The organism is Streptomyces sp. NPDC051322 (assembly GCF_040689485.1).
GTDB lineage: Bacteria > Actinomycetota > Actinomycetes > Streptomycetales > Streptomycetaceae > Streptomyces.
In genome coordinates, this window is sequence record NZ_JBFBAK010000008.1 from 288188 (window position 1) to 403530 (window position 115343).

Below are 115343 nucleotides of genomic sequence, written 5' to 3' on the forward strand. Positions count from 1 at the left end.
GCGGAGCAGCGCCGCGCCCGGCTGCGCCGCGAAGCGTGGGTCGCCGCGGCGATCGCGGACGGCGCCCGGCAGTTGCTCGCCCATGTCGAGGTCTCACTGGTGCGCGCCGACGCGGAACGCGTCGCGGCCGAGGCCGTGAAGGCCGAACGCGAGCAGCAGTTGGTGACCGAGCGGGACCAGTCCCGTGATCTCAAGGGAGAGCTCGACAAACTCACGGATTCAGTTCACCGCGGTGAGGTACTCGGTGCCGAAAAGCGGCTGCGGATCGAGCAGCTCGAGGTCCGGGCGCTGGAGGAACTGGGCGTGGAACCCGCAGGTCTGATTGCCGATTACGGACCGGACCAACCGGTGCCGCCGTCTGCGCCGACCGGCGGAGACGCAGCGGACCCGAGCGGCACGGCCGTCCCGGCCGACGACCCGGAGCACCCGGGGAACCAGCCGGTGCCCTTCGTCAGGTCCGAACAGGAGAAGCGGCTCCGATCGGCCGAACGGGCGTATCAGCAACTCGGGAAGGTGAATCCGCTCGCTCTTGAGGAGTTCTCGGCGCTGGAGGAGCGGCACAAGTTCCTCTCCGAGCAGCTCGAAGACCTGAAGAAGACCAGGACGGACCTCCTGCAGGTGGTGAAGGAGGTCGATGAGCGGGTCGAGCAGGTCTTCACCGAGGCGTACCGGGACACCGCCCGAGAATTCGAAGGGGTCTTCTCACGACTGTTCCCGGGCGGTGAGGGCAGGTTGATCCTGACGGACCCCGACAACATGTTGGCCTCCGGTGTGGAGGTGGAGGCCAGACCGCCCGGCAAGAAGGTCAAGCGGCTCTCGCTGCTCTCCGGCGGGGAGCGGTCGCTGACCGCTGTGGCCCTGCTGGTGTCGATCTTCAAGGCCAGGCCCAGTCCGTTCTACGTGATGGACGAGGTCGAGGCCGCGCTCGACGACACCAACCTGCAGCGGCTGATCAGGATCATGGAGGAGCTCCAGGAGAGTTCCCAGCTGATCGTGATCACTCATCAGAAACGGACCATGGAGGTGGCCGATGCTCTGTATGGCGTGTCCATGCAGGGCGACGGTGTGTCCAAGGTCATCAGTCAGCGGCTCCGCTGAAAAATCTTCAATATTTGAACACAACACATGCACGCTCCCCCAGGGTCTTGGTGACTGTCGGGGTATTGACTTCGAAACTTGAAGGAATAGTCTCTGCAACGTTGTCTTTACCTTCAAGTGGTGGCTGGCAAGAAGCTGTGCCCCACTGGAAGGGCTCGCCCCCCATGCCCGTCCCATGCGGCGGGTCCCAGGAGTTCACGTGACCAGCACAGCGCAGGCACCGTCACCCGGAAGCAGCTCAGGTGCTCCGGAGCATCTCGCTCATGTCATCTTCATCACGGCGGCGGCCGCGATGGGCGGCTTCCTCTTCGGCTATGACAGCTCCGTGATCAACGGCGCGGTCGAGGCCATCCGGGACCGGTACGACGTCGGCTCTGCCGTGCTCGCCCAGGTCATCGCCGTCGCACTGATCGGCTGCGCGATCGGCGCCGCCACCGCCGGCCGCATCGCCGACCGCATCGGCCGTATCCGGTGCATGCAGATCGCCGCTGTGCTCTTCACCATCAGCGCGGTGGGATCCGCGCTGCCGTTCGCCCTGTGGGACCTGGCCTTCTGGCGGATCATCGGCGGCTTCGCCATCGGTATGGCCTCGGTCATCGGCCCCGCCTACATCGCCGAGGTGTCCCCGCCCGCTTACCGCGGCCGGCTCGGATCCTTTCAGCAAGCGGCGATCGTCGTCGGTATCGCGGTCTCACAGCTCGTCAACTACGGCATCCTGCAGACCGCGGACGGCAATCAGCGCGGCCACGTTCTGGGCGTCGAAGCCTGGCAGCTCATGCTCGGCGTCATGGTGATCCCGGCTGTCATCTACGGCCTTCTCTCCTTCGCGATCCCCGAGTCGCCGCGTTACCTGATCCACGCGGGCAAGGAGGAGAAGGCCAAGGAAGTGCTGGCCGACGTCGAGGGCAAGAACATCGATCTGGACGCCCGCGTCGCCGAGATCGAGCACGCCATGCGGAGCGAACACAAGTCGACCTTCAAGGACCTGCTCGGTGGCGGCTTCTTCTTCAAGAAGATCGTCTGGGTCGGTATCGGGCTCTCCGCCTTCCAGCAGCTCGTCGGCATCAACGTGGCCTTCTACTACTCGTCGACGCTCTGGCAGTCGGTCGGCATCGACCCGGCGAAGTCGTTCCTCTACTCGTTCACCACGTCGATCATCAACATCATCGGCACCGTGGTCGCGATGATCTTCGTCGACCGGATCGGCCGCAGGCCGCTGGCGCTGATCGGTTCCACGGGCATGGTCATCGGACTCGCCCTGGAGGCGTGGGCCTTCTCGTACCCCCTGGTCGGCGGCAAGCTGCCGGCCGCCCAGGGCTGGGTCGCACTCATCGCCGCCCACTGGTTCGTGTTCTTCTTCGCGATGTCCTGGGGTGTCGTCGTCTGGGTCTTCCTCGGTGAGATGTTCCCGAACCGGATCCGCGCTGCCGCGCTGGGCGTAGCGGCGTCGGCGCAGTGGATCGCCAACTGGGCGATCACGGCCAGCTTCCCGAGCCTGGCCGACTGGAACCTCTCCGCGACCTACGTGATCTACACCCTCTTCGCCGCCCTCTCGATCCCGTTCGTGCTCAAGTTCGTCAAGGAGACCAAGGGCAAGGCGCTGGAGGAAATGGGCTGACGCCGGCTGCCGCGCTGTCTGCCGGGTGCCGGTCCGTCGGGTGCGGTCCCGTCGGCGCGGTTGTCGGGCGCGGTCAGTCACAGGGGCAGGGCTCCGGGTGTGCGGTCCGCTCGGAGCTCTCGGCCCCGCTCCGGGCCACCGGCTTCGGGAGTACGGCGTAGAGCGCGCCGGCCAGCAGCACGGTGACCGCCCAGCCGAGCCCGTTGCGGCCCAGCCAGGTATCGGCGAACGGCCCGCTGAACCACGACGATGCGGCGGTGCCCGCCCTGGTGAGGAGCAGACCGGCGATGAGCGCGACCGACCAGGCGGCCATCGCGGCGGGGTTGAAGCCGCCGCGGTACCAGTAGGTGCTGGTACGTGTGGTGTCCATCACCGCGGCCGTGTCATAGGCGCGGCCCAGCAGCATGTCCGCGCCGAAGACGCCGATCCACGCGGAGAAGGCCACCGCGAGCAGCGAGAGGAAGGCCACGAAGGAGCCGAGGAAGCTCGTCGCGGCCAGCATCAGGATGAGCCCGAGAACCACACTGATCACCGCGTTGACCGAGACCGCCCAGGTCCGGGGGATCTTCAGGCCCAGGGTCAGGGCCGTGAATCCCGCCGAATACATCGACATCGCGTTGATCAGCAGGGTGCCGACCACGCAGATCAGCAAATAGGGGACCGCGAGCCACATCGGCAGGATCTCGCCGAGGAAGGACACCGGGTCCGCCGCTGCCGCCAGATCAGGTGTGGAGACCGCCATCACCGCGCCCATCAGCACCATCGGTACGATGACGACGCCCGCGCCGCCGACCGAGCCGGCCACCATGCTCCGGCCGGCCGCTCCACGGGGTAGATAGCGCGCGAAATCGGGCGCTGCGGGCGCCCAGCTGAGACCACCCGCAGCGATCAGGCCGATGCCTGCGATCAGCGATGCGGTGGAGCCCGCCGGCGCGGCGAACACCGCCGACCAGTCCGTGGTGGTGATCAGGTGGATCAGCACCAGGACCGAGAAGACGGCGAAGAGGTAGGCAGCCCACTTGTTGCAGAGCTGGACTGCCTTGATGCCGAGCCCGGAGATGGCAAAGGTGCCCGCCACGAAGAGCAGTAGCGTGACCGCGATCAGCGGGGTGCTGCTCCGGATGCCGAAGCAGATGTTCAACACGGTCAGCAGGGCGTACGCGCCGGTGACGGCGTTGATGGTTTCCCAGCCCCAGCGCGCGATCCAGATGAGCGCGCCCGGAAACAGGTTGCCGCGCTGGCCGAAGACCGCACGGGACAATGCCATGCCGGGGGCGCCGCCGCGTTTGCCCGCGATGCTGATGAAGCCGACGAGGCCGAAGCCGATGACCGGTGCGACCACGGCGGCGATCAGTGCCTGCCAGAAGTTCAGCCCGTCGGCGACCACCAGACCGGCGCCCAGCGTGAGCAGAAGCACACTGATGTTCGCCGCGACCCAGGTGGGGAAGAGGTCGCGAACGCGCCCTGTGCGTTCACTGTCGGGTACAGGTTCGAGACCGCGGGTCTCCAGCGCGCCTTCAGTGACGTCGGAGGCGTGGGGCATGAGGGGGCTCCGTGCGGGCGGTGGGGGAATGACGGCTCGGGCCGTCCGAAGCGCCATCATCGTATGGTCGCCCCATAAAAACCAAATAGTTCTCTTCACGCCTTATGTGATCCATTGACAAGGCTCGTCCGACCGAGCCGTGACTGATACTGGGTGGGTTATGGAAATCGTGATCCTTGCTGTAGTCATCGCCCTGGTCGCTGTCGGCGCGATCAGCGGGCTCGTGGTCAGCAGCCACAAGAAGAAGAAACTGCCCACGGCACCGCCGAGTACGCCGACCATCACAGCCCCTCCCGCCGAACCCCAGGTCGGCGAGGAGGCCGCCCCGCCGCGCGAGGAACCGCGCCGCACCATCGACGACGTGGACCTCCCGCCGGCCGACACGGCCGTAGGGGCGCCCACCGCCGTCGAGGACCCGGTCGTCGCGGAGCCGCTGGTTCCCGAGATCGAGATCCCCGAACCGACCGAGGGCCGTCTCGTACGGCTGCGCGCCCGGCTCGCCCGTTCGCAGAACTCGCTCGGCAAGGGCCTGCTCACCCTCTTGTCCCGGGACAACCTCGACGACGACACCTGGGAGGAGATCGAGGACACGCTGCTCACCGCGGACGTCGGCGTCGCACCCACCCAGGAACTGGTCGAGCGGCTGCGCGAGCGGGTCCGGGTGCTCGGCACCCGGACCCCGCAGGAACTGCGCGCCCTGCTGCGCGAGGAACTGGTGAGCCTGATCGGTGCGGACGCCGACCGCGCGGTCAGGACCGAGAGCGGAGTGGACACCCCGGCCGTCGTCCTGGTCGTCGGCGTCAACGGCACCGGCAAGACCACCACCACCGGCAAACTCGCCCGCGTGCTGGTGGCTGACGGCCGCAGCGTCGTGCTGGGCGCCGCGGACACCTTCCGCGCCGCCGCCGCCGACCAGCTGCAGACCTGGGGCGAGCGCGTCGGCGCCCGCACGGTGCGCGGTCCCGAGGGCGGCGACCCTGCCTCGGTGGCGTTCGACGCCGTCAAGGAGGGCATCAACGAGAGCGCCGATGTCGTCCTCATCGACACCGCCGGACGGTTGCACACCAAGACCGGCCTCATGGATGAGCTCGGCAAGGTCAAGCGGGTAGTGGAGAAGCACGGTCCGCTGGACGAGGTGTTGCTCGTCCTCGATGCGACGACCGGGCAGAACGGCCTGGTGCAAGCACGGGTGTTCGCGGAGGTCGTGGCGATCACCGGCATCGTGCTGACCAAGCTGGACGGTACCGCCAAGGGCGGCATCGTGATCGCGGTCCAGCGCGAGCTGGGCGTGCCGGTGAAGCTGGTGGGCCTCGGCGAGGGCGCGGACGACCTGGCCCCCTTCGTTCCGGAGGCATTCGTGGACGCGCTGATCGGCGACTAGAGCCGGAGCGGCGCCGGGGCCGGGAGCGGCGCCGGCGGCAGCAGAAGGGCTCCACCACACGGTGCAGGTGTGGTGGAGCCCTTCGTTTCGGGGCCGGTGCGCCCGGGCCGTGCCGGTCACATACCCGGTGGCTGCGGGTCAGGGTGCGGACAGGCTGCGGTGGCAGATGTACGCCAGCGTGCCGATCAGCAGCCTGGCCTGAGGGAGGTCGTTCGCCGTCTCCAGGGAAGGCGGACGCAACCAGCGTGCCGGGCCCAGGCCGGCGTGGTTCGACGGTGGAGCGGTGATGTACTCGCCCGGCCCCGGACAGCGCAGATCGAGCTCCGCATCGTCCCAGCCCATGCGATAGAGCAACTCGGGAAGCTGCGAGGCCGCTCCCGGGGCGACGAAGAACTGGGCGCGGCCGTCCGGCGTGGCACTCACCGGGCCCAATGGAAGGCCCATCCGTTCCATCCTGAGCAGAGCCCGGTGCCCGGCGGCCTCCGCGATGTCCAGGACGTCGAAGGAGCGACCCACCGGGAGCAGCACCGCGGCGCCGGGCGTCAGCGACCACGCCTTGGCCGCCTCGTCGAGGGTGGCGCCGGCCGGGACCGCTTCGGCGAACCCGAGGGGGTGGGCGCCGGGTGCCGGGCATGCCGAATCGCCGCATGAGCACCGGCCGGCCGCGGCCCGTGCGCCGGGGACCACGTCCCAGCCCCACAACCCGGTGAACTCGGCGACCGCCGTGCACTCCGGCGTCCGGCCGCGACGCCGGGTGCCGGAGCGGATGTCCCGGATGCCAGCGATAGTGAAGCCCATGCCCCCTCCAACGGGTCGAACGCGCCGGTGGTTACGACCTGGAGCCTGTCCGTCACTCTACGTCGCAAACGCCCTGGTCCCGGCGGCGCGGAGTGACGTTGGGGGGCGTGCGACGAGTGCCACACGCTCCGGCGTACATCGCTCCGCCTGTCTCTGATCGTCGCCTGTCAAGTGAATCGCGCCTGAAGCCGGGCGGGTTCCTTCGAAGGGGTGGCGAATGGTGGCGTTTCTGGAACCGCCCTCGCCGGACGGGTGACCGAAGGGTTACGTTCAGTGCATGAACCTTCGGATCGAGCGTTCGCGTGGGTATGCCGGAGGCAAGTCGGTTTTCTGTTCGACGGGTGGTAGGCCCCCGGACGGCGAACATCAACTCCCGTCGTTCTGATATGAGTTGGCGTCATCGGGCTTCAGAGTGAGCAGGCTTAGCGGAATGGGGGCGTTCCAGTGGGCGGCAATGGCGACGGCGGCACGAGCGCCGAGAAGCGCCCGAACGAGCAGCTGAGCTCGTGGTTCGTGCGCAGCGGCTGGTCAAAGGGCGAGCTGGCCCGCCAGGTGAACCGCCGGGCGCGCCAGATGGGGGCCCACCACATCAGCACCGACACCTCACGGGTGCGGCGCTGGCTGGACGGTGAGCAGCCGCGTGAGCCGATTCCGCGCATCCTGTCCGAGCTGTTCTCCGAACGCTTCGGCAGCGTGGTCGCCATCGAGGACCTGGGTCTGCGCTCGGCCCATCAGTCGCCCTCGGTGTCCGGGATCGACATGCCGTGGGCAGGACCGCAGACGGTTTCCCTGCTCAGCGAGTTCTCGCGCAGTGACCTGATGCTCGCCAGGCGCGGCTTTCTCGGCACGTCACTGGCGCTGGCCGCGGGCCCTTCGCTCATCGAGCCGATGCAGCGCTGGCTGGTGCCCACCCCGGCCGGTGAGCCCTCGGCCGAGGAACCAGTGGGCCATTCCCGGCGCCCTTCCAAGCTCTCCGGGCCGGAGTTGGAGTTGCTGGAGTCCACCACGGCGATGTTCCGCCAGTGGGACGCCCAGTGCGGTGGCGGTCTGCGCCGCAAGGCGGTGGTCGGGCAGCTCCACGAGGTCACCGATCTGCTGCAGGAACCCCAGCCGGGAGCCACCGCCAAGCGGCTTTTCCGCTGCGCTGCCGAACTGGCCGAGCTGGCCGGCTGGATGAGTTACGACGTGGGACTCCAGCCCACCGCGCAGAAGTACTTCGTGCTCGCTCTGCACGCCGCCAAGGAAGCCGGGGACAAGCCCCTCGGCTCCTACATCCTCTCGTCCATGAGTCGCCAGATGATCCACCTGGGCCGCCCCGACGACGCATTGGAGCTCATCCACCTCGCGCAGTACGGCAGCCGCGAATGTGCCACCCCGCGCACCCAGGCGATGCTGTATGCGATGGAGGCACGCGCCTACGCCAACATGGGCCAGCCGAGCAAGTGCAAACGGGCCGTCCGGATGGCCGAGGACACCTTCGCCGATGCGGCCCTCGACGGCGAGCCGGAGCCCGACTGGATCCGCTTCTTCTCCGAAGCCGAGCTGAACGGCGAGAACGGCCACTCGTTCCGCGATCTCGCCTACGTGGCAGGACGCAGCCCCACCTACGCCTCGCTCGCCGAGCCGGTGATGGCACAAGCCGTCACGCTCTTCGGAAAGGACGACGAGCACCAGCGTTCGTACGCCCTGAACCTCGTCGGCATGGCCACCGTCCATCTGCTGAAGCGGCAACCCGAAGAGTCCGCGCTGCTCGCGACCCAGGCGCTGACCATCGCCAAGCGGGTGCGCTCCGAACGCGTCAACACCAGGCTTCGCAAGACCGTCGACACCGCGGTCCGGGACTTCGGTGACGTCCCCTCGGTGATCGACCTCACCGACCGTCTTGCCGAGCAACTGCCGGAGACCCTCGAAGCGGTCTGAGCGGCATACAGAACCCCGGCCACGACAGCACACCCCGTGATGCCCGACTCGGCTCCCCCGCGCCAGGTCAACAGGGTGAGCGTCGTGGCCGGTTTGTGATGTGTGCGGGGCACCACCAGCGGCCGGTCCGACCCCGCAATTCATCCGGGCGTAACACACCCGGCTCCATCGTCACGGCGGCGAAACATCGTGCGGCATCGGCGGAAACCGCGCGGGGCCAATCTCAAGGCGCATAACCGGCCCGCACTTCTTCGCAGCTCCCCACAGCTCCCGCCCGCACGCGGCCGCCCGACGACGAGGAGACGCCGATGCCCCAAGGCATCATGACGACCCTTGCTGCAGACGCCCCGAGGCTGTCTTCCGCAAACACCGGGTTCATGCTCATCTGCTCCGCCCTGGTGATGGTCATGACACCGGGTCTGGCCTTCTTCTACGGAGGCATGGTCCGCGTCAAGTCCACCCTGAACATGCTGATGATGAGCTTCGTCAGCCTCGGGATCATCACGATCCTGTGGGTGCTCTACGGGTTCAGCGTCAGCTTCGGCGCTGCCAACGGATTCTTCGGCTGGTCCAAGGACTACCTCGGACTGAGCGGCATCGGCCTGACCGAGCTGTGGCCCGGCTACACCATCCCGATCTACGTCTTCGCGGTCTTCCAGCTGATGTTCGCGATCATCACACCCGCACTGATCAGCGGTGCGCTCGCCGACCGGGTGAAGTTCACCGCCTGGGCGCTGTTCATCGCCCTGTGGGCCACCGTCGTCTACTTCCCGGTCGCGCACTGGGTCTGGGCCTCCGACGGCTGGCTCTTCAAGAAGGGCGTCATCGACTTCGCCGGCGGCACCGCGGTCCACATCAACGCCGGTGCCGCGGCCCTCGGCGTGATTCTGGTCATCGGCAAGCGCGTCGGCTTCAAGAAGGACCCGATGCGCCCGCACAGCCTCCCGCTGGTCATGCTCGGCGCCGCGCTTCTCTGGTTCGGCTGGTTCGGTTTCAACGCCGGGTCCTGGCTCGGTAACGACGACGGCGTCGGCGCGGTGATGTTCGTCAACACCCAGGTGGCCACCGCGGCGGCGATGCTCGCCTGGCTCGGCTACGAGAAGCTCCGCCACGGTTCCTTCACCACACTCGGAGCCGCCTCCGGCGCCGTCGCCGGCCTGGTCGCCATCACCCCGTCCGGTGGCGCCGTCAGCCCGCTCGGCGCCATCGCCATCGGAGCCATCGCCGGAGTCCTCTGCGCCATGGCGGTGGGCCTCAAGTACCGCTTCGGATTCGACGACTCCCTCGATGTCGTCGGGGTCCACATGGTCGGCGGTATCGCCGGCTCGCTGCTCATCGGCTTCTTCGCCACCGGCGGCGTGCAGTCCGACGTGGCCGGGGTCTTCTACGGCGGAGGCTTCCACCAGCTGGGCATCCAGGCCATCGGGGTCTTCTCGGTTCTCGGTTACTCGCTGGTCGCGTCCGCGGCGCTGGCCTTCCTGATCGACAAGGCCATGGGCATGCGGGTCACCGAGGACGTCGAAGTCGCAGGCATCGACCAGGACGAGCACGCCGAGACGGCCTACGACTTCAGCGGTACGGGCGGTGGCTCCCGTACCACGACCGGGCCCGTGTCCGGCACCCCGGCGGGAACCCAGAACAAGAAGGTGGACGCATGAAGCTCATCACCGCGGTAGTGAAGCCGCACCGGCTCGACGAGATCAAGGAGGCGCTGCAGGCCTTCGGGGTCCAGGGGCTCACCGTCACGGAGGCGAGCGGCTACGGACGCCAGCGCGGCCACACCGAGGTCTACCGTGGAGCCGAATACACCGTGGACCTGGTGCCGAAGATCCGTATCGAGGTTCTGGTCGACGACGCCGACTCCGAAGACCTTCTCGATGTGGTGGTGAAGGCCGCCAGGACCGGCAAGATCGGTGACGGCAAGGTGTGGAGCCTTCCGGTCGAAACGGCGATCCGGGTCAGGACCGGCGAACGCGGTCCCGACGCACTCTGAACGACCGAGACAGGAGCTGCCGGGTGACGAGCGCCGACAGGACCAACGACCGGACCGACGACTCGGGACCCAGCGGTTACGCGGCGGCCCGGCTGCGCCTCCTCCAGGAGAAGGCGCAGCCCGGGGCGCCGCGCCGTTCCGCACTCGCGGGACTCACGGACGAGTGGATCGGTGCACTCTTCACCTCGGCGGCCGAGGCGGCAGGGGTGCGCGGCGCGGCGCTGGTGGCGGTCGGCGGATACGGGCGGGGCGAGCTGTCACCGCGCAGCGACCTGGACCTGCTGCTGCTGCACGACGGCACATCGGACGCGAGCGCCGTCGCCGCGCTCGCCGACCGTGTCTGGTATCCGGTGTGGGACCTGGGGATCGCACTGGACCATTCGGTACGGACCCCGGGCGAGGCGCGCAGGACCGCGGCCGACGACCTGAAGGTGCACCTCGGGCTGCTCGACGCACGTCATGTCGCCGGGGACCTGACACTCTCGTCCGGCCTGCGCACCGCGGTGCTCGCCGACTGGCGCAACCAGGCCCCCAAGCGGCTGCCCGAGCTGTACGAGTTGTGCCGGGAACGAGCCGAGCGGCAGGGCGAGCTGCAGTTCCTGCTGGAACCCGATCTCAAGGAAGCCAGGGGAGGACTCCGGGACGCCACCGCCCTGCGTGCCGTCGCCGCCTCCTGGCTGGCCGACGCCCCGCGGGCGGGGCTCGACGAGGCACGCCGCCGGCTCCTCGATGCCCGGGACGCGCTGCATCTGGTGACCGGCAGGGCCACCGACCGGCTCGCCCTCCAGGAGCAGGACCAGGTGGCCGCAGAGCTGGGTCTGCTCGACGCCGATGTGCTGCTGCGCGAGGTGTACGAGGCGGCCAGGACCGTCTCGTACGCGAGCGACGTCACCTGGCGGGAGGTCAACCGGGTGCTGCGCTCGCGCGCCGCCCGCCCCCGGCTGCGCAGCCTGCTGGGCGGCAAAGCCCCGGTGGCCGAGCGGACGCCGCTCGCCGAAGGCGTCGTCGAGCTGGAGGGTGAGGTGGTGCTCGCCCGGACGGCCAGGCCGGAGCGAGATCCGGTTCTTCCGCTGCGGGCCGCTGCGGCGGCAGCCCAGGCGGGGCTGCCGATCTCCCTGCACGCGGTGCGGCGGCTGGCCGCCGGCGCGCGACCGCTGCCGGTGCCCTGGCCGGCCGAGGCACGTGAGCAGCTGGTGACGCTGCTCGGCGCGGGGGAGTCCACCGTGCCGGTGTGGGAGGCATTGGAGGCCGAGGGGCTGATCACCCGGTTGCTGCCCGACTGGGAGCGGGTGCGCTGCAGGCCGCAGCGCAATCCCGTGCACACCTGGACGGTGGACCGGCATCTCGTCGAGACGGCGGTCCGGGCCTCCGCACTGACCCGCCGGGTGGGCCGCCCCGACCTGCTGCTCGTCGCTGCGCTGCTGCACGACATCGGCAAGGGCTGGCCGGGCGACCACTCGACGGCCGGTGAGGTCATCACCCGGGATGTCGCCGGCCGGATCGGATTCGACGCCACGGACATCGGGGTGCTCGCCGCGCTGGTCCGTCACCACCTGCTGCTGATCGATACCGCGACCCGGCGTGACCTGGACGACCCGGCCACCGTCCGCTCGGTGGCGGACGCGGTGCGGTCGGTTTCCACCCTGGAGCTGCTGCACGCGCTGACCGAAGCCGACGCACTGGCCACCGGACCGGCGGCCTGGTCGGCCTGGCGGGGCTCGCTGGTGGCCGACCTGGTCAAGCGGGTGGCCGCGGTCCTGGCCGGGGACGCCCCGGACGAGCCCGTACCCGCGGCGCCCAGCGCGGAGCACGAACGGCTGGCGATCGAAGCGCTGCGCACCCGCGAACCGGTGCTGGCGCTGCATGCCCGGCCGGAGGCTCCGCACGAGGACCACAGCCCGGAGCCGGTGGGCGTGGAACTGCTCATCGCCCTGCCCGAGCAACCCGGCGTCCTGCCGGCCGCGGCCGGCGTGCTGGCACTGCACCGCCTCACCGTCCGGGCCGCCGATCTGCGCGCGCTGGAACTGCCGACCGAGCTCGGTCAACAGGCGGCCGTGCTGCTGCTGAGCTGGCGGGTGGCGGCGGAGTACGGCTCACTGCCGCAGGCGGCGAGACTGCGCGCGGACCTCATCAGAGCGCTGGACGGCTCGCTGGACATCCGGGCCAGACTGGCCGAACGGGAAGCGGCCTATCCCCGCCGTCGCGGCACCACGGCCCCGCCGCCGACGGTCCGGGTCGCTCCCGCCGGCTCGCGGCTGGCCACGGTGATCGAGGTCAGGGCACAGGATGCGCCGGGGCTGCTGCACCGGATCGGGCGGGCCCTGGAGGTACCGCGGATCCGGGTGCGCAGCGCCCACATCTCCACGCTCGGGGCGAACGCGGTCGATACGGTCTACGTGACGGGGCCGGAGGGGGAGCCGCTCCCGCCGGACGCGGCAGTGGAGCTGGCCCGCGGGCTGGAGGCGGCGCTGCGGGGATAAGGCCGCCGCCGGGGGCCTGCCCGCGGGGGCAGATCCGACGCCCGGAAACCGGCGCGGAGCCCGCCCGGGCTTGCCCCCGGCGCGGAGAAAAGCCCCGCCGCAGGCTTGCTGTCCGCGCCGGGCGGATACCCTGGGGGACAACCGTCCCCCTTCCCCCGACCCGAGGATCCGCGACCGCCGTGTTCGACACCCTCTCCGACCGCCTCGCAGCGACGTTCAAGAACCTCCGGGGCAAAGGGCGCCTCAGCGAGGCGGACATCGACGCCACAGCCCGCGAGATCCGTATCGCCCTGCTCGAAGCGGACGTCGCGCTGCCCGTCGTCCGGGCCTTCATCAAGCAGGTCAAGGAGCGCGCGGCCGGCGCCGAGGTCTCTCAGGCACTGAACCCCGCGCAGCAGGTCATCAAGATCGTCAACGAGGAGCTCATCGGCATCCTCGGTGGCGAGACCCGCCGCCTCCGCTTCGCCAAGCAGCCGCCGACCGTGATCATGCTCGCGGGTCTGCAGGGTGCGGGCAAGACGACCCTGGCGGGGAAGCTGGGTCTGTGGCTGAAGGGCCAGGGCCACACACCCCTGCTCGTGGCCTGCGACCTGCAGCGCCCGAACGCCGTCAACCAGCTGAGCGTCGTCGCCGAGCGGGCGGGCGTCGCCGTGTACGCCCCGGAGCCGGGCAACGGCGTCGGCGACCCGGTCAGGGTCGCCCAGGACTCCATCGAGTTCGCCAAGTCCAAGCAGTACGACGTGGTCGTGGTGGACACCGCCGGCCGCCTCGGCATCGACCAGGAGCTGATGCAGCAGGCCGCGGACATCCGCGACGCCGTCAGCCCCGACGAGGTGCTGTTCGTCGTCGACGCGATGATCGGCCAGGACGCCGTCAACACCGCGGAGGCCTTCCGCGACGGTGTCGGTTTCGACGGCGTCGTGCTCTCGAAGCTCGACGGTGACGCCCGCGGCGGCGCCGCGCTCTCGATCTCCCATGTCACCGGTCGCCAGATCATGTTCGCGTCCAACGGCGAGAAGCTGGACGAGTTCGACACGTTCCACCCCGACCGGATGGCATCCCGCATCCTCGGCATGGGCGACATGCTCAGCCTGATCGAGAAGGCCGAGCAGACCTTCAGCCAGGCCGAGGCCGAGAAGATGGCCTCCAAGCTGGCGAGCAGCAAGGGCAAGGACTTCACGCTCGACGACTTCCTGGCGCAGATGGAGCAGGTCAGGAAGATGGGCAGCATCTCCAAGCTGCTCGGCATGCTGCCCGGAATGGGGCAGATGAAGGAACAGATCAACAGCATCGACGACCGGGATGTGGACCGCATCGCCGCGATGATCAAGTCGATGACCCCGGCCGAGCGCCAGGACCCGACGATCATCAACGGTTCCCGCCGGGCCCGGGTGGCCAAGGGCTCGGGCGTCGAGGTCAGCGCCGTGAAGGGCCTGGTGGAGCGGTTCTTCGAGGCCCGCAAGATGATGTCCCGGATGGCCCAGGGCGGTGGCATGCCCGGAATGCCGGGGATGCCCGGGATGGGTGGCGGTCCCGGTCGGCAGAAGAAGCAGCAGAAGCAGGCCAAGGGCAAGCGCAAGAGCGGCAACCCGATGAAGCGCAAGGCCGAGGAGCAGGCCGCAGCACTGCGCCGGGAGCAGGGCGGCACACCCGGACTGCCGGCCGCCGAGGACAACCAGAACTTCGAGCTCCCCGACGAGTTCAAGAAGTTCATGGGCTGACCCGGCGATACCGGAGCCGGCGAAGCCACGGAGTCATCGAAGGAGAACGGCCCGCATCCCTCGGGGTGCGGGCCGTTCTCCGTACCCCTTCACGGGGTGCGCGCGACCACGTAGCGGAAGATGTTCGGCATCCAGACGGTGCCGTCGCGACGCAGATGGGGATGGAGCGCCTCGGCGACCTCCTTTTCGACCTGCGCGCGGTCCGTTGCTTGTATCGCCGCGTCGAACAGCCCGGTGGAGAGCAGGCCGCGCACCGCGCTCCTGATGTCCGCGTAACCGAACGGGCAGGCCACCCGGCCCGAGCCGTCGAGCCGCAGCCCGGCCTGTGCCGCGACCTCTTCCAGTTCGTCCCTGAGCGGCTGACGCGGCCCGTCGGCCAGTCGGGTGGCGACCCGCAGGACCGCCGAGGTGGCACAGCGCTCGGGCGGGCCCCAGCCGGTGAGCACCACGGCACTGCCGCGCTCGGTGAGCGGCAGGGCGTCCACGATCGCGGGCCGCAGCCCGTCCGAGTCGCCCGCCACGCAGCCGATCGGCTCGAAGGCGGTGAGCAGGTTGTAGGCCGGCAGGGTGGCATCGGAGACATCGGCCGGACCGCCGTGCACCAGGCGGGGCGCACCCCTTCCGGTGCGCGCCGGGGACTGTTCCTTCGCCCCGTCCGGGAGCAGCCGCTCGCGGGCCAGCGCGACCCGCTCGGCGTGCGTGTCCACACCGGTGACGGCGGCCCCGCGGGCGGCCGCGATCAGCAGTGCGAGGCCTGAGCCGCAGCCGATGCCCAGCAGCCGCGTACCGCTGCCGGCGTCCAGCCGCTTGTAGACCGCTTCGTACAGCGGGACGAGCATCCGTTCCTGGATCTCGGCCCAGTCGCGGGCCCGTGCAATCGCTTCCGCAGAAGGAGCCACTGCCGCGTGCCGCTGGTTACGGACGAGCGTTGATGCCATCGAAAGCGCCCCAATTCGCCGAGAGATCAGTTGTGCTCTGAATTGCCGGCCCCCGTGCAGCTGTGCGCGCACTCTCCTCGTATGCCGGAGAACTGCTCGTATGCCAGAGAACTGCGCATCCGCGCTCAAGTCCAGGGGTGGTGAGGCAATGCTTGTGCGAGCCGTTCATGCGCCCTGGTCATGCGCCTCCGGGCGATTAAATGCTCACGGTCCCGGCGGCACCCGCCGTACGATTCGCGCCATGGCAAAGGCTCCCGTTCTCACGCCCCGAGCGGACGATTTCCCCCGCTGGTACCAGGACCTGATCAATAAGGCCGAACTGGCGGACAACGGCCCGGTGCGCGGCACCATGGTCATCCGCCCGTACGGCTACGGGCTGTGGGAGCGGATGCAGCAGGAGCTGGACGCCCGCATCAAGCAGGCGGGTGTTCAGAACGCCTACTTCCCGCTCTTCATCCCCCAGTCTTACCTGAGTCGCGAAGCTGAGCACGTCGAGGGCTTCGCACCCGAGCTGGCGGTGGTCACGCAGGCGGGCGGTAAGGAGCTGGAGGAGCCGGTCGTCGTGCGGCCCACCTCCGAGACGATCGTCAATGAATACTTCTCGAAGTGGGTGCAGAGCTATCGGGACCTGCCGTTGATGATCAATCAGTGGGCCAATGTGGTCCGTTGGGAGATGCGGCCGAGGGTGTTCCTCCGAACGACTGAATTCCTGTGGCAGGAGGGACACACGGCCCACGCCGACCGAACGCAGGCCCGGGACTTCGCCGCGCACATCCACCGGAACGTCTACGCCGACTTCATGACGCAGGTGCTCGGAATCGACGTGGTGCTGGGTCGCAAGACCGCCAGGGAACGGTTCGCCGGAGCCATCAACACGCTCACCCTCGAAGGGATGATGGGGGACGGGAAGGCCTTGCAGATGGGAACGAGCCATGAGCTCGGCACCAACTTCGCCCAGGCGTTCCACACCCGCTACCTGTCGAAGGACGGCCGTCAGGAGCTGGTCTGGCAGACCTCCTGGGGTGCTTCGACCCGGATGGTCGGCGGACTGATCATGTCGCACGGTGACGACAGCGGTCTGCGGGTGCCGCCCCGACTGGCAGCCGTCCAGGTCGTGGTGGTCGCCATCAAGGGCGACGAGGCGGTGGCGAAGGCCCGCACGATCGGTGACGTCCTCCGGGCCGTGGGAATCCGTGTCCAGGTCGACGACCGCACCGACACCCCGTTCGGCCGCCGGAGCGTCGACTGGGAGCTCAAGGGCGTGCCGGTACGGATCGAGGTCGGCCCGCGCGATCTCGCGGCCGGCACCGTGACGCTGGTGCGGCGGGTGGTGCAGCCCGATGGCCGGGGCGCCAAGGAGTCCGTGCCGATCGATGGCCTGGCCGCGCTGCTGCCCACGGTTCTGGAGGAGGCACAGACCCGGCTGCTGCGGGAATCCCGCGAGCGCCGGGAATCCCGCACCAGCGACGTCGCCACGGCCGGGGAGGCTGCCGAGGTCGCGGCGGCCGGCGGCTGGGCGCGTATCCGGTGGGCCGATCTGGGTCCGGCGGGTGAGGCGGGACTCGCCGAACAGGCGGTGTCCGTACGGTGCCTGGTCGCCGAGGACGGGTCGGTGCCGGAGACGGACGACGAGCCCGGTACGGTCGCTCTGGTGGCCCGCGCGTACTGACTCTCGCGGAGATCGGCCCGCGCGCGGTCGGCCCGGGGCCGCAAGCCGGCCGGAATGCTCCTTGCGCGGCGGCCGACAGGTTTCGTACCGGCGTGGGAGGCCGTCCTGCGCGCCGGGGCGTACGCAACCCTACGTACCACCTTGGTGTGAGCTGTGAGGCTTCTCCGCAGATCAGCGCACCCGCCCTCGTCCGGACGCATCAATGGCAACTGACGGGTACGTGCAAATTATTTGGGATGCCCCGGAATAGGAACACAGCGGCGCTCCGGCTCGTTGGGTAGACGTGAGCACGACACCAACTGTCCTCGCCGCAGAGCTGGCGCAGGCGTGGGCCGATATTCAGCGGTACCACCCCGAGCTGCCGGATCTAGCCGCGCCCGAGTCCCTGATCGGCGAGTCCTCGTCCGCATGTGGCGCAGAACTCTCCTTCGAGCGACTGCTCCATGAGGCAGTCCACGGCATCGCCGCTGCGCGAGGTGTCCGCGACACCTCCCGAGCCGGCCGCTACCACAACCGCCGATTCCTGGCGATCGCAGAGGAGATGGGCCTGGACCATCCCGAGGAGCCGCACCCCAGCAGCGGTTTCTCGCTGGTCTCGCTCAATCCGGAGGCGAAGCGCAGATACCGCCCGACCATCGAGCGGCTGCAGCGCGCCCTGAAGGCGCACACCGTCGCCACGGCGGCGGACACCAAGCGCTCGTTCCGCGGACCGGCGGCCCGGCACGGTTCCTCCGGTGGCGGCGTCCGGGTGAAGGCGGTCTGCGACTGCGGACGCAACGTCCGGGTGGTTCCCTCCGTGCTGGCCCAGGCACCCATTGTCTGCGGTGGCTGCGGGAACGCCTTCCGGATCCCGGAGGCGGTGGCTGCCGCCGGCTGACCTCAGTGGTCCGGGGCACCACTTCCGGGGCCGGGAGCGCCGGCCGACGGTGGGGGTCACCGCGCGTGCGGACGTATGGCACAATGAACAGCTGTACTCGACAGCCGCACAGGAACCCTCTCGTCCTCCGGCTGACGCGTCCATCGGGCACCCGAGTGCCGCAACCCCACGTGGCATCCCGTTGTGCCCAACCACGTCAAGACCAGGAGACACCACTCCCGTGGCAGTCAAGATCAAGCTGAAGCGTCTGGGCAAGATCCGTTCGCCTCACTACCGCATCGTCGTCGCCGACTCCCGTACCCGCCGTGACGGCCGGGCCATCGAGGAGATCGGCCTGTACCACCCGGTGCAGAACCCCTCGCGCATCGAGGTCAACTCGGAGCGCGCGCAGTACTGGCTGTCCGTCGGCGCCCAGCCGACCGAGCCGGTCCTGGCGATCCTCAAGCTCACCGGTGACTGGCAGGCGCACAAGGGTCTTCCGGCCCCCAAGCCGCTGCTCCAGCCGGAGCCCAAGGCCGACAAGCGCGCCGCGTTCGAGGCGTTCGCCAAGTCCATCGAGGACGGCGAGCCGAAGGGGGAGGCAATCACCCCCAAGGCGAAGAAGGCCGACAAGAAGGCGGACGAGGCGGCTCCGGCCGCTGACTCCACCGAGTCGACCGAGGCCTGAGCATGCTCGAGGAGGCTCTCGAGCACCTCGTGAAGGGCATCGTCGACAATCCCGACGATGTTCAGGTCGCCTCGCGCAACCTGCGTCGCGGGCAGGTGCTGGAGGTCCGGGTGCACCCCGAAGACCTCGGTAAGGTGATCGGCCGCAACGGCCGCACCGCACGCGCCCTGCGCACGGTCGTGGGCGCCATCGGCGGCCGTGGCATCCGCGTCGACCTCGTCGACGTGGACCAGGTCCGCTGAGCAAGAGTTGAACACCGGCTCGGGCCGGGGAGGGCTTACGAGCCGTCCCCGGCCCGTCGTCGTACGACAGGAGTGACGCAGGTGCAGTTGGTAGTCGCGCGGATCGGCCGTGCCCACGGCATCAAGGGCGAAGTCACCGTCGAGGTACGCACGGACGAGCCCGAACTGCGGCTCGGACCCGGCGCCGTACTCGCCACCGACCCGGCACCGGCCGGCCCGCTGACCATCGAGACGGGCCGGGTGCACAGCGGCAGGCTGCTGCTGCGTTTCGAGGGCGTCAACGATCGAACGGCCGCCGAAGCCCTCCGCAATACGCTGTTGATCGCGGAGATCGACCCGGAACAACTGCCCGAGGACCCGGACGAGTACTACGACCATCAGCTGATGGACCTCGACGTGGTGTTCGCCGACGGCACGGAGATCGGCCGGATCACCGAGATCAGCCATCTGCCCTCGCAGGACCTCTTCATCGTGGAACGGCCGGACGGCAGTGAGGTCATGATCCCCTTCGTCGAGGAGATCGTCACCTCGATCGACCTGGGAAAGCAGCAGGCCGTCATCGACCCGCCGCCCGGCCTCATCGACGACAGCGAGGCCGAGACGGCCTCGAGCAGGGATGAGGACTGATGCGGCTCGACGTCGTCACGATCTTCCCCGAATATCTGGAGCCGCTGAACGTCTCGCTGGTCGGGAAGGCACGCGCCCGTGGCCGGCTGGACGTACAGGTGCACGACCTGCGCGACTGGACGCACGACCGGCACAACACGGTCGACGACACCCCTTACGGTGGCGGCCCCGGCATGGTCATGAAGACCGAGCCGTGGGGCGATGCGCTGGACGAGGTGCTGGCCGCTGGATACGAGGCAGGTGCCGGTGCGCCGGTGCTGGTCGTTCCCACGCCCAGCGGGCGCCCCTTCACTCAGCAGGTGGCGGTCGAACTCTCCGAGCGTCCCTGGCTGATCTTCACACCGGCGAGGTACGAGGGCATCGACCGCCGGGTCGTCGACGAGTATGCGACCCGGATGCCGGTGTACGAGATCTCCATCGGGGATTACGTGCTGGCCGGCGGCGAGGCTGCCGTACTGGTGATCACGGAAGCGGTGGCCCGGTTGCTGCCCGGTGTGCTCGGCAACGCCGAGTCGCATCGCGACGACTCCTTCGCCGCGGGCGCGATGGCCGACCTCCTCGAGGGTCCCGTCTACACCAAACCCCCCGAGTGGCGCGGCCGTGGCATCCCGGACGTGCTGCTCAGCGGCCACCACGGCAGGATCGCCCGCTGGCGACGGGACGAGGCGTTCCGTCGTACGGACCTCAACAGGCCGGATCTGCTGGAGCGCAGCGACCCCGCCTCCTTCGACAAGAAGGACCGCGAGATGCTCTCCATCCTCGGCTGGAAGCAGGGGCCCGGAGGACGATTTGGGCGAGAGCCCCGAGCCGTGGAAGAATAGGCCGCTGCTGTACGTCCGGCGTGCGCCCCTGCCACAGGGGGAACGACGACCGTCCGACGCGATCAGCTCCCGAACTCATCACGATGATTCCGTCGATGACCTGTGGCATCGGCGAAGAAAGCAGAAGATCATGTCCAGCCTGCTCAACGACGTCAACGCCGCATCCCTGCGGAGCGACCTTCCGGCCTTCCGTCCCGGTGACACCGTCAACGTTCACGTCCGCGTGATCGAGGGCAACCGCTCGCGTATCCAGCAGTTCAAGGGTGTCGTCATCCGCCGCCAGGGTGCGGGCGTCAGCGAGACCTTCACGGTCCGCAAGGTCTCCTTCTCCGTCGGCGTCGAGCGCACCTTCCCGGTGAACAGCCCCATCTTCGAGAAGATCGAGCTGGTCTCCCGCGGTGACGTCCGCCGCGCGAAGCTCTACTACCTCCGTGAGCTGCGCGGCAAGGCTGCGAAGATCAAGGAGAAGCGCGACAACTGAGTCCACAGCGCGGCCGGATAAGCTCTGGCCCCGATGGACACCGAAGCACAGCACATGGAGCGTGACCTCTCTCCCGGCCCGGATGCGTCCGGCGCGGGACAGAGGTCGCGCTCCATGCGTTTCTCCAGGTACTCCGGGTATGCCGAAGGACCGTGGCGCAGGGCCGGGTTGCTGGCCCTGGTCTGCGCCGTCTTCCTGCTGCTCCTGAGCCACTTCGTGATGCAGCCGTTTCTGATCCCCAGCGGCTCGATGGAGCCCACGCTCCAGGTGGGTGACCGGGTCCTGGTGAACAAGCTGGCATACCGCTTCGGCTCCGTGCCGCACCGCGGGGACGTGGTCGTGTTCGACGGCACCGGGTCCTTCGTGCAGGAGGCGCCGTCGCAGAATCCGGTCGCCCGGATACTGCACGGAGCGGCCGCCGCGCTGGGGCTGGCCGAGCCCGCCGATACCGACTACATCAAGCGGGTGGTGGGTGTGGGCGGAGATCACGTGGTCTGCTGTGACAAGCGGAGGAGGCTCGAAGTGAACGGGCGGCCGGTGGACGAGCGGTATCTGTATCCGGGCAATCCTCCGTCGAAGGTGCCCTTCGACATCGTCGTGCCCGACGGGAGACTCTGGGTCATGGGCGACCACAGGTCTCGCTCCAGTGACTCCCGCGACCACCTCGGTGAGCCCGGCGGCGGCACGGTCCCCGTCGACAAGGTCATCGGCCGGGCCGGCTGGATCGGCTGGCCCTTCGGTCGCTGGTCCTCGCTGACCCGGACCGGGGCCTTCGCGCACGTCCCCGCGGCCGGCGGCGCACATGGGTAACCGGGGGCGGGTCCGCCCGGACCGGGAGGACGACGAGCGGCTGCCCACGGGGAGCCGGCCGACCGGCGAGAGGTCGTTGCCGACCCGTGCCGAGCGGCGGAAACTCGCCCGCAAGGTCAAGCGGCGGCGGCGCCGCTCGGCGGTGAAGGAGGTCCCCCTTCTGATCGTCGTCGCGGTGCTGATCGCGCTGGTGCTCAAGACGTTTCTGGTGCAGGCCTTCGTCATCCCTTCGGGTTCGATGGAAGAAACGATCCGAATCGGCGACCGGGTACTGGTCAACAAGTTCACCCCGTGGTTCGGCTGGCAGCCGCACCGCGGGGATGTCGTCGTCTTCCGGGATCCCGGCCACTGGCTGCCGCCCGAGGAGCAGCAGGCGAACAACGATCCGGTGGGCGTCAAACAGGTCAAGGAGGGGCTCACCTTCATCGGTCTGCTGCCATCGAACGACGAACAGGATCTGATCAAGCGGGTCATCGGGGTCGGCGGCGACACCGTGAAGTGCTGCGACGCAAACGGCAAGGTCACCGTCAACGGGATCCCGCTGGACGAGCCCTACCTGCACCCGGGGAATCCGCCGTCGACGCTGAAATTCCAGGTGAAGGTTCCGGTGGGCAGGATCTTCGTGATGGGCGACCACCGGTCGAACTCGGCGGATTCGCGTTTCCATCTCAATGAGGCCTTCCAGGGGACGGTCTCGGTGGACGGGGTGATCGGACGGGCCGAGGTCATCGCGTGGCCGTTCGGACACTGGACCCGCCTGAGTGAGCCGAAGACGTTCTCCTCGGTGGCAGCCGGAGCGACCGGATCGTCGGCTGCGCCCGGCGCGTCGAATAGTCTGGGTTTCCAGGATCGGCACCGAATGGCCCGGCCCCCGACTCCTGTGGAACTCCCGCTCGTTATGGGAGTGGTGGGCCTGCGCCTTCTTCGGGACAGGCGACGACACGGAGTGAGGAGTGGATGTGGGGGACGTGGCGGTCGGCGCACGATCCGGACACGACGAGCCGGAGGACCGGCCCGGGTCGCCCGTCGGTGGCGCAGAGAACGAAGATTCTGACGCCGGCGTGCACAGCGGGCCCGGCGGGCGGGACGGATCCGGCGGGCCGGGCGGATCCGACGGACCGGACCGGGACGGTGGTCCGAACAGGGGTGACCGGGCTGCCAGGAATCAGCGTTCCTTCTGGAAGGAGCTGCCGATCCTCATCGGTATCGCGCTGGTTCTCGCCCTGTTGATCAAGACTTTCCTGGTGCAGGCGTTCTCCATCCCGTCGGAGTCGATGCAGAACACCCTCCTGGTGGGGGACCGCGTGCTGGTGGACAAGCTCACTCCGTGGTTCGGTTCGGAGCCCGAGCGCGGCGAGGTGGTCGTCTTCCACGACCCGGGCGGCTGGCTCGAGGGAGAACCGACGCCGAACCCGAACGTGGCGCAGAAGTTCCTCAGTTTCATCGGTCTGATGCCATCGGCGAACGAGAAAGACCTGATCAAGCGGGTCATCGCGGTCGGCGGCGACACCGTGGAGTGCAAGAAGGGAGGGCCGGTCATGGTCAATGGCAAGGCGCTCTCCGAGAAGTCGTACATCTACCCGGGAAACACGCCCTGCGACGATCAGCCGTTCGGGCCGATCAACGTGCCCAAGGGCCGGATCTGGGTGATGGGTGATCACCGACAGGACTCGCTGGACTCCCGCTACCACCAGAATCTGAAGGGCGGTGGCACGGTTTCCGTGGACCAGGTCGTCGGTCGGGCCTTCACCGTGGTCTGGCCGGTCACCCGCTGGTCGTGGCTGGGCGTCCCCGGCACATTCGACCAGCCGGGTATCAACGCCGCTGCTGCGCTGGGTCCGGGAGCGCTGGGATTCGCCGGCGCCCTGCCGATCGTGCTGCGTCGTCGGCGGAAGGTGTCCCGCAGGCGTACTGCCGGGTAAGGTGCCCTCCCAGATGTCGATCTCCAATGTGTGGGTGAACGCTGGGATGAGCGGAACAGTTCGTACGAGCGGCGATCGCGGCCGGCTCGGCAACGCGTTGTCGGGGCTGGCCGTGGCCGTCGGTTGTGTGCTCTTTCTCGGCGGGTTCGCCTGGGGAGCTGTGGAGTACAAGCCGTACACCGTGCCGACCGATTCGATGACCCCGACCGTCAAGGTGGGGGACCGGGTACTGGCGCAGCGAATAGACGGCAGCGAGGTCCGCCGAGGCGATGTGGTGATCTTCCAGGACCCGGCCTGGGGCGACATGCCCATGGTGAAGCGGGTGGTCGGCGTGGGCGGCGACAAGGTCGCCTGCTGCGACTCCAGGGGCCGGCTGACGGTGAACGGCAAGGGGATCGCAGAACCGTATCTGCAGAAGAATCCGCTGACCAAGGGCCGGGCATCGGCGACCGATTTCACTGCGAAGGTGCCCGAGGGACAGCTGTTCGTGCTCGGCGACGAGCGCACCAACTCGATGGACTCCCGGGTCCACCTGCAGGACGCCGAACACGGTTCGGTGCCGCTGTCCACGGTGTCCGCACGGGTGGACGCCATTGCCTGGCCACTGGGCGGCGGGGCGCTGGAGCGCCCGAAGGCCTTCGCGGCGCTGCCGGGCGGGGTCTCCCAGCTCGGACCGGTGAAGCTGGTACTCGGATCGGTGCTGCTCGGCCTGGTGCTGATCCTGGGCGGCTCGGCCTACGGGCCGCTGGCGCGGCGGCTCGGGCGGAAGAAGGCCGTGGCCGGTGTCCGCTGAACAGCCCGGCGAACTCCCCGGAGAGCTGCGCAAGGTCGCGCGGGTGATCCTGCTCGATCCCGACGACCGCGTTCTGCTGCTGCACGGCTTCGAGCCGGCCGGCCCGGAGCGCACCTGGTGGTTCACCCCGGGAGGCGGTGTCGAGGCGGGGGAGAGCCGGGAGGAGGCGGCGCTGCGCGAGGTGCAGGAGGAGACCGGGCTGGTCGGTGTCGAGCTCGGTCCGCTGCTCTGGACCCGGCTGTGCTCGTTCCCTTTCGACGGTCGGCGCTGGAACCAGGACGAATGGTACTTTCTTGCGCGAACCACTCGCACTGAGACCTCCCTGGACGGGTTGACGAGCCTGGAGCAGCGCAGTGTCGCGGGGTTGAGGTGGTGGACCTCCGCCGAACTGTCCGCAGCGCGTGAGACGGTGTACCCGACCAGGCTCGCCGAGCTGCTGCGCACGCTGCTCGACGAGGGTCCCCCGGCTGCACCGGTGGTCCTTGCCCCGGAAATCGTCTAGCGGTGCCAGGAACCGGCGCACAATGGGGGGACGCACGGCTGAAGGGGAACATGCCATGAGCGCCGAGGACCTCGAGAAGTACGAGACCGAGATGGAGCTGAAGCTCTACCGGGAGTACCGCGACGTCGTCGGTCTGTTCAAATACGTGATCGAGACCGAACGGCGCTTCTATCTCACCAATGACTACGAGATGCAGGTGCACTCGGTGCAGGGTGAGGTCTTCTTCGAGGTCTCGATGGCGGACGCGTGGGTCTGGGACATGTACCGGCCGGCCAGGTTCGTCAAACAGGTGCGCGTACTCACCTTCAAGGACGTGAACATCGAGGAGCTCAACAAGAGCGATCTCGAACTTCCGGGTGGCTGAGTTGTCCACAACCGCCGAGTAATCCACCGAGATCCACACGGTGGGCGCGCCGGCCTCACAGTCGGTACCGGAGGTGGTGCCGACATGAACGCACGGGGGGCACTCGGGCGGTATGGCGAGGACCTGGCGGCAAGGACGCTGGCCGAGGCCGGAATGACCATCGTCGAGCGCAACTGGCGATGCAGGGCGGGCGAGATCGACATCGTCGCGCGGGACGGCGACGCGTTGGTCGTCTGCGAGGTCAAGACCCGCAGGGACGGACGCTTCGAACACCCGATGGCGGCCGTCACACTGGTCAAGGCGGAGCGACTCAGACACCTGGCTGAACGCTGGCTGGACGGCCATGGCGGGGCGCCGCCGGGCGGAGTCCGTATCGACCTGGTCGGTGTCCTGCTGCCGACCCGGGGCGCCCCGCAGGTCGAGCATGCGCGGGGGGTGGCCTGATGGGCTTCGCCCGGGCGTGCTCGGTGGCTCTGGTGGGCGTCGAGGGTGTGGTGGTGGAGGTGCAGGCGGACCTCGAGCCCGGGGTCGCCGCCTTCACGCTCGTCGGGCTGCCCGACAAGAGCCTGGTGGAGAGCCGGGACCGGGTCAGGGCCGCAGTGGTGAATTCCGGCGCCGAATGGCCGCAGAAGAAACTCACCGTCGGGCTGAGCCCCGCGTCCGTGCCCAAGGGCGGCAGCGGCTTCGACCTGGCAGTGGCCTGCGCCGTGCTGAGCGCCGCCGAGCGGATCGACCCCAAGGAGATCGCCGATCTGGTCCTGGTCGGGGAGCTCGGGCTCGACGGCCGGGTCAGGCCGGTACGCGGAATCCTCCCCGCCGTACTGGCGGCGGCGGAGGCCGGCTACCGCCAGGTCGTGGTACCGGAACAGACCGCGGGTGAGGCGTCCCTGGTGCCAGGCATCTCGGTCCTCGGGGTGCGGAGCCTGCGGCAGCTCATCGCGGTGCTGACCGGAGAGCCGGTCCCGGACGAATCGGCTCCGGCGGCAGGCCGGCCCGACCCCATGCTGGCCGGGCTGATGGTGCCGGGCGCCGGGGCGGGCACCGGGCTGGCCTCGGCCGCACCGCACGGCAGCGGTAGTGACCTGGCAGATGTGGCCGGGCAGCAGGCGGCGCGCAAAGCACTGGAGGTGGCCGCCACCGGAGCACACCATCTGCTGCTGCACGGCCCACCCGGAGCGGGCAAGACCATACTGGCCGAGCGGTTGTCGGCCATCCTGCCGCCGTTGACCCGGCACGAGTCGCTCGAGGTGACAGCCGTGCACTCGGTGGCGGGGATTCTCCCGCCGGGGGAGCCGTTGGTCAGGACAGCGCCCTATTGCGCCCCGCACCATTCGGCGACCATGCAGTCCCTGGTCGGCGGCGGCAACGGACTGCCCAGACCGGGAGCGGTCTCCCTGGCACATCGGGGTGTGCTCTTTCTGGACGAGGCGCCGGAGTTCTCCGGGCGGGCCCTGGACGCGCTGCGCCAGCCGCTGGAATCGGGGCATGTGGTCGTCGCCCGCAGCGCCGGGGTGGTGCGGCTGCCCGCGCGGTTTCTGATGGTGCTGGCCGCGAATCCCTGTCCGTGCGGCAGACACGGCCTGCGCGGCGCTGTGTGCGAGTGCCCTCCATCGGCGGTCCGCCGCTATCAGGCGCGGCTCTCCGGACCGCTTCTCGACCGGGTGGATCTCCGGGTCGGCGTGGAGCCCGTGGACCGGTCGGACCTGCTGGGGCAGGAAACCACCCAGGAATCGACGGCGGTCGTCGCCGCCCGGGTGCGGGAAGGCAGGGAACGGGCTGCCGCCCGGCTGCAGGGCACGCCGTGGAGCACCAACAGCGAGGTGCCCGGCCACGAACTGCGGACCCGCTGGACGGCCGCTCCGGGGGCGCTGCTGGGCGCCGAGCGCGATATGGAACGCGGGCTGCTCACTGCCCGTGGCCTCGACCGGGTGCTGCGGGTGGCCTGGACCGTGGCCGACCTGGCAGGCCGTGACCGTCCGGACGAGACCGATGTGGCGCTCGCCCTGCAGTTGCGTACCGGGGTCGACCGGGGGGCACTGACGGCTGCGGGCGGTGGTCCCCGGTGACCAGTGACGTGTGCGACGAGGAACGACTGGCACGAGCCGCCCTCACCCGGATTGTCGAACCGGGTGACCAGCACGGCGGCCGGTGGCTGCGGGAGTGCGGGGCGGTGGAACTCTGGCAGCGGCTCCGCTCGCCGGGGCACGACGGGGCCGCACTGCCCGGGGCGAGTGCGCGGCGGATCGGGGGATACCGGCTGCGGGCCGCTGCGGCCGATCCCGACCGGGACCTCGCGGCGGCGGGGGTGGCCGGTAGCCGGTTCGTCTGTCCCGGTGACCAGGAGTGGCCCAGCCAACTGGATGACCTGGGGGACGCACGGCCGATCGGGCTCTGGGTCCGGGGCGGTTCCCATCTGCGGATATGGGCGCTGCGCTCGGTCGCCGTGGTCGGTGCCCGCGCCTGCACCGCCTACGGCGCCCACATGGCGGCCTCGCTGGGCTCAGGTCTCGCCGAGCGGGGCTGGGTCGTGGTGTCGGGAGCTGCTTTCGGCATCGACGGCGCCGCTCACCGCGGAGCGCTGGCTGCCGGCGGGGCCACGATCGCGGTGCTGGCCTGCGGCGTCGATACGGTCTATCCGCGCGGTCACGCGGAGCTGATCGGTCGCATCGCCGAACAGGGGCTCCTGGTAGGGGAGTTGCCGCCGGGCGACCATCCCACGCCGAGCCGGTTCATCCTCAGGAACCGGGTTATCGCCGCGCTCACCAGGGGGACCGTCGTGGTGGAGGCGGAGTACCGCAGCGGCTCGCTCGCCACCGCCCGCAGTGCGCAGAAGCTCGGTCGCTTCGTCATGGGAGTGCCGGGTCCGGTCACCAGCGGGCTGTCCTCGGGGGTGCACGAACTGCTGCGCGGCGAGGGGGTGCTGGTGACCGATGCCGCGGAAGTCACCGAACTGGTCGGCGACATGGGGGAGCTCGCACCGGCGAGGACCGGCCCGCTGCTGCCCAGGGACCTGTTGGATCCCATCGCGGCGCGCGTGTTGGAGGCGCTGCCGGGGCGGGGCGCGGCCGGAAGCCGTGACATCGCCCGCGAAGCAGGCACCACAGCCGATGAAGCGCTCGCCAGGTTGTACGAACTCCACTCGTTGGGGTTCGTTGAACGGCAAACGGAAGGCTGGCAGTTGGTATCGGACAGGACACAGACCGTCGACGCGCGGCGAGGCGGTGCTTGACCAGGGGCAATCGGGTGAAAAGGTGATGTCGCGGACTCCGGCGGACCCCCCGGCATCACCTCCTCGGCACCTCCTGGGTGGCGTCGAAGAGGCGTCGGAGAGACGTCGGCGTGCAGGTGCGATGACCTGACGATCGCGCCCCGCGATGGTCCAGTCACGCTACGCTCACCAGGATTCGGCTCAGAGATCGGCGCAGAATCACATCCCACGCAGTCCCAGCAGAACGGCTCAAGGCAACGAATGCCACAGCACACGTCCGGGTCTGACCGCGCGGCAGCACCACCCGCTGCCCGTGGCCATATGCGGCCCTCAGCGCCTTCGACGCTCGATGAGCTGTGGCGGTCGTACAAAGCCACGGGCGACAAACGGCTGCGCGAGCAGCTCATCCTGCACTACTCCCCACTGGTGAAGTATGTGGCGGGCCGGGTCAGCGTGGGGCTGCCGCCCAATGTCGAGCAGGCGGACTTCGTCTCCTCGGGCGTCTTCGGACTGATTGACGCCATCGAGAAGTTCGACATCGAGCGGGCCATCAAGTTCGAGACCTATGCGATCACCCGCATCCGCGGCGCGATGATCGACGAGCTGCGGGCCCTCGACTGGATTCCACGCTCGGTCCGGCAGAAGGCGCGCGCCGTCGAACGCGCCTACGCCACCCTGGAGGCCAAATTCCGGCGCACCCCTTCGGAGTGTGAGGTCGCTGCCGAGATGGGCATCGCGGTCGAGGAACTGCACGCCGTATTCAGCCAGTTGTCGCTGGCCAACGTGGTGGCGCTCGACGAGTTGCTGCATGTCGGCGGGGAGGGCGGCGACCGGCTGAGCCTGATGGACACGCTGGAGGACACCGCAGCGGACAACCCGGTCGAACTGGCCGAAGGCCGTGAGCTGCGCCGACTGCTGGCCCGCGCCATCAACACCCTCCCCGAGCGCGAGAAGACCGTCGTCACCCTCTACTACTACGAGGGGCTGACGCTGGCCGAGATCGGCCATGTGCTCGGCGTGACGGAGAGCCGAGTGAGCCAGATCCACACCAAGTCGGTTCTGCAGCTCCGGGCCAAGCTGGCCGACGTCGGCCGGTGATAGAAGCTGAATCGTCCCTGCCCGTGGTGGTGCGGCCGAGGCGGTTCCGTAAAGTGGCACCGTGCCAAGGATTCGAGCGGCCTCGGTGGCCGAGCACCGGACCATGCAGCGCAGCGCCCTGCTGGACGCGGCCCGCACTCTGCTGTCCGAGGGCGGTACGGAGGCACTGACCTTTCCGGCCCTCGCCGAGCGCACCGGCCTGGCGCGTTCCTCCGTCTATGAGTACTTCCGCTCGCGGGCGGCTGTGGTGGAAGAGCTGTGCACCGTCGACTTCCCGGTCTGGGCGGCCGAGATCGAGACCGCGATGGAACAGACCGCCGCTCCGGAGGGCAAGGTCGAGGCGTATGTGCGCCGGCAGCTCGCGCTTGTCGGTGATCAGCGGCACCGGGCCGTGGTTGCCATCTCCGCGAGTGAGCTCGACGCGGGCGCCCGCGAGAAGATCCGGGCCGCGCACGGCGGACTGATCGCCATGATCGTAGAGGCGCTCGAGGCGCTCGGGCATGAGCAGCCCCGGCTGGCGGCCATGCTGCTGCAGGGCCTGGTGGATGCGGCGGTACGCCGCATCGAACTGGGGGTGGCGGAGGATCCCCGCGCCATCGCCGACGCGGCCGTCGAGATGGTGCTGCGGGGCGTCCGGGGCTGAACCGGCCGCGACAGGCCCGGTGTGTCCAGATCGCTGCCGCGGTCAGCAGTACGGCGCCGACCGCGTCCGGCACCCCGGGGGGCGATGACCCGACAGGTACTGTCCGGGGTCCCGGAAGGACCGCGCTGCCGTCTCCCGGTCCGCTGACCGCCGGGGAGGCGCCCGCTGCTTCGGTCAACCGCACGGCTCCGGGCGCAGGGATCCCGGGCAGCGGAACGCCGAGCACCGGGAGCAGCCGGGACGGGCCGAGACGCAGCATCTCCGGCGGCAGCAACGACAGCGGGTCGAGATAGGTGTCCCCGCGCAGCAGACCCCAGTGCAGACATCCGGACGCACAGTGGAACGGCCCGTCCCCGAGCACCGCGACCACCTGGCCGGCGGCGACCCGGTCCCCCTTCTCGACCAGCGCCCGCACCGGCTGATAGGTCGTACGCAGCGGGGCGCCGGCCACGGAGATCGCGAGCACCCCGTGCCGCGCCACCTGTCCCGCGAACATGACCGTCCCCGGGGCGGCGGCCCTGACCGGTGCCCCCGGTGGTGCACTCAGATCGACGCCGCGGTGACCCGGTCCGTACGGTGAGGCGGGGGGAGCCCAGCCGTGCACGATCCGGGGGCGGCCGCCGATGGGCCAGCTGCGGTCGGCGGCGGGCACAGCTGCTGCCGGGGCGGCAGCGGACAGCACCGTGGTGAGCAGGGTGGCCAGCACCATCAGGTTCAGACGCATGGCAGAAACCGTCCCGCAGTGAACCGATCCGCGGGGATCATGGCCGGTATCTGTGGATGGCTCGTCGGTTGTGGACATCGCCGTCACCCTGCGCCCACCCGGTCCCGTACACTTCAGGTGGCGATCCGGGTCACCGGGTCGACTTCGCACGCCCCCCATCACCCCGTCTGCGGTCGGTGGACGCGCCACTCGGTCCCTTGTGGCACGGCGCGTAGGGGCGTCAGGCGCGGCGGCAACCCTGCAGTCGCGACAACCGAGCACCTCAAGGAGTACGGCCATGGCCGTCGTCACGATGCGGGAGCTGCTGGAAAGCGGCGTCCACTTCGGTCACCAGACCCGCCGTTGGAACCCGAAGATGAAGCGTTTCATCTTCACGGAGCGCAACGGCATCTACATCATCGACCTGCTCCAGTCGCTGTCGTACATCGACCGCGCCTACGAGTTCGTCAAGGAGACCGTCGCCCACGGCGGCTCCATCATGTTCGTCGGTACCAAGAAGCAGGCCCAGGAAGCCATCGCCGAACAGGCGACGCGGGTCGGCATGCCGTACGTCAACCAGCGCTGGCTGGGTGGCATGCTGACCAACTTCTCCACCGTCTACAAGCGTCTGCAGCGCCTCAAGGAGCTCGAGCAGATCGACTTCGAGGACGTGGCGGCTTCCGGCCTCACCAAGAAGGAGCTCCTGGTCCTCTCGCGTGAGAAGGCCAAGCTGGAGAAGACCCTCGGTGGTATCCGCGAGATGCAGAAGGTGCCCAGCGCCGTCTGGATCGTCGACACCAAGAAGGAGCACATCGCCGTCGGTGAGGCGCGCAAGCTCCACATCCCGGTCGTCGCGATCCTCGACACCAACTGCGACCCCGACGAGGTCGACTACAAGATCCCGGGCAACGACGATGCGATCCGTTCCGTCACCCTGCTCACCCGCGTGATCGCGGACGCAGTCGCCGAGGGCCTCATCGCCCGCTCCGGCGCTGCGGCCGGCGACCAGAAGCCGGGCGAGAAGGCTGCCTCCGAGCCGCTCGCCGAGTGGGAGCGAGACCTGCTCGACGGCGAGAAGAAGGCCGACGAGGCCGCTCCGGCCGCCGCCGAGGGCGAGAAGGCCGCCGAGGCCCCCGCCGCCGAGGCCGACAAGCCGGCCGAGGCCGCTGCCGAGGCCCCCGCTGCCGAGGCGCCCGCCGCCGAAGCCGCCCCGGCCACGGACGCCGAGCAGGCCTGACGCAGGCCCGACCTTTACCGGGCTTCACCGGTTCGGTAGTTGACGGCGGGGGCCCCAGGGCCCCCGCCGTTCACCCGTAAGATCTTTCAGACTTCGAGAGAGAAATTCACGATCATGGCGAACTACACCGCCGCTGACGTCAAGAAGCTCCGCGAGCTCACCGGCGCCGGCATGATGGACTGCAAGAAGGCGCTCGACGAGGCCGAGGGCAGTGTCGACAAGGCCGTCGAGGCGCTTCGCATCAAGGGCCAGAAGGGCGTCGCCAAGCGCGAGGGCCGCTCCGCCGAGAACGGCGCCGTCGTCTCCCTCATCGCCGACGACAACACCTCCGGTGTCCTCGTCGAGCTGAAGTGTGAGACGGACTTCGTCGCCAAGGGCGAGAAGTTCCAGGCCGTCGCCAACGCGCTCGCCGCCCACGTCGCAGCGACCTCGCCCGCCGACATCGCCGCGCTGCTGGCGTCCGAGATCGAGGCCGGCAAAACCGTCCAGGCGTTCGTGGACGAGGCCAACGCCAACCTCGGTGAGAAGATCGTTCTGGACCGCTTCGCCCAGTTCAGCGGCGCCTACGTGACCTCTTACATGCACCGCACCATGCCCGACCTGCCCCCGCAGATCGGTGTCCTGGTCGAGCTGGACAAGGCCGACGCCGAGCTCGCCCGCGGTCTCGCCCAGCACATCGCCGCCTTCGCGCCGAAGTACCTGGACCGCGATGACGTCCCGGCCGAGGTCGTCGAGGCCGAGCGTCGCGTCGCCGAGGAGACCACCCGCGCGGAGGGCAAGCCCGAGGCCGCCCTGCCGAAAATCGTCGAAGGCCGGGTCAACGGTTTCTTCAAGGAGGCCACCCTCCTCGGTCAGCCGTATGCGCTGGACAACAAGAAGTCCGTCCAGAAGGTTCTGGACGAGGCCGGTGTCACCCTGAAGCGTTTCGCGCGCATCAAGGTCGGCATCTGAGTCTGTACGCGATTCATCAAAGACCCCGATAGGGTCTGACGCAGTCGTTCGCGTCCGCGCCGGACGGCCGCAGATCTGACGAGGAGGCCATTGCCGCATAGGGAACCGCAAGGATCCACGGCAATGGCCTTCTTCGTATGTGCACGAGGAGACCCCATGGAACAGGCCGACAAAGGCGACAAGGCCGGGAAAGCCGATCGGAGTGACGGCGGCAAGAAGAACGGCCGCTTCATGCTGAAGCTGTCCGGTGAGGCGTTCGCCGGCGGCGGCGCTCTCGGCGTCGATCCCGATGTCGTACACGCCATAGCCCGCGAGATCGCCGCAGTCGTCCGGGACGGCGCGGAGATCGCGGTCGTCATCGGTGGCGGCAACTTCTTCCGCGGTGCCGAGCTGCAGCAGCGCGGCATGGATCGGGCACGCTCCGACTACATGGGCATGCTCGGAACGGTGATGAACTGCCTCGCCCTCCAGGACTTCCTGGAGAAGGAAGGCATCGACTCCCGGGTCCAGACCGCCATCACCATGGGACAGGTCGCCGAGCCGTACATCCCGCTGCGTGCCGTACGCCACCTGGAGAAGGGCCGCGTCGTCATCTTCGGCGCGGGCATGGGCATGCCGTATTTCTCCACCGACACCACCGCCGCTCAGCGCGCCCTGGAGATCGATGCCGAGGCGCTGCTCATGGGGAAGAACGGCGTGGACGGGGTCTACGACTCCGACCCGAAGAAGAATCCCGATGCGGTGAAGTTCGATGCGCTGGAGTACAGCGAGGTGCTCTCCAGGGACCTCAAGGTCGCCGACGCCACCGCCATCACTCTCTGCCGTGACAACAGTCTGCCCATCCTCGTCTTCGAGCTGCTCGCCACCGGCAATATCGCGCGTGCCGTCAAGGGTGAGAAGATCGGGACTCTCGTCAACGACCAGGGCACCCGGGCCTGAACACCGGGGGCGGGGCCGCCCGGAGGTGGACAAGAACCTGCCGGTCGGACACCGTGCAGGGCAACACGCGGATTTACTCCCGGGCCTTGAGTACGCAGGGCCCACTCAAGACATGCAGGAGCAAGTGGTGATCGAAGAGACCCTCCTCGAGGCCGAGGAGAAGATGGAGAAGGCCGTCGTGGTCGCCAAGGAGGACTTCGCCGCGATCCGCACCGGCCGTGCGCACCCGGCGATGTTCAACAAGATCGTGGCGGAGTACTACGGCGCACTGACCCCGATCAACCAGCTGGCCTCGTTCTCGGTTCCCGAGGCGCGGATGGCCGTGGTGACCCCGTTCGACAAGAGCGCGCTGCGGAACATCGAGCAGGCCATCAGGGACTCGGACCTCGGCGTCAATCCCAGCAACGACGGCAATATCATCCGGGTGACGTTCCCCGAGCTCACCGGCGAGCGCCGCAAGGAGTACACCAAGGTCGCACGGACCAAGGCCGAGGACTCCAAGATCTCGATCCGCTCCATCCGCCGCAAGGCCAAGGAGACGATCGACAAGTTCATCAAGGATGGTGAGGTCGGCGAGGACGAGGGCCGCCGCGCCGAGAAGGAGCTCGACGACACCACCGCGAAGTACGTCGCACAGGTGGACGAGCTGCTCAAGCACAAGGAAGCCGAGCTGCTCGAGGTCTGATGAACGACTCTTCCTGGAGTGTCCCGCCGAGCGGCAACTACGTCGGGGAATGGCGACAGGCCCCCGACCAGGGGCCTCTCCCGGCGGGTCCCGCGTACGGCGAGCGTGAAGCCGAGCAGACTCGGCCCATGCCCATCGTGCCCGACGCAGGCAGAGACGCCGAAGACCACGACCGTAACGATCGCGATCGGGGGGCTGCCGGGCCGAGTGGCCCCCCGTTCCGCGCCGAGATGCCGCAGGAGCCCATGTCCGCCCCGTCGCCGCCACCGGACAGTCCGGACAGGCCGGAGCGGCCCGAGAAGAAGAAGGCCGGCCGTGATCTGCGGTCCGCGATAGGGGTCGGTGTCGGACTCGGCGCGGTGGTGATCGCCTCCCTCTTCATCTGGAAGGCCGCCTTCGCCGGTGTGGTCGTGGTCGCGGTGGTGGTCGGCCTCTGGGAGCTCACCTCCCGCCTCGACGAACGCAAAGGCATCAAGGCGCCCCTGGTTCCCCTCGCGGTGGGTGGTGCGGCGATGGTCATCGCCGGATACGCCCGCGGCGCCGAGGGCGCCTGGATCGTCATGGCACTCACCGCGCTCGCCGTCCTGGTCTGGCGGATGACCGAGCCGCCCGAGGGATATCTCAGGGACGTCACAGCGGGGGTCTTCGCCGCCTTCTACGTGCCGTTCCTAGCCACCTTCGTGGCCCTGCTGCTCGCGGCGGACGACGGGCCGTGGCGGGTGCTCACCTTCCTGCTGCTCACCGTTGTCAGTGACACCGGGGCTTATGCGGTCGGCTGGCGTTTCGGCTCGCACAAGCTTGCGCCGCGCATCAGCCCGGGAAAGACCCGGGAGGGGCTGTTCGGCGCCATCGGCTTCGCGATGGTGGCGGGCGCGCTCTGCATGCAGTTCCTTATCGACGACGGTCAGTGGTGGCAGGGCCTGCTGCTCGGCTTCGCCGTCGCCGCCAGCGCCACGCTGGGAGATCTGGGCGAGTCCATGATCAAGAGGGATCTCGGGATCAAGGACATGGGTACGTTGCTGCCGGGCCACGGCGGAATCATGGACCGGCTCGACTCCCTGCTGCCCACCGCCCCGGTCGTCTGGCTGCTGCTCGCCCTGTTCGTCGGTTCCTGACACCGCCGCTGACCTGCCTGTTTCCTGTACGGGCAGCCGATGCACGCTTACCGAGGTCCCGCTGTCCACCGGACGGCGGGACCTCCGTCGCGTGTCTGCGACACTGGATGAACCATGCCTAAGCCCGGAGAACTCACTTTCGTCGCGCCCCGCGGGGCCAAGAAGCCCCCGCTCCACCTCGCCGACCTCTCGCCCGCCGAGCGTAAGGACGCCGTGGCCGAGACCGGCGAGAAGCCCTTTCGCGCCAAGCAGCTGTCGCAGCACTACTTCGCCCGGTACGCCCACGACCCGGCCGAGTGGACCGACATTCCGGCCGCGTCGCGCGAGAAGCTGCGGGCCGCACTGCTTCCCGAGCTGATGAGCGTGGTGCGGCACATCAGCTGCGACGACGACGCGACCCGTAAGACGTTGTGGAAGCTGCACGACGGCACGCTCGTCGAGTCGGTCCTGATGCGCTACCCGGACCGGGTGACGATGTGCATCTCCTCGCAGGCCGGCTGCGGTATGAACTGCCCCTTCTGCGCCACCGGACAGGCCGGCCTGGACCGCAATCTGTCGACCGCCGAGATCGTGCACCAGATCGTCGACGGGATGCGGGCGCTGCGGGACGGCGAGGTGCCGGGCGGGCCGGCCAGGCTCTCCAACATCGTCTTCATGGGGATGGGGGAGCCACTCGCCAACTACAAGCGGGTCGTCGGCTCCATCCGCCGGCTCACCGATCCGGAGCCCGACGGTCTCGGGCTCTCGCAGCGCGGGATCACCGTCTCGACCGTCGGCCTGGTCCCGGCGATGCTGCGGTTCGCCGACGAGGGCTTCAAGTGCCGCCTGGCGGTCTCGCTGCACGCGCCCGACGACGAGCTGCGGGACACGCTCGTCCCGGTGAACACCCGCTGGAAGGTCCGCGAGGTGCTGGACGCGGCCTGGGAGTACGCCGCGAAGTCGGGCCGCCGGGTCTCCATCGAGTACGCCCTCATCCGCGACATCAACGACCAGGCGTGGCGGGGCGACCGGCTCGGCCGCCTGCTCAAGGGCAAGCCGGTCCACGTCAATCTGATCCCGCTGAATCCGACTCCGGGGTCCAAGTGGACCGCCTCCCGCCCGGAGGACGAGAAGGCTTTCGTCGCGGCGATCGCCGCTCATGGCGTGCCGGTGACCGTACGGGACACCCGTGGCCAGGAGATCGACGGGGCGTGCGGGCAGCTGGCGGCGTCGGAGCGGTAGGGCCCGTGTAACGTGAGCCGTACATTTTCATATTCCGACAGGGGAGCGCCACAGCGCTGAGAGTGCGGCAGTCGTCGGGCCGCAGACCCTTTGAACCTTGCCCTCGGGTCCCGGGACGTTCCCGGTGTCCTGGATCCCGGGTAGGAAGTTCGGTCATTACTCAAGCTGTTGCGCCCTGCCCGTGTTCTGCGGGCAGGGCCGCGTCTCTTCCTGGATGCATCCCAGGAGGAAGTTCAGTGAGCACCACCAAGAAGCTGACGGTCACCGCGCTGGCCGCTGCGCTGGGCGTTTCGACGCTCGCCGCCTGCGGCAGCTCGGGCGGATCGGGCTCCTCGGCCGAGAAGTCGAAGACCGTGACCCTGGTCAGTCATGACTCCTTCGTCGCCTCTCCCTCAGTGCTGAAGGAGTTCACCAAGGAGACCGGCTACACCGTCCATGTCCTCAAGAGCGGGGACGCGGGCGCGGCGCTCAATCAGGAGATCCTCACCAAGGGCTCGCCGCGCGGCGATGTCTTCTTCGGCGTCGACAACACGCTGCTCTCCCGGGCGCTCGATCACGACCTGTTCACGCCCTACCGGGCCAAGGGCCTCGGACAGGTGCCCGCCGATGTGCAGCTCGACGCCAAGAAGCACCGGGTCACCCCCATCGACACCGGTGACATCTGCGTCAACTACGACAAGAAGTACTTCGCCGACCACAAGCTCGCTGTGCCGCAGAGCTTCGACGACCTGGTCAAGCCGGCGTACAAGAACCTCCTGGTCACCGAGAACGTGGCGACCTCATCGCCCGGTCTGGGCTTCATGCTCGGCACGGTGGCGAAGTACGGCGATGGGGGCTGGCAGGGCTACTGGAAGAAGCTCAAGGCCAACGGCGTGAAGGTGGTCGACGGCTGGGAGCAGGCGTACAACCAGGAGTTCTCGGGTTCGGCGGGAGGCAGGAAGGCCAACGGCGACCGTCCGCTGGTGGTCTCGTACGCGTCGAGCCCGCCGGCCGAGGTGGTCTACGCGAAGCCGCAGCCGAAGACGGCCCCGACGGGCGTCGCCACTTCCACCTGCTTCCGGCAGATCGAGTTCGCCGGTCTGCTGGACGGGGCGAAGAACCCGGCCGGCGGCAAAGCGCTGCTCGACTTTCTGATCAGCAGGAAGTTCCAGGAGGACATGCCGCTCAACATGTTCGTGGACCCGGTGACCAAGGGGGCCGCGCTGCCCGCCGCGTTCAAGAAGTTCGGGGCCCGGATCCCCGCTCCGCAGACGGTCGCGCCCGACACGATCGCCAAGAATCGTGACCAGTGGGTCAAGACGTGGTCCTCGATCGTCCTGTAGCGACCGCCGAACCCGGTAACGCGGAGGAGGCGCCGACGGGCAGCGGCTGGGCGAGGCTCGGCCTGATGGCCCTGCCCGTCGCGTTCTTCGCCCTCTTCTTCGCCTATCCGGTCGTGGCGATCGTCGGCCGTGGGCTCAAGGTCGGCGGGGCCTGGCAGTTCGGGCAGGTCGGTGAGGTGCTGGGCCGTGCCGACATCCTGCAGGTGCTGTGGTTCACCACCTGGCAGGCGGTGGCTTCGACCGCGCTCACCGTGCTGATCGCGCTGCCCGGTGCTTACGTGTTCGCCCGCTTCGAGTTCCCGGGCAAGCAGTTGCTGCGGGCGGTGGTGACGGTGCCCTTCGTGCTGCCCACCGTGGTGGTCGGTACGGCCTTCCTCGCCCTGCTGGGGCGCGGCGGGCTGCTGGACCAGATGTGGGGGGTCCGCCTGGACACCACGGTCTGGGCCATTCTGCTGGCCCACGTCTTCTTCAACTACGCGGTGGTCGTCCGCACCGTGGGCGGTCTCTGGTCGCAGCTGGATCCCCGCCAGGAGGAAGCCGCCCGGGTTCTCGGCCTGTCCCGGTTCGACGCGTGGCGGAAGGTGACGCTGCCCGCGCTCGCCCCTGCCGTGGCCGCGGCCGCGCTGATGGTGTTTCTCTTCACCTTCACCTCCTTCGGTGTGGTGCAGATCCTCGGCGGGCCGACCTTCTCCACGCTGGAGGTGGAGATCTACCGGGAGACCGCCGAGCTGCTCGACCTGCCGACCGCCGCCGTGCTGACGCTGGTGCAGTTCGTCGCGGTCGGTGCGATCCTCACCCTGCACGGGTGGATGGTACGGCGCGGCGAGAGCACGTTGGCCCTGGTGGATCCCGCGCAGACCGCCCGCCGACCGCGCGGTGCGGGGCAGTGGGGACTGCTCGCCGGGGTGCTCGCGGTGGTGCTCGTCCTGATACTGCTGCCGCTCGGCGTCCTGGTCGAGCGGTCGCTGGATGCCCCGGGCGGATACGGCTTCGCCTTCTACCGGGCGCTGCAGTCGCAGGGCGCGGGCGGCGGTACGTTCCTGGTGCCGCCGGCCGACGCGATCTGGAATTCGGTGCAGTACGCGCTGGCGGCGACCGCCATCGCGCTGGTCATCGGCGGCTTCGCGGCCACCGCGCTCACCCGCCCCCCGTCTCGGCTCCGCCCGACCGGAAAAACGTCCGTCGTCGGCCGGCTGGTGCGGGGGTTCGACGCGCTGCTGATGCTGCCGCTCGGCGTGTCGGCGGTAACCGTCGGCTTCGGCTTTCTGATCACCCTCGACAAACCGCCGCTGGATCTTCGCTCGTCCTGGATCCTGGTGCCGCTGGCCCAGGCGCTGGTGGGCGTGCCGTTCGTGGTGCGGACCATGCTGCCCGTACTGCGCGCGGTCGACGGGCGGCTCCGGGAAGCCGCCGCGGTGCTCGGGGCCTCGCCGTTGCGTGCCTGGCGTGAGGTGGATCTGCCGCTGGTACGGCGGGCACTGCTGGTCGCAGCGGGGTTCGCTTTCGCCGTGTCGCTGGGGGAGTTCGGGGCGACCGTCTTCATCGCCAGGCCGGACAAGCCGACCCTGCCGGTGGCGGTGGCCCGGCTGCTCGGAAGGGCCGGGGAGCTCAACTACGGACAGGCGATGGCACTGTCCACGATTCTGATGCTGGTGTGCGCCGTGTCGCTCCTGGTACTGGAACGTCTGCGCACCAACCGTTCGGGAGAGTTCTGATGCTGCAACTGGACGGTGTGACGGTGCGCTTCGGTGACCGGGTCGCACTCGACGCGGTGGACCTTGTGGTGGCCGAGCACGAGACCGTCTGTGTGCTGGGACCCAGTGGCAGCGGCAAGTCCACCCTGCTGCGGGTGGTGGCGGGGCTGCAGCATGCATCGTCGGGGCGAGTACTGCTGGGCGGCGCCGACCAGTCGGGGGTGCCGGTGCACCGTCGCGGCGTGGGCCTGATGTTTCAGGACCACCAGCTCTTCCCGCAGCGGGACGTCGGCGCCAATGTCGCCTTCGGGTTGCGGATGCGTTCGGTGTCCCGGGCCGAACAGGCCGCCCGCGCCGATGAGTTGCTGGAGCTCGTCGGGCTGCCCGGAGCTCAGCGGCGGGCCGTTGCGGCGCTCTCGGGTGGTGAGCAGCAGCGCGTCGCGCTGGCCCGCGCGCTCGCGCCGAGGCCCAGGCTGCTGATGCTCGACGAGCCGCTGGGGCAGCTCGACCGCAGTCTGCGGGAGCGGCTGGTCGTCGAGTTGCGGCAGCTGTTCGGCCGGCTGGGCACGACGGTGCTCGCCGTCACCCACGACCAGGGTGAGGCCTTCGCGCTGGCCGACCGGGTGGTGGTCATGCGCGACGGCCGGATCGCCCAGGTCGGCACACCGCTGGAGGTCTGGCAGCGGCCCGCTTCGGAGTTCGTCGCCCGCTTCCTCGGTTTCGACAATGTGGTGGTCGCGACGGTCACCGGGGAGGCGGCGGACACCCCGTGGGGCAAACTCCCGGTGCCCGAGGGCTCGCCGCAGGGGGAGCAGCGGCTGCTGGTGCGGCCGGCGGGCGTACGGTTCGTACCGGCCGACGAGGGCCTGCGCTGTGCGGTGCTGTCGAGGACTTTCCGGGGCAGCCATGTCGCCGTGCGACTGCGGCCGGAGCAGGGTCCGCCGCTGGAGGCCGAGTGTCCGCTGTTCCTGGCGCCGGACGCGGACGGGACGGTCGGGGTCGCCTTCGATGCCGGCGAAGTGGTGCTGCTGCCCGCCCGCTGAAGCGCGGCGATCATGGCCGATTATCGCCCTGGGGCGCCTGTCGCCGGTTGGTGCCGCACGGGGGCCTTTCTCCGTATGGAACGGCCCTAGCAGATGAACGATGCCGCATGTCAGATAGATCAAAGACGGCCTCATTAGGACAGTTTTGGTCGTTAACTGGTCAACAGGAAGCGGTATGTGACTGACTGTGTTCTCCTTGACTGGTTCTCGTGACCCATTGGCCGAATAACCGTGCAGGGGGGCCTGTCATGGACAACCGACTCGCATTACGCGCGACCGCGATGGAGGAACCCGGTTTCGATGTGGACCAGGTTCCGCTCTACTACTCCGCCAAGACGGCGGCGATCGTCCACAAGTACGGGCCCGGACCGCGCATTCACTTCCATGTCGGTCTCTTCGACCCGGGGCAGCCCCCCAACACCACAGTCGCCCAGCAGGTGATCCGGCGGCGGCTCGTCGCCTCGCAGGAGGCCATGGTGGCCCGGGCCGGCCAGCTGTGGGACGTGGCGGGCGAGCGGCCCGACGAGCTGCTGGACGTGGGCTGCGGACTCGGCGGCGGCTCGATCCACTGGGCTCAGCACCACGGTGCTTCGGTCACCGCGCTGACCATCGCCGGGGACCATGCTCCGCTGATAGCCGATTTCGCCCGGCAGGCCGGCGTCGGCGCGCTGGTCACCCCGCTGGTCGGCGATGTGCACGAGCTCGCCGCGGCCCGCCGGTACGACGCCGCGGTCGCCTTCGAGAGCTCCGGATACATGGACCGCGAACGGTTGTTCCAGGTGATGGCCCGGGCGCTCAAGCCCGGCGGCTGGTTCGGGGTCCAGGAGCACTTCCTGCGCCGCCCGGAGTGGACCGAGTTCATCGACGGGTATTACCACACCCGGCTCGGCACCCTGACCGAGTACATCTCGGCCGCCCGGTCGGCCGGCTTCGACCTGGAGCAGGACGAGGACGTCACCGACCAGGTCGCGGAGTTCTGGGTGCAGAGCATGGCGTGGTCGACCCTGGAGCTGGACCGGACCGCGGGTGCCGACGCGGCCCCCGTGCCACGGGAGCGGCTGACCGAATCCGCGCTGACCCACGGCAAGTTCTTCCGGGTCTGGCGGGACCGCAGCATCGAGACCCGCATTCTGCTGTTCCGGCTGCGGGGGGCCTGAGTTGGGCACCCGCGCTCCCGCCATAGGCTGGCGGCTCCCACCGTTCTACTGCCCCATCCAGCCGGCCGTTCACCCGGCCGCTGCGCGGCTGGAACCGCGCGCGCTGGCCTGGGCCGACGCTTTCGGCCTCTACCCCGACGAGGTCGAACGCGCCTGGGGCGCCGCCACCCACAGCACCGACTTCAGCTGCCGCGTCATCCCCGGTGGCGACGAGGAGCGGCTGCTGCTGTTCATCCACTGGAACCACTGGGCGTTCGCGCTGGACGACGTGGTCCACGACACCGGCGCGTCCACCACCACGGCGGCCTCGGTGGCCGAGTTCAACTCCCGGGTGGCCCGGGGCCTGGAGACCCCGGGCGCGGGCGGGCTCGGCCCGGGCCCGCTGTCGGCGGCCTTCGACGATCTGGTGCGGCGCACCCGTGCGGCGGCCGGCCCGTTCTTCTTCCACCTGATCTGCGAGGGCCTGCGGGACTGGCTGTTCGGCGCCACCTGGCAGGCGGCCAACACCGAACGCGGCCTGATGCCGAGCCTGGACGACTACGTCTCCATGCGGCCGTCGATCAACGGTACCCGCTTCTCCCTGGCCTGGAGCATGCTCGCGCAGGACATCGAGCTGCCGCCGCAGGACCTGTACGACGACCGGGTGCAGGCGCTCACCGACATCGCCGGTTACGTGGTGAGCTGCGACAACGACCTCTTCTCGTACGCGAAGGAGGACGATCAGGAGCAGCTGGAGCAGAACCTGGTGAACGTACTGGCGCAGGCCGGGCGTTGCACCCCCGCCGAGGCGCTCGCCGAGGCGGTCGGGCTGCGGGACCGGGCGATGACCCTGTTCCTGCGGTTACGCGAACAGACCGCCAGGGGAGCGGGAAGCGAGCTGCGCCGTTACCTGGAAGCACTCGGTCACTACATCGTCGGCTGTGTGCTGTGGATGAACGAGGCCCCTCGCTATGCGAGTCCGCGCAACCGTAACCCGCTGCCGGTGGCCGGCGCCGCCTGGGGCATCGAGCTCACCGACCGGCCCAGCGACCCGCGCACCGAACCGCCGCCGGTGCCTTCGGCGGCCTGGTGGTGGGCCCAGCTGGACCGGAACTGAACGTCCGGCCGCGCGACCGGTACCGCGGCCGCGCGGCCTTCGGAGGACAACGTCAGAAGGACATGGCGGCCAGCGCCTCCGGCACCTCGTCCACCGTGTCGACCAGGGCGATCCTGGACTCCATCGCGCGCCCCTCGGCCAGTGACACGAGCAGCGGCCAGGCCGGCAGTTCCTCGGTCCAGTGCCTGCGGTCGACCAGGACCATCGGGGCCGGCTCGCCGCGCGAACCGTAGTAGTTCGGGGTCGCGTTGTCGAAGATCTCCTGGACCGTACCGGCCGCGCCCGGCAGGAAGATCACACCCGCCGTGGAGCGCGCCAGCAGACCGTCCTCGCGGGTCGCGTTGGCGAAGTACTTGGCGATGTGGCCGGCGAAGGGGTTGGGCGGTTCGTGGCCGTAGAACCAGGTGGGAATGCCGATCGAGTCACCGCCGTCAGGCCAGCGGGAGCGCACCTCGAAGGCGGCTCGTGCCCAGTCGGAGACCGACGGGGTGAACGACGGTGTCTTGCCGAGGAGCTCGAGCGCCTCGTCCAGCATGCCGTCCCGGAAAGGCGCCGCGTAGGCGCCGAGGTTGGCGGCCTCCATGGCGCCGGGACCGCCACCGGTGGCGACCGTCAGGCCGGTGCGCGCGAGGCTGCGCCCCAGGCGGGCCGCTCCGGCGTACGGTGCGGTACCGCGGGCCATCGCGTGGCCGCCCATCACGCCCACCACCCGTGCGCTGTCGAGGTGTTCGTCGAGGGCGTCCGAGATCGCGTCGTCGTGGATCGAGCGGAGCATCGAGGCGAATATCTCGCCGTTGGCACTGGTCCGCTGGAACCAGGCGTAGGCCAGCGCGTCCGGAGTGGCCGGGTAGCCGCCGTCGGAAAGCCCCTCGAAGAGCTCGTCGGCGGAGTAGAGCAGACCGCGGTACGGCGCGAAGGGCAGGCCGGGAACGGGCGGAAAGACGAGCGCCCCGTCCGCACGGACCTTGGCCTCGGCCTCGGGGCGCATGGGGCAGCCGAGGAAGACGGCGTTCGCGCTGTCCGTCGACAGCAGGGCGTCCGTACGGCCCGTCAGGTCGACGGCCTGGACGCGGTAGCCGCCGAGCGGTCCGTGGGCGACGACCCGGTCGAACTCGTCGGGGGTCTCGATCTCGCGATCATGCTCAGCGGTGGTGGCCATCGGGCCATCGTAAGGGGGTAGCCGCTTCACCCCGAGAGGGGTACGGCAGCCAGCGCCGAGACGAGCGAAGTGACGGCGGCGACAAGAGCGAACAGAGCCGCCGCGCGGACCGTGGCCGCCGTCCGGAGCACCCCCGCGGCGGCGCACCCCCGCAGCAGCGCCGCCGTCTCATCGGCTCGGTCCTGCTTGGCCTCCAGGACAGCGGTGAGGAGCGAGGCCACTGTGCAGGTCACCACCACCCCGGCGCCGAGCGCGGTCACCGGGCCGAACAGGCGCGGGCCGTCGCCGCTGAGCGACGCCGCGGCGACGATTCCCGAGAGCACCGCGCACAGGATGCCCAGTGGGCGGCCGATCCGGCGGGCCTCGGTCTGCAGGACCCGTCCGGCGAGAAGTCGCACGCCGCCCGGGCGCACCGACTGCAGGACGCGGCCGCACAGGTGCGTCAGACCGGGCCCCGCCAGCGCGAGCCCCAGCGCGGTCAGTGTCCAGCCGGCCAGCACGCCGGCCGGACTCCCGTCGAAACGACCGGGGACCGGCAGCGGCGTTCCGCCGGGGTGCCGGCCGCTGTAGGTCTCGATCGCCAGGCCCACCGCGACCAGGGCGACACCCCAGGGCAGTCCGGTCGGCGCCGCGGCCGGCGGGGACCCGGCAGCCCGTGCGGGGTCGTCCGGCGCCGCGGTGCGCGGGCGGAGGATCCAGGAGCTGATCGCCGTCGCGGCGAGCGGGACCACGGCGAGCAGCGTGATCACGGCGGCCCACGGGAGCGGGGCGCCGGCGCCCAGCAGACGGGGGGCCGCACCGTCGAAGGGCAGCCCGCTGAGGTCGCCCCGCAGATGCAGGAAGACCAGCAGCGCGACCACACTGCCCAGCGTGCAGGAGAGCGCCGTGGAGGCGGCCGAGAGCGCGGCGATTCCGAAGGGGCCGAGCCCGGCCGCCGTCATGCCCGCGCGCGGCCGGGCGCTGGGGTCCGTGCGGGCCACCGAGACGGCCAGATACACCGCTGCCGTCAGCGGGACCAGGCACCAGAGCAGATGCAGTTGGGCTCCCGACGAGCGCGTCGGGTGTCCCGCCGCGTACCCGAGCGAGGCCAGCAGCAGGAATCCGGCTCCCGCCGATGCCGCGGCGACCGTCAGACGCCGCAGCAGCACCAGCGGCTCGGCGCCGCGGACTAGACGGAGAGCGAGCACTCGGCGCGGCCTCCCCTGTCGGCTTCGTCGGAAGCCCCGAGCGCGGTGACACGGCGACCGTCCTGCAGCCCGATCGTCCGGTCGGCGTGCGCCGCCACCTCGGCGTCCTGGGTGGCGACGACGACGGTGATGCGGTGGGTGCGTGCGGCGGTGGTGAGCGTACGCAGCACCTGGGCGCCCTCCGCGCGGTGCAGCGCGGCGGTGGGTTCGTCGGCGAAGAGCACCGACGGCATGGCGACCAGCGCCCGCGCCACCGCGACCCGCTGCCGCTGTGCCTGGAGCAGGGCGTGCGGACGCTTGCGGGCGAGCATCCCGACGTCGAGACGCTCCAGCCACTCGGCGGCGGCGTGTTTGGCCGCGCGGTGCGATGTGCCCTTCAGCAGCAGCGGCAGGGCGGCGTTCTCCCAGACGGTCAGTTCCGGTACCAGCCGGGGCTCCGGGTCGATCCAGCTGAAACGGTCCAGCCGCAGCCGCTCGCGGGCCATCGGTCGCAGGGTGTGCACCGGGCTGCTGTTGAACCACACCTCGCCCTGCTGCGGTACGAGCTGCCCCGACAGACACCGCAGCAGCGTCGTCTTGCCACTGCCCCGCGGTCCGAGGACGGCGACGATCTCTCCCTCGCCCACCCCGAGCGAGACATTGGTGAGCGCGGGCGAGCCGCGGTGGGAGTAGTGCGCGTTACGCGCCCAGAGCACGTCGTTGTCCGGCGGGGCCACCATGGCGGAACACCTCGGTTCAGATCTGATATCCGGGCCCCGTTCGGGGCCCGGAAACGGAGCCGATCGGTCACTGGGCACCGTAGGTACTCGGAACCGGGGTGGCGGACAGCGCGCGGCCCGGCCGCCCCCGTATCCACTCGTACGGGTGCAGCCGGGCCGTGTGTTCAGCTGATCAGAGCTTCGCCCAGGCGTCGGAGAGGACCACCCGCAGGATCGACTCGATCTCGTCGAACGTCGACTGGTCGGCGATCAGCGGCGGGGCGAGCTGCACGACCGGGTCGCCGCGGTCGTCGGCCCTGCAGTACAGACCGTTCTCGAAGAGGCCCTTGGAGACGGCGTTGTAGAGGATCCGCTCGGTCTCCTCCTCGTTGAAGGTCTCCTTGGTGGCCTTGTCCTTCACGAGTTCGATCCCGTAGAAGAAGCCGTTGCCCCGGACGTCGCCGACGATCGGCAGGTCGTGCAGCTTCTGCAGCGTCGACAGGAAGGCGCCTTCGTTGTCGAGGACGTGCTGGTTCAGCCCCTCGCGCTCGAAGATGTCCAGGTTGGCCAGGCCGACGGCGGCGGAGACCGGGTGCCCGCCGAAGGTGTAGCCGTGCAGGAAGGTGGCGCCGCCCTGCCGGTAGAACGGCTCGGCCAGCCGGTCCGAGACGATGCAGGCGCCGATCGGGGAGTAGCCCGATGTCATGCCCTTGGCGCAGGTGATCATGTCGGGTATGTAGTCGAACTTGTCGCAGGCGAACATCGTGCCCAGGCGGCCGAAGGCACAGATGACCTCGTCCGAGACGAGCAGCACGTTGTACTTGTCGCAGATCTCGCGCACCCGCTGGAAGTAGCCGGGCGGAGGCGGGAAGCAGCCGCCCGCGTTCTGCACCGGCTCCAGAAAGACGGCGGCGACGGTGTCGGCGCCCTCGAAGAGGATCTCCTGTTCGATCTGGTCGGCGGCCCAGCGGCCGAAGGCCTCCGGGTCGTCGCCGTGGATCGGGGCCCGGTAGATGTTCGTGTTGGGGACCTTGTGCGCACCGGGGACCAGCGGCTCGAAGGGTGCCTTGAGACCCGGCAGGCCGGTGATCGACAGGGCCCCGGCCGGGGTCCCGTGGTAGGCGACCGCACGGGAGATGACCTTGTACTTGGTGTGGTTGCCGGTGAGCTTGTGGTACTGCTTCGCCAGCTTCCAGGCGGTCTCCACCGCCTCGCCGCCGCCGGTGGTGAAGAAGACCTTGTTGAGGTCGCCGGGTGCGTGCTGGGCCAGCCGCTCGGCCAGCTCCACGGCCTTCGGGTGGGCGTAGGACCAGATCGGGAAGAAGGCCAGCTCCTGGGCCTGCTTGTACGCGGTCTCGGCGAGCTCGTGCCGGCCGTGTCCGGCGTTGACCACGAACAGGCCCGCCAGGCCGTCGAGGTAGCGCTTGCCCTTGTCGTCGTAGATGTAGGTGCCCTCGCCACGCACGATGGTGGGAACGGGCGCGTTCTCGTACGACGACATGTCGGTGAAATGCATCCACAGGTGGTCGTACGCGGTCTGGCTGAGGTCCTTGCTCATGACTATCGGGTGCCCCACTGGTAGGTCTGCTTCTTCAGCTTGAGATAGACGAAACTCTCGGTGGCGCGCACTCCGGGGAGCGCGCGGATCCGCTTGTTGATCAGTTCGAGCAGATGGTCGTCGTCCTCGCAGACGACCTCCACCATGAGGTCGAAGGAACCCGCGGTCATCACCACGTAATCGACCTCGTTCATCGTGGCCAGCTCATCGGCGACCGGATCGAGATCGCCCTCGACCGTGATGCCGACCATGGCCTGACGCCGGAAACCCACGGTGAGCGGGTCGGTGACGGCGACGATCTGCATGACACCTTGGTCCTGCAGCTTCTGGACGCGCTGGCGCACGGCCGCCTCGGAGAGGCCGACGGCCTTGCCGATCGCGGCGTACGGACGCCTGCCGTCCTGCTGGAGCTGTTCGATGATTGCCAGGGAGACGGCGTCGATCGGAGAAGTGCCGTTCCCGTTCCTGGGTTCTGCGCTACGACTGGCCACGCCCACACTCTGCATGAGACCTCGCCCGTCACGCAAGCCCAAAGCGATGAAATTCGTTGTCTGACGGCTCTTGGAGAACTGAATCCGAAGTTGACAGCGGCCGGGTATGTCGAAAGCGTCACCTCTGCGACTAGGGTGGAAGTCTCACCCACTGGACATCTGAGAGGGAGGGGTGGCTGTGACCACCGAGCTGCGCCGGCTGCGTAACTACATCGACGGAGACTTCCGGGACGCCGCTGACGGGCGGACCATTGACGTGGTCAATCCGGCGACCGGCGAGGCGTACGCGACGTCGCCGCTCTCCGGCCAGGCGGACGTCGACGCCGCCATGGACGCCGCCGCCGCGGCGTTCCCGGCCTGGCGCGACGCCACGCCCGCGGAGCGTCAGCGGGTCCTGCTGAAGATCGCCGACGCCTTCGAGGAGCGGGCCGAGGATCTGATCGCCGCCGAGAGCGAGAACACCGGGAAGCCGATCGGGCTGACCCGGACCGAGGAAATCCCGCCGATGGTGGACCAGATCCGCTTCTTCGCGGGCGCCGCACGGCTGTTGGAAGGCCGTTCGGCGGGGGAGTACATGGAGGGCATGACCTCCATCGTCCGCCGTGAGCCGGTCGGCGTCTGTGCGCAGGTGGCGCCCTGGAACTACCCGATGATGATGGCCGTGTGGAAGTTCGCCCCGGCGTTGGCCGCGGGCAACACCGTGGTGCTCAAGCCGTCCGACACCACTCCGGCCTCCACCGTGCTGATGGCCGAGATCATCGGCGCCATCGCCCCCAAGGGCGTCTTCAACGTCGTCTGCGGAGACCGGGACACCGGTCGCGCGATGGTCGAGCACAAGGTGCCCGCGATGGCTTCCATCACCGGTTCGGTCCGTGCCGGGATGCAGGTGGCGGAGTCCGCGGCGAAGGACGTCAAGCGGGTTCATCTGGAACTGGGCGGCAAGGCACCCGTCGTGGTCTTCGAGGACGCCGACATCGCGAAGGCCGTGGAGGACATCTCGGTCGCGGGCTTCTTCAACGCGGGCCAGGACTGCACGGCGGCCACCCGGGTGCTGGTGCACGAGTCCATCCACGACCAGTTCGTGACGGAGCTGGCGAAGGCGGCGGCCGGCACCAAGACCGGGCACCCGGACGACGAGGACGTGCTGTTCGGCCCGCTGAACAACGCCAACCAGCTGAAGCAGGTCAGCGGGTTCATCGACCGGCTCCCCGCGCACGCCAAGGTGGAAGCGGGCGGCGAGCGGGTGGGCGACAAGGGTTACTTCTACGCCCCGACCGTGGTCTCCGGGCTCCGCCAGGACGACGAGATCATCCAGCAGGAGGTGTTCGGCCCGGTCATCACCGTGCAGTCGTTCCGCGACGAGGAGCAGGCGCTCGGTTATGCCAACGGCGTGGAGTACGCGCTGGCTTCGTCGGTGTGGACCAAGGACCACGCCCGGGCCATGCGGATGTCCAAGAACCTGGACTTCGGCTGCGTCTGGATCAACACCCACATCCCGCTCGTCGCCGAGATGCCGCACGGCGGATTCAAGAAGTCCGGCTACGGCAAGGACCTGTCGGCGTACGGCTTCGAGGACTACACCCGCATCAAGCACGTGATGACGTCCCTGGACGGCTGAGCGGGCGGACCCTTACCGCCCAGAATCAGCGCCGGCGCATCAGTGCCCGCCGGTCCGTTCGGGTGGATCTTCCGTCCTGGGGCGGGCGCGTACGTGTGCGCGCTCGCCCTGGGCGCCGAAGAGGCTGAGGAATTCGACCGGTTCGGCATCGGCGGCCCGGAACCAGTGCGGCACACGGGTGTCGAACTCGGCCGCTTCTCCCGGTGAGAGCGTGAGATCCCGCTCGCCGAGGACGATCCGCAGCCGCCCGTTGAGGACATAGAGCCACTCATAGCCCTCATGGGTCTGGGGATCGGGTTCCCTACGGCGGCTGCCGGACGGGATCACCAGTTTGTATGCCTGGATGCCGCCTGCTCGCCGGGTCAGCGGCACCATCGTCATGCCGTGGCGGATGACCGGGCGCAGATGGATGCGCGGGTCGCCGGTCGGCGGCGCTCCGACGAGTTCGTCGAGCGTGACGCCGTGTGCCCTGGCCAGTGGGAGCAGGAGTTCCAGGCTCGGCCGACGGGTGCCGGACTCCAGCCGGGACAGCGTGCTCACCGAGATGCCGGTCGTAGCGGACAGGTCGGCCAGCGTGATGTCGCGCTGCCGGCGCAGCGCGCGCAGCCGCGGGCCGACCACGTTCAGCGCTTGGTCCAGGTCATCGTTCATGACCATCAGTTTGCCAGACCGGCAACGAAGCTTGCGGTATTGGCGCGGTCCTCGCATGGTCGTCGTGGAGGTGGTCACGGTGACCGATCGGCTGATGGACGGCTATGACGTAGTGGTGCTCGGTGGCGGCGCCGCCGGGCTGAGCGGGGCGCTGATGCTGGCGCGGGCCCGGCGGTCGGTGGTGGTGATCGACGCCGGAGCCCCGCGCAACGCCCCGGCCACGGGCGTGCACGGGCTGCTGGCCCGGGAAGGAATACGGCCGGCCGAGTTGCTGGAGCGGGGCCGGACGGAAGTCCGGGGCTACGGCGGCCACGTGGTGTCCGGGGAGGTCGCCGCCGTGACACGTGAGGGCACGGAACCGTTCGAAGTGACGCTGGCCGACGGCAGGTCCGTGCGGGCCCGTCGCCTGTTGGTGGCTACCGGACTGGTCGACGAGTTGCCGGACGTGCCGGGGCTGCGCGAGCGGTGGGGCCGGGACGTGCTGCATTGCCCCTACTGCCACGGCTGGGAGGTCCGGGACCAGGCCATCGGGGTGCTGGCCAGTGGTCCGATGTCGGTGCACCAGGCGTTGCTGTTCCGCCAGTGGAGCGAGGATGTCACGTTCTTCTCCCACACCATGCCGCTGCCGACCGGCGAGGAGAGGGAGCAGTTGACCGCACGCGGGATCCGCGTGGTGCACGGTGAGGTGGCGTCCCTGGAGATCGCCGGCGATCGTCTGGTGGGCGTACGGCTGAGTGACGGCACGGTGGTGAGCCGCGAGGCACTGGCGGTCGCACCACGGATGGTGGCGCGGACCGGTTTCCTCCGCGCGCTCGGGTTGACAGCGCGGGAACACCCGTCGGGCGTCGGTGAGTTCGTCTCCTCCGATGCGACCGGCCGTACGGACGCCAGCGGGGTGTGGGTGGCGGGCAACGTCACCGACCCCGCCGCCCAGGTCGGAACGGCTGCCGCGGCGGGCGCTGCCGCAGCAGCCCAGATCAACGCCGACCTGGTCGCCGAGGAGACCCGCCAGGCGGTGGCCGACCGGGCCGCCTCCGAAGAATTCGGAAAGGCCTTCTGGGAAGAGCGTTACCGCGGCCAGCACGCCCCGGCCGACGGCAGGCAGCCCAATCCGCAGTTGGTGACGGAGACCGGAGAGCTGGCCCCCGGCACCGCACTGGACGCGGGCTGCGGCGAGGGAGCCGACGCCATCTGGCTCGCCTCGCACGGCTGGCGGGTCACGGCCGTGGACATCGCCGACGCCGCGCTGCGGCACGCTCGGAAGCACGCCGAAACCCTCGGCGGCGACATCACGAGCCGGATCGACTGGGTACAGGCCGATCTGACCGGTTGGGTGCCCCCGGAGGAACACTTCGATCTGGTCTCCACCCACTACGTGCATGTGGCTGCGGACCGTGCGGCACTGTTCCGCCGGCTGGCCGCATCGGTCGCGCCGGGCGGCACGCTGCTCATCGTCGGCCACCAGTCAGGTGATGCCGAGACCGCCGCCCCGCACGCATCCTCGGCGGTGCACTTCACCGCCGAGGAGATCGCGGCCGACCTCGACCCCGAGCGGTGGGACATCGCCGTCACCGAGGCCAGAACCCGGTCGGCCCCCACCCATGACGGCCACGAGGTCACCCTCCGCGACGCCGTCGTCCGGGCCCGAAGGCGTCCATGACCGCGGGCCGGGCGGCGTCAGGGTTTGCGGGCGACCGCTCCGAACTGGGCGACGTCCGGCCCGTCCGCCACCCTCCCGCTGCGCCACCGGGCGCACGACACGATGCCCGGATCCAGGAGTTGCAGGCCTTCGAAGAAGGTGGCGAACTCCGCGCGGCTGCGGGCCGTGATCGGCGGAGTGGCGTTCTCGTTCCAGAAGCGCATGGCGTCCTCGTTGCCCTCGCCGCCCAGTTCCAGTGTGGGGTGGGTGATCACCAGGTGACTGCCGGACGGCACGGCAGCCATCAACGCCTGTACGGATCGCCGGGCCTCGGCGGTGTCCAGGACAAAATTCAGGACGCCCAGGAGTATCACCGCCACCGGCTGCCCCAGGTCCAGCGGCGGCTGCGCCGACCGGAGGATCTTCTCCGGGTGCCGGACATCCGCTTCGACGTAGTCGGTGACCCCTTCCAGGCTGCTGGTCAGCAGTGCCCGGGCATGGGCCAGCACGCTGGGGTCGTTGTCCACGTACACCACCCGCGCCTCGGGTGACACCCGCTGGGCGACCTGGTGGGTGTTGTCCGCCGTCGGCAGGCCGGTGCCGATGTCCAGGAACTGGCGCAGTCCCACCTCGCGCGTCAGATGTTCCACCACCCGGCCGAGGAAGGCCCGGTCGGCGCGGGCCACCTCCCCGATGCTCGGGAACATGCCCGCGACCTGGTCGCCCACGGCCCGGTCCACCGGGTAGTTGTCCTTGCCGCCCAACCAGTAGTTCCACACCCGGGCGTTGTGCGCGATGTCGGTCCTGATCCTGTCGGGCATTTGCTGCTGCACTCCTTCGCCAGTGGTCCACGTCATTGTGTCCCACGCACTCGGCGGGCAGGCGGGCGGACAGGCGGACCGGAGGATCCCGCGGTGCGGCGGGCCGGCCTCAGTCGGACGACGGGGTGCCGAAGGTGGCGACCACGATCTTCATGGCGGTCGGGTTCATTTCCTCGCCCTTCGCGTCCGTCCCGTTCACGCTGTAGACGAGGGTTCTGGAGAGATCACGGGTGGCCGCGAGCACTGTGTCGTATCCCCATCGTGCACCCGTTTTCGCCCATACCCGGCGTCCGCCGAGAGTCACCGTGGAAAGCCCCGAGCTGTACTCCGCTTCGCCCTTCTCCAGATGAGGCAGCGTGAACATCTCCTCCAACTGAGGTTCGGGTACGACGTGTCCGCGGAACAAGGCGCGGGTGAAACGCTCCAGGTCGGCGGTGGTGGAGATGAGGTCTCCGGACGCCGGGGTGTCCGTAGCGCCCCATACGCTGACGTCGCGCAGTTCGGACGTACCGTCGGGGCGCTGATAAACCTGATAGCCGTGGTTGTGCGGGCCGTGAATACGCGGGTCGGCGCCCGGGAACGACGTGCCGCGCAGGCCCAGCGGCCGCAGAATGCGCCGGGTGACCTCGTTCGCATAGGAGTCGTGGGTGATCCGCTCGATCAGCACCCCGGCAACGGTGTAGCCGATGTTGTCGTACTTCTGCTGCGTGCCCGGGGCGAACAGCGGTTTCCTGGCCACCGAGGAGGCCACCAGCTCCTGCGGGGTGTGCAGGTCGAATCGGTGCTGATACCACTCCTCCTCGGTGTCTCCCGGCAAGTCCGAGGACGGCAGCCCGCTGGTGTGGTTCAGCAGCTGACGCACGGTCACGTGCCGGTACGCCGCCGGTATCAGGTCGGGCAGATAGTGCCGAACGCTTCGGTCGAGATCCACCCGGTGCTCGGAGGCCAACTGCAGGACGACGGCGGCCGTGAAGACCTTGGTCACCGAACCGGCCCGGAACCGGGCATCGGGGTCGGCCGCACGGCCGGACGCCAGGTCATGCACGCCGGCGCTGCCCCGCAGGCTGCCGCGCGTGCCTCCCACCCTGACGAGTGCGGCCGTGGTGTCTCCGTTCGGCAGATCGGAGAGCGCGTCGCAGAGGGCCCCGGTGCTCCGGCACCGGGGTGCCGGGGCAGAGGTGGGCGATCCGGCGAAAGCGGGGACGGCGGTGCCGGCCGTGAGCCCCAGGGCGAGGGTGGCGGCCAGCACGGCCGCGGCACGGGCGGGCCGCCCGGCCCGGCCGGCCCGTGCGGTGCCGGAGGGGGTGCTGGTACGGCAGGTGCGGACGCGGGTACGCGGGCTCATCGGGGCTCCGGGGCTTGATGGCTGTCGTCCTGACCCGCACCATCCTGATGATGACCCGTGCCCGCCGGATCCTCTTCCCGGGCGACTCCACCCGGACCCACCCAGGACATCGAACCCCGTGCGTGTCAGGGGAGTTGCTGGGGACTCCCCCCTAGGGGTGCGGCGGTCCGCAGCAGATCGGCCAGCACGTCGATGCGGTTGGTCGTGATCGAGTCGACGCCCCGCCGGATCAGCCGCCGCATGGTGCGTCCGGTGTCGGCGGTCCACGCGGAGACCAGCAGCCCGTCCCGGTGAGCACGGTCGCACAGCTCCGGACTCACCAGCCCGAAACGGTAGTTGAGCCAACGCGGTCTCACCGCTTCGAGGAGCACCGGACGCGGTGGGGCGAGCGACGTCCACGTCATGGCGATCTCGGCGGCCGGATCGGTCCGGCGCACCGCGAGCATCGCGTCCGCGCCGGCGCAGTAATACACGCGGTCGGCGGCGCCGCACTCATGGACGACGCCGACGACCTTCCGGGCGTCGGCATCCGAGGCGTTCGGCAGGTCGATCATGACGCGGTGGTCGCCGACTGCCGACAGCACCGCGCGGAGCGACGGCACGCCCTCCGCGGTCAGCCTCCGCAACTCGTCGGCGGAGACCATGACGAGCGGACGGGCATGACCCCAGAGCCGCTCCAGCGTCGGATCGTGCAGAAGTACCGCTTCTCCGTCCGCGGTGAGTCGTACGTCGACCTCCACAGCGTCCGCACCCCGCTCCAGCGCCGAGCGGATGGAGGGCAGGGTGTTCTCGCGGACACGGTAGGGGTCGCCCCGGTGGGCCACAGCGGTGACGGTGCGCATGCCGTCATCTTCGCGGGCACGACGGGGCGCGGCTACTTCGGCAGCCAGGTCGCGGTGTACGCGTCGATCTCGGCGGTGAGCTGCGCTTTGCCCGTCTCGTCCAGGAACGACGCCTGTACAGCGTTCTTCGCGAGGGCGGCGGTGCCCTGCTCGTCCAGGTCCAGGAGGCGCGCGGCGATCAGGTACTCGTTGTTGAGATCGGTACCGAACATGGGCGGGTCGTCACTGTTGACGGTGACCAGGACGCCCGCGTCCACCATCTCCTTGATCGGGTGCTGGTCGAGCGTGGCGACGGCGCGGGTGGCGATGTTGGAGGTCGGACAGACCTCGAGCGCGATGCGGTGCTCGGCGAGGTAGGCGAGCAGCTCGGGGTCCTGGACGGCGCTGGTGCCGTGACCGATGCGCTCGGCGCCCAGCTGGTGCAGAGCGTCCCAGATGGTCTGCGGTCCCGTCGTCTCGCCGGCGTGCGGCACCGAGTGCAGGCCGGCCGCGATCGTCCGGTCGAAGAACGGTTTGAACTGCGGTCGGCCGACCCCGATCTCCGGTCCGCCGAGGCCGAACGAGACCAGACCTTCGGGGCGCAGGTCCAGCGCGAGCCGGGCGGTCTCGACCGCCGATTCGAGACCGGCCTCACCGGGGATGTCGAAGCACCAGCGAAGTATGGTGCCGAGCTCCGCCTCGGCTGCCTTGCGGGCGTCCTCGATCGCCTCCATGAAGGCCTGCTCGGGGATCCCCCGGCGGACGGAGGAGTACGGGGTGATGGTGAGCTCCGCGTACCGGATGTTCTGCCGTGCCATGTCGCGTGCGACCTCGTAGGTCAGCAACCGGACGTCCTCCGGCGTGCGGATGAGATCCACCACCGACAAGTACACCTCGATGAAGTGACCGAAGTCGGTGAAGGTGAAGTAGTCGGCGAGCGCCTCCGGGTCGGAGGGGACCACGGAGTCGGGGTGGCGAGCGGCGAGTTCGGCGACGATGCGGGGGGAAGCGGATCCGACGTGGTGCACGTGCAGCTCGGCCTTGGGTAGCCCCGCAATGAACGGGTGCAGATCGGTCATCAGGGTCCTCCGGTGTGCGGTGCGCTCTGTCGGTTCGCCGATCATCGTATGCGGGGTGCGCGGGGCTGCGACCGCACGCTCTAGCATGACGAGCCAAGGATGGGGGAGGCCCAATGCCAGACAATGCACAGCGCCCTTCAGGGGATCAGGGGCCGAAGGACCCATGGGCTCCGCCGGAGCACAAGGTGCCGTTGGAGAAGTCGCAGTCATCGCCGGCCACCCCGGCGCACGACCAGCCGACGGTCTCGGGCGCGGGGAACCAGGGGGCGCCGGCGGACGCGGTGCCCGGACAGCCGGTACACGGACAGCCGGTCCCGGGGCAGCCGGCGCCCGGATATCCGGGCGCTCCGCCCGCACCGCCGGGGTTCATACCGCCGCCGCCGATCGCACCGAACGGTCCGGGCCAGAATCCGCCCGGCGCCTATGGCTACCCGTCGTACCCGGGTGCCGTGGCGGGCGGGCAGCCGCCTGGTTACCCCGGCTACCCCGGTTATCCGGGCTACGGCCCGCAGGGTGGCTGGAACACCATGCAGCAGGGGCCGGCGAACGGCTTCGGCGTGGCCGCGCTGGTGCTCGGCATCGTCGGTGTGGTCATCTTCTGCGCCTGGGGGCTGGGCATCATCGTCGGTTCCCTCGCCCTGATCTTCGGCATCCTCGGCCGGAAGCGCGCTCGGCGCGGCGAGGCGAACAACGGCGGTATGGCGCTCGCCGGGATCATCCTCGGTTCCATCGGGATCGTCGTCAGCGCGGTTGTCCTCGGCTTCATCATCTGGGCCCTCCAGCACGACGACAACAACAACTCCGACCCGTACGACTACGGCGACGACACGTATTCCAGCGTGCTGGTCATCGGGACGGGCCGGTAGCACCCCGCAGCCGTGCCCTGGCGTCCATGAGGGCGAACCCCAGCAGATTGAGACCGCGCCAGCGGTCCGGCTGCTGGGCCCGCTCGTCGTCCGCGGGCTGGGCCCCGCTCGTCGTCCGCGGCCGGCCCGATGCCCGGGACCCGGTCCAGCGGGCCGGCCTCGACCGGCACTCGGTCCCCGGTGGCCGGCAGAAAGTCGCGCACCAGCCGTCCGGCTCTCTCGGCCGGCGCCGGGTTCGCCGCGCCAACGGCCAAGCGCTCCGCTTCGCTGTCGCCGAAGAGCAGGGCCTTGCCGGCCATCATCCAGTGCTCCGCTGTCGCGTACCGCACGCCGTCGACCGTGCAGGGCGACTCCCACCACTTGCTGAGGCAACTCGCCCCGATCCTGCCGTCCCGCCGGGGCGCGTGCCCCCAGAAGCTCAGAAACACGGGAGTCCGGCAGCCGCCACGGACAATCCGTCGTGGATTTGCCTGTCGAGACGACAGATGGTCGACCGATTCCGTCGCGTAACCAAAAGGAAACAACGGAATCACTTGTTGCTAAGTCATTGCTCTGCCAGGATCGGCACTCAATTCGAGCTTGGGCTACGGACTGTGTGAGGGTGGACGGAGCGTGACGGTGAACGGCTTCCAGGTGCACGACCGGTTCGCGGCCGGTGCGCAGTACATCGGCGGGCGGTTGCGGCCCGGTACCTCGGGGGACGTCCAGGACGTCGTTGACCCCGCGACCGGCGGGACGGTCTTCAGTTACCGGCTCGCCGGGGCCGCCGATGTCGATGCCGCGGTGGCGGCGGCGAGCGCCGCCTTCCCCGGCTGGGCCGCCGCCACCCCGGGCGAGCGCTCCGACGCGCTGCACCGCTTCGCGGGCGTACTGGCCGACCGGGCCGAGGAGTTCGCGTATGCCGAGTCGCTCCAGTGCGGCAAACCGATCAAGCTCAGCCGGGAGTTCGACGTTCCCGGCACCGTGGACAACGCCTCCTTCTTCGCGGGGGCGGCGCGTCACCTCCAGGGCCAGTCGGCAGGCGAGTACAGCAGCGACCACACCTCGTACGTACGCCGTGAGCCGATCGGCGTCGTCGGATCCATCGCGCCCTGGAACTACCCGCTCCAGATGGCCGCCTGGAAAGTCCTTCCGGCCGTCGCGGCAGGCAACACCATCGTGCTCAAACCCGCCGAGATCACCCCGCTCACCTCACTGATGTTCGCGCAGGCCGCGACCGAGGCGGGCATCCCGGACGGTGTGATCAACATCGTCAACGGCGTCGGGAAGGTGGCGGGCGAACACCTGGTCGGCCATCCGGATGTGGTCATGACGTCGTTCACCGGGTCCACGACGGTCGGCCGGCGGGTCGCCGAGATCGCCACGGCCACCGTCAAGCGCCTGCACCTGGAGCTGGGCGGCAAAGCGCCCTTCGTGGTCTTCGACGACGCCGACCTGGACGCCGCGGTGCACGGCGCCGTCGCGGGTTCGCTGATCAACACCGGCCAGGACTGCACGGCGGCCACCCGCGCCTACGTCCAGCGGCCGCTGTACGACGCGTTCGTCCGGGGCGTCGCCGACCTGATGAACACCGTCAGGCTCGGCGATCCCTTCGACGCGTCGACCGACCTCGGCCCGCTCATCAGCCACGCCCAGCGCGACCGGGTCGCCGCCGTCGTCGACCGCGCGCGTGCCTCCGCGCGGGTGGTCACCGGCGGCAAGGCGCCGGCCGGCGACGGCGCGTACTATCTCCCCACCCTGATCGCCGACGCGCCCCAGAGCAGCGAGATCGTCCAGTCCGAGATTTTCGGCCCGGTGCTCGTCGTGCTGCCCTTCGACTCCGACGACGAGGGCATCGCCCTCGCCAACGACACCCCCTACGGGCTGGCTTCATCGGCCTGGACCCGTGATGTCTTCCGGGCGAACCGGGCGACCCGGGACATCAAGGCGGGCTGCGTCTGGATCAACGACCACATTCCGATCATCAGCGAGATGCCGCACGGCGGATACAAGGCCAGCGGCTTCGGCAAGGACATGTCCTCGTACTCGTTCGAGGAGTACACACAGGTCAAGCATGTGATGTACGACAACACCGCGGTAGCCCGCAAGGACTGGCACCGCGCGATCTTCGGGGACCGATAACGGCGTCGGGACCGATCAGGACGTCGGACACCGACAGAGAAAGGGCACCGAGCCCATGGAGCAGTACGAGCCAGACCGTCTCTCCGCGGCCCAACTGGCCGCCATGCGCCGCAGCCTGACCAACGGCAGGGGCGCCCTCACCCGCCGTTCGCTGCTGCGCGCCACCGGTGCGGGCGCGCTCGCGGTGGGCGGCCTCAGCACGCTGAGCGCCTGCGGCATCCCGGCCGCGAAACGCGCGGGCGGGGCCCAGGCATCCGACGACCACTCGGCCGAGGAGAAGGAGGTCAACTTCTCCAACTGGACCGAGTACATGGACGTCAGCGACGACGAGAAGCACCATCCCACGCTGGACGCCTTCACCGGGCGCACCGGAATCAAGGTCAAGTACACCGAGGACATCAACGACAACGACGAGTTCTTCGGGAAGATCAAACCGCAGCTCGCCGCCGGTCAGGACACCGGGCGCGACCTCATCATCCTCACCGACTGGCTGGCTGCCCGGCTGATCCGTTTCGGCTGGGTGGAGAAGCTGGACGCCAGCCGGTTGCCCCACGCGTACGCCAACCTGTCCGGACAGTTCCGCAGCCCCGACTGGGACCCGGGCCGTGCCTACTCCTACCCCTGGGCCGGTATCCCCACGGTCATCGCCTACAACACCAAGGCCACCGGAGGACGCAAGGTCGACTCGGTCACCCAGTTGCTGGACGACCCGAAGCTCAAGGGACGCGTCGGTTTCCTCTCCGAGATGCGGGACTCCGTCGGCATGACCCTGCTCGACATGGGCAAGGACCCGGAGAAGGTCACCGAGGCCGACTACGACGCCGCGATCGGCCGGCTGCAGAAGGGCGTCGACAAGAAGCAGATACGGCGCTTCACCGGCAACGACTACATCAGCGACCTGGCCAAGGGCGACATCGCGGCCTGCGTCGCCTGGGGCGGCGACATCACCCAGCTGCAGGGCGACAATCCGGACGTCCAGTACGCGATTCCGGCCAGCGGCTACATGACCTCCACCGACAACATGATGGTCCCGGCCAAGGCCCGCCACCAGGCCAACGCGGAACGGCTGATGGACTACTACTACGAGCCGCCGGTCGCCGCGAAACTCGCCGCGTACATCAACTACGTCTGCCCCGTCGACGGCGTCCGCGCCGAACTGACGAAGATCGACCCGAAGCTCGCGGCGAACACTCTGATCCTCCCGGACCAGGAGATGGCGGCGAAGTCGCACGCCTTCCGCGCGCTGTCCAGCAAGGAAGAAACGGCGTACGAAGCGAAGTTCGCCAAGCTCATCGGCGCCTGACCGCCGCCGCCCACTTCTCCTCATCGAACCTGGGACCGCACCCATGACGACCGCACCCAAGACGCAGACGAACGAAGGCGGCGACGTCCGTCTCACCGGGATCAGCAAGACCTATGGCTCCTTCACCGCCGTCCACCCGCTGGACCTGACCGTCCCGCGCGGCACCTTCTTCGCCCTCCTCGGTGCGTCGGGCTGTGGCAAGACCACCACCCTGCGGATGATCGCCGGTCTGGAGGACCCGACCACCGGAACCGTCGCGCTCGGCGACCAGGACGTCACCGATCTGCCGCCGTACAGGCGCCCGGTCAACACCGTCTTCCAGTCGTACGCGCTCTTCCCGCACCTCGACGTCACCGAGAACATCGCCTTCGGGCTGCGCAGGCGGGGCATCAAGTCGGTACGCAAGCAGGTCGGCGACATGCTCGACCTCGTCCAGCTCGGTGAATTCGCCCACCGCAAGCCGCATCAGCTCTCCGGTGGACAGCAGCAGCGCGTCGCCGTCGCCCGCGCTCTCATCAACCACCCGCAGGTGCTGCTCCTCGACGAGCCGCTCGGCGCCCTCGACCTGAAGCTGCGCCGCCAGATGCAGCTCGAACTCAAGCGCATCCAGACAGAGGTCGGCATCACCTTCGTCCATGTCACCCATGACCAGGAGGAGGCCATGACGATGGCCGACACGGTCGCGGTGATGAACGGCGGCCGTGTCGAGCAACTGGGCGCACCCGCTGAGCTGTACGAGAATCCGCGGACCACCTTCGTCGCGAACTTCCTCGGCACCTCCAACCTCATCGAGGCCGAGGTCGTCGAGGCCGCTTCCGAGATCACCGTGCTGGCTTCCGGCGCCAGACTTCGGCTGCCGGCGGGCCGGTGCCCGGCCGCCACCGCGGGCGGCGGCAGGCTGCTCGTCGGGGTGCGCCCGGAGAAGATCTCCCTGGTGCACACGGACGACGCCGCGGAGATTCCGGAGGGGCGCAACCGGATCACCGGACGGATAGCCGACTCCAGCTTCATCGGTGTCTCCACCCAGTACCTCATCGACAGCCCGGTCTGCCCCGCACTCGAGGTCTACGTACAGAACGTCGAACGGGACACCCGCCTGGTGCCCGGCGCCGATGTCATCCTGCACTGGAACCCGGAGCACTCCTTCGGCCTCGACGCGGACCAGGCCGTCGACGCGGGCAAGATGGGCGACACCGGCGTCGGGGAGGCGGCGTGAGCCTCACCGAAACCCCGCCGGCCCCCGTCCCCGAGGCGGTCGCCCCGGAAACCCGCAGGCGTCCGGTCCGCAAGCGGCTCGTGCCGTACTGGCTGCTGATCCCCGGCATCATCTGGCTGCTGGTCTTCTTCGCGCTGCCGATGATCTACCAGGCGTCCACGTCCGTACAGACCGGCTCCCTGGAGGACGGCTTCCAGGTCACCTGGCACTTCCAGACCTACTGGGACGCGCTGCGGGAGTACTACCCGCAGTTCATCCGCTCCCTGCTCTACGCGGGCACCGCGACGGTGCTCTGCCTGCTGCTCGGCTATCCGCTCTCCTACCTCATCGCCTTCAAGGCAGGCCGCTGGCGCAATCTGGTGCTGATTCTGGTGATCGCGCCGTTCTTCACCAGCTTCCTGATCCGCACCCTCGCCTGGAAGACGATCCTGGCCGACGGCGGCCCTGTGGTCGGCGCGCTCAACACGCTGCACATCCTGGACGTCACCAACTGGCTCGGCTGGACCGAGGGCAGCCGGGTGCTGGCCACCCCGATGGCGGTGGTCTGCGGACTCACCTACAACTTCCTGCCGTTCATGATCCTGCCGCTCTACACCTCGCTCGAACGGATCGACGGACGGCTGCACGAAGCGGCGGGCGACCTCTACGCCACCCCGGCCACCACCTTCCGCAAGGTGACCTTCCCGCTGTCCATGCCGGGGGTCGTCTCCGGCACCCTGCTCACCTTCATCCCGGCGGCGGGCGACTACGTCAACGCCGAACTGCTCGGCTCGACCGACACCAAGATGGTCGGCAGCGTCATCCAGTCACAGTTCCTGCGCGTCCTCGACTACCCGACGGCGGCCGCGCTGTCCTTCATCCTGATGGCGGTCGTACTGATCATGGTCACCGTCTACATCCGCCGAGCCGGCACGGAGGACCTGGTCTGATGCTGAGGCACCTCGGGCGCCGGCTGCGGCGCCATCTCGTCACCATCGCGGGACTGATCACACTCGCCTATCTGATCCTGCCCAATGTCGTCGTGATGCTGTTCTCCTTCAACAAGCCTCGCGGCCGCTTCAACCTCACCTGGCAGAAGTTCTCGCTGGACGCCTGGCAGGACCCCTGCGGGGTGGCGGGCCTCTGCGGCTCGCTGAATCTCTCGCTGCAGATCGCCGTCTGGGCGACGCTCGGCTCCACCGTGCTCGGCACGATGATCGCCTTCGCGCTGGTCCGTTACCGCTTCCGGGCCCGCGGCGCGATCAACTCGCTGATCTTCCTGCCGATGGCGATGCCCGAGGTCGTGATGGCCGCCTCGCTGCTGACGCTCTTCCTCAACATGGGCGCCCAGCTGGGTTTCTGGACCATCCTGATCGCGCATATCATGTTCTGCCTCAGCTTCGTGGTCACCGCGGTCAAGGCGCGCGTCATGTCCATGGACCCGCGCCTCGAGGAGGCGGCCCGCGACCTCTACGCCGGGCCCCTGCAGACCTTCCTGCGGGTCACCCTGCCGATCGCCGCTCCCGGCATCGCGGCGGGCGCGCTGCTCGCCTTCGCGCTCTCCTTCGACGACTTCATCATCACCAACTTCAACGCGGGCTCGACCGTGACCTTCCCGATGTACGTCTGGGGGTCGGCGCAGCGCGGCACGCCCGTGCAGATCAACGTCATCGGCACGGCGATGTTCGTCATCGCCGTTCTGGTGGTCCTCGGCGGCCAGCTGATCAGCAGCCGCCGGAAGAACAGCCCCGCCACCGAGTAGGCCCGCAAGCCCAGCAGTACCCCGAAGGAGTGGAACCCATGGCCCCAGCCGCCATGACCCGTGCCGTTGCCGCATCGCTCGCCGACGCCCGCCCGGTGTCGTTCTGGCTGGAGGACCCCGGTAAGCCCGCCGTTCTCCCCGCGCTGACCGGGGACCACAGCTGCGACCTTCTGGTGGTCGGCGGCGGCTACAGTGGGCTGTGGACCGCGCTGCGTGCCAAGGAGCGCGAGCCGGGTCGTGACGTCGTACTGGTCGAGGGCCACGAAGTGGGCTGGGCCGCCTCCGGCCGCAACGGCGGATTCTGCGCGGCCTCCCTCACCCACGGTCTGCCCAACGGGATCGAGCGCTGGCCCGACGAGATCCAGCAACTGGAAGCGCTGGGGCAGCGCAACCTCGACGCCATCGAGGCGAGCGTCGCTCGCTACGGGATCGACTGCGAGTTCGAGCGCACCGGTGAGATCGATGTGGCCACCCGGCCGCACCAGCTCGACGAACTCCGCGCCTGGCACCGGGAACTGACCGACCGCGGCTTCGACGGTATCGAACTCATCGACCGGGACGCACTGCGCGCCGAGGTCGACTCACCCACTTTCCTGGGCGGCCTGCACGACCGGCGGGGCGTCGCGATGGTGCACCCGGCGAAGCTGGCCTGGGGTCTCAAGCGCGCCTGTCTCGGTCTCGGCGTGCGGATCCATGAGCGGACCCGCGCCCTGGACCTGGTGCGCTCGGGCCCCGGAATGGCGGTGCGCACGCCGTACGGCAGGGTCTTCGCCCGCCAGGTCGCGCTGGGCACCAATGTGTTCCCCTCGCTGGTCAAGCGGGCCCGTCCGTTCACCGTGCCGGTCTACGACTACGCGCTGACCACCGAACGGCTCACCGACGAGCAGCTGGCGTCCGTCGGCTGGCGCAACCGGCAGGGGCTCGGTGACAGCGCCAACCAGTTCCACTACTTCCGGCTGACCGCCGACCGCCGCATCCTGTGGGGCGGTTACGACGCGATCTATCCCTACGGAGGCCGGCTGAGCGCCGAACTCGATCACCGGCCCGACACCTACCTCACCCTCGCCGAGCACTTCTTCCGCTGCTTCCCGCAGCTCGAAGGGGTCCGCTTCAGCCATGCCTGGGGCGGCGCGATCGACACCTGTTCACGGTTCTCGGCCTTCTTCGGTACGGCGCACGGCGGCCGAGTCGCGTACGCGGCCGGCTACACCGGCTTGGGCGTCGGCGCCACCCGCTTCGGCGGTGATGTGATGCTCGACCTGCTGTCGGGCGCCCGGACCGAGCGCACCGCGCTCGCCATGGTCCGCAGCAAGCCGCTGCCCTTCCCGCCCGAACCGTTCGCCTGGGCGGGGATCGGCCTGACCAAGTGGTCGCTGGCCCGGGCCGACGAGCGGGGCGGGCGGCGCAACCTCTGGCTGAAGTCGATGGACCGGCTGGGCCTCGGCTTCGATTCCTGATTCCTGAGGCCTGAGGCTTGAGGCCTGAGGCTTGAGGCCTGAGGCCTGAGCCGTGGGCGCCGCGTGCGCCGGGGGCGCACTTCTGCGGTGCGGCTGTGACCCACTTCACCACCGACGGGTGGCCGAACCCGCGTAACGGAACGGCGTCCACCCGCTCTCTCCTCGTGAACGCATCACCACGCGTACACGAAGGGAGGCCGGGCCATGACTGGTTTCCGGTCAACGGCGGCGGTGGAGTGGCTGGCATCGGTGGCGCCGGATCCGGACGCCTGCCATGCGGAATGGGAGCGCAATCCGCGGGGGATCGCGCTCCTTCCGGCCGGCCGGCGCTGGGACGTACTGATCATCCCGGGGACGCTCGGCTATCCCACCCTGGACGTACTGACCCGTCTGGTCGACCGTCCCGGTCCGGTGCTGACGGACTTCGGCGACGCCCGCATGGGCTTTTTCGTGCCACCGGGCACGGTCGGACGCTGGCTCGGCACCGGCGTGCGCGGCGCGGGCTACGGCACCTGGATCGTGGTGCCCTACCCCGAACCGGGCCGGGTGTCCGGCGGCACACGCTGGCTGATCCCACCGGACGGCTCGGGGACGCTCACCGATCCGCTGCTGCTGGAGATGGCGATGCACGAGGCGGCGGCGCTCCTGGCGGGTGACATGGGCGACGGATTGGTCTGAACCGCCCTCGGAAGCCGGCCAAAGCCTTGACAGCAGTATTGGTCTGGACCATGTTGGGCGCGCTTCACCACACCGATTCCCCCATGTCCGGAGGCAGTTGTGGATCGCCCAAGATTTCTGGCCGTGCTCGCCACGGTCGCACTCGCCGCAGGCGGACTGGTCGCGACGGCGCAGGTCTCCCAGGCGGCCGACTCGGATCTCGCCCGCAACGGCGGATTCGAGTCCGGCCTGGACGGCTGGGCCTGTACGGCGGGCAGCGGCGCCGCCGTCAGCTCGCCCGTGCACGGCGGGACCGCCGCCCTCAAGGCCACCCCTGCGGGCAGCGACAACGCGCAATGCGCGCAGACGGTGCCCGTCCGGCCCGGCTCGACCTACACCCTCAGCGCCTGGGTACAGGGCAGTTACGTCTATCTCGGCGCGTCCGGCACCGGTACCACCGACGTCTCCACCTGGACCCAGTCGGCGGCCGGCTGGCAGCAGCTGAGGACCACCTTCACGACCGGCGCGTCCACCACCTCGGTGCAGGTCTACCTCCACGGCTGGTACGGCACTCCGGCCTACTACGCCGACGACCTCAGCCTCCTGGGCCCCGGCGGGGACCCCGTACCGCTGCCGACCGCACCCGGTGGGCTGGTGGCGGGCACCGCGACCGCCACCAGTGTTCCGCTCTCCTGGAACGCGGTGACCGGTGCGACCGGCTACACGGTTTACCGCAACGGCGCCAAGGCCCTCACGGCGAGCGGCACTTCGGCGACCGTGACCGGGCTCTCCGCCGCCACCTCCTACAGCTTCCAGGTCGCCGCGAGCAATGCGGCGGGTGAGTCGGCGAAGTCCGCCGCCGTCACCGCCACCACCGCGGCGAGCCCGGGTGGCGGTGATGGTGACGGCGGCTCGGGTGCGTTGCCGGCCCACGCACTCGTCGGCTACCTCCACGCCAGCTTCGCCAACGGCTCCGGCTACACCAAAATGGCCGACGTTCCCGACTCCTGGGACGTCATCGACCTCGCCTTCGGCGAACCGACGTCGCCCACATCCGGCGACATCCGTTTCAGCCTGTGCTCCATCGCGGAGTGTCCCGGAGTCGAGTCCGTGGCCGACTTCAAGGCCGCCATCAAGGCCAGACAGGCGGCCGGCAAAAAGGTGCTGATCTCGATCGGCGGGCAGAACGGGCAGGTGCAGCTGACCACGACGGCGGCCCGCGACACCTTCGTCTCCTCCGTCTCGAAGATCATCGACGACTACGGTCTCGACGGTCTGGACATCGACTTCGAAGGCCACTCCCTCTCGCTCAACACCGGTGACACCGATTTCCGGAACCCGACCACACCGGTGGTGGTCAATCTGATCTCGGCGCTCAAGACGCTCAAGGCGAAGTACGGCGAGAAGTTCGTGCTCACCATGGCGCCCGAGACGTTCTTCGTCCAGCTCGGATACCAGTACTACGGATCGGGCCCCTGGGGCGGCCAGGACCCCCGGGCCGGGGCCTATCTGCCGGTGATCAACGCACTGCGCGACGATCTGACCCTGCTGCACGTCCAGGACTACAACTCGGGCTCGATCATGGGACTCGACAACCAGTACCACTCGATGGGCGGCGCCGACTTCCACATCGCGATGACCGACATGCTGCTCACCGGCTTCCCGGTGGCCGGCGACCAGAGCAGGATCTTCGCCCCCCTGCGTCCCGACCAGGTGGCCATCGGCCTCCCCGCCTCGACGAACGCGGGCAACGGCTACACCTCGACGGCCGACGTGGACAAGGCGCTCAACTGCCTGACCAAAAAAACCGACTGCGGTACGTACGCCACCCATGGCAGCTGGCCGGCTCTGCGCGGTCTGATGACCTGGTCCATCAACTGGGACCGGTTCAACAATCAGGAGTTCTCGAAGAACTTCGACGCCTATTTCGGTGGCTGACGCACAGCGAGGCGATCAGCAGCAGACATCCGCACAGGCACCAACTGGCCAGCACATCCAGGGGCCAGTGATACCCGTGCAGGACAAGGCCGGTGCCCGTCGCCACCGTCAGGATTACGGCGACGGGCACCGGCCGGCTCCGTGTGGTGTACGGCGTGAGCAGCAGGGCCGCTCCGCCGTACGCCACCATCGCGGTGGCCGAGTGACCCGAAGGGAAGTAACCCGTCGACGGGTCGAGCGGTCCGGGCCTGGCCGTCCAGTCCTTGAGCGGGATCACCAGTGCGGGGACCGCGGCCATCGCCACGGCGGTGACCCCGACGTCGAAACGGCTGCCGCGCCACAGGGCGTAGCCCATCGCCAGTGCGAGCACCGGCAGCGCGACCTGCATATTGCCCAGATCGGAGAAAGCCTGGTTCAGCCAGCTGGGGCCGTGGTGCACGAGGTGCCGGTCGATCCGCTCGTCCAGCCGCAGCAGCGGGCCTTCCGTCCTGACCTGCCAGGTGATCAGCGCGAAGAGGAGCGCGCAGCCGAGTGCGGAGAAGACCGGAAGCCGCTCGGCGGGGAAAATAGCCGGCCGCCCGGGAACAGGGGGGGTAGTTCCTGGGCGGCCGCCTGGACCGGTGTGCCGCGCGCCCCGGGGGGTGTGGGGCGGGCGGCCATCCGATCGGTGAGGAGACCCGGAGCCTGAAGCTCCGGTGGTGTGCGCGAAGGCACGACCAGGCTTGAGCTGGGGAGGCCCTTGCCTGGAATCGCCCACGGTCACCCGTGAGCGAGGTGTTTCTCTCATCTGTAGAGACCGTACGGCAGAGGACCGGGGGGCCGACAGCCGGAAACGCATCCCGCCATCGGCCCCGCACACCTTCTTCACACGCTCTGACCCCTGCGGGCGATCAGACGCCCGCGAAGGCCTGCTCCAGCAGGTCGAGTCCCTCGTTCAGCAGGTCCTCGCCGATGACCAGCGGCGGCAGGAAACGCAGCACGTTTCCGTAGGTGCCACAGGTCAGGACCAGCAGACCCGCCGCATGGCACGCCTTGGCGAGAGCCGCGGTGGCCTCCGGATTGGGGTCCTTGGTGCCGGACTTGACCAGCTCGACCGCGATCATGGCGCCACGGCCGCGGACGTCGCCGACGATGTCGTACTTCTCCTGCACCGCCGCCAGGCGCCCCTTCATGACCTCCTCGATGCGCTTGGCCTTCGCGTTGAGGTCGAGCTCCTTCATCGTCTCGATGGCGCCGAGCGCGGCGGCGCAGGCCACCGGATTGCCGCCGTAGGTGCCGCCGAGGCCGCCGGAGTGCGCGGCATCCATTATCTCGGCGCGGCCGGTCACCGCCGAGAGCGGCAGGCCGCCCGCGATGCCCTTGGCCGTGGTGATCAGGTCCGGGACGATGCCCTCGTCCTCGGAGGCGAACCACTGACCGGTTCGGCAGAAGCCGGACTGGATCTCGTCGGCGACGAAGACGATGCCGTTGTCCTTGGCGAATTGCGCGATGGCGGGCAGGAAGCCCTTGGCCGGCTCGATGAAGCCGCCTTCGCCGAGCACCGGCTCGATGATCACTGCGGCGACGTTCTCCGCGCCGATCTGCTTGTTGATCATGTCGATGGCCTGCGCGGACGCCTCGGCGCCCGCGTTCTCCGGGCCGGTGGGCCAGCGATAGCCGTAGGCCACCGGCACCCGGTAGACCTCCGGGGCGAACGGACCGAAGCCCTGCTTGTACGGCATGTTCTTGGCGGTCAGCGCCATCGTGAGGTTGGTGCGGCCGTGGTAACCGTGGTCGAAGACCACGACGGCCTGGCGCTTGGTGTAGGCACGGGCGATCTTCACGGCGTTCTCGACGGCCTCGGCGCCCGAGTTGAAGAGCGCCGACTTCTTGGCGTGGTCACCGGGGGTCAGCTGGGCGAGCTGCTCGCAGACCTCGACGTACCCTTCGTACGGCGTGACCATGAAACAGGTGTGGGTGAAGTCGGCGAGCTGCGCCGACGCGCGGCGCACCACGGCCTCGGCGGAGGAGCCCACTGAGGTCACCGCGATGCCGGAGCCGAAGTCGATGAGCCGGTTGCCGTCGACGTCCTCGATGATGCCGCCGTTCGCGCGGGTTGCGAAGACCGGCAGCACCGAGCCGACACCGGCGGCGACCGAGGCCAGGCGCCGGGTCTGCAGTTCCTGCGACTTCGGGCCGGGGATGGCGGTGACGACGCGGCGCTCCTGCGGGAGAGCGGTCATGGGGGGCTCCTGTGGGACGAAATCGGACGGTTCCTCTCTGTGCAGGCTAGGGGCGGCCCGGACGGCAGGGCATGCTCCGTTCGGTACGGGTCGCGATGTGTCGTTGTCCGCCACGGACATAGGCGCGTGATGACACCCGGTAACGGGAACGTGGCACTAGATTGAGGCCTCATCAGCGCAAGACCGTGCGAAGAGACGGCAACGGCGCAGCACACGCACAGGGCACACCTGGCTGGTCAGGGGGCACGGGCATGGACACCGAAGGCACGTACGACGCACGCGGTACCAGGGGCGCCGGCCCCGTACCGCGTCCCGCCGGGCCGCCGGCCATCCCGCCCCCGCCCGCGCACGCGCCGGGCACCGGTCCGGCACTGACCGAATGGCTGCGGGCGCCGCGTCACCAGGCGGGCCCCGGCGTCTGGGCGTACGGCCATGTGGAGCGCCCCGCGGAGTCGGAGCAGGTGCCCGGACGCACCGTGCTGAGCGGTGCGGTGATCTCCCTGCTGGCGTGCGTGCTGGTCTGGTCGCTCTGGCGCAACGGCTACATCCCGTACTGGCGGGTCCCGCTGGAGCTCTTCACCCCCGGCGACTGGTGGACCGCACGCCGGCTGGGCGAACCGGTGCCGCAGGCGGCCGACAACGCTCTGGAGATCTACCAGTTCCTGATCGCCGGGGCCCTCCTCTACGGCTTCGGCCGGCTGGGCAACTGGCGCGGAGCCTTCGAGCGGGCCGTGCAGGACCGGAGCACGCGGGGACGTGCGGGGATTGCGCTGATCAGCGGGTTCCTTGTCTGGCTCCTGGTCTGGTCGGGCACCCTGCCGGGGCTCGACATGGTCTTCATGCTGATGCCGCAGTCCTGGCTGAACGGCGGCGGCGACCGCATCACCGCTGCCTTCGTGGCCTACACGGTGTACGGGCTGATCACCCTGGCGATCTTCTGGCCGTTCGCCCGCCTCGGCCGGTGGGGCGACCTGCTGCGTCCGGGCCCTGCGCCGCGGCGGAGCGCCGAGCCCCCGCATCCCGGTACCGCCGCCCCGGCCCAGGACCCGGCCGCGCCGCAGGCCGAGGACTGGCCGGAGCTGCGAGCCCAGGGGCTCGTCGAGCTCGCCGACCGGCTCTCCGACGAGGTGCGGTCCGGCCGGATGAACGACGTCGACTACACCCGGGTCCGCCGCGCCTGGCGCTCCGTCCAGGCCGATCCCTCGCGGCTGGCGCCGTTCAGCGAGGCGGTGCGGCAGCAGGCGTCCGCCGCCTGTGTGCATCCTTCCGGCGACCGCGACCTGCCGGTGCGTTCCGCCCGCCACGATCTGTTCGTCAGTCAGGTGCGGCTCGGCACCGTCGACGACAGCGAGCGCAACCCCTATCCGCGGCGCGGGAGCGGACTCGCGCTCGACCCCGGCCTGCTGGGCACCTCACTGCTGGCCGTCGGCCCGCCCGGCGCCGGCAAGACCCGCCGGCTGGTGCGGCCGGTGGTGGAATCCCTCGCCCTCCAGGCCCTCACCGGCCAGGCCGCGGTGATCGCCGTCGCCGCGGCGGGCACCCCGTTGGGGCCGGACGAGATGTACGACGTCATCATCAAGCCGGGCGATCCGGCCTCGGTGCACGACCTGGACCTCTACGGCGGCACCGCCGACCCGGACGAGGCCGCAGCCGTGCTGGCCGAGGCGCTGACCGGTGACCTCCCCGAGGTGGACAGCCGCCGCGCCGCGACCGCGCTGGCCCAACTGCTCGGCCCCTACCACGTGGCGCACGGCCACTTCCCCCCCGTACCCGACCTGCGTGAACTCCTCGACGGAGTGCCGACGGTGCTGGCCGCGCTGCGCGAGGCGCTCGACGCGGGCGGTCACTTCGGCCTCCAGCGGGAACTCGACGCACGCGCCCGGCAGGCCGGCTCCCCTGGCGACCCGGGGGTCGCGCTGGCCGACCGGGTCGCGGTCCTCGACCGGCCGGCCTTCGCCGGCTTCTTCCAGGTGGTCGGCGCCGAAACGGGCGCCGAAACGGGCGCCGGCACGGGCAGCGGTTCCGGCGGTGGCACCGGCCGAAAGGTCCGGCCGTTCTCGCTGCGCGCCCTGGAACACCCCGTCCGGGTCCGTATCGATCTGCCCGAGCGGGCCCACGCCGAGGCGTCGCGGGTCCTGGCGCGGCTGATCCTGGCCCAGTTCACCGCGAGCGCCGCGGCCCGCGCCGACCGTTCCCTCTTCGCCTGCCTCGTCCTCGACGACGCGACCCGCACCATCACCGCCGACTCGCTCCGGTCCGTCCAGCGGCTGCGCTCCGCGCACGCCGGAGCGGTCCTCACCCTGCGTGGCCTCAGCGACGTGCCGGAAGAGTTGCAGACCGCGCTGCTCGGGGCGGTCGGCTGCCGGATGGCGTTCTCCGGTGTCACCACCTGGGAGGGCAGGTCCTTCGCCGAGGCGTGGGGCACCGAATGGGTCGAGACCAGGGACGTCACCCAGCGCACGGTCTTCGCCGATCAGCCGCTCACCCGGGCCATCCACTCCTTCCGCAAGCTGGTCACCGGGAAGGCCGTGACGACGGACGCGGTGACCGTGCGGAAGGTCGAGCGGGAGCGCTGGTCGGCCTCCGACCTGGCGCACTCCGTGCCGGCCGGCCATGCGGTGCTGTCGCTGACCTCGGTACGCGGTGACCACGCGCCGCCCCTGCTGGTCGACCTCCGCGGCTGACCGGGGTGCGGAACCCGTACATGCTGGCAGAATCGAAAGAGCCGTTCATACGGGGCGGCGTATTTCTCACCCATTCTTCCGCTGAAAGTCCTACGGTCCCCTCATGCCGCCCACCCTTGCCTCACTGGTTCATCACTCCACGCTCAAGCTGACCGTGCGTGCGGGGGAGGGGCGCCTGGACGCCCCGGTGCGCTGGGCCCATGTCAGCGAACTCGCCGATCCGGTGCCCTACATGGAGGGCGGCGAGCTTCTTCTCATCACCGCGACGACGCTGGACACCGACGATCCCGAAGCGATGCGCCGTTACGTACGCAGACTCGCCAAGGCGGGGGTCGTCGGGCTCGGTTTCGCCGTCGGCGTCAACTACGACGACATCCCGCCGACGCTCGTCGCGGCAGCCGAGGAAGAGGGACTGCCGCTGCTCGAGGTGCCGCGCCGTACGCCCTTCCTGGCCATCAGCAAGGCGGTCTCGGCGGCCATCGCCGCCGATCAGTACCGCTCGGTGACCGCCGGTTTCGAGGCCCAGCGCGAGCTGACCAGGGCGGCGCTGACCGGAGACGGCGCCGGCGATCTGCTGGCCCGGCTCGCGGCCCACGTGGACGGCTGGGCGGCGCTGTACGACGCCTCGGGCGCGGTGGTCGCTGCGGCCCCCGAGTGGGCGGCCCGGCGAGCCGCCCGGCTCACCCCCGACGTGGAACGGCTGCGCGAGCGGCCGGCCCCGGCGAGCGCGGTGGTCGGCGGCTCGGAGGACCGGGTCGAGCTGCACTCGCTGGGCACCGGACGCCGGCCGCACGGTGCGCTGGCCGTCGGCACCGCAGCGCCGCTCGGTACCGCGGAAAGGTACGCGCTGCACTCGGCGATCGCCCTGCTCACCCTGACCACGGAACGCTCCCGGTCCCTGCAGGCCGCCGAACAGCGCCTGGGCGCCGCGGTACTGAGGATGCTGCTGGCCGGCGAGCCCGACCATGCCCGGGCGGTTGCCGGGGACCTCTACAACGGCCTGCTCGACGCCCCATACCGGCTGCTCATCGCCGAGGGCGCGGCCGCCGCCCTGCAGGAACTGGCGGAGGCCCTGGAGTCCGGGGCCTCCCGCGCCGGCGAAATGGTCCTGGTGGTTCCCGAGGGTGAGCGGCTCGTGGTGCTCGCCCGGGACGGCGGGGCAGCCGTGGCCGCCTGCACCGCGCACGCGGAACAACTGGAGACCCGCCGCACCGCCGCGTCCGCCGCTCCCGCGACCGCCGGGGAGGACGACGACCTGGTCATCGGCCAGTCGGCGCCGGCCGGCCCGATCGCGGCGGCTTCCGCGTACAAACAGGCCGAACAGGTCCTCTCGGTGGCCCGCCGACGGGGCCGGATCCTGGTCGAGCACGAGGAACTGGCGGCCGGCTCGGTGGTGCCGCTGCTCGCCGACGACGCGGTGCGGGCGTTCGCGGACGGCATGCTGAGGCCGCTGCACGAGCACGACGCGACGGGGCGCGGGGACCTGGTGGCCTCGCTGCGCGCCTGGCTCGCCCATCACGGGCAGTGGGACGCCGCAGCGGCGGACCTCGGGGTGCACCGGCACACGCTGCGGTACCGGATGCGGCGGGTGGAGGAGATTCTGGGGCGGTCGCTGGACGATCCGGATGTGCGGATGGAGCTCTGGCTGGCGCTCAAGGCCGGGAGCATGTCGTAACCCCTGGGGCTGGGCCCCGCGCAGCGGAAGCCCACCGCACGACATTCCGGCGCGCCGGGCCACCCCGACCACTCCATGCCGTCCAAACCGAAGAACACCGCGGCACCCCTACCGTGGGGACACCAATCCACCACGCGAAGGGCCGGAACCCCATGACCTCCCCCCATGCCTTCTGGCTGGCCGGCCGCCAGGCCACCGGCAAGGACACCCTCGACGTCACGTCGCCCTGGGACGGCCGCCTGGTCGGCGTCGCGTCGGTGCCCACCGATGCCCAGGTCGAGGAGGCGGTGGCCGCCGCGCACGCCGTGCGGGACGAATTCGCCGCGACCCCCGCGCACATACGGGCCGCCGCCCTGGACCACGTCTCCCGTCGCCTCGCCGAGCGCACCGAGGAGATCGCCCAGCTGATCACCGCCGAGAACGGCAAGCCCATCAAGTGGGCCCGCGGTGAAGTGGGCCGCGCCGTATCGGTGTTCCGGTTCGCCGCCGAGGAGGCCCGCCGTTACAACGGCGGCGACGCGCAGCGCCTCGACACGGACGCCGGTGGGGTCGGCCGCCTCGCCCTGACCCGCCGTTTCCCCCGGGGCACCGTCCTCGGTATCGCGCCGTTCAACTTCCCGCTCAACCTCTGCGCCCACAAGATCGCCCCGGCGATCGCGGTCGGCGCGCCGATCATCCTCAAGCCCGCACCGGCGACGCCTCTCTCCGGGCTCATCCTCGGCGAGCTGCTCGCCGAGACCGAGCTGCCCGCGGGCTCCTGGTCGATCCTTCCGGTGGGCAACGACCGGATGCCCGCACTGGTCCAGGACGAACGCCTGCCGGTGATCTCCTTCACCGGCTCCGACAAGGTCGGCTTCGCGATCATGGACTCGGTGCCGCGCAAGCACATCACCCTGGAGCTCGGCGGCAACGGTGCGGCCGTGGTCCTCGCCGACTACGCCTCCGAGGAGGACCTCGACCGGGCCGCGTCCCGGATCGCGACCTTCTCGAACTACCAGGGCGGCCAGTCGTGCATCTCCGTGCAGCGGGTGATCGCGGACGCCTCGGTGTACGAGCGACTCGTCCCCAAGGTTGTGGCGGCCGTCGCCCAGCAGGGCACCGGCGATCCGGCCGACGACTCGACCGACGTCGGACCGCTGGTCAGCGAGGATGCCGCCAAGCGGGTCGAGGCCTGGGTCGACGAGGCCGTGAAGGCCGGCGCGCAGCTGCTCACCGGCGGCACCCGGGACGGCGCCGCCTACGCACCGACCGTGCTCGCGGACGTGCCCGCGGACACCACCCTCGCGTGCGAGGAGGTCTTCGGGCCGGTGCTCTCGCTGACGAAGGTCGACGGCGAGGCGGCGGCGTTCGCCGCCGTCAACGACTCGAAGTACGGCCTCCAGGCCGGTGTGTTCACCCACGACGTGCAGACCGCGTTCCGCGCCCACAGCGCCCTCGAGGTCGGCGGCGTGATCATCGGTGATGTGCCGTCGTACCGCGCCGACCAGATGCCGTACGGCGGCGCCAAGCAGTCCGGCGTCGGCCGCGAGGGTGTGCGCTTCGCGATGGAGGACTACACCTACGAGAGGGTCATGGTCTTCACCGGCGTCTCACTCTGACCCGATCGGGCACCTTCTGCCCCATCGACCACTCCTCCGGCATACGCGGGGTGGTCGATGGGGCGGGAATGGGGTACATACGGACGAGTAGCACCGCTCGGTAGCGGGTAGGTGCGTCCACCCGATCCTCGCGGTGAGGAGTGCCCCTCATGACCGCACCACTGAACAAGACCCAGTCGCCGGGCCAGCCGGAATCGAACAAGCACGGTGAACCGGGCAAGCCCAAGGTCACCGAGCAAGAAGCGCGCCAGGTGGCCGAGGCGGCTCGTGAACAGGACTGGCGCAAGCCCAGCTTCGCCAAGGAACTGTTCCTCGGCCGCTTCCGGCTCGACCTGATCCATCCGCATCCCCTGCCGGACGCCGAAGCAGCCCGGCGCGGTGAGGAATTCCTGTCCAGGCTGCACGACTTCTGCGAGACCCGGATCGACGGCGCGCTGATCGAGCGCGAGGCCCGGATCCCCGACGAGACGATCAACGGGCTCAAGGAGCTCGGCGCGCTCGGCATGAAGATCGACGTCAAGTACGGCGGCCTCGGCCTCACACAGGTGTACTACAACAAGGCGCTGGCCCTCGTCGGCTCGGCCAGCCCGGCCGTCGGCGCACTGCTCTCCGCCCACCAGTCGATCGGCGTACCGCAGCCGCTCAAACTGTTCGGCACCCAGGAGCAGAAGGACACCTTCCTGCCGCGGTTGGCCCGTACGGACATCTCGGCGTTCCTCCTCACCGAGCCCGATGTCGGCTCCGACCCGGCGCGTCTCGCGACCTCCGCGGTGCCGGACGGCGACTCGTACATCCTCGACGGCGTGAAGCTCTGGACGACCAATGGCGTCGTCGCCGACCTCCTGGTGGTGATGGCCCGCGTCCCCAGGACGGACGAGCGCAAGGGCGGCATCACCGCCTTCGTCGTGGAGGCCGACTCGCCCGGCATCACAGTCGAGAACCGCAACGCCTTCATGGGACTGCGCGGTCTGGAGAACGGTGTCACCCGCTTCCACCAGGTCCGGGTCCCGGCGGCGAACCGGATCGGTCCGGAGGGCGCCGGCCTCAAGATCGCCCTCACCACCCTCAACACCGGCCGCCTCTCGCTGCCCGCGATGTGCGTGGGGGCCGGCAAATGGTGCTTGAAGATCGCGCGCGAGTGGTCCGGCGAGCGGGAGCAGTGGGGCAGGCCGGTCGCCAAGCACGAAGCGGTCGGCGCCAAGATCTCCTTCATCGCGGCGACGACCTTCGCGCTCGAAGCGGTGGTCGACCTCTCCTCCCAGATGGCCGACGAGGACCGCAACGACATCCGTATCGAAGCCGCCCTGGCCAAGCTGTACGGGTCCGAGATGGGCTGGCTGATGGCCGACGAACTGGTTCAGATCCGCGGCGGCCGCGGCTTCGAGACGGCCGACTCGCTCGCGGCCCGCGGCGAACGGCCGGTGCCCGCCGAGCAGATGCTCCGCGACATGCGGATCAACCGGATCTTCGAGGGCTCCACGGAGATCATGCATCTGCTGATCGCCCGGGAGGCGGTCGACGCCCATCTCTCGGTGGCCGGTGACCTGATCGACCCGGAGAAGTCCCTGTCGGACAAGGCGAAGGCAGGAGCCCAGGCCACTGCCTTCTATGCCCGCTGGCTGCCGAAGCTGGTCGCGGGTCCCGGCGGACTGCCGGGTACCTACGCCGCCTTCCACCCGGACGGTCACCCGGATCTCGCCACGCATCTGCGCTATGTCGAGCGCTCCGCCAGGAAGCTGGCCCGGTCGACCTTCTACGCCATGTCGCGCTGGCAGGGGAAGATGGAGACCAAACAGGGCTTCCTCGGCCGCATCGTCGACATCGGCGCGGAACTCTTCGCCATGAGCGCGGCCTGTGTCCGTGCCGAACTGCTGCGCTCCACCGGGGCCAACGGCCGTGAGGCGTACCAACTGGCCGATGCGTTCTGCCGCCAGTCCCGCGTCCGGGTCGAGGAACTCTTCGGCCGGCTCTGGAACAACACCGACGACCTGGACCGCAAGGTCGTCTCCGGTGTGCTCTCGGGCACCTACACCTGGCTGGAGCAGGGCATCATCGACCCCTCGGGGGAGGGCGCCTGGATCGCGGACGCGACGCCGGGGCCTTCCGGCAAGGACAACCTCCGCCGCCCGATCCGCTGAGCCCGATGCCGGGGCGGTCCACGGTCCGGACCGCCCCGGCGCGCGGCGTACCGGCACGGCAGAATGTCCGTCCGTGACCGTGATCGAAATCCCCGGCTCCAAGTCCGTGACCGCCCGCGCGCTGTTCCTGGCCGCAGCGGCGGAGGGCACCACCACCCTGCAACGCCCGCTGGTGTCCGACGACACCGAGGGGTTCGCCGAGGGTCTGGTCCGACTCGGCTACCGGGTCGAGCGCGGCCCCGGCTCCTGGCGCATCGAGGGCAGGCCCGCCGGACCCGGCGTCGCCGACGCCGACGTCTTCTGCCGGGACGGCGCCACCACCGCCCGCTTCCTGCCCGCCCTGGCCGCGGTCGGACACGGCACCTTCCGCTTCGACGCGTCGGCCCAGATGCGCCGCCGCCCGCTGGCCCCGCTCACCCGGGCACTTCAGGAGCTGGGCGTCGACCTCGTCCATGAGGAAGCCGAGGGGCACCACCCGCTGCGGATCGTTGCGTCCGGCATCAAGGGCGGCGAACTCACCCTCGACGCCGGCCAGTCCTCGCAGTACCTCACCGCGCTGCTGATGCTCGGCCCGCTGACGGCGGAGGGTCTTCGTATCACCGTCACCGACCTGGTCTCCGCCCCGTACATCGAGATCACGCTGGCGATGATGCGCAGCTTCGGCGTGGAAGTGGCGCGCGAGGGCCCGGTCTTCACCGTGCCACCGGGCGGCTACCGGTCAACGGCGTACCCGATCGAACCGGACGCCTCCACGGCCAGTTACTTCTTCGCGGCGGCCGCGGTCACCGGACGGGAGGTCACCGTCCCGGGGCTCGGCACCGGCGCGCTCCAGGGCGACCTGCGCTTCGTCGAGGTGCTCCGGCGGATGGGCGCAGTGGTGCGCAGCACCCCCTCGGGCACCACGGTCGCCGGCCCGGACCGCCTGCAAGGTCTCACCGTCAACATGCGCGACATCTCCGACACGATGCCCACCCTCGCCGCCATCGCCCCCTACGCCGCCGGCCCGGTCCGTATCGAGGACGTCGCCAACACCCGGGTGAAGGAGTGCGATCGCCTCGAGGCGTGCGCGCAGAATCTCCGGGCGCTCGGCATCGACGTCGCGACCGGACCGGACTGGATCGAGATCCGGCCGGGCACCCCGCGACCCACCCCGGTCGCCACGCACGGCGACCACCGCATCGTCATGTCCTTCGCCGTCACCGGCCTGCGCGCACCGGGCATCAGCTTCGACGACCCCGGCTGCGTGCGGAAGACGTTCCCGGACTTCCACCGCGTGTTCGAGGCGCTGCAGCGCAGCTGGCGAGGCGACGGACACCGTACGGGTTGACCGATCCGGCAGACCCCGGCCCACCGGTGCCGGAGAATGACCGGCACCGGGATCGGACCGTGGGGGCGGGGATGTACCAGACGGAGGCACGGCAGTGGTGCCGGGCGGCGGCCGCCGCACTCGTCACTGTGCTCTGCGCCGGCGCGGTGGCCTGCGGCAGCAGCGGGGGTCACCAGAACGACAGACCCGCCGCGCAGGCCGACGGGGTGCCGGGCCCGCTCAGCAAGGCACGGCTCACGGCGGCATCCTTCACCGACGGCGAGAAGGTCGGTGCCTTCATCGCGAGCGAGTACGACCTGGACAGCCCGTTCGGCGACGAGTACTCCGCCCGCCCCGCCGACTGCCTGCCGTTCGTCAGCCTCAAGAAGGGCACCCGGCGGTACGGCGCGCCCGTCGCCGAGGTGAACCGCGAGGTCTACCGGCCCGACGAACCACTGCAGGAGAACACCGCCGTACAGCTGCGTTCCTACGCGCACGGGGACGCGGCCCGGGTGATGAAGGCGCTCGGCCGGGCGGCGACCGCCTGCAGGGACGGCTTCACCGAGGACCGGTCCGTCGCCGAGGCCCACTACCTCGACGCCCGGGCGCTCACCGCGCCGAGGACCGGTGACGAGGCGGCGGCGTTCCGCTTCACCGTCCGGGACGCCGGCGGAGAACAGAAGCACTACGAATACCTGACCGTCGTACGGTCCGGGTCCACCACGCTCTCCTTCCGTACCGAAATCGACTCACCCGAGGACGTGGGCGGGGTACCCGGGAGCGTGATCGAAGACCAGTGGAAGAAGTTCCGCGCGGCCACGAAGTGAGCCCCGATCCACGGCATGCCGCCCCGGATCCGGGGCGCACTGTCCTGACGGACAGCCGATGCGGCCACAATGGGGTCATGAGCGACAGCCCCGCCCCCCTCGCCGACCCGCATATCGCCTTCGATCCGACCGAAGGACGCCGGGACCTCGTCGTCCTCGGCTCGACCGGGTCCATCGGTACCCAGGCCATCGACCTGGTACTGCGCAACCCCGACCGCTTTCGTGTGACGGCGCTCTCCGCCGCAGGCGGACGCGTCGCACTCCTCGCCGAGCAGGCGCGCAGGCTGCGCGTCCGGCAGGTCGCGGTCGCCCGCGAGGAAGCGGTGCCGGCGTTGCGTGAAGCGCTGAAGGACCAGTTCGGCTCCGAGCCGCTGCCGGAGATCCTGGCCGGACCCGACGCGGCCACCGAACTCGCGGCCTCCGAGTGCCACACCGTGCTGAACGGCATCACCGGCTCGATCGGGCTCGCTCCCACGCTGGCCGCCCTGCAGGCGGGCCGCACGCTGGCGCTCGCCAACAAGGAGTCGCTGATCGTCGGCGGCCCCCTGGTGAAGGCGCTGGCCCGCCCCGGCCAGATCATCCCCGTCGACTCCGAGCACGCCGCGCTCTTCCAGGCGCTGGCGGCAGGCAAGCGAGCGGACGTACGCAAGCTCGTCGTCACCGCGTCCGGCGGGCCCTTCCGCGGCCGCACGAGGGCGGAGCTGGCGGACGTCACCCCCGAGGCGGCGCTGGCCCACCCGACCTGGGCGATGGGCCCGGTGATCACCGTGAACTCCGCGACGCTGGTCAACAAGGGACTGGAGGTCATCGAGGCGCACCTCCTCTACGACATCTCCTTCGACCGCATCGACGTCGTCGTCCACCCCCAGTCGTACGTCCATTCCATGGTGGAGTTCACCGACGGCTCGACGCTGGCCCAGGCCACGCCGCCCGACATGAGCGGACCGATCGCCATCGGTCTCGGCTGGCCGCACCGCGTGCCGGACGCGGCGCCCGCCTTCGACTGGACCAGGGCGTCCAGCTGGGAGTTCTTCCCGCTGGACACCGAGGTCTTCCCGTCGGTCGGTCTCGCCCGGCGGGTCGGCGCCGCCGGAGGCACCGCTCCGGCCGTGTTCAACGCGGCGAACGAGGAGTGCGTCGACGCCTTCCTCGCCGGAAAGCTGCCCTTCAACGGGATTATGGATACGGTCACCGCAGTGGTGAACGAGCATGGCGAGCCCGGCACGGGAACTTCCCTCACGGTCGCGGACGTCCTGCAAGCGGAGACCTGGGCGCGTGCCCGGGCCCGTGAACTCGCCCAGAAGGCCACAGCGGAGGCTCGCGCATGACCACGATTCTGTTGACGGTCCTCGGCATCATCATTTTTGCCTTCGGGCTGCTCTTCTCGATCGCCTGGCACGAACTGGGCCATCTCTCGACGGCCAAGCTCTTCGGGATCCGGGTACCGCAGTACATGGTCGGTTTCGGCCCGACGATCTGGTCGCGGAAGAAGGGCGACACGGAGTACGGGTTCAAGGCGATCCCGGCCGGTGGCTACATCCGCATGATCGGGATGTTCCCGCCGGGACCGGACGGGAAGATCGAGGCCCGTTCGACCTCACCCTGGCGCAGCATGGTGGAGGATGCGCGGTCGGCTGCCTTCGAGGAGCTGGAGGACGGCGACGAACAGCGGCTCTTCTACACGCGCAAGCCGTGGAAGCGCGTCATCGTGATGTTCGCCGGCCCGTTCATGAACCTGATCCTCGCGGTGGTGATCTTCCTCGGCGTCGCGATGTCCTTCGGCTTCCAGACGCAGACCACCGAGGTGGCGGGCGTCCAGAAGTGCGTCATCTCGCAGAGCGAGAAGCGGCAGACCTGCCAGAAGGGCGACCCGGTCTCTCCCGCGCAGGCGGCCGGCCTGAAGAAGGGCGACAAGATCGTCGCCTTCGACGGGCACCGGGTCTCCGACTGGGCCACCCTGTCGGACGACATCCGCGACACCATCGGCCCGGCCACCCTCACGGTGGTGCGCGACGGACACCAGCAGACGCTGCACGCCACCCTGGCCAAGAACATGGTGGCCAAGAAGGACTCGAACGGTGACGTCGTCCCGGACAAGTTCATCGCCGCCGGATACCTCGGCTTCGCGGCGCAGACCGAGATCAAACCGCTCTCCTTCGGCGCATCCGTGAACCGGATGGGCGACATGATCCAGAACGGTGTCGACTCCATCGTCGCGATGCCGTCCAAGATCCCGGACCTCTGGAACGCCGCCTTCGACGGCGGTGAGCGCAAGGCCGACTCCCCGGTCGGTGTGGTGGGCGCGGCCCGTATCGGCGGCGAGGTGATGACGCTGCACGTACCGGCGCAGAACCAGATCGCGATGATGCTGTTCCTGCTGGCCGGCTTCAACCTGTCGCTGTTCCTCTTCAACATGCTGCCGCTGCTGCCGCTGGACGGCGGACACATCGCCGGAGCGCTCTGGGAGGCGCTGCGGCGCAACCTCGCCAAGGTCTTCAAGCGCCCGGACCCGGGCCCGTTCGACGTGGCGAAGCTGATGCCGGTCGCCTACGTGGTGGCGGGCGTCTTCATCTGCTTCACTCTGCTCGTTCTGGTGGCCGACATCGTCAACCCGGTCAAAATCACCTGAGAACGAACAGCCGGTGGCGACCGTGCACCCGATGTGTGCGGTCGCTCACCAACGGGTGGTTTGGATGACCGTTATGGGCGCGGGTGTTCGCCCCGTCCCGGCGGTGCCGTAATCTCGAAGGCCGAAGCCCGTTGATTTCGGGACCTCGATCGACACCTTGGGGATGCACTGCGCATGACTGCGATTTCTCTCGGAATGCCGGACGTTCCGATCAAGCTCGCCGACCGCAGGGTCAGCCGGAAGATCCAGGTCGGGTCGGTGGCGGTCGGCGGAGATGCGCCGGTGTCGGTGCAGTCGATGACGACGACGCGGACGTCCGACATCGGTGCGACGCTGCAGCAGATCGCAGAGTTGACCGCTTCGGGTTGTCAGATCGTGCGGGTGGCGTGCCCGACGCAGGACGACGCGGACGCGTTGGCGACGATCGCGAGCAAGTCGCAGATCCCGGTGATCGCGGATATTCACTTCCAGCCGAAGTACGTGTTCGCGGCGATCGATGCCGGGTGCGCCGCGGTGCGGGTGAATCCCGGCAACATCAAGCAGTTCGATGACAAGGTCAAGGAGATCGCGAAGGCGGCGTCGGATGCGGGCACGCCGATTCGTATCGGGGTGAACGCGGGTTCGCTGGACGCGCGGTTGCTGCAGAAGTACGGGAGGGCGACTCCTGAGGCCTTGGTGGAGTCGGCGTTGTGGGAGGCGTCGCTCTTCGAGGAGCACGGATTCCGTGACATCAAGATCTCGGTGAAGCACAACGACCCGGTGATCATGGTGAATGCGTACCGGCAGCTCGCGGCGCAGTCGGACTACCCGTTGCACCTCGGTGTGACGGAGGCGGGCCCGGCGTTCCAGGGCACCATCAAGTCGGCGGTGGCGTTCGGGGCGCTGCTCAGCGAAGGCATCGGTGACACCATCCGGGTCTCGCTGTCGGCTCCGCCGGCCGAGGAGGTCAAGGTCGGAATTCAGATCCTGGAGTCGTTGAATCTGCGGCAGCGGCGCCTGGAGATCGTTTCCTGCCCCTCGTGCGGGCGGGCGCAGGTCGACGTCTACAAGCTGGCCGATCAGGTGTCCGCGGGCCTGGAGGGCATGGAAGTGCCGTTGCGCGTCGCGGTGATGGGCTGTGTGGTGAACGGCCCGGGCGAGGCACGGGAGGCCGATCTCGGTGTGGCGTCGGGCAATGGCAAGGGTCAGATCTTTGTGAAGGGCGAAGTCATCAAGACCGTCCCGGAGTCGAAGATCGTGGAGACCCTCATCGAGGAAGCCATGAAGATCGCCGAGCAGATGGAGAAGGACGGCGTGATGAGCGGTGAGCCCGAGGTCTCCATCAGCTGACCTGCGGTTTCTGACAAGAGGCCGGAGCCCGCCCCTGACCGGGGGCGGGCTCCGGCCTCTTGTGTGTGCGGTGCTCCACAACTTCTCCGGGTACAGTGCGGAGACCGGCGGACCGTCCGACTGCGCCCCGAGGGGGCTCCTCGCACGACGCGACGGTCGAGCCACGACCCGCTTCCACAGGGGTAGGCGATAACGCTAGCAAGACGTGCGACGCCCTGTCGTTGCCCGTGAGGAGTGATGGAGCGGCTTTCGTGTTGACGCAGACCACGACCCGGGTTCTCGAACCGGGCGACCTCGACGCGGCACTCGCCCTTCTGCACAGCGAGCCCGTCGTCAACGCCTTCGTCACGTCCCGGGTCCAGGTCGCCGGTCTCGACCCCTGGCGGCTCGGCGGCGAGATGTGGGGCTGGTACGCCGGCGGACGGCTCCGCTCGCTCTGTTATTCCGGCGCCAACCTGGTCCCCATCTGCGCCGGCCCGGAGGCCGTTCGTGCCTTCGCCGACCGCGCCCGGCGGGCCGGCCGGCGCTGCTCCTCCATCGTCGGCCCCGCCGAGCCCACCGCCCTGCTCTGGAAGCTGCTCGAACCGAGTTGGGGTCCGGCCAGGGAGGTCCGGGCCAGCCAGCCGCTGATGGTGACCGAGCAGCCGTCGCCCGATGTCCCGCCGGACCCGCTGGTCCGCCGGATCCGTAGGGACGAGGTGGACCTGATCATGCCGGCCTGTGTGGCCATGTTCACCGAGGAGGTCGGCGTATCGCCGACGGCGGGGGACGGCGGACTGCTCTACCAGGCCCGGGTGGCCGAACTGGTCGGAACCGGCCGCTCGTTCGCCCGGATCGAGGACGGCAATGTGGTCTTCAAGGCGGAGATCGGCGCCGCGACTCCACGGGCCTGTCAGATCCAGGGCGTCTGGGTCGCCCCCGAGTACCGCGGCCAGGGTCTCTCCGAGACGGGCATGGCGGCGGTCCTGCGCTATGCGCTCACCGATGTCGCCCCCGTCGTCAGCCTGTACGTCAACGACTTCAACACCGCGGCCCGTGCGTCCTATCGCCGGGTCGGCTTCCGTGAGGTCGGCGCCTTCATGAGTGTGCTGTTCTAGCGCGGCGGCGGGCTGTTCAGGGTCCGGGGTGGTGACGTTAGGGTGCCGACCATGGATGACGTAGTGGTCGGGCCGGTCGATCTCACCGCGCGGGTCGACGAGGCACTGGCCGTGCAGGCTCTCGCGTTCGGGCTCACTGAGGACGAGGTCGGGGTGCGCCGCTACATCGTGCTGCGTCATCTGCAGAACCCGGGTGCCCGAGCCCTCGGCGCGACCACCGCCGACGGCCGGCTGGTCGCCTTCGTCTACGGGATGCCCAACGACCGGCGTCACTGGTGGTCGACGGTCGTGGAGCCCTATCTGCGCCGCACCGGTACCGAGGGCTGGCTCAACGACTCCTTCGTGATCACCGAGCTGCACGTGCACCCCGACTTCCAGGGCCGGGGCATCGGTCGCACGCTGATCACCACCCTCACCGACGGCTCCCGCCTGCCGCGCTCGATCCTGTCCGCGATCGACACCGAAAGCCCGGCCCGGGGCCTCTACCGGGCCCTCGGCTACATCGACCTCGCCCGACAGGTCCACTTCCCGAGCGCCGGCCTGCCGTACGCCGTGATGGGTGCCCCGCTCCCGCTGCTGCGCCCTCTGCGTCCGGACGTTCACTAACCGATTTCCGCCCGCCCGCCGGGCCCGGTTAACCTCCTGACATCACTTACGGGGGTCCGGCGGATTGCCCTCCGGAAAACACAGCCAAGCAGGAGAGTCACCATGGCCCAGGTCCAGCGCATGTCCCGGTTGATGGTCAAGACCTTGCGCGACGACCCGGCGGACGCGGAGACGCTCAGCCACAAGCTGCTGGTCCGCGCCGGTTACGTACGCCGCAACGCGGCCGGCATCTGGACCTGGCTGCCGCTCGGCAAGAAGGTCCTGGACAACATCTCCCGCGTGGTCCGCGAGGAGATGGACGCCATCGGCGCCCAGGAAGTCCTGCTCCCCGCGCTGCTGCCGAAGGATGCCTACGAGGCGTCCGGCCGCTGGGAGGAGTACGGCGACCTGCTCTTCCGCCTGAAGGACCGCAAGGGCGGCGACTACCTTCTCGGGCCCACCCACGAGGAGATCTTCACCCAGACCGTCAAGGACCAGTGCACGTCCTACAAGGACCTGCCGGTCATGCTGTACCAGATCCAGACCAAGTACCGGGACGAGGCGCGTCCCCGCTCCGGTGTGCTGCGCGGCCGTGAGTTCCAGATGAAGGACTCGTACTCCTTCGACACCACCGACGAGGGGCTCGCCGAGTCGTACCGGCTGCACCGCGAGGCGTACATCAAGATCTTCCAGCGGCTGGGGCTCGACCACCGCATCGTCTCCGCCGTTTCGGGAGCGATGGGCGGTTCGGCGTCGGAGGAGTTCCTGGCCCCGGCCGCGGCCGGCGAGGACACCTTCGTGGACTGCCCGAACTGCGACTACGCGGCCAACACCGAGGCCGTGACCTTCAAGGCGACGCAGCCCGCGGCCGCCGAACACGGTCTCCTCGAGGAGCTGGACACCCCCGACACTCCCACCATCGAGTCCCTGGCCGAGCTGCTGGGCGTCCCGGCGTCCGCCACGCTCAAGAACCTGCTGGTGAAGGTGGACGGCGAGATCGTGGCCGTCGGAGTCCCCGGAGACCGCGAGGTGGACCTCGGCAAGCTGGGCGAGCACCTCGCCCCCGCGGTCGTCGAGCTGGTCACCGCCGAGGACTTCGAGGGCCGCCCCGACCTGGTGCGCGGCTATGTCGGCCCGCAGGGTCTGGAAAAGGTCCGTTACATCGCGGACCCGCGGATCGCGGCCGGCACGGCATGGGTGACCGGCGCCAACAAGCCCGACACCCACGCCCGTAACGTGGTCGCCGGGCGGGACTTCGAGGTCGACGACTACCTCGACGTCGTCGTCGTGGAGGCGGGCGACCCCTGCCCGTCCTGCGGTGCGGGCCTCCAGCTGGACCGGGCGATCGAGATCGGCCACATCTTCCAGCTGGGCCGCAAGTACGCCGACACCTTCCAGCTCGACGTCCTCGGCCAGCAGGGCAAGCCGGTGCGGGTCACCATGGGTTCGTACGGCATCGGGGTCTCCCGCGCCGTCGCCGCCCTCGCCGAGCAGTCGGCGGACGACAAGGGCCTGTGCTGGCCCGCCGAGGTGGCGCCCGCCGACGTGCATGTCGTCGCCGCCGGCAAGGCGCTGCAGACGGAGCTGGCGCTCGACGTGGCGGAGCGGCTGGGTGCGGCCGGCGTGCGGGTACTGGTGGACGACCGTCCCGGGATCTCGCCCGGGGTGAAGTTCACCGACTCCGAGCTGATCGGTGTTCCGCGGATTCTGGTCGCCGGGCGGCGGTCGTCCGAGGGCGTACTCGAGCTCAAGGACCGGCGGACGGGCGAGCGCGAGGAGCTCACGGTGGACGAGGCGATCGCGCGGCTCGCCGGCTGAGGGACCTCCGGGCCGGGCCGGTCCGGGGGCTCCGCCCCCGGACCGCTACAGCCAGCCCGCGAACTCCAGCAGCAGTTCCCCGTCCTGCCGCCGCCCGGCGGCCAGCGCCCGCACCCCCGACTCCACCGCCCGGAACAGCGTCCATCCCCGCACCCGGTCGGCATCCACCTCGAGTGAGTCCGCGAGGCGGTTCACCCGGCGCCGTACCGTCGAGGAGCCGACCGCGGCAGCGACCAGATCGTCCACCCGGTCGCGCACCAACCGGGCCAGATCGTAGGCACGCTCCCCGACGAGCGGATCGGGACCCACCGCCAGCCACGGAGCGCGTTCGCCGGCGAGGACCTTGCTCTGGCGGAAGTTGCCGTGCAGCAGCACCTGCTCGGCGGGGGCGGCGGTCAGTTCGTCGCGGGCGGCCAGCGCAGCGTCCACCAGCGGGGCCACCAGAGGCTCGGCCGCGGCGCGCATCGCGGCGGCCTGGCGCGCGCTCCGCTCGGACACCGTTTCGAAGGGGTGGCCGGCCGGCGGCTCGATCCACAGTTTCCGTACCGTGCCCGCTGCCTCGAGCAGCGCTTTGGCCTCCGGCAGCGAGTGCAGCGAGACCTCGGGATGCAGCCGTTCGATCAGCAGCGCGGTGTCATCGGCCGGACCTTCGAGCAGTCGCACCGCGCCCCAGCCGTTCCAGTGCGCCAGCGCCGCCCATTCCAGATCGGGCCGGGCGAACGCAGGTGCCACTTTGAGCACGGCGGGGTCACCGCCGGTCTGCCGCACCAGAACGACCAGGCAGCTGCGGCCGCCCGGAGCCTGCACCCGCTCGGCCGTCAACTCCCGTACGTCGAGTGCCGCTTGCGTGGCGGTCGAAATTCGGCCCAGCCAGTCGTCGGCGGCGGCTTCCCCGTATGTCTCGCCGAGCGCCCTGACAAGCCGCTGCGGCGGTTCGAAAGTCATACGTGCGTGGTTCCCTTTCCGGCACTGGGGGCGGCCCGCTCGACGAGCCCCGGAAAGGCTACGCTGCCGCCGCCCCGCCAGCGCACCGCCCGCACCGCCGCCTCCCGCAGTGCGAGCGCTGCTTCGTGCCGGAGCGGCCCCCGGGCGGCACGCACCAGATCCGAGTAGACATCGGCCACCCGGTCCTCCAGATCCGCGGCCAGCCGCACCGCGTCGGCGGAACCGGTCACCACGAAGGGCAGAGCATAGGCGGCCGACCCGGCGACCGGCTTTCCGCCCAGATCGCGGACGGTACGGGCCAGCGAGTCACGCCGGGCGCGGTGGGCGTCGTACGCCTGGCGCGCCTCGGCGAGCCTGCTCGCTGCGATCCGGCCGCCGACGACCCCGTACCCGTACACGACCGCGTGTTCGGCGGCGAGCGCGGCCTGCGCCGCCTCCAGCGAACTCATCAGTGCTCACCCCGCGACAGCAGATAGGCATGGACGGAGGATGCGGCGGCGACCGAGGCCAGCAGCCTGGCCAACTCGGGCGGTGCGTCCAGGAGCGCAGCGACATGGGCGTCGGCAGTGTGCCGCTCGGCCGCCGCCAGTGCCGTCACCGCGGCGGCGGGGTCGGCCGGGACCGCCGGGGGCCCCGGGGCGGCCGTCGCCGACGGGGTGGGCCGTGACGACGGACCGGGCGTCGCTCCGGCCACCGGCGACAGCGCCTTGACGTGCTGGGCGACCGCGTCGCGCAGCGGCCTCGCCAGCCGGTCGGTCCGCGCATCGGTGTGCCGTGCGAGCACCGCGTCGTAGAGTGCCAGGAGCGCCCCGCTGGTCCGTGCCGAGCGCTGCCGGAGTGCCTCCGTGGCATCAGGCGCCGCCGCACCCTGTGTACGGTGTGCAGCGGGCCGGTCCGAACAGCCGGTCAGCAGACCGGCCCCGGCGGCGCCCGTCACGCTCAGCAGGTGTCTGCGTGTGGTCCCCGTACGCCGCACCTGTTCTCCTGGCCCCTCGAAGTGATCACCGCTGGCGAGCGTACCTGCGAGGCAACGGCGGCAGGACGGCAACACCCCCAGCGACCGGATACCCTTTGATCCGACACGCGACGATCCCACAACAGCACACGCGGCCGAGGAGTCACCCGGATGAGCACCACCCAGAGCGAGAGGCTGCGCGGGCTGCTGGAACCGCTCGTCGCCGCCAAGGACCTGGATCTGGAAGAGATCGACGTGTCCCGGGCCGGCCGCCGCGGTGTGCTGAGGGTCGTCGTGGACTCCGACGAGGGCGTGGAGCTCGACACCTGCGCCGAGCTGAGCCGCGCCATCTCCGAGAAGCTCGACGAGAGCGACGTGATGGGTGAGGGCGAGTACGTCCTCGAGGTCAGCTCACCGGGTGCGGACCGCCCGTTGTCGGAGCACCGCCACTACGTACGGGCCACCGGCCGGCTGGCCAAGCTGACGCTGCACGAGGGCGGCGAGCTGATCGCCCGCATTCTCGGTGTGGACGACGAAGGGCTCGACCTCGAAGTGCCGGGCGTGAAGGGGCGCAAGCCCACCGCCCGCCGGGTCACCTTCGCGGAGATCGCCAAGGCGCGTGTCGAGCTCGAGTTCAACCGCAAGGACAAGAAGGAAGAGGAGGCGTAGCCATGGACATCGACGTAAAGCTTCTGAAGGGCTTGGCGAAGGAGAAGGAGATTTCCTTCGACCTGCTGGTCGAGGCGATCGAGTCGGCCCTCCTCATCGCCTACCACCGCACCGAGGGAAGCCGCCGCCTCGCGCGCGTCAGCCTCGACCACGACAACGGTCATGTGACGGTCTGGGCGAAGGAGGACCCGGCAGATCTCGAAGAGGGCCAGGAGGCCCGGGAGTTCGACGACACCCCGTCCGACTTCGGCCGGATCGCCGCGACCACGGCCAAGCAGGTCATCCTGCAGCGGCTGCGGGACGCGGAGGACGACCTGACGTTCGGCGAGTACGCCGGGCGTGAGGGCGACGTCGTCGCCGGCGTCGTGCAGCAGGGCAAGGACCCGCGGAACGTACTGGTCGACATCGGCAAGCTGGAAGCGATCCTGCCGGTGCAGGAACAGGTGCCGGGTGAGAACTACACCCATGGCCTGCGGCTGCGCACCTATGTGGTGCGGGTCGTCAAGGGTGTCCGCGGCCCGTCCGTGACGCTGTCGCGCACCCATCCGAACCTGGTGAAGAAGCTCTTCGCGCTGGAGGTCCCGGAAATCGCCGACGGCTCGGTCGTCATCGAGGCCATCGCCCGCGAAGCCGGTCACCGGAGCAAGATCGCAGTCCGGTCCACCCGATCGGGGCTCAACCCGAAGGGCGCCTGCATCGGTCCGATGGGCAGCCGTGTGCGCAATGTCATGGCCGAGCTGCTCGGCGAGAAGATCGACATCGTGGACTGGTCCGACGACCCCGCCGAGATGGTGGCCAACGCGCTCTCGCCGGCCCGGGTCAGCAAGGTGGAGATCGTCGACCTGGGAGCCCGTTCCGCACGGGTCACGGTCCCCGACTACCAGCTCTCCCTCGCCATCGGCAAGGAAGGGCAGAACGCCAGGCTGGCCGCACGGCTGACCGGCTGGCGCATCGACATCCGTCCGGACACCGAGCAGGGACCGGAACAGGCGACGGACCGGACGTCCGACCAGGACTGAACGGTCCGTCCGCCCGGCTCCGCAGGATCCGGAAAAGATCAAGACAACATCCGTTCGATTTTCGCCCCCAACGGTCGAGGTCGCTACGGGGAGGTAGACTTGAACGTGTCTGGCCGGACAGATGCTCCAGTGTGCCCTGAGCGAACCTGCGTGGGATGCCGGGAGCGTGCGGCCAAGAACGATCTGCTGCGCATCGTGGCGGTGCAGGGCGTATGCGTCCCTGATCCGCGCGGTACGCTGCCCGGCCGGGGTGCGTATCTGCATCCCGCCTCGGTCTGCCTCGACCTGGCGGTCCGCCGCCGGGCGTTCTCCAGGGCCTTCAAGGCCCGGGGGCCGCTCGACAGTGCGGCGCTGAACCAGTATGTCGAGCAGGCAGCACCGTAAGACGCATCACAGCAAGACAGGAACGGCACGGGACCCCGTGCGGTCAGGTACCTCGCGAGTTGGAAGTAGGTCGAGATTGCGATGAGCACTCGATGAGTACGCGATGAGTACGCCCATGAAGTAGCGACGGTCCGGCGGTAACCCGGACCTAAAAGGAGCGAAGTGGCTAAGGTCCGGGTATACGAACTCGCCAAGGAGTTCGGGGTTGAGAGCAAGGTTGTCATGGCCAAGCTCCAAGAACTCGGTGAGTTCGTACGTTCGGCGTCCTCGACGATCGAGGCGCCGGTTGTACGCAAGTTGACTGACGCTTTGCAGGGGCCCGGCGGCAACGCCGGCAAGTCCGCTGCCAAGCCCGGCGCGCCCCGCAAGGCCGCGCCGTCACCCGCCAACCGAGCGGGTTCTCCCGCCGCAGCGCCGTCCCCGGCCGCCGCGGCACGTCCTGCTGCCCCGAAGCCCGGTGCCCCGGCCGCCAAGCCGGCCGCCGCCGAGGCTCCGCAGAGCAGCACCCCCAGCAGCCCCGCGGCGCCGTCTCCGGCCGCCCCGGGTCCCCGTCCGGGTCCGAAGCCCGCAGCGGCCAAGCCCGCTCCGGCTGCTCCGGTTCCGGCCGCCGAGTTCTCGGCTCCGGCGCCCGCGGCGCCGCAGGCCCCGCGTCCCGCGGGTGCCACGCCGGGTCCCCGTCCCGCCGGCGGGTCCTCCCGCCCGGGCCAGGGTGGCGGCCAGCGCGACGGTGGCCAGCGTGGCGAGCGTCCGGCCCGTCCGGCAGGCCAGGGCGCCCCGCGCCCCGGCGGCAGCCGCCCGGCCGGTCCCCGTCCCGGTAACAATCCCTTCACTTCCGGCGGCTCCACCGGTATGGCGCGCCCGCAGGCGCCCCGTCCCGGCGGCGCCCCGCGCCCCGGTGGCGGTCAGGACCGCCCCGGCGGCCCGCGTCCGCAGGGTGGCCCCGGCGGAGCTCCCCGGCCCCAGGGCCAGGGCGGCGGCCGTCCGAGCCCCGGTGGCATGCCCCGTCCGCAGGGCGGTGCCCCGCGACCCGGCGGCGCCCCCGGCGGTAACCGTCCGAACCCCGGCATGATGCCGCAGCGTCCCGCCGCGGCTCCCCGCCCCGGTGGCGGTCCCGGCGGTGGCGGTCGTGGTCCCGGTGGCGGCGCAGGCCGTCCCGGCGGCGGCGCCCGTCCGGGCGGCGGCGGCTTCGCCGGACGTCCGGCAGGTCCCGGTGGCGGCGGTCGTCCCGGCGGTGGCGGTGGCTTCGGCGGTCGTCCCGGTGGCGGCGCTCCCGGCGGTGGCTTCGGCGGTCGACCCGGTTTCGCGGGTCGTCCCGGCGGTCCCGGTGGCCGGGGTGGCACACAGGGTGCGTTCGGCCGTCCCGGCGGCCCCGCCCGTCGTGGCCGTAAGTCGAAGCGGCAGAGGCGCCAGGAGTACGAGGCCATGCAGGCCCCGTCGGTGGGCGGCGTCATGCTGCCTCGCGGCAACGGACAGACCGTCCGGCTGTCGCGCGGTGCCTCCCTCACCGACTTCGCGGAGAAGATCAACGCCAACCCGGCGTCGCTCGTCGCCGTGATGATGAACCTCGGCGAGATGGTCACGGCCACCCAGTCCGTGCCAGACGAGACGCTGAAGCTGCTCGCGGACGAGATGAGTTACGTCCTCGAGATCGTCAGCCCCGAGGAGGAGGACCGCGAGCTGCTCGAGTCCTTCGACATCGAGTTCGGCGAGGACGAGGGCGGCGAGGAGCTCCTCGTCGCGCGTCCGCCGGTGGTCACCGTCATGGGCCACGTCGACCACGGTAAGACCCGACTGCTCGACGCGATCCGCAAGACCAACGTCATCGCGGGCGAGGCCGGCGGTATCACCCAGCACATCGGTGCGTACCAGGTCTCCTCCGAGGTCAACGGCGAGGACCGCAAGATCACCTTCATCGACACCCCCGGTCACGAGGCGTTCACCGCCATGCGTGCCCGTGGTGCCAAGTCGACCGACATCGCGATCCTCGTGGTGGCGGCCAACGACGGTGTGATGCCCCAGACGATCGAGGCGCTGAACCACGCCAAGGCGGCCAACGTGCCGATCGTGGTCGCGGTCAACAAGATCGACGTCGAGGGCGCGGACCCGGCCAAGGTGCGGGGCCAGCTCACCGAGTTCGGTCTGGTGGCCGAGGAGTACGGCGGCGACACGATGTTCGTCGACATCTCCGCCAAGCAGGGTCTCCACATCGAGTCCCTCCTGGAGGCCGTCGTCCTCACCGCCGACGCCGCGCTCGACCTGCGGGCCAACCCGGAGCAGGACGCGCAGGGCATCGCGATCGAGTCCCACCTCGACCGCGGCCGTGGTGCCGTCGCGACCGTTCTGGTCCAGCGAGGCACCCTGCGGGTCGGCGACACGATGGTGGTCGGCGACGCGTACGGACGAGTCCGCGCGATGCTCGACGACAAGGGCGAGAACGTGGAAGAGGCGGGTCCCTCGACCCCGGTCCTCGTCCTCGGTCTCACCAACGTCCCGGGCGCCGGCGACAACTTCCTGGTCGTCGACGAGGACCGTACGGCCCGCCAGATCGCCGAGAAGCGTGCCGCGCGTGAGCGCAACGTCCGCTTCGCCCGCAAGGGTGTCCGGTTCTCCCTGGAGAACCTGGACGAGGCGCTCAAGGCCGGTCTGGTCCAGGAGCTCAACCTCATCATCAAGGGCGACGCGTCCGGTTCGGTGGAGGCTCTCGAGTCCTCGCTGCTCCAGCTCGACGTCGGCGAAGAGGTCGAGATCCGGGTCCTGCACCGCGGTGTGGGTGCGGTCACCGAGTCGGACATCGACCTGGCGACCGGCTCCGACGCGATCGTGATCGGCTTCAACGTCCGTGCGGCAGGCCGTGCGGCGCAGATGGCCGACCGCGAAGGTGTGGACGTCCGGTACTACTCGGTCATCTACCAGGCGATCGAAGAGATCGAAGCGGCCCTCAAGGGCATGCTCAAGCCGGAGTACGAAGAGGTCGAGCTCGGCACGGCGGAGATCCGCGAGATCTTCCGCTCGTCCAAGCTGGGCAACATCGCCGGTGTGCTGGTCCGCTCCGGAGAGGTCAAGCGCAACACGAAGGCGCGGCTGCTGCGCGATGGCAAGGTCATCGCGGAGAGCCTCACCATCTCGGGTCTGCGCCGCTTCAAGGACGACGTCACCGAGATCCGCGAAGGCTTCGAGGGTGGTATCAACCTCGGGAACTTCAACGACATCAAGATCGACGACGTCATCGCGACGTACGAGATGCGCGAGAAGCCCCGCGGCTGATCCGCGCACCTCGGTTGATCCGTAGCGTGTCGGTCGGGGCCGCTCGGCGGGAGTTATATCCGTCGAGCGGCCCCGGCCGTTGCGTGTACGGTTCTGGTGTCCCTGCCATCCGGTTGGCGGGGCACGACCCCGAACCGGCGGGACATCCGGACGTGCATGTATGTGGGGACACTGTCCTTCGACCTGCTTCTCGGCGACGTACGGTCGCTGAAGGAGAAGCGCTCCGTCGTCCGGCCGATCGTCGCCGAGCTCCAGCGGAAATTCGCGGTGAGCGTGGCAGAGGTCGGCGACCAGGATCTTCATCGCAGGGCCCGGATCGGGCTCGCGATGGTGGCCGGGGACACGGGACATCTCACCGAAGTACTCGACCGGTGCGAGCGACTCGTCGCTGCCCGGCCGGAAGTGGAGCTGCTGTCCGTACGACGGCGGCTGCACGGCGACGAAGACGACTGAGCAAGGTAAAGGGAGACGGACCAGTGGCCGACAACGCGCGGGCGAAGAAGCTGGCGGACCTCATCCAGGTGGTGGTCGCCGAGAAACTGCAGCGCGGTATCAAGGACCCCCGTCTGGGCACGCACGTGACCATCACGGACACCCGGGTCACCGGCGACCTGCGGGAGGCAACGGTCTTCTACACGGTCTACGGGGACGACGAGGAGCGGGCAAGCGCGGCAGCCGGCCTGGAGAGCGCCAAGGGCATCCTCCGGTCGGCGGTCGGCGCGGCGGCGGGCACGAAGTTCACCCCGACGCTGGCGTTCGTGGCGGACGCGCTGCCGGAGAACGCCAAGGCGATCGAGGACCTGCTCGACCGGGCCAGGGCATCGGACGCCAAGGTGCGCGAGGCATCGTCCGGCGCCACCTACGCCGGCGGCGCGGACCCGTACCGCAAGCCGGAAGACGACGAGGACAGCACCTCCGAATGACAGAGCAGAACAAGACGCCCGGGAAAACAAGCGGGAGCGAAGCAGCCCCGGGCAAGGGTGGTGGCGGGCGACGGGAGGACGGCCTCGTCATCGTCGACAAGCCGTCCGGCTTCACCTCGCACGACGTGGTGGCCAAGATGCGGGGGATCGCGAAGACCCGCCGGGTCGGTCACGCCGGCACCCTCGACCCGATGGCTACCGGGGTGCTGGTTCTCGGCGTTGAGAAGGCGACCAAGATGCTCGGGTACCTGGCGCTGACCGAGAAGGAGTACCTCGGCACCATCCGGCTCGGCCAGAACACGGTGACCGACGACGCGGAGGGCGAGATCACCTCGTCCACCGACGCCTCCGGGGTCACCCGTGAGGCGATCGACGCGGGCGTGGCAAAGCAGACCGGTGCCATCATGCAGGTGCCCTCCAAGGTCAGCGCCATCAAGATCGACGGCAAGCGCTCGTACGCACGGGTGCGCGGCGGTGAGGACTTCGAGATCCCGGCCCGTCCGGTGACGGTCTCCTCGTTCCAGGTGTACGACGTCCGCCCGGCCGTCGCCGAGGACGGCACCCACGTCGTCGACCTGGTCGTCTCGGTGGTCTGCTCGTCCGGTACGTACGTCCGCGCCATCGCCCGCGACCTGGGAGCCGAGACCGGTGTCGGGGGGCACCTGACGGCGCTGCGGCGTACCCGGGTCGGCCCCTACGGGCTGGATGCGGCGAGGACCCTGGACCAGCTCCAGGAAGATCTCACCGTGATGCCGGCCGCCGAAGCCGCTGCCGCCGCGTTCCCCCGCTGGGACGTCGACGAGAAGCGGGCGCGGCTGTTGCTCAACGGGGTCCGGCTCGACATGCCGGCCCTTCCGGCCGGGGCGGTGGCCGCCTTCGGTCCCGACGGGCGCTTCCTGGCCCTGGTGGAGGACCAGCACGGCAAGGCCAAGAGCCTCGCCGTCTTCGGCTGAGGCCTCGGCGCAAAGCCTCGTCGCGGTGTCTTACCGTGGAGCGGACAGGGCCGCTTGTCCGCTCCACGATCCCCCTCGGAAGGGGTCTGTCCATTCCGTCTCCGCGATTCACTCCAATGGGCAGGCGCTCGGAGTGAACGGCCGGAGTGTTGGGGGGCGCTTTCGGCCCGCGTCCTTCTGCCGGCGATCATCCCGCGCCTACCGTCGATGACATGGGAAGCGGGGAGACGCTGGTACGCATCTGCGATCCGGCAGGGCGGCCACGGGGTACCGGCTTCGTCGCCGACGACCGGGGCACGGTGGTGACCGGCCACGAGGTGATCGACGGGCTGGCCGGGGCCGTGCTGCACGCCCCGTGCGGCCGGAGCTGCCTCGCCGAGAGCGATGCGATGACCCTACTGCCCGAGCTGGGACTCGCGCTGCTCCGCACCGATGGCCTGGGCGGGCGGCCGCTGCCCATCTCCACCAGGGAGACCGTCCGGACGGGTACCTACGTACGGGTCGCCGCACACGGCTGGCGCCAGGCACGGGTGCTGGGCGTGGCACCGGTGACGTATGCGGCGGCCGGCCGCAGCCATCAGCTCGACTCCGCACTGGAGTTGGCGATGGGTACGGAGGGCAGCGATGCGCTGCGGCCCGGAGGCGCGGCAGCCGGCGGCCCGGTCGTCGACGCCACCACGGGGGCGGTGCTCGGCGTGCTCGGCACCGCACTGCGGGGCGCGCATCCGGCCGCCGGCTTGGCGGTGCCGCTGCGCGGCGCCGCGCTCGCCCCGCTGCTGCGGCGCAACGCCGCGACCGTGCCGGGACACGGGCGCGACCTCAATCTCGCCGGAGTGCTGGAACTGACCGCACTCTCGGTGGGATCGTCCGGCGGACCCGCCGCCCGGCCCGAGCCGGTGGAACGGGCCGCCGTCCTCCGCCAGTTGGCCGAGTTCACGGCCGGTGACAGTTGCCTGCTCGGCCTGGTCGGCGACCCGGGCACCGGCCGGACGACGGTACTCAGGGCCCTTGCCGCCCGGCGCGCCCTCGGCGCGGAGCCGGCCCCGACCCTCTGGCTGCGCGGCGCGGATCTGCGGGCCGACGACACCTCGGTGGCCGATGAGCTGACCCGTACCCTCCGGCAAGCGGGTCGGATCGTGGCCGCCGGAGAAACGGGCAGCGCCACCCCGGAGCAGGTCGCCCGGATCGCCGCCGGGGCCGGGCAGTCGCTGCTGGTGCTGCTCGACAGCCCGGAGGAGATGCCACCGCCGGCGCAGGCGCCGGCGGTGTGGACAGCGCGGACGGTGCGGTGGCTGCGTGCGCACGGCGTACAGATGATCATCGGATGCCGGCCGGAACACTGGGAGCAGCTGCCGCTTCCGGGTACACCACGCGTGTCGACGGGCGACCTGCTCCCTCAGGAAGCCGCCGTGGCACGGCAGCGCTACGGCATCCCCGACGGGACGCTCGCAGCCGAGGACGCCGTGCACCCGCTGACCCTGCGGATGTTCGCCGAGGTGCGGGCGGCGCTGCCCGGCGGCGTGGACGGCTGTCCCACGCGGGAAGACGTCTTCACCGCGTACCTGAGTCTGATGTGTCTGCGCATCGCGGTACGGATCGCTGCCGCCCGGGGCCTGGCAGCGCGTACGCCTGCTGTGCGCGGCAGCGCGGTACGGCGGCTGGCGGCGCGGGTCTCCGGGCAGGTGCACGAGGCGGCGCGACGCTGCCTGGGGCCCGGCCAGGGCGATCTGGACCGCGCATCCTTCGAGGAACTCTTCCCCTGGCACACCGGCTGGGCACCCGCGGTACTGGCGGAAGGCCTGCTGGCCCCCGCGGGACCCGGTTACCGCTTCGCTCACAGTGAGCTCGCCGACTGGCTGCAGGCCGAGCATCTCGACCTGGACGGGGCCCTGTACGCGCTGGTGCACCGCCGGTCCGGCCCCGAGGGGTGTCCCGGGGGCGGCGCCACCGGGCCGTGGGAAGACGCTCCGGTGCCGGCGCCCGTGGTTCCCCGGCACCGGATCGGTCCCGTGGTGCAGGCGCTGCTCCTGCTGGAGCGTCGGCACGGCCCGCACGAACTGGAGCGCAGACTGCGGGGCCTGATCGAAACCCTGGACCGGTTGCACGGTCCCGCATCCGGCGAGGCCGAGCCGCGCGCCGAGAGGGATCAGAACAGCGAGGCGCGGTGGTGGGCGGCCCGTCTGCTGGCTGACGTCCTGCTGCGGCTGCCCGACCCCCGCAGCCAGCTCGGCGTGCTGCGGCTCCTCGCCGACCGGATCACCCTTCTCTCGGTGCGCTCCGGCGATCCCGGGCGCCTTTGCGGCTTCCAGCGCTTCGGCAGCGCCTTCTGGGAACAGCTGAGGATCGGCGAGAGCCGGCGCATCGACCTGCTGCGGCGGCTGGTACCGGCCGATGGCGCACCCGGCAGCCCCGTCAGATCCGGCAGCCCCCGCTATCTGGACGCCGTGGGCCGGCGGCTCGCGGCCGATCCGCGGTCCGTACAGCCCTTGCTGTGCCGCTGGTTCACCGACGAACGGCCGCTGCCCTCCGTCGTACACAGCGAGCTGCGCCCCACCGTCGCGGGCGCCGCCCAGGCGCTGCTGTACGCACGCCGCGGCCTCGCCGTCGACGACCTCGCCGAGGCGCTGGTGGCCACCACGCATCCCCGCGCCGAGGAACTGCTCGCCGCGCTGACCGAGGACGAGCCGTCGGCGATGTGCCGCGCCGTCGACCGTTGGGCGCACGACGACCGGCCCGAGCGGTGGGTCGCCGCGGCCGCCCACATCGGGCCGGCAGCCGTGCACGCGAGAACCGACGGCGATCGCGAGCTGTTGCACTATGCCGCACGCGCACTACTGGCCCGCCCCGACGACGCGTCACTTCACGGGCCCGCCCTGGAACTGCTCATCAGGGATCCGCGGACCCGGGAGCGTCATCTGCCCCGGGCCATGGCGCTCTACGCGGCCGGACATCCGACGTTGCCCGCGGCCGCCCTCGCCGCAGCGCTGCCCACCTGTCCGGAGGCGGTGCGCACAGTCCTCGTCCGGGACTGTGCCGACCGCCGTCCCGACGGCGCCGCACAGGCGGCGGCCCTCATCGATCACCTGCTCGAGCAGGACCTTCCGGACCGGGTCCTTCCGGATCCCCGCGCCGTCCTTCTCCCGCTGGTCACCGGCCTGCTGCACGGCCGGCCCGCCCGCGTGCGCGGCGCCCTGGCCGCGGTACTCGCCGCGCCCGGCCGCCGGTGCGCACAGCACCTGCGGGACGAGCTGCTCGATCTGCTCCTGGACTACGAGCGCTACGGGGCGGGCGTGGAGGCCCGGGACGACACTTCGGTACCGGAAGCGTTGCTGCGGGCCGCCGCGCTGGGTTCCGGCCGCCGCGCCGAGTTCCGAACCCGTGACCTGGTCCACCGGACAGGCCTGCTGATGGGCCGTACCCCGGAGGGCGCGGCGCGGTTCGACCGGCAGCTCGTCGCACTCTGCCGCGAGATGCCGGGACTTGCCGCGCTGGTCGCGGACTGGCTCGCGGTGGCGCCGCAGGAGTGGGCCGTGCTGGTGGGGCCCAGCACGCTTCGGACGGTCGAGAAGCTGGGTGCGCACATGCCGATGCACACCGCGCACGTATGACATGGCAGTCTTAGACCTGCATGAGTGCACAGTAATGATCATGTACACGGGTTCGGGCGAGGAGCGGGTCTCAGTGCAGCGCTGGCGTGGCTTGGAGGACATTCCCCAGGACTGGGGACGCAGCGTCGTCACCATCGGCTCGTACGACGGCGTACACCGCGGTCACCAGCTGATCATCGGACGGACCGTGCAGCGCGCCCGAGAACTGGGTGTGCCCTCCGTCGTCGTCACCTTCGACCCGCATCCCAGCGAGGTCGTGCGCCCCGGCAGCCACCCGCCGCTGCTCGCACCGCACCACCGGCGGGCCGAGCTGATGGCCGAGCTGGGCGTGGACGCGCAGCTGATCCTCCCCTTCACCGCCGAGTTCTCGCAGCTGTCACCCGCCGACTTCATCGTGAAGGTCCTGGTGGACAAGCTGCACGCGCGGCTGGTCATCGAGGGCCCCAACTTCCGCTTCGGCCACAAGGCGGCCGGCAACGTCGACGTGCTGGCCGAGTTCGGCACGACGTACGACTACCGGGTCGAGGTCGTCGATCTCTCGGTGAGCGGCGCGGCGGGCGGCGGCGAACCGTTCTCCTCGACCCTGACGCGCCGCCTGGTCGCCGAGGGCGACATGACGGGCGCGGCGGAGATCCTCGGCCGCCCGCACCGTGTCGAGGGCGTCGTGGTGCGCGGTGCCCAGCGCGGCCGTGAGCTGGGCTTCCCGACGGCGAACGTCGAGACGCTGCCGCACACGGCCATCCCGGCGGACGGGGTCTACGCGGGCTGGCTGACCGCCGACGGCGAGCGGATGCCGGCGGCGATCTCGGTCGGCTCCAACCCCCAGTTCGCCGGCACAGAGCGCACCGTGGAGGCCTACGCCATCGACCGCGTCGGGCTCGACCTGTACGGAATGCACGTCGCGGTCGACTTCCTGGCCTATGTGCGCGGCATGGAGAAGTTCGAGTCCATCGACGCGCTGCTGGTGGCCATCGCCGACGACGTGAAGCGTTGCACCGCCCTGATCGAGGCGTACGAACAGCGCTGAGCCGGGACCGGGCGGGGACGCCCGGCCCTGAGCCCGGCCCTAGGAGGCGGCGACCGTCTCCGACGCCTTGAGCGCAGTCGCCCAGTGGCAGGCCACCCGGGTCCCGGTACCGCTGCTCGGCAGCACCGGCAGATCCTGCGTACGGCAGGCGTCCGCCACCCCGGCGCGCTCCGCCTCACCGGAGGCGAGGATCTGGCAGCGGGCGTGGAACCGGCAGCCGGACGGTACCCGGGACGGGTCCGGGGGCTCGCCGGTGAGCACCACCGGATCGCCCTCGGCGTCCGGCATCACCGACAGCAGCGCCTGCGTGTACGGATGCCGGGGCGCCGTCAGGATCTCGTCCACCTCGCCCGTCTCGACGATCCGGCCGAGGTACATCACCGCGACCCGGTCGGCGATGTTCCAGGCGAGCCCCAGGTCATGGGTGACGACCAGGGCGGAGAGACCCAGCTCGTCACGCAGCCGGAGCAGCAGGGCGAGGATCTCCCCGCGGACCGACGCGTCCAGCGACGCCACCGGTTCGTCGGCCACGATCAGTTCCGGCTCCAGCACCAGCGCACCGGCGATCACCACGCGCTGGCGCTGCCCGCCCGACAGCTCGTGCGGGTAGCGCAGGAAGAACCGCTCGGGCGGCCGCAGCCCTGCCCGCGACAGCGCCTCGGCCACCGCGGCCCGCTCGTCTCCCGCGGAGCCGTGGATGCGCAGGCCCTCCGCCACCGCTTCGTACACCGTGTGACGCGGATTCAGCGAACCGCTGGGGTCCTGCAGCACCAACTGGACCCGCTTGCGGTAGGCCTTGAGCGCACGCGAGGAGTAGTCGAACGGCTTGCCGTCGAACATGATCTGCCCCGCCGTCGGCCGGACCAGGCCCAGCAGTGAGCGGGCCAGTGTGGTCTTGCCGCACCCGGACTCGCCGACCAGTGCGACGATCTCACCCGGCCGGATGTCGAGGTCGACCCCGTCGACCGCGCGTGCCTCGGGGCCTCCGCGCCGCCCGGGGAACGCTACTTCCAGCCCTGCCGTGCCGATCAGGGGAGTGCTGGTCATGAGGTGCTCCTTGCTTCCTCGGCGCCCTGCTGCGCCGCCCCGGGGTGATCGGCCGCCGTCGGCCCGATGAGCACGCAGGCAGCCTGACGACCCTGCCCGGCATCCCGCAGCACCTGGTCCTCGGTGGCACACACGTCCAGCGCCGCCGGGCAGCGTGGATGGAACGTACAGCCCGAAGGCAGCGCCGCCGGGTCGGGCGGATCACCGGGCAGCCCGCGGGGCGCGCGCCGGGACGCGGCGTCGCCGATCCGCGGGAAGGCGCCGGACAGGGCACTGCTGTACGGATGCGCGGCGGCGGTGAAGACCTGCTCGGCCGGGCCCTCCTCGACGACCCGGCCCGCGTACATCACCGCCAGCCGGTCGCAGGTGTCGGCGAGCACGGCCAGGTCGTGGCTGATCATCAGCAGACTGATGTCCTGCTCCGCCACCAACTGCTCGATGAGCCGGAGGATCTGGGCCTGGATCATCACATCGAGCGCGGTGGTCGGCTCATCGGCCACGATCAGCTGCGGATCGCAGGCCAGCGCCATCGCGATCATCACCCGCTGGCGCATACCGCCGGAGAGTTCGTGCGGATAGGCGTCCACCCGGGCAGCCGGCAGTCCGACCTGCTCGAGCAGGTCGCCGGCCCGTCGGCGGGCGGCCGCCGGGGTCGCCTGGCGATGCACCAGAAGCGGTTCGGCGATCTGGTCGCCGATCCGGTGCACCGCGTTCAGCGAGTGCATCGCGCCCTGGAAGACGATCGACGCACCGGCCCAGCGGACGGCCCGCAGCCTGCCCCACTTCATGGTGAGCACGTCCTCGCCGTCGAGCAGGATCTCACCGGTCAGCTTCGCCGAGGCGGGCAGCAGGCGCAGCAGCGCCAGCGCCAGGGTCGACTTCCCGCATCCCGACTCACCGGCGATGCCGAGTTTCTGCCCGGCTCCCACGGTGAGGTCCACACCGCGTACGGCGGGGACCGCGGTCGGCCCCGACCCGTAGGTCACGTGCAGGCCCTTGATTTCGAGGAGGCTCAACGGGCCACCCCCAGCTTCGGATTGAGCACGGCCTCGACGGCACGGCCGCAGAGGGTGAAGGAGAGCGCGACCAGCGCGATGGCGATGCCGGGCGGGGCCAGATACCACCAGTGCCCCGAGGAGACCGCGCCCGCCTCACGCGCGTCCTGGAGCATGCCGCCCCAGGAGATGACCGTCGGGTCGCCGAGGCCCAGGAACGCGAGCGTCGCCTCGGTGAGGATGGCGTTGGAGATTCCGAGCGTCGTCTGGGCGAGCACCAGCGGTACGACGTTGGGCAGCACGTGCCGCGACATGACGTGGCCGTGACCGCCGCCGAGCGCCCTGGCGCGTTCGATGTAGGGCCGAGATTCGACGGCGATGGTCTGCGCCCGCACGAGCCGGGCCGTGGTCGGCCAACTGGTGACCCCGATCGCCAGGATCACCGTCCACACGGAGTGATTGAGCACCGTCGCCAGCACAATCGCGAGCACCAGCGTCGGCATCACCAGGAACCAGTCGGTGATCCGCATCAGAACCGTCGCGAACCAGCCACCGAAGTGCCCGGCGATGATGCCGACCAGCGTCCCGATGGCCACCGAGAGGGCGGCGGCGAGCAGCCCCACGGTGAGCGAGATACGCGCCCCCCACACCAACAGGCCGAGCAGTGAGCGCCCGAACTGGTCGGTGCCGAGCGGGAACTCGCCGCTCGGTGCCTCGAGGGCCGTGCCGGGAGCCTTGGTCACGCTCTGCACGTCGGCGCCGACCAGCAGCGGCGCGGCCAGCGCGATCACCGCGATCAGCACCAGCCCGGCGAGTCCGAGGACCCCGGCCCGGTGCGTGCGGTACTGCTGCCAGAAGCGGGCCACCGAATGCCGGCGCCTGGCCCAGGCCAGCGAGCCGGCGGTCTGTTGTGCGGTCGTCATCGGCCCACCCTGGGATCGAGCAGCGGATAGAGCAGATCGGCGAGCAGGTTCATCACGATCATCGCGCCCGCGAACACCACGAACAGGCCCTGCACCAGCGGCAGATCCGGCACGCTCAGCGCCTGGTAGAACAGGCCGCCGAGACCCGGCCAGGAGAAGACGGTCTCGACCAGGATCGAACCGGCCGCCACATGGCCGAAGTTGATGAAGACCATCGTGACGGTGGGCAGCAGCGCATTGGGTACCGCGTGGCGTCGGCGGACGAGATCGTCGCGCAGTCCCTTGGCCCGTGCCGTCGTCAGATAGTCGCTGCCCATCTCGTCGAGCAGCGAGGAGCGCATCACCAGCAGCGTCTGGGCGTAACCGACCGCCACCAGGGTGATGACCGGCAGGACCATGTGGTGCGCCACATCGGTGACGTACGCGAAGCCGGTGAGGCCGCCGGATTCCATGCCGCCGGTGGGGAACATGCCGGGGATCGGGCCGATGCCGACCGAGAAGATGATGATCAGCAGCAGTCCCAGCCAGAAGGACGGCACCGACCAGAGGGTCAGCGCCACCCCTGTGTTGACCTTGTCGCCGAGCCCGCCGTGACCCCACGCGGAACGGGTGCCGAGCCAGAGACCGAGGGCCGAGTAGATCACTACGGCAACACCGGTGAGCAGCAGCGTCGCGGGCAGCTTCTGCGTGATCAGGTCCCAGACCGGGGCGTGGAACTGGTAGGAGGTGCCCAGATCGCCGCTGAGCGCCTTGGTGCAGTACTCGGTGAACTGACGCCACATCGGCAGATCGAGCCCCAGTTGCTGACGCAGATGCACCAGCTGGGCGGGGGAGACCGGGCGGCCGTGCGTCATGGTGCGGACCGGGTCGCCCGGGATCACCCGGAACAGGAAGAAGCTGGTGACCAGCACGGCGAACAGCGAGACGGCGGCGCCGGCGAGCTTGCCGCCCACATACAGGAGATACGCGGTCGCGTTACGGGTGCGGGGGCCGGACGGCCCGGTCTTCACCTGGACCGGGCCGTCGGCCGCACCCTCCGCGAGCGGAGTGGTGCTTGCAGCGCTCATGGATTATTCACGGTCTTCCGCGGTGGAACGGCGGCGCAGGGCGACGAAGCCTCCGAGCCCGATGACGATGACGGCCGCGACGATGCCGATGATGAGGCCGGTCGAGGAGCCCGACGACGACTTGGCGGCGCTGTTGCTCGCCGGAACCGCCGACCACCAGCTCCAGTAACCGTCCTGGCCCCAGATGTTGCCTGCGGCCTCGGGCATCGTCTCGATCGACTTGATCTGGTCGGTACGGTACGCCTCGACGGCGTTCGGGTACGCCATGACATTCATGTACCCGGTGTCGTACAGCCGCGATTCCATCTGCTTCACCAGATCGGCCCGCTTGGCCGGGTCGTACTCGGCGCCCTGCTGGGCGTACAGCTCGTCGAACTTCTTGTCGCAGATGAAGTTGTCGGTGGCGCCGGTGTCCTTGGGCGTGCCGGGCAGCGCGGCGCAGGTGTGAATGGAGAGGACGTAGTCCGGGTCTGGGTTGACCGAGTAACCGTCGAAGGCCAGGTCGTAGTCACCGGCCAGCCAGGGGTCGGAGACGTTGTCCAGGCAGTCGACCGTGAGGCCGATGCCGAGCTTGCCCCACCACTCCTTCATGTACTTGCCGATGGCCTTGTCGTTCGGGTCGGTGGCGTGGCAGAGGATGCGGAAGTTGAGCGGCTTCCCGTCCTTACCGAGGCGTTTGCCCGCGCTGTTCTTCCGGTAGCCGGCCTCGTCGAGCAGGCTGGCAGCCTTGGCCGGGTCGTACGAGATCTTCTGCTCCGCGGCCGGCTTCCAGAAGTAGCCGGAGAAGCGCGGCGGGATGTAGCCCTCGCCCTGGACGGCGTGGCCCTGGAAGACCTTGTCGATGATGGTCTTCGTGTCGGTGGCCGCGAAGAGCGCCTTGCGGACCTTCGGGTCGAGCAGCGCGGGGTTGCCGTTGCCGAACTTCTTGCCGTTCTTGGCCTTGGCGCCGGGGTTGGTGGCGAGGGCGTAGAACCGGCGGCCGGGTGCGTCGTTGACCTTGATGTTCTTCTCGGTCTTGAGCGCGGCGGCCTGCGCCGGGGTGAGGCCCTGGACGAAGGAGACCTCGCCCTTCTCCAGCGCGGCCACCGCGGAATCGTTGTCCTTGTAGAACTTGAAGTCCAGTTCGTCGAACTTCGGCGTGCCCCGCCAGAAGGTCTTGTTCGGCTTGAACTTCAGATACTGGTCGACCTTGTAGTCCGTCAGAATGAACGGCCCGTTGCCGACGATCGGGAACTGCTTGTCGTTGTTGAACTTCGAGAAGTCCTTGACCTTCTCCCAGACGTGCTTCGGCACGATCGGCACGTCGAGCGCCGTCATCGTGGCCTGCGGCTTCTTCAACCGGACGACCAGCGTCTGCGGGTCCGGTGCGGTGACCTTCCTGAAGTTCGCGGTGAAGTTGCCGTTCGCGGTGGCCGCGCCCTCGTCGGTCATCATCTTGTTGAACGTCCAGGCCGCGTCGTCGGCGGTGGCCTGCCGGCCGTCCGACCACTTGGAGTTCTTGCGGATGGTGAACGTCCACGTGAGTTTGTCCGGCGAGGTCTTCCAGGCGGTGGCGAGACCCGGGATCGTGTGACCGTCCTTGACGTCATAGTTCGTCAGGTAGTCGTACATCAGCCGCAGTGCGGTGGTGGACCCCAGACGGGTGGCCAGAAAGGGACTCAGTGAGTCGATGCTCTGGTTCACGGCGACAGTGAGGACCTTCTTGCCGCCGGACGGAGCATCGCCCTTGGTCGTGGCCGCCTGGGCCTGCTGCGGAGCAGGGTTCAGCGGGGTCGCGGCGGCCGCCGCCAATGCGAACGCGGCGGCGCCGGTGGCCAGAAGCAGACGGGTGCGGGAGCGGTGCTGGATGGTGCCGGTCGGAGCTCTTCTGTCCATGGGGCGTTGACCTCGCGTCAGGTGAATCATGGAGTCGCCAGCTGGTGAAGCGAAGGTTTATCAGCGGTGGTCTAAACGTGTCAACGTTGCCTCATACCCCATCTGGGCTGCGGAAATACCTGAAGGCCCACACCGTGCAGACGGTGTGGGCCTTCAGTGGTCTATACCTCTATTGCCTTACTGCTGAGGGGCTGGCGGGGGCTGCTGCCAGCCTTGTCCCGGCGGCGGGTACTGCTGCGGATACTGCTGGCCGCCGTACGGCTGTGGAGGCGGCTGCTGCTGGCCGTAGGGCTGGGGAGGCTGTGGCTGCTGTGGTGCGTACGGCTGGTGCTGCGCGCCGCCCGGCATCGGCGGTGCCATGTGCGGCGGCGCGGCCTGACCGTCTCCGGTCCACAACCCCTGAGCCTGCTGCGCCCGCTGGAAGTCCTCGGCGACCAGGGCCGAGAGGTTGAAGTACGCCTCGCGGGTCTTGGGCCGCATCATGTCCAGGTCGACCTCGGCGCCCGCCGACAGATGCTCGTCGAACGGCACGACGACGACCGCGCGGCAGCGCGTCTCGAAGTGCTGCACGATGTCCTCGACCTTGATCATCTTGCCGGTCTCGCGGACCCCCGAGATCACCGTCAGCGAACGGGAGACCAGTTCGGCGTAGCCGTGCGCGGAGAGCCAGTCGAGCGTGGTGCTCGCGCTGGACGCACCGTCGACGGACGGAGTGGAAATGATGATCAACTGGTCGGCCAGGTCGAGGACTCCGCGCATCGCGCTGTAGAGCAGGCCGGTGCCCGAGTCCGTCAGGATGATCGGGTACTGCTTGCCCAGGACATCGATGGCCCGTCGATAGTCCTCGTCGTTGAACGTGGTGGAGACGGCGGGGTCCACATCGTTGGCGATGATCTCCAGCCCGGACGGCGCCTGCGAGGTGAACCGGCGGATGTCCATATAGGAGTTGAGGTGCGGGATCGCCTGGACCAGGTCACGAATGGTGGCACCGGTCTCGCGCCGTACCCGGCGGCCGAGCGTTCCGGCGTCCGGGTTGGCGTCGATCGCCAGAATCTTGTCCTGTCGCTCGGTGGCGAGCGTCGAACCCAGCGCGGTGGTGGTCGTGGTCTTGCCGACGCCGCCCTTGAGGCTGATGACGGCGATCCGATAGCAGGACAGCACCGGTGTGCGGATCAGATCGAGCTTGCGCTGCCGCTCGGCCTCCTCCTTCTTGCCACCGATCTTGAAGCGGGACGCACCGGCCGGGCCGCTGCGGCTGCTCTTCGCCTTCTGCTTGTTCCGGATCAGCCGGTCGGACGAGAGCTCAACGGCCGCCGTATAGCCGAGCGGTGCACCGCCCGGGACGGAACGCTCGCGCTGATCGTGCGCGACGGGCTGCGGCCAGGCGGCCCCGGTGCGCGGGTCGACGGGCCCCGGAGGCGGCTGCTGCCCCTGCGGCTGCTGCGGCCCGTGGGGAGCCTCGGGAACCGGTTGCGGGAAGCCGTATCCGCCCTGTGGCGGGTGGGGCACCTGCGGGGCCTGCGGTCCGCGTGGTGGCGGCGGGCCCTGCGGCTGCTGGGCAGCGGGCAGGTTCTCGGCGGGCGGCGGGAAGCCGTAACCCGCCCGGGGTGCCTGCTGCTGCGGGATCTGCGGTGCCTGCTGCTGGGGGAAGCCGTATCCGCCCTGCGGCGGCTGGGGCGTGCCGGAGGCCGGCGGTGCCTGAGGTGCCTGGGACGCCTGCGGCGGGAGAGGCAACGGCTGCGGCTGCTGGGCGGGCGGCTGGGCCTGTTGCGGGAAACCGTAACCGCCGTGCGGCGGATACGGGTTCTGCGGCGGCTGTTGCTGCGCGGCCGGCGGCTGAGGCGCGGGCGGCGGAAAGCCGTAGCCGGCCTGGGGGCCCTGCGGCTCCGGCTGCTGCTGGGCCGGCGGTAGTGCCTGCTGCGGAAAGCCGTAACCGGCCTGGGGCGTCTGCGGAGGAGGCGCCTGCGGGGACGGCGCCTGGGGGGCGGGCGGCTGCAGCGGTTCGATGGCCGGGGGCTGCGGCGCGGCAGACGACCGGGGATAGCCGTAACCACCCGGCAGGTCGGGTGTGGGGACGGCCGGTGCATCCCATGCCGCGGGGGGAGCCGCGGGGCCGCCCTGCGGCTGGGACTGATCGGCCGTCGGGGTGGGCATCGGCCACTGCGCCGCGGGGGGCGGGGTCGCGGGCTGAAACGCCGGGGGCAGCGGCGGCAGTTGACTCTGCGGCCCGTCCGACGGGGCAGGCGACCAGGGCTGCCCCGATGGCGGCGGCGTGTCCTGCGGGACGGCGTCCTTGATCACGTCCACCGGCACGGCGTCGGCGGGCTCATCGGTCGGCCCGTCCGTCTCGGCCGTACCGTCCGCCGTCTCGTCCGCCGTCTCGGAAAGCTCGTTCCGGGTGTCGGCACCGCTCCATGGCTCAACGGCCGACTCGTTCCTGGACGACTCCGGTTCCTTCGCTTCCGTCTGTTCGGTACTTGCGAGGGCTGCGCCGCTCTCATCGGCAGGCTCCGAGAAGACCACCGGAGCTTCGGCGCGCTCCCGGGCGGCCTTCGCGGCCGCTTCCAGCTTCTCGAACTCACGCTTCAGCGCGGCCGGTGAGAACTTCATGGTCGCGCCGCTCTCCACGTCGCCACCCCCGAGAGCCTCCGCAGCCTTCTCCGGCCGCTCGGGCTCCTGTTCGGCGGCCGGCTCCGGCTCCGGCGCGCGCTCCGGAGCCGCTTCGGGCTCGGGCGGCGACGGTGTCCAGCTCGGCTGGAACCCCCCGGTCAACGGCAGGCCGGGCACCGCGGCCGGCCCCCCGAGGGGCGGGCCGGCCTGAACCCGCGGCGGCGGGGGAGTGGGAGCCGGCGGCGGGGTCGGCTCCGGCGCGGGCGTCACCGGCTCCGGTTCCTTCGCCTGCGCGTCCGACGCGTTCTGCGTGTACCAGGCCGGCGGGGTGTAGTCGATGGTGAACTCACCTGTCGTCTCGACAGGCTCCGCGTCGGACTGATCGTCGACGGGTGAGTTCGAGCCCCCGCGGATCTCGTCCCGATCGCTGCTCACAATGCCTCCCGCTGGTGGTCGAGCACCCTCGTGCCGTAGTGGTGGGGGGCGACCGTTCCTGTCGTCCGATCCGCCTGGCTCTCCCCGTAAGGACGCGAACGACCCGCTCGCGGGTTCTGACGTGCGCCCCGTCCCAGCCTAATCACCAATCGCACCGGCACGGCATGGCGGAGCGCACCGGGAGCAGTGACCTTTACGTCACGCCCGGCCCAGAACCTGCCGAGTTACGTCACATCGCGTCGATCAAAACGTAAGGAAGGCGCCAAAAGCGGACGATATCAGGGTCGTTGTTCCGTTACGGCTGCGGTTCCGCCGTTGTGCGGCGCGGGCTCCAGATCGAACTCGCCGTCCCGGGCTCCCAGCACGAAGGCACGCCATTCGGCTTCGGTGTAGCGCAGCACCGTCCCGTGGTCGATGGACGACCGCATGGCAACGGCCCCGCCGGGCAGATAGGCGATCTCGACCCGCTCCTCGTGTTCCGAGGTGCCGGGCGCGCTCTGCCATTCGACCCCCGAGATGTCGAGGGCGTAGAGCTCGTCCTTCTCGCGCTCCTTGCGATCCTTCTCGCTTGATCCCGTTGCATCAGCCATGGCGGCGCGGTCCCTTCCCGACGTAAGAACAAGCTGCCGACCCACCCTACTTGGGCGGTCGGCGCCTGATCACACCTTCGTCACGGTGCACGGTGACGAACGTTTTCAGCGGCTGAGAAGCTCGATCGCGGTACAGGTGCCACCCGCCGCGCCGACCGCCATCACGGTCACCGCCACACAGCGTCTTTTCAGTTGCCGGTAGCGCGCCGTGTACTCGGCGCGCAGCGAGACGGCCCGGTCGGCGATCCGGACGAGCACGGCCCGGGAGACGGCAACCCGGTCGTCGGTGTAGACCCGCTCCACGTCCTCGCGCTGTGCGGCCGTCAGCCAGGGCAGTTGCTCGGCGAAGCACACCGCCTGGCGGCGGGCCTCGTCGACCTCGGCGTTCCACAGGAGATATCCCTCGATCTGCACCAGACCGCGCGCCATGTCCCCATCGGCCTCCACGCCATCTCCTTCCTCGGGGGATACGCCTCAGCAGCTGTCGTCCGGCTGCTCCTCAGCTCTGCTTGTCGCCGGGGGCCACGGTGGCGGAGGCAATGGGGCGGTTGGCGATTTCGTCGAGCGTGACGATTTCCGGGTGGTGCAGGTCGAAGGACGGCGCTTCGGAGCGGATCCGCGGCAGGGTGCAGAAGTTGTGCCGCGGCGGCGGGCAGGACGTCGCCCATTCGAGTGAGCGTCCGTAGCCCCAGGGGTCGTCGACCTCAACTTTCTTGCCGTACTTGGCGGTCTTCCAGACGTTGTAGAGGAACGGCAGGAGCGACAGTCCGAGCAGGAAGGAGCTGATGGTCGAGACGGTGTTCAGAGCGGTGAAGCCGTCGGCTGCCAGGTAGTCCGCGTAACGGCGCGGCATGCCCTCGACACCCAGCCAGTGCTGCACCAGGAAGGTGCCGTGGAAGCCGACGAACAGAGTCCAGAAGTTGATCTTGCCGAGCCGCTCGTCCAGCATCTTCCCGGTGAACTTCGGCCACCAGAAGTAGAACCCGGAGAACATAGCGAAGACCACGGTGCCGAAGACGACGTAGTGGAAGTGCGCCACCACGAAGTACGAGTCCGAGACGTGGAAGTCCATCGGCGGCGAGGCCAGGATGACACCGGTCAGACCACCGAAGAGGAACGTGACCAGGAAGCCGATCGACCAGAGCATCGGGGTCTCGAAACTCAGCGACCCCTTCCACATCGTGCCGATCCAGTTGAAGAACTTCACCCCGGTCGGCACCGCGATCAGGAAGGACATGAAGGAGAAATACGGCAGCAGCACCCCGCCGGTGACGAACATGTGGTGCGCCCATACCGTCACCGACAGGCCGGCGATCGAGATCGTCGCGCCGACCAGGCCGATGTAGCCGAACATCGGCTTCCTGGAGAACACCGGGATGACCTCGGAGACGATCCCGAAGAACGGCAGCGCGATGATGTACACCTCTGGATGGCCGAAGAACCAGAAGAGGTGCTGCCAGAGCAGCGCGCCGCCGTTTGCCGAATCGAAGATGTGCGCGCCGAACTGCCGGTCGGCCTCCAGCGCGAGCAGGGCCCCGGCGAGGATCGGGAAGGCGAACAGCACCAGCACGGCGGTCAGCAGGACGTTCCACACGAAGATCGGCATCCGGAACATCGTCATGCCGGGGGCGCGCATGCAGACGATCGTGGTGACGAAGTTGACCGAGCCGAGGATCGTGCCGAAACCGGACAGCGCCAGACCCATGATCCACATGTCGGCACCCACATCCGGCGAGTACTCCGCGCTGTTCAACGGAGAGTAGGCGAACCAGCCGAAAGCTGCCGCGCCCTGCGGTGTGAGGAAGCCGCCCACGGCGATCAGCGAGCCGAAGAGATAGAACCAGTACGCGAGCATGTTCAGCCGCGGGAACGCCACATCGGGCGCGCCGATCTGCAGCGGCATGATCCAGTTCGTGAATCCGGCGAACAACGGGGTCGCGAACATCAGCAGCATGATCGTGCCATGCATGGTGAACGCCTGATTGAACTGCTCGTTCGAGACGATCTGGGTGCCGGGGCGGGCGAGCTCGGCGCGCATCAGCAGGGCCAGCACACCGCCGATGCAGAAGAAGGCGAACGAGGTGACCAGATACATCGTGCCGATCGTCTTATGATCGGTGGTGGTGGCCCAGGAGATGATGACCGTGCCAGGACGTCTCCGGCGTACCGGCACCTCGTTCGCGTAAGTGGCCTCTTCCTCTGCCGAACCCTCGGTGGCCCTCGTCGTCACAGCGACGTTCCTCCTGATCGATGCGCCAAAAACAAGCAGGAGCATGGCGCAGCCCCGGTCGGGCGCCCCAGATTCACCCGTTTCGGGGCGTGTCGAGGGTGCTGATCGGGCGTACCGAAAGACTGGTACTCTGTGTGGCGGCCGTTTGTGTACGCGCCTCCGGATCGTCGGAGGCTGCGCCCAACGGATCTCCGCCTCCCGAGTTACGGAAGATCCCCAGAGAATTCGACCTGGGGCACTCGGTGGCCTGAACACTCACGAGGAGTAAACGTGTCACTCGACGCCGCTACGAAGAAGCAGATCATGTCCGAGTTCGGCCAGAAGGAGGGCGACACCGGTTCCCCCGAGGTTCAGGTCGCCATGCTCTCCCGCCGCATCTCGGACCTGACGGAGCACCTCAAGACGCACAAGCACGACCACCACTCCCGCCGGGGTCTGCTGATCCTGGTCGGCCAGCGTCGCCGCCTTCTGCAGTACCTGGCCAAGAAGGACATCCAGCGCTTCCGTGCGCTGGTCGACCGCCTCGGCATCCGCCGCGGTGCGGCCGGCGGTGCCAAGTAAGTACGCCTGTGAGCAAGGGAGCGGGCCCCACATCCAGGGGACCGCTCCCTTTGCTGTACGTGCGGAACCCGCACCGGGCTCAGTAACCTGGGCTTACAACGCGACAGCGAACGAGGAGAGGCGCACCCCCGCCGCCACCGGTCCTCGGTAGTGGCCCCCGGGAAAACGCCCGGGTGCTTCGATCGAAGACCGGTCCCGCACTCAGGGAGCGCTTCTCCGCACCGTCCTCCGCTACACGGGCGAGGGGACGAAAGACGACGAGTATGGAGAAAACGCTAGTGGAGAACGAGACCCACTACGCCGAGGCCGTTATTGACAACGGAACCTTCGGCACCCGCACCATCCGCTTCGAGACGGGACGGCTGGCCAAGCAGGCCGCCGGTTCCGCCGTGGCGTACCTGGACGACGACACCATGGTGCTGTCGGCCACCAGCGCTTCGAAGAAGCCCAAGGACCAGCTCGACTTCTTCCCCCTGACGGTGGACGTCGAGGAGCGGCAGTACGCGGCCGGCAAGATCCCCGGTTCCTTCTTCCGCCGTGAGGGCCGGCCCTCCGAGGACGCGATCCTCACCTGCCGCCTGATCGACCGCCCGCTGCGCCCCTCCTTCAGGAAGGGCCTGCGCAACGAGATCCAGATCGTCGAGACGATCATGGCGCTCAATCCCGACCACCTCTACGACGTGGTCGCGATCAACGCCGCCTCGTGCTCCACGATGCTGGCCGGCCTGCCGTTCTCCGGCCCGATCGGCGGCACCCGGGTCGCCCTGATCAAGGGCCAGTGGGTTGCCTTCCCGACGCACACCGAGCTCGAGGACGCCGTCTTCGACATGGTCGTCGCGGGCCGCGTCCTCGAGGACGGCGACGTCGCGATCATGATGGTCGAGGCTGAGGCCACCGAGAAGACCATCCAGCTCGTCAGGGACGGCGCCGAGGCCCCCACGGAGGAGGTCGTCGCCGCCGGTCTCGAGGCCGCGAAGCCCTTCATCAAGGTGCTGTGCAAGGCCCAGTCGGACCTCGCCGCCAAGGCCGCCAAGCCCACCGGTGAGTTCCCGGTCTTCCTCGACTACCAGGACGACGTCCTGCAGGCGCTCACCGCCGCCGTCAGCACCGAGCTGGCCAAGGCGCTCACCATCGCCGGCAAGCAGGAGCGCGAGGGCGAGCTCGACCGCATCAAGGAGATCGCCGGCGAGAAGCTGCTCCCGCAGTTCGAGGGCCGCGAGAAGGAGATCTCGGGTGCCTACCGCGCGCTGACCAAGAAGCTGGTCCGCGAGCGCGTCATCAAGGACAAGGTCCGTATCGACGGCCGTGGCGTCACGGACATCCGTACGCTCGCCGCCGAGGTCGAGGCGATCCCGCGGGTGCACGGCTCGGCGCTCTTCGAGCGTGGCGAGACCCAGATCCTGGGCGTCACCACCCTCAACATGCTCCGTATGGAGCAGCAGCTGGACACCCTCTCCCCGGTGACCCGCAAGCGCTACATGCACAACTACAACTTCCCGCCGTACTCGGTCGGCGAGACCGGCCGCGTGGGCTCGCCGAAGCGCCGCGAGATCGGCCACGGCGCGCTCGCCGAGCGCGCCCTGGTGCCGGTGCTGCCGTCGCGCGAGGAGTT

The 115343-nt window shown here is 69.8% G+C and carries 98 protein-coding genes and 2 pseudogenes (2 of these 100 running past the window's edge); 71 read left to right on the forward strand and 29 right to left on the reverse strand.

The window, feature by feature from the left end:
• Together smc and AB0436_RS20600 are read left to right on the forward strand one after the other, a co-directional pair.
• A protein-coding gene (gene smc / locus AB0436_RS20595; RefSeq protein WP_366469336.1) for a chromosome segregation protein SMC crosses the window boundary here: on the forward strand, positions 1 to 1098 show its final stretch. Its footprint begins 2574 nt before the window's first position; the window shows 1098 of its 3672 coding nt (coding positions 2575–3672); its start codon lies off the left edge, out of view; it ends in the stop codon at positions 1096 to 1098.
• A gap of 199 nt (positions 1099 to 1297) precedes the next feature.
• Entirely contained in the window at positions 1298 to 2716 is a 1419-nt protein-coding gene (locus AB0436_RS20600; protein WP_366469337.1) for a sugar porter family MFS transporter, read from the forward strand.
• Positions 2717 to 2789: 73 nt separating this feature from the next.
• On the opposite strand, the gene AB0436_RS20605 is transcribed toward AB0436_RS20600, so the two are convergent.
• Positions 2790 to 4259: a cytosine permease gene (locus AB0436_RS20605; RefSeq protein WP_366469338.1), complete on the reverse strand. Its 1470-nt coding sequence runs from the start codon at positions 4257 to 4259 to the stop codon at positions 2790 to 2792.
• 160 nt (positions 4260 to 4419) lie between these two features.
• Between AB0436_RS20605 and ftsY the strand changes: the two genes are divergently transcribed.
• Positions 4420 to 5640, forward strand: coding sequence for a signal recognition particle-docking protein FtsY (ftsY, locus tag AB0436_RS20610; RefSeq protein WP_366469339.1), 1221 nt, complete (start codon positions 4420 to 4422; stop codon positions 5638 to 5640).
• A 138-nt stretch (positions 5641 to 5778) separates the two neighbouring features.
• Here the strand turns inward: ftsY and AB0436_RS20615 are convergent, their stop codons facing one another.
• Complete coding sequence (locus tag AB0436_RS20615; RefSeq protein ID WP_366469340.1) at positions 5779 to 6438, reverse strand: bifunctional DNA primase/polymerase; 660 nt, start codon at positions 6436 to 6438, stop codon at positions 5779 to 5781.
• A 444-nt stretch (positions 6439 to 6882) separates the two neighbouring features.
• Between AB0436_RS20615 and AB0436_RS20620 the strand changes: the two genes are divergently transcribed.
• From AB0436_RS20620 to ffh, 5 genes are all read left to right on the forward strand, one after another.
• Positions 6883 to 8358: a hypothetical protein gene (locus AB0436_RS20620; protein ID WP_366469341.1), complete on the forward strand. Its 1476-nt coding sequence runs from the start codon at positions 6883 to 6885 to the stop codon at positions 8356 to 8358.
• A 308-nt stretch (positions 8359 to 8666) separates the two neighbouring features.
• The gene (locus AB0436_RS20625) at positions 8667 to 10016 is read left to right on the forward strand and encodes an ammonium transporter (RefSeq protein ID WP_366469342.1); all 1350 of its coding nucleotides are present in this window, start codon (positions 8667 to 8669) and stop codon (positions 10014 to 10016) included.
• Positions 10013 to 10351 (forward strand): P-II family nitrogen regulator, encoded by a 339-nt coding sequence (locus AB0436_RS20630; protein WP_365848942.1) that lies wholly within the window; start codon positions 10013 to 10015, stop codon positions 10349 to 10351. The genes AB0436_RS20625 and AB0436_RS20630 overlap by 4 nt, the downstream gene beginning before the upstream one ends.
• Before the next feature lie 23 nt (positions 10352 to 10374).
• Positions 10375 to 12831, forward strand: a complete 2457-nt coding sequence (locus AB0436_RS20635; protein ID WP_366469343.1) for a [protein-PII] uridylyltransferase — start codon at positions 10375 to 10377, stop codon at positions 12829 to 12831.
• A gap of 179 nt (positions 12832 to 13010) precedes the next feature.
• Positions 13011 to 14552, forward strand: coding sequence for a signal recognition particle protein (gene ffh / locus AB0436_RS20640; protein WP_366469344.1), 1542 nt, complete (start codon positions 13011 to 13013; stop codon positions 14550 to 14552).
• An 89-nt stretch (positions 14553 to 14641) separates the two neighbouring features.
• Here the strand turns inward: ffh and AB0436_RS20645 are convergent, their stop codons facing one another.
• Positions 14642 to 15490 carry a methyltransferase domain-containing protein gene (locus tag AB0436_RS20645; protein WP_366469345.1) on the reverse strand — a complete coding sequence of 283 codons (849 nt, stop codon included), beginning with the start codon at positions 15488 to 15490 and terminating at the stop codon, positions 14642 to 14644.
• 241 nt (positions 15491 to 15731) lie between these two features.
• Here AB0436_RS20645 and proS point away from each other — a divergent pair, with 241 nt between their 5' ends.
• The 18 genes from proS (at position 15732) to AB0436_RS20735 (ending at position 30214) form a co-directional block, all read left to right on the forward strand.
• Positions 15732 to 17159 (forward strand): proline--tRNA ligase, encoded by a 1428-nt coding sequence (gene proS, locus AB0436_RS20650; protein ID WP_366469346.1) that lies wholly within the window; start codon positions 15732 to 15734, stop codon positions 17157 to 17159.
• Positions 17160 to 17442: 283 nt separating this feature from the next.
• The gene (locus tag AB0436_RS20655; protein WP_365848934.1) at positions 17443 to 18036 is read left to right on the forward strand and encodes a hypothetical protein; all 594 of its coding nucleotides are present in this window, start codon (positions 17443 to 17445) and stop codon (positions 18034 to 18036) included.
• 220 nt (positions 18037 to 18256) lie between these two features.
• The gene (rpsP, locus tag AB0436_RS20660) at positions 18257 to 18703 is read left to right on the forward strand and encodes a 30S ribosomal protein S16 (protein WP_366469347.1); all 447 of its coding nucleotides are present in this window, start codon (positions 18257 to 18259) and stop codon (positions 18701 to 18703) included.
• Between the two features lie 2 nt (positions 18704 to 18705).
• On the forward strand, positions 18706 to 18945 hold the full coding sequence (locus AB0436_RS20665) for an RNA-binding protein (protein WP_042810017.1): 240 nt from the start codon (positions 18706 to 18708) through the stop codon (positions 18943 to 18945).
• Between the two features lie 81 nt (positions 18946 to 19026).
• A complete protein-coding gene (rimM, locus tag AB0436_RS20670; protein WP_366469348.1) occupies positions 19027 to 19572 on the forward strand; it encodes a ribosome maturation factor RimM in 546 nt (181 codons plus the stop codon).
• Entirely contained in the window at positions 19572 to 20393 is an 822-nt protein-coding gene (gene trmD / locus AB0436_RS20675; protein ID WP_366469349.1) for a tRNA (guanosine(37)-N1)-methyltransferase TrmD, read from the forward strand. Before rimM ends, trmD begins: the two co-directional genes overlap by 1 nt.
• Positions 20394 to 20523: 130 nt before the next feature.
• Complete coding sequence (gene rplS / locus AB0436_RS20680) at positions 20524 to 20874, forward strand: 50S ribosomal protein L19 (RefSeq protein ID WP_365848928.1); 351 nt, start codon at positions 20524 to 20526, stop codon at positions 20872 to 20874.
• Between the two features lie 33 nt (positions 20875 to 20907).
• Positions 20908 to 21684 (forward strand): signal peptidase I, encoded by a 777-nt coding sequence (lepB, locus tag AB0436_RS20685; RefSeq protein ID WP_366469350.1) that lies wholly within the window; start codon positions 20908 to 20910, stop codon positions 21682 to 21684.
• Positions 21677 to 22738, forward strand: coding sequence for a signal peptidase I (gene lepB / locus AB0436_RS20690; RefSeq protein ID WP_366469351.1), 1062 nt, complete (start codon positions 21677 to 21679; stop codon positions 22736 to 22738). Before lepB (AB0436_RS20685) ends, lepB (AB0436_RS20690) begins: the two co-directional genes overlap by 8 nt.
• The gene (gene lepB / locus AB0436_RS20695) at positions 22653 to 23606 is read left to right on the forward strand and encodes a signal peptidase I (protein WP_366469352.1); all 954 of its coding nucleotides are present in this window, start codon (positions 22653 to 22655) and stop codon (positions 23604 to 23606) included. The genes lepB (AB0436_RS20690) and lepB (AB0436_RS20695) overlap by 86 nt, the downstream gene beginning before the upstream one ends.
• Before the next feature lie 46 nt (positions 23607 to 23652).
• A complete protein-coding gene (gene lepB / locus AB0436_RS20700) occupies positions 23653 to 24399 on the forward strand; it encodes a signal peptidase I (RefSeq protein ID WP_366469353.1) in 747 nt (248 codons plus the stop codon).
• Positions 24389 to 24901, forward strand: coding sequence for an NUDIX hydrolase (locus AB0436_RS20705; protein WP_366469354.1), 513 nt, complete (start codon positions 24389 to 24391; stop codon positions 24899 to 24901). Before lepB (AB0436_RS20700) ends, AB0436_RS20705 begins: the two co-directional genes overlap by 11 nt.
• Before the next feature lie 55 nt (positions 24902 to 24956).
• On the forward strand, positions 24957 to 25265 hold the full coding sequence (locus AB0436_RS20710; RefSeq protein ID WP_003965949.1) for a DUF2469 domain-containing protein: 309 nt from the start codon (positions 24957 to 24959) through the stop codon (positions 25263 to 25265).
• Positions 25266 to 25349: 84 nt separating this feature from the next.
• Positions 25350 to 25709, forward strand: a complete 360-nt coding sequence (locus AB0436_RS20715; protein ID WP_366469355.1) for a YraN family protein — start codon at positions 25350 to 25352, stop codon at positions 25707 to 25709.
• Positions 25709 to 27331 (forward strand): YifB family Mg chelatase-like AAA ATPase, encoded by a 1623-nt coding sequence (locus AB0436_RS20720; protein WP_366469356.1) that lies wholly within the window; start codon positions 25709 to 25711, stop codon positions 27329 to 27331. Before AB0436_RS20715 ends, AB0436_RS20720 begins: the two co-directional genes overlap by 1 nt.
• Positions 27328 to 28494: a DNA-processing protein DprA gene (dprA, locus tag AB0436_RS20725; protein WP_366469357.1), complete on the forward strand. Its 1167-nt coding sequence runs from the start codon at positions 27328 to 27330 to the stop codon at positions 28492 to 28494. The genes AB0436_RS20720 and dprA overlap by 4 nt, the downstream gene beginning before the upstream one ends.
• 240 nt (positions 28495 to 28734) lie before the next feature.
• The gene (gene whiG, locus AB0436_RS20730) at positions 28735 to 29571 is read left to right on the forward strand and encodes an RNA polymerase sigma factor WhiG (RefSeq protein ID WP_365848914.1); all 837 of its coding nucleotides are present in this window, start codon (positions 28735 to 28737) and stop codon (positions 29569 to 29571) included.
• Positions 29572 to 29656: 85 nt separating this feature from the next.
• Complete coding sequence (locus AB0436_RS20735; RefSeq protein WP_366469442.1) at positions 29657 to 30214, forward strand: helix-turn-helix domain-containing protein; 558 nt, start codon at positions 29657 to 29659, stop codon at positions 30212 to 30214.
• 211 nt (positions 30215 to 30425) lie between these two features.
• Here AB0436_RS20735 and AB0436_RS20740 read toward each other — a convergent pair.
• A pseudogene (locus AB0436_RS20740) lies at positions 30426 to 30851 on the reverse strand (M23 family metallopeptidase); the annotation flags it as partial.
• A gap of 364 nt (positions 30852 to 31215) precedes the next feature.
• Between AB0436_RS20740 and rpsB the strand changes: the two are divergent.
• From rpsB to AB0436_RS20795, 11 genes are all read left to right on the forward strand, one after another.
• On the forward strand, positions 31216 to 32154 hold the full coding sequence (gene rpsB / locus AB0436_RS20745) for a 30S ribosomal protein S2 (RefSeq protein WP_366469358.1): 939 nt from the start codon (positions 31216 to 31218) through the stop codon (positions 32152 to 32154).
• Between the two features lie 114 nt (positions 32155 to 32268).
• Entirely contained in the window at positions 32269 to 33105 is an 837-nt protein-coding gene (tsf, locus tag AB0436_RS20750) for a translation elongation factor Ts (RefSeq protein WP_366469359.1), read from the forward strand.
• A gap of 231 nt (positions 33106 to 33336) precedes the next feature.
• Positions 33337 to 34044 (forward strand): UMP kinase, encoded by a 708-nt coding sequence (pyrH, locus tag AB0436_RS20755; RefSeq protein ID WP_365849830.1) that lies wholly within the window; start codon positions 33337 to 33339, stop codon positions 34042 to 34044.
• A gap of 127 nt (positions 34045 to 34171) precedes the next feature.
• A complete protein-coding gene (gene frr, locus AB0436_RS20760) occupies positions 34172 to 34729 on the forward strand; it encodes a ribosome recycling factor (protein ID WP_366469443.1) in 558 nt (185 codons plus the stop codon).
• Complete coding sequence (locus AB0436_RS20765; protein ID WP_366469360.1) at positions 34729 to 35844, forward strand: phosphatidate cytidylyltransferase; 1116 nt, start codon at positions 34729 to 34731, stop codon at positions 35842 to 35844. Before frr ends, AB0436_RS20765 begins: the two co-directional genes overlap by 1 nt.
• A 114-nt stretch (positions 35845 to 35958) precedes the next feature.
• Positions 35959 to 37065 (forward strand): 23S rRNA (adenine(2503)-C(2))-methyltransferase RlmN, encoded by a 1107-nt coding sequence (rlmN, locus tag AB0436_RS20770; protein ID WP_366469361.1) that lies wholly within the window; start codon positions 35959 to 35961, stop codon positions 37063 to 37065.
• A 236-nt stretch (positions 37066 to 37301) separates the two neighbouring features.
• Positions 37302 to 38387, forward strand: a complete 1086-nt coding sequence (locus AB0436_RS20775) for a thiamine ABC transporter substrate-binding protein (protein WP_366469362.1) — start codon at positions 37302 to 37304, stop codon at positions 38385 to 38387.
• A gap of 65 nt (positions 38388 to 38452) precedes the next feature.
• Positions 38453 to 40102 (forward strand): iron ABC transporter permease, encoded by a 1650-nt coding sequence (locus AB0436_RS20780; RefSeq protein ID WP_366469444.1) that lies wholly within the window; start codon positions 38453 to 38455, stop codon positions 40100 to 40102.
• Positions 40102 to 41124: an ABC transporter ATP-binding protein gene (locus tag AB0436_RS20785; protein ID WP_366469363.1), complete on the forward strand. Its 1023-nt coding sequence runs from the start codon at positions 40102 to 40104 to the stop codon at positions 41122 to 41124. Before AB0436_RS20780 ends, AB0436_RS20785 begins: the two co-directional genes overlap by 1 nt.
• A gap of 248 nt (positions 41125 to 41372) precedes the next feature.
• Positions 41373 to 42281 carry a methyltransferase domain-containing protein gene (locus AB0436_RS20790; protein WP_366469364.1) on the forward strand — a complete coding sequence of 303 codons (909 nt, stop codon included), beginning with the start codon at positions 41373 to 41375 and terminating at the stop codon, positions 42279 to 42281.
• Position 42282: 1 nt separating this feature from the next.
• On the forward strand, positions 42283 to 43377 hold the full coding sequence (locus AB0436_RS20795; RefSeq protein WP_366469365.1) for a hypothetical protein: 1095 nt from the start codon (positions 42283 to 42285) through the stop codon (positions 43375 to 43377).
• 52 nt (positions 43378 to 43429) lie between these two features.
• On the opposite strand, the gene AB0436_RS20800 is transcribed toward AB0436_RS20795, so the two are convergent.
• The 5 genes from AB0436_RS20800 to AB0436_RS20820 all read right to left on the reverse strand — a co-directional run bounded on the left by AB0436_RS20800 (position 43430) and on the right by AB0436_RS20820 (position 48470).
• Positions 43430 to 44536 (reverse strand): LOG family protein, encoded by a 1107-nt coding sequence (locus tag AB0436_RS20800; RefSeq protein ID WP_366469366.1) that lies wholly within the window; start codon positions 44534 to 44536, stop codon positions 43430 to 43432.
• A gap of 26 nt (positions 44537 to 44562) precedes the next feature.
• Complete coding sequence (locus AB0436_RS20805) at positions 44563 to 45723, reverse strand: hypothetical protein (protein ID WP_366469367.1); 1161 nt, start codon at positions 45721 to 45723, stop codon at positions 44563 to 44565.
• Entirely contained in the window at positions 45705 to 46442 is a 738-nt protein-coding gene (locus AB0436_RS20810; RefSeq protein WP_366469368.1) for an ATP-binding cassette domain-containing protein, read from the reverse strand. The genes AB0436_RS20805 and AB0436_RS20810 overlap by 19 nt, the downstream gene beginning before the upstream one ends.
• Positions 46443 to 46614: 172 nt before the next feature.
• Positions 46615 to 47979: an aspartate aminotransferase family protein gene (locus AB0436_RS20815; RefSeq protein ID WP_366469369.1), complete on the reverse strand. Its 1365-nt coding sequence runs from the start codon at positions 47977 to 47979 to the stop codon at positions 46615 to 46617.
• A gap of 2 nt (positions 47980 to 47981) precedes the next feature.
• Positions 47982 to 48470 (reverse strand): Lrp/AsnC family transcriptional regulator, encoded by a 489-nt coding sequence (locus AB0436_RS20820; protein ID WP_366469370.1) that lies wholly within the window; start codon positions 48468 to 48470, stop codon positions 47982 to 47984.
• 178 nt (positions 48471 to 48648) lie between these two features.
• Between AB0436_RS20820 and AB0436_RS20825 the strand changes: the two genes are divergently transcribed.
• Complete coding sequence (locus tag AB0436_RS20825; RefSeq protein WP_366469371.1) at positions 48649 to 50088, forward strand: gamma-aminobutyraldehyde dehydrogenase; 1440 nt, start codon at positions 48649 to 48651, stop codon at positions 50086 to 50088.
• Positions 50089 to 50127: 39 nt separating this feature from the next.
• On the opposite strand, the gene AB0436_RS20830 is transcribed toward AB0436_RS20825, so the two are convergent.
• On the reverse strand, positions 50128 to 50745 hold the full coding sequence (locus AB0436_RS20830; protein ID WP_366469372.1) for an XRE family transcriptional regulator: 618 nt from the start codon (positions 50743 to 50745) through the stop codon (positions 50128 to 50130).
• Positions 50746 to 50818: 73 nt separating this feature from the next.
• On the opposite strand from AB0436_RS20830, the gene AB0436_RS20835 reads away from it, so the two are divergent.
• A complete protein-coding gene (locus AB0436_RS20835) occupies positions 50819 to 52399 on the forward strand; it encodes a bifunctional NAD(P)/FAD-dependent oxidoreductase/class I SAM-dependent methyltransferase (RefSeq protein ID WP_366469373.1) in 1581 nt (526 codons plus the stop codon).
• A 17-nt stretch (positions 52400 to 52416) separates the two neighbouring features.
• Here the strand turns inward: AB0436_RS20835 and AB0436_RS20840 are convergent, their stop codons facing one another.
• The 4 genes from AB0436_RS20840 to AB0436_RS20855 all read right to left on the reverse strand — a co-directional run bounded on the left by AB0436_RS20840 (position 52417) and on the right by AB0436_RS20855 (position 56444).
• Complete coding sequence (locus AB0436_RS20840; protein WP_366469374.1) at positions 52417 to 53199, reverse strand: SAM-dependent methyltransferase; 783 nt, start codon at positions 53197 to 53199, stop codon at positions 52417 to 52419.
• A 109-nt stretch (positions 53200 to 53308) separates the two neighbouring features.
• Complete coding sequence (locus AB0436_RS20845; protein WP_366469375.1) at positions 53309 to 54544, reverse strand: serine hydrolase domain-containing protein; 1236 nt, start codon at positions 54542 to 54544, stop codon at positions 53309 to 53311.
• Positions 54545 to 54669: 125 nt separating this feature from the next.
• On the reverse strand, positions 54670 to 55386 hold the full coding sequence (locus AB0436_RS20850; protein WP_366469376.1) for a glycerophosphodiester phosphodiesterase: 717 nt from the start codon (positions 55384 to 55386) through the stop codon (positions 54670 to 54672).
• Between the two features lie 32 nt (positions 55387 to 55418).
• The gene (locus AB0436_RS20855) at positions 55419 to 56444 is read right to left on the reverse strand and encodes an adenosine deaminase (RefSeq protein WP_366469377.1); all 1026 of its coding nucleotides are present in this window, start codon (positions 56442 to 56444) and stop codon (positions 55419 to 55421) included.
• Positions 56445 to 56629: 185 nt separating this feature from the next.
• On the opposite strand from AB0436_RS20855, the gene AB0436_RS20860 reads away from it, so the two are divergent.
• Positions 56630 to 57310 carry a DUF4190 domain-containing protein gene (locus AB0436_RS20860; protein WP_366469378.1) on the forward strand — a complete coding sequence of 227 codons (681 nt, stop codon included), beginning with the start codon at positions 56630 to 56632 and terminating at the stop codon, positions 57308 to 57310.
• Here the strand turns inward: AB0436_RS20860 and AB0436_RS20865 are convergent.
• Positions 57291 to 57795, reverse strand: a pseudogene (locus tag AB0436_RS20865) (NADAR family protein). The gene AB0436_RS20860 and the pseudogene AB0436_RS20865 overlap by 20 nt on opposite strands.
• A 127-nt stretch (positions 57796 to 57922) precedes the next feature.
• On the opposite strand from AB0436_RS20865, the gene AB0436_RS20870 reads away from it, so the two are divergent.
• The 8 genes from AB0436_RS20870 (at position 57923) to AB0436_RS20905 (ending at position 67743) form a co-directional block, all read left to right on the forward strand.
• Positions 57923 to 59431, forward strand: a complete 1509-nt coding sequence (locus tag AB0436_RS20870) for a gamma-aminobutyraldehyde dehydrogenase (protein ID WP_366469379.1) — start codon at positions 57923 to 57925, stop codon at positions 59429 to 59431.
• 55 nt (positions 59432 to 59486) lie between these two features.
• The gene (locus AB0436_RS20875) at positions 59487 to 60734 is read left to right on the forward strand and encodes a spermidine/putrescine ABC transporter substrate-binding protein (RefSeq protein ID WP_366469380.1); all 1248 of its coding nucleotides are present in this window, start codon (positions 59487 to 59489) and stop codon (positions 60732 to 60734) included.
• 43 nt (positions 60735 to 60777) lie between these two features.
• A complete protein-coding gene (locus AB0436_RS20880; RefSeq protein WP_366469381.1) occupies positions 60778 to 61950 on the forward strand; it encodes an ABC transporter ATP-binding protein in 1173 nt (390 codons plus the stop codon).
• Positions 61947 to 62879: an ABC transporter permease gene (locus AB0436_RS20885; RefSeq protein WP_366469382.1), complete on the forward strand. Its 933-nt coding sequence runs from the start codon at positions 61947 to 61949 to the stop codon at positions 62877 to 62879. Before AB0436_RS20880 ends, AB0436_RS20885 begins: the two co-directional genes overlap by 4 nt.
• A complete protein-coding gene (locus tag AB0436_RS20890; RefSeq protein WP_366469383.1) occupies positions 62879 to 63691 on the forward strand; it encodes an ABC transporter permease in 813 nt (270 codons plus the stop codon). Before AB0436_RS20885 ends, AB0436_RS20890 begins: the two co-directional genes overlap by 1 nt.
• A gap of 38 nt (positions 63692 to 63729) precedes the next feature.
• Positions 63730 to 65148, forward strand: coding sequence for an FAD-dependent oxidoreductase (locus AB0436_RS20895; RefSeq protein WP_366469384.1), 1419 nt, complete (start codon positions 63730 to 63732; stop codon positions 65146 to 65148).
• A gap of 204 nt (positions 65149 to 65352) precedes the next feature.
• The gene (locus AB0436_RS20900) at positions 65353 to 65826 is read left to right on the forward strand and encodes a hypothetical protein (protein WP_366469385.1); all 474 of its coding nucleotides are present in this window, start codon (positions 65353 to 65355) and stop codon (positions 65824 to 65826) included.
• A 99-nt stretch (positions 65827 to 65925) separates the two neighbouring features.
• Positions 65926 to 67743, forward strand: a complete 1818-nt coding sequence (locus AB0436_RS20905) for a glycoside hydrolase family 18 protein (RefSeq protein ID WP_366469386.1) — start codon at positions 65926 to 65928, stop codon at positions 67741 to 67743.
• On the opposite strand, the gene AB0436_RS20910 is transcribed toward AB0436_RS20905, so the two are convergent.
• Both AB0436_RS20910 and gabT read right to left on the reverse strand, forming a co-directional pair.
• Positions 67694 to 68530, reverse strand: a complete 837-nt coding sequence (locus AB0436_RS20910) for a phosphatase PAP2 family protein (RefSeq protein ID WP_366469387.1) — start codon at positions 68528 to 68530, stop codon at positions 67694 to 67696. The genes AB0436_RS20905 and AB0436_RS20910 overlap by 50 nt on opposite strands.
• A gap of 103 nt (positions 68531 to 68633) precedes the next feature.
• Complete coding sequence (gabT, locus tag AB0436_RS20915) at positions 68634 to 69965, reverse strand: 4-aminobutyrate--2-oxoglutarate transaminase (RefSeq protein WP_366469388.1); 1332 nt, start codon at positions 69963 to 69965, stop codon at positions 68634 to 68636.
• A 251-nt stretch (positions 69966 to 70216) separates the two neighbouring features.
• Here gabT and AB0436_RS20920 point away from each other — a divergent pair, with 251 nt between their 5' ends.
• The 12 genes from AB0436_RS20920 (at position 70217) to AB0436_RS20975 (ending at position 87651) form a co-directional block, all read left to right on the forward strand.
• Positions 70217 to 72649 (forward strand): ATP/GTP-binding protein, encoded by a 2433-nt coding sequence (locus tag AB0436_RS20920; RefSeq protein WP_366469389.1) that lies wholly within the window; start codon positions 70217 to 70219, stop codon positions 72647 to 72649.
• A gap of 103 nt (positions 72650 to 72752) precedes the next feature.
• Positions 72753 to 74324 (forward strand): PucR family transcriptional regulator, encoded by a 1572-nt coding sequence (locus AB0436_RS20925; protein WP_366469390.1) that lies wholly within the window; start codon positions 72753 to 72755, stop codon positions 74322 to 74324.
• A 152-nt stretch (positions 74325 to 74476) separates the two neighbouring features.
• Positions 74477 to 75922, forward strand: a complete 1446-nt coding sequence (locus AB0436_RS20930) for an aldehyde dehydrogenase family protein (RefSeq protein WP_366469391.1) — start codon at positions 74477 to 74479, stop codon at positions 75920 to 75922.
• Between the two features lie 149 nt (positions 75923 to 76071).
• The gene (locus tag AB0436_RS20935) at positions 76072 to 78060 is read left to right on the forward strand and encodes an acyl-CoA dehydrogenase family protein (RefSeq protein WP_366469392.1); all 1989 of its coding nucleotides are present in this window, start codon (positions 76072 to 76074) and stop codon (positions 78058 to 78060) included.
• Between the two features lie 73 nt (positions 78061 to 78133).
• On the forward strand, positions 78134 to 79387 hold the full coding sequence (gene aroA / locus AB0436_RS20940) for a 3-phosphoshikimate 1-carboxyvinyltransferase (protein WP_366469393.1): 1254 nt from the start codon (positions 78134 to 78136) through the stop codon (positions 79385 to 79387).
• Between the two features lie 71 nt (positions 79388 to 79458).
• Entirely contained in the window at positions 79459 to 80193 is a 735-nt protein-coding gene (locus AB0436_RS20945) for a hypothetical protein (protein ID WP_366469394.1), read from the forward strand.
• Positions 80194 to 80270: 77 nt separating this feature from the next.
• Positions 80271 to 81521, forward strand: coding sequence for a 1-deoxy-D-xylulose-5-phosphate reductoisomerase (gene dxr / locus AB0436_RS20950; protein ID WP_366469395.1), 1251 nt, complete (start codon positions 80271 to 80273; stop codon positions 81519 to 81521).
• A complete protein-coding gene (locus tag AB0436_RS20955) occupies positions 81518 to 82822 on the forward strand; it encodes a site-2 protease family protein (protein ID WP_366469396.1) in 1305 nt (434 codons plus the stop codon). Before dxr ends, AB0436_RS20955 begins: the two co-directional genes overlap by 4 nt.
• A gap of 174 nt (positions 82823 to 82996) precedes the next feature.
• A complete protein-coding gene (gene ispG, locus AB0436_RS20960; RefSeq protein ID WP_366469397.1) occupies positions 82997 to 84151 on the forward strand; it encodes a flavodoxin-dependent (E)-4-hydroxy-3-methylbut-2-enyl-diphosphate synthase in 1155 nt (384 codons plus the stop codon).
• A 254-nt stretch (positions 84152 to 84405) separates the two neighbouring features.
• The gene (locus tag AB0436_RS20965) at positions 84406 to 85248 is read left to right on the forward strand and encodes a GNAT family N-acetyltransferase (RefSeq protein WP_366469445.1); all 843 of its coding nucleotides are present in this window, start codon (positions 84406 to 84408) and stop codon (positions 85246 to 85248) included.
• 51 nt (positions 85249 to 85299) lie between these two features.
• Positions 85300 to 85854: a GNAT family N-acetyltransferase gene (locus AB0436_RS20970; RefSeq protein ID WP_366469398.1), complete on the forward strand. Its 555-nt coding sequence runs from the start codon at positions 85300 to 85302 to the stop codon at positions 85852 to 85854.
• 102 nt (positions 85855 to 85956) lie between these two features.
• Positions 85957 to 87651, forward strand: coding sequence for a proline--tRNA ligase (locus AB0436_RS20975; RefSeq protein ID WP_366469399.1), 1695 nt, complete (start codon positions 85957 to 85959; stop codon positions 87649 to 87651).
• Positions 87652 to 87696: 45 nt separating this feature from the next.
• Here the strand turns inward: AB0436_RS20975 and AB0436_RS20980 are convergent, their stop codons facing one another.
• The 3 genes from AB0436_RS20980 to AB0436_RS20990 are packed head-to-tail and all read right to left on the reverse strand — an operon-like array spanning position 87697 to position 89572.
• A complete protein-coding gene (locus AB0436_RS20980; RefSeq protein ID WP_366469400.1) occupies positions 87697 to 88596 on the reverse strand; it encodes an aminoglycoside phosphotransferase family protein in 900 nt (299 codons plus the stop codon).
• Positions 88593 to 89045, reverse strand: coding sequence for a ferritin-like domain-containing protein (locus AB0436_RS20985; RefSeq protein WP_366469401.1), 453 nt, complete (start codon positions 89043 to 89045; stop codon positions 88593 to 88595). Before AB0436_RS20985 ends, AB0436_RS20980 begins: the two co-directional genes overlap by 4 nt.
• Positions 89045 to 89572, reverse strand: a complete 528-nt coding sequence (locus AB0436_RS20990; RefSeq protein WP_366469402.1) for a hypothetical protein — start codon at positions 89570 to 89572, stop codon at positions 89045 to 89047. The genes AB0436_RS20985 and AB0436_RS20990 overlap by 1 nt, the downstream gene beginning before the upstream one ends.
• Positions 89573 to 89722: 150 nt before the next feature.
• Between AB0436_RS20990 and rimP the strand changes: the two genes are divergently transcribed.
• From rimP to AB0436_RS21035, 9 genes are all read left to right on the forward strand, one after another.
• Positions 89723 to 90220 carry a ribosome maturation factor RimP gene (rimP, locus tag AB0436_RS20995; protein ID WP_366469403.1) on the forward strand — a complete coding sequence of 166 codons (498 nt, stop codon included), beginning with the start codon at positions 89723 to 89725 and terminating at the stop codon, positions 90218 to 90220.
• Positions 90221 to 90222: 2 nt separating this feature from the next.
• Complete coding sequence (nusA, locus tag AB0436_RS21000) at positions 90223 to 91239, forward strand: transcription termination factor NusA (protein WP_366469404.1); 1017 nt, start codon at positions 90223 to 90225, stop codon at positions 91237 to 91239.
• Between the two features lie 105 nt (positions 91240 to 91344).
• Positions 91345 to 91623, forward strand: coding sequence for a YlxR family protein (locus AB0436_RS21005; protein WP_366469405.1), 279 nt, complete (start codon positions 91345 to 91347; stop codon positions 91621 to 91623).
• A 162-nt stretch (positions 91624 to 91785) separates the two neighbouring features.
• Positions 91786 to 94887: a translation initiation factor IF-2 gene (gene infB / locus AB0436_RS21010; protein ID WP_366469406.1), complete on the forward strand. Its 3102-nt coding sequence runs from the start codon at positions 91786 to 91788 to the stop codon at positions 94885 to 94887.
• Positions 94888 to 95043: 156 nt separating this feature from the next.
• Positions 95044 to 95340 (forward strand): DUF503 domain-containing protein, encoded by a 297-nt coding sequence (locus tag AB0436_RS21015; RefSeq protein ID WP_366469407.1) that lies wholly within the window; start codon positions 95044 to 95046, stop codon positions 95338 to 95340.
• Between the two features lie 23 nt (positions 95341 to 95363).
• Positions 95364 to 95810 carry a 30S ribosome-binding factor RbfA gene (gene rbfA, locus AB0436_RS21020; protein WP_365848837.1) on the forward strand — a complete coding sequence of 149 codons (447 nt, stop codon included), beginning with the start codon at positions 95364 to 95366 and terminating at the stop codon, positions 95808 to 95810.
• Complete coding sequence (truB, locus tag AB0436_RS21025) at positions 95807 to 96763, forward strand: tRNA pseudouridine(55) synthase TruB (protein WP_366469408.1); 957 nt, start codon at positions 95807 to 95809, stop codon at positions 96761 to 96763. Before rbfA ends, truB begins: the two co-directional genes overlap by 4 nt.
• A gap of 212 nt (positions 96764 to 96975) precedes the next feature.
• Positions 96976 to 100371 carry a trypsin-like peptidase domain-containing protein gene (locus tag AB0436_RS21030; protein WP_366469409.1) on the forward strand — a complete coding sequence of 1132 codons (3396 nt, stop codon included), beginning with the start codon at positions 96976 to 96978 and terminating at the stop codon, positions 100369 to 100371.
• A gap of 73 nt (positions 100372 to 100444) precedes the next feature.
• Positions 100445 to 101398 (forward strand): bifunctional riboflavin kinase/FAD synthetase, encoded by a 954-nt coding sequence (locus tag AB0436_RS21035; RefSeq protein ID WP_366469446.1) that lies wholly within the window; start codon positions 100445 to 100447, stop codon positions 101396 to 101398.
• A gap of 39 nt (positions 101399 to 101437) precedes the next feature.
• On the opposite strand, the gene AB0436_RS21040 is transcribed toward AB0436_RS21035, so the two are convergent.
• From AB0436_RS21040 to ctaD, 9 genes are all read right to left on the reverse strand, one after another.
• Positions 101438 to 102445 (reverse strand): ABC transporter ATP-binding protein, encoded by a 1008-nt coding sequence (locus tag AB0436_RS21040; RefSeq protein WP_366469410.1) that lies wholly within the window; start codon positions 102443 to 102445, stop codon positions 101438 to 101440.
• Positions 102442 to 103512 (reverse strand): ABC transporter ATP-binding protein, encoded by a 1071-nt coding sequence (locus tag AB0436_RS21045; RefSeq protein ID WP_366469447.1) that lies wholly within the window; start codon positions 103510 to 103512, stop codon positions 102442 to 102444. The genes AB0436_RS21040 and AB0436_RS21045 overlap by 4 nt, the downstream gene beginning before the upstream one ends.
• Complete coding sequence (locus AB0436_RS21050; protein ID WP_366469411.1) at positions 103458 to 104363, reverse strand: ABC transporter permease; 906 nt, start codon at positions 104361 to 104363, stop codon at positions 103458 to 103460. The genes AB0436_RS21045 and AB0436_RS21050 overlap by 55 nt, the downstream gene beginning before the upstream one ends.
• Positions 104360 to 105430 (reverse strand): ABC transporter permease, encoded by a 1071-nt coding sequence (locus AB0436_RS21055; protein ID WP_366469412.1) that lies wholly within the window; start codon positions 105428 to 105430, stop codon positions 104360 to 104362. Before AB0436_RS21055 ends, AB0436_RS21050 begins: the two co-directional genes overlap by 4 nt.
• Positions 105431 to 105433: 3 nt before the next feature.
• A complete protein-coding gene (locus tag AB0436_RS21060; RefSeq protein ID WP_366469413.1) occupies positions 105434 to 107305 on the reverse strand; it encodes an ABC transporter substrate-binding protein in 1872 nt (623 codons plus the stop codon).
• A gap of 177 nt (positions 107306 to 107482) precedes the next feature.
• Positions 107483 to 110350, reverse strand: coding sequence for an SCO5717 family growth-regulating ATPase (locus tag AB0436_RS21065; RefSeq protein WP_366469415.1), 2868 nt, complete (start codon positions 110348 to 110350; stop codon positions 107483 to 107485).
• Between the two features lie 278 nt (positions 110351 to 110628).
• Positions 110629 to 110940 (reverse strand): DUF397 domain-containing protein, encoded by a 312-nt coding sequence (locus AB0436_RS21070; protein ID WP_366469416.1) that lies wholly within the window; start codon positions 110938 to 110940, stop codon positions 110629 to 110631.
• A gap of 105 nt (positions 110941 to 111045) precedes the next feature.
• On the reverse strand, positions 111046 to 111387 hold the full coding sequence (locus AB0436_RS21075) for a hypothetical protein (RefSeq protein ID WP_365848824.1): 342 nt from the start codon (positions 111385 to 111387) through the stop codon (positions 111046 to 111048).
• A 52-nt stretch (positions 111388 to 111439) separates the two neighbouring features.
• The gene (ctaD, locus tag AB0436_RS21080; RefSeq protein WP_366469417.1) at positions 111440 to 113170 is read right to left on the reverse strand and encodes a cytochrome c oxidase subunit I; all 1731 of its coding nucleotides are present in this window, start codon (positions 113168 to 113170) and stop codon (positions 111440 to 111442) included.
• A 270-nt stretch (positions 113171 to 113440) separates the two neighbouring features.
• On the opposite strand from ctaD, the gene rpsO reads away from it, so the two are divergent.
• Entirely contained in the window at positions 113441 to 113731 is a 291-nt protein-coding gene (gene rpsO, locus AB0436_RS21085; protein WP_067164948.1) for a 30S ribosomal protein S15, read from the forward strand.
• Positions 113732 to 114009: 278 nt separating this feature from the next.
• Positions 114010 to 115343: the 5' portion of a polyribonucleotide nucleotidyltransferase gene (locus AB0436_RS21090; protein ID WP_366469448.1), read on the forward strand. It continues 880 nt past the right edge of the window; 1334 of the gene's 2214 nt are visible here — the first part of the coding sequence; it begins with the start codon at positions 114010 to 114012; its stop codon lies beyond the right edge, outside the window.

Excerpts from the sequence above, each read along its gene's own strand:
- AB0436_RS21050 (WP_366469411.1), bottom strand. The coding sequence starts at position 104,363 with ATGACGACCGCACAACAGACCGCCGGCTCGCTGGCCTGGGCCAGGCGC.
- AB0436_RS20920 (WP_366469389.1), top strand. The coding sequence starts at position 70,217 with ATGGACACCGAAGGCACGTACGACGCACGCGGTACCAGGGGCGCCGGC.
- AB0436_RS20605 (WP_366469338.1), bottom strand. The coding sequence starts at position 4,259 with ATGCCCCACGCCTCCGACGTCACTGAAGGCGCGCTGGAGACCCGCGGT.
- AB0436_RS21060 (WP_366469413.1), bottom strand. The coding sequence starts at position 107,305 with ATGGACAGAAGAGCTCCGACCGGCACCATCCAGCACCGCTCCCGCACC.
- AB0436_RS20945 (WP_366469394.1), top strand. The coding sequence starts at position 79,459 with ATGTACCAGACGGAGGCACGGCAGTGGTGCCGGGCGGCGGCCGCCGCA.
- AB0436_RS20875 (WP_366469380.1), top strand. The coding sequence starts at position 59,487 with ATGGAGCAGTACGAGCCAGACCGTCTCTCCGCGGCCCAACTGGCCGCC.
- ispG (WP_366469397.1), top strand. The coding sequence starts at position 82,997 with ATGACTGCGATTTCTCTCGGAATGCCGGACGTTCCGATCAAGCTCGCC.
- gabT (WP_366469388.1), bottom strand. The coding sequence starts at position 69,965 with ATGACCGCTCTCCCGCAGGAGCGCCGCGTCGTCACCGCCATCCCCGGC.
- lepB (WP_366469350.1), top strand. The coding sequence starts at position 20,908 with ATGGACACCGAAGCACAGCACATGGAGCGTGACCTCTCTCCCGGCCCG.
- AB0436_RS20810 (WP_366469368.1), bottom strand. The coding sequence starts at position 46,442 with ATGGTGGCCCCGCCGGACAACGACGTGCTCTGGGCGCGTAACGCGCAC.
- truB (WP_366469408.1), top strand. The coding sequence starts at position 95,807 with ATGACAGAGCAGAACAAGACGCCCGGGAAAACAAGCGGGAGCGAAGCA.
- AB0436_RS20975 (WP_366469399.1), top strand. The coding sequence starts at position 85,957 with ATGGCCCAGGTCCAGCGCATGTCCCGGTTGATGGTCAAGACCTTGCGC.
- dxr (WP_366469395.1), top strand. The coding sequence starts at position 80,271 with ATGAGCGACAGCCCCGCCCCCCTCGCCGACCCGCATATCGCCTTCGAT.
- AB0436_RS21030 (WP_366469409.1), top strand. The coding sequence starts at position 96,976 with ATGGGAAGCGGGGAGACGCTGGTACGCATCTGCGATCCGGCAGGGCGG.
- nusA (WP_366469404.1), top strand. The coding sequence starts at position 90,223 with ATGGACATCGACGTAAAGCTTCTGAAGGGCTTGGCGAAGGAGAAGGAG.
- AB0436_RS20830 (WP_366469372.1), bottom strand. The coding sequence starts at position 50,745 with ATGGTCATGAACGATGACCTGGACCAAGCGCTGAACGTGGTCGGCCCG.
- AB0436_RS20645 (WP_366469345.1), bottom strand. The coding sequence starts at position 15,490 with ATGGCATCAACGCTCGTCCGTAACCAGCGGCACGCGGCAGTGGCTCCT.
- lepB (WP_366469351.1), top strand. The coding sequence starts at position 21,677 with ATGGGTAACCGGGGGCGGGTCCGCCCGGACCGGGAGGACGACGAGCGG.
- AB0436_RS20955 (WP_366469396.1), top strand. The coding sequence starts at position 81,518 with ATGACCACGATTCTGTTGACGGTCCTCGGCATCATCATTTTTGCCTTC.
- AB0436_RS20615 (WP_366469340.1), bottom strand. The coding sequence starts at position 6,438 with ATGGGCTTCACTATCGCTGGCATCCGGGACATCCGCTCCGGCACCCGG.
- AB0436_RS20930 (WP_366469391.1), top strand. The coding sequence starts at position 74,477 with ATGACCTCCCCCCATGCCTTCTGGCTGGCCGGCCGCCAGGCCACCGGC.
- AB0436_RS20780 (WP_366469444.1), top strand. The coding sequence starts at position 38,453 with ATGGCCCTGCCCGTCGCGTTCTTCGCCCTCTTCTTCGCCTATCCGGTC.
- rpsB (WP_366469358.1), top strand. The coding sequence starts at position 31,216 with ATGGCCGTCGTCACGATGCGGGAGCTGCTGGAAAGCGGCGTCCACTTC.
- ftsY (WP_366469339.1), top strand. The coding sequence starts at position 4,420 with ATGGAAATCGTGATCCTTGCTGTAGTCATCGCCCTGGTCGCTGTCGGC.
- tsf (WP_366469359.1), top strand. The coding sequence starts at position 32,269 with ATGGCGAACTACACCGCCGCTGACGTCAAGAAGCTCCGCGAGCTCACC.
- AB0436_RS20850 (WP_366469376.1), bottom strand. The coding sequence starts at position 55,386 with ATGCGCACCGTCACCGCTGTGGCCCACCGGGGCGACCCCTACCGTGTC.
- lepB (WP_366469353.1), top strand. The coding sequence starts at position 23,653 with ATGAGCGGAACAGTTCGTACGAGCGGCGATCGCGGCCGGCTCGGCAAC.
- AB0436_RS21070 (WP_366469416.1), bottom strand. The coding sequence starts at position 110,940 with ATGGCTGATGCAACGGGATCAAGCGAGAAGGATCGCAAGGAGCGCGAG.
- AB0436_RS20710 (WP_003965949.1), top strand. The coding sequence starts at position 24,957 with ATGAGCGCCGAGGACCTCGAGAAGTACGAGACCGAGATGGAGCTGAAG.
- AB0436_RS21015 (WP_366469407.1), top strand. The coding sequence starts at position 95,044 with ATGTATGTGGGGACACTGTCCTTCGACCTGCTTCTCGGCGACGTACGG.
- AB0436_RS20925 (WP_366469390.1), top strand. The coding sequence starts at position 72,753 with ATGCCGCCCACCCTTGCCTCACTGGTTCATCACTCCACGCTCAAGCTG.
- whiG (WP_365848914.1), top strand. The coding sequence starts at position 28,735 with ATGCCACAGCACACGTCCGGGTCTGACCGCGCGGCAGCACCACCCGCT.
- AB0436_RS20855 (WP_366469377.1), bottom strand. The coding sequence starts at position 56,444 with ATGACCGATCTGCACCCGTTCATTGCGGGGCTACCCAAGGCCGAGCTG.
- AB0436_RS20800 (WP_366469366.1), bottom strand. The coding sequence starts at position 44,536 with ATGGCCACCACCGCTGAGCATGATCGCGAGATCGAGACCCCCGACGAG.
- rlmN (WP_366469361.1), top strand. The coding sequence starts at position 35,959 with ATGCCTAAGCCCGGAGAACTCACTTTCGTCGCGCCCCGCGGGGCCAAG.
- AB0436_RS20720 (WP_366469356.1), top strand. The coding sequence starts at position 25,709 with ATGGGCTTCGCCCGGGCGTGCTCGGTGGCTCTGGTGGGCGTCGAGGGT.
- AB0436_RS20665 (WP_042810017.1), top strand. The coding sequence starts at position 18,706 with ATGCTCGAGGAGGCTCTCGAGCACCTCGTGAAGGGCATCGTCGACAAT.
- AB0436_RS20715 (WP_366469355.1), top strand. The coding sequence starts at position 25,350 with ATGAACGCACGGGGGGCACTCGGGCGGTATGGCGAGGACCTGGCGGCA.
- AB0436_RS20625 (WP_366469342.1), top strand. The coding sequence starts at position 8,667 with ATGCCCCAAGGCATCATGACGACCCTTGCTGCAGACGCCCCGAGGCTG.
- AB0436_RS21055 (WP_366469412.1), bottom strand. The coding sequence starts at position 105,430 with ATGAGCGCTGCAAGCACCACTCCGCTCGCGGAGGGTGCGGCCGACGGC.
- AB0436_RS21040 (WP_366469410.1), bottom strand. The coding sequence starts at position 102,445 with ATGACCAGCACTCCCCTGATCGGCACGGCAGGGCTGGAAGTAGCGTTC.
- AB0436_RS20790 (WP_366469364.1), top strand. The coding sequence starts at position 41,373 with ATGGACAACCGACTCGCATTACGCGCGACCGCGATGGAGGAACCCGGT.
- AB0436_RS20900 (WP_366469385.1), top strand. The coding sequence starts at position 65,353 with ATGACTGGTTTCCGGTCAACGGCGGCGGTGGAGTGGCTGGCATCGGTG.
- AB0436_RS20630 (WP_365848942.1), top strand. The coding sequence starts at position 10,013 with ATGAAGCTCATCACCGCGGTAGTGAAGCCGCACCGGCTCGACGAGATC.
- trmD (WP_366469349.1), top strand. The coding sequence starts at position 19,572 with ATGCGGCTCGACGTCGTCACGATCTTCCCCGAATATCTGGAGCCGCTG.
- AB0436_RS20785 (WP_366469363.1), top strand. The coding sequence starts at position 40,102 with ATGCTGCAACTGGACGGTGTGACGGTGCGCTTCGGTGACCGGGTCGCA.
- AB0436_RS20985 (WP_366469401.1), bottom strand. The coding sequence starts at position 89,045 with ATGAGTTCGCTGGAGGCGGCGCAGGCCGCGCTCGCCGCCGAACACGCG.
- proS (WP_366469346.1), top strand. The coding sequence starts at position 15,732 with ATGGCAAAGGCTCCCGTTCTCACGCCCCGAGCGGACGATTTCCCCCGC.
- AB0436_RS20890 (WP_366469383.1), top strand. The coding sequence starts at position 62,879 with ATGCTGAGGCACCTCGGGCGCCGGCTGCGGCGCCATCTCGTCACCATC.
- pyrH (WP_365849830.1), top strand. The coding sequence starts at position 33,337 with ATGCTGAAGCTGTCCGGTGAGGCGTTCGCCGGCGGCGGCGCTCTCGGC.
- AB0436_RS20815 (WP_366469369.1), bottom strand. The coding sequence starts at position 47,979 with ATGAGCAAGGACCTCAGCCAGACCGCGTACGACCACCTGTGGATGCAT.
- AB0436_RS20910 (WP_366469387.1), bottom strand. The coding sequence starts at position 68,530 with ATGAGAGAAACACCTCGCTCACGGGTGACCGTGGGCGATTCCAGGCAA.
- AB0436_RS20935 (WP_366469392.1), top strand. The coding sequence starts at position 76,072 with ATGACCGCACCACTGAACAAGACCCAGTCGCCGGGCCAGCCGGAATCG.
- rplS (WP_365848928.1), top strand. The coding sequence starts at position 20,524 with ATGTCCAGCCTGCTCAACGACGTCAACGCCGCATCCCTGCGGAGCGAC.
- AB0436_RS20765 (WP_366469360.1), top strand. The coding sequence starts at position 34,729 with ATGAACGACTCTTCCTGGAGTGTCCCGCCGAGCGGCAACTACGTCGGG.
- AB0436_RS20980 (WP_366469400.1), bottom strand. The coding sequence starts at position 88,596 with ATGACTTTCGAACCGCCGCAGCGGCTTGTCAGGGCGCTCGGCGAGACA.
- AB0436_RS20845 (WP_366469375.1), bottom strand. The coding sequence starts at position 54,544 with ATGAGCCCGCGTACCCGCGTCCGCACCTGCCGTACCAGCACCCCCTCC.
- rimP (WP_366469403.1), top strand. The coding sequence starts at position 89,723 with ATGAGCACCACCCAGAGCGAGAGGCTGCGCGGGCTGCTGGAACCGCTC.
- AB0436_RS20880 (WP_366469381.1), top strand. The coding sequence starts at position 60,778 with ATGACGACCGCACCCAAGACGCAGACGAACGAAGGCGGCGACGTCCGT.
- AB0436_RS20970 (WP_366469398.1), top strand. The coding sequence starts at position 85,300 with ATGGATGACGTAGTGGTCGGGCCGGTCGATCTCACCGCGCGGGTCGAC.
- AB0436_RS20895 (WP_366469384.1), top strand. The coding sequence starts at position 63,730 with ATGGCCCCAGCCGCCATGACCCGTGCCGTTGCCGCATCGCTCGCCGAC.
- AB0436_RS20840 (WP_366469374.1), bottom strand. The coding sequence starts at position 53,199 with ATGCCCGACAGGATCAGGACCGACATCGCGCACAACGCCCGGGTGTGG.